Raw genomic sequence first — 115,343 nt, forward strand, 5'->3', positions numbered from 1 at the left:
GTATTTCCTTGACCTCCTCCGTTATTTGCTGGAGGTGTCGTTCCTTGGCCATTTCCATTATTTTGTTCTTCTTGTTTCTTTTGCTCTTCTAGTTTCTTTTGTTCTTCTTGCTTCTTAAGTTCCTCTTGTTTCTTTTGTTCTTCTTGTTTTTTCAGTTCTTCTTGTTTCTTTAATTCTTCTTGCTTTTTCTCTTCTTCAGTTTTTTGCTGTTGATCTTGTTTTGGTTGCTCCGTTGTATCCGGTACGCTAGTATTTGGCGATGAATCACGTTTTTCACCTTTTATACGTAGCTCACTACCTTCTTGAATAACACTACTTGGCATTTTAAAGCGTGATTTATCTGTAGCCATTTCGCTCATCATTTCTTTAAAGATCAACTGTGCAATTTTCGTATTTTTACTACTAATATACTCGTCTTTACCATCTTTCATATACCCAGTCCATACTGCCATCGTATATTGCGGTGTATATCCAGCGAACCAACTATCACGAGTTGCACTTTCTGGAATTTTATATTGAGCTAATTGCTTTGATGAATAGTTTGTCGTACCCGTTTTACCAGCTACATCTAAAGAGCCTACATTTGCCGATGTACCAGTACCTGATGTAACTACAGAACGAAGCATATCAGTAATCATGTATGCGGTAGAATCTGTCATAACTTGTTTTGGTTTTTGTCCAAAACTTTGTGACTTACCGTCTGGATAAACGACTTTCTTAACAAAATGCGGTTTCGTATATTTACCTTCATTACCAAATGCCGCATAAGCACCCGCTATTTCAGTTGGCGATACTTCATTTGTACCAATCGCTGTCGATTCTGTCGGTGCTGTATTAAATGTAATACCTAGTTTCTCAGAGAATTCTTTCGATTTACTAATCCCTACTTCTTTTGCAGTTTTAATTGCAGGAATATTACGCGACATTTTTAATGCTTCACGCATTGTAATTGGACCCATATGACTTCTATCTGCATTTCGTACTTCTTGTCCCGTTGAATACTTAAATGGAGAGTCATCAATTTGATGGTACGTAGCCCATTTTAAATATTCAATTGCAGGAGCGTAGTCGAAAATCGGCTTCATCGTTGAACCAGCTGCACGATCTAATTCAATTGCCATATTATGCCCTTTAAATACAGCTTTATTTTCTCCACGGCCACTACCTATAGCACGAACTTCTCCTGTTTTCGTATCCATAAATGTGAATGCACCTTGGAATTTATCGTTCGGATAATCAATGATATTATTATTTAAAATATTATCAGCAAGTTTCTGTGCTTTCGGATCTAACGTTGTATAAATTTCTAAACCGTCAGAACCGATATTAGCATCTGGTAATTCTTTTTCTACTTCTTTCACAACTGCATCCATAAATGCAGGGTATGGCATTGTTTGTAGTTGAGCTGCAGGCTTAAGCCCCTTTTCTACGTCAACTTTTGATGCTTCTTCCATTTCCTGTTTTGTTATATATCCATGTCGGTTCATTAAACTTAGAACAACATTTCTTCTTTCTGTTGCTTTTTGAACATTTTCTTTTTTCGTTGGATCATAGTTATTCGGTGCTTTCGGTAAACCTGCAAGCATCGCAACTTCTGGTAATGTTAAGTCCTTCAATTCTTTACCATAGTAGTTTTGTGCTGCTGTTGCGATCCCATATGAACGGTTTCCTAAGTTAATTTTATTTAAGTACATCTCTAATATTTCATGTTTTGAATACTGTTGTTCTAGCTTATAAGCTAAATATATTTCTTGCGCCTTACGCTTTGGTGTTTTGTCCATTGATAAGAAGTAGTTTTTTATAACTTGCTGTGTTATCGTACTTCCACCTTGAGAACCATAATCCCCTTTAAGACTTACTAGAACAGCACGGGCAGTACCTTTAAAATCTACTCCGCTATGCTCATAAAAACGTGAATCTTCTGTCGCTAAAAATGCATTTTCTACTAATTTAGGTATTTGCTCATACGTAACATTCGTCCTTTTTTCTTTTCCATATTCATATACCAAATCCCCGTTTTTATCATAAATTTTTGAGGATAACGGATTAACAAGTTTTGCTTTCTCAAGTTTTGGTGCATCCTTAATCATTACGAAAAAGGTAGCAACCCCTGCCACTAAACCAACAATACCAAGTAATAAACAAGTGATTAAAAACTTGCGAAAGAATGATGTTTTACCTTTTGGCTTTTGTGTTTTAGAAGCTGGTTGTTTTTTCTTTTTAACTTGTCGTCGTTCCTCTCGAGAACGATAATTTTCTGACATGTTACTTTCTCCTGCCTTTCAATTCTCCCGTTGATTTACTTAAAAATATTGAGGTCACTTTCTAAAATAAATTTGATTAAGAAAGTATATTGACCTGGAGCATTCAATATTTTCCCAATTCACAGATTATAAATTTTAGAATACTTCTTATACAAACTATTTTCACTTCTATTTTTCCTAATAACGCTGCCCCTTGAAGCATAGAATGTAAAAAGTGAATTTTTAATACCTCGTATAAATAATATACCTTTTTTTCAAATGGTCAATATTTTCTTATTTATAAATCAAAGGTGAAATAAAAATAGCACAACGATATGTACTTCGTGTGAACTTCCTTATAATTACGTATAACAAACATTTAATATATTGCATATAAGTATAATACCTCGTAAATTATAAGGATTTCAACATCACAACCTCAACATCTACAAAAAAGTATTAAAAATAAAAAGTGAGGAGTTGCGTAATGATGAAGCTATCTCCCGTAATTTCAAAAAATATAGTTGCTGTTGGTTATAATCCTTTTTCTATGATTTTGCGAATCCAATTAAAGAATGGTATGTACGATTTCTTTAATGTACCAGAAAGTATTTATACTGGCCTATTACATGCACAATCTAAAAATTATTATCATAATACTTACATTAAAAATTCTTTCCGCCACACAAAAATCTAAACTTAACACCCACTAAAAAAGAAAGGAGGTTAATCCTCCTTTCTTTTAAAAACATTTTGCAGATGAATTATCTTCGATTCCTCTTATTAATTTCATCATATGCTTGAATTTGTTTTTTCAAACGCCGATCAGCTTTTTTATCATGCACTACAAGAATTGCATGTATAACTCCTGGAACCCAAAATATTAATGTTAATATGAAATTTATGATTGCCTGAATTGGTTTTCCACAAAATAATACAGCAACAGGTGGAAGAAGAATTGCTAATAAATACATCATCCCTTGAAAACTCCTTATTTTGTATTTTATATATCACTTTTCAAAATATACGCAAAAAAACCTACTACCATTTTAATCTTAACCTACCTCTAAAATCAATGTATCTCCTTCTATTTAAATAAGTATTTCAGACTTTTTATTGTTTTCTAGCCTATTTTCTTCCTCTATTGCAGTTACTCCAATTGCAGAAATTAACGTTCCTATCGCTTGTATCCAAATACCAATGAGTGCAATGATTCTCTCATCCTTCTTATCAAAAATACTATCTTCATTTTCTCTCTCATCTTTCAATACATTTGAAACACCTTGATACGCTTGTAATCCAGCCCCTAAACTTTGCATGGAGTTACCCAGTATAATAATTTTCTGTAATACATTTATATCCAACAAAGCTGCTTCTACTCCTAAAAAAGCACCGATCGATTGTAAACTGTTCCCTGTAATGATAAGATAATCATTTTCTTTCAATTGTTCATTTATATTAAAATATGTTCCTATTACATTTGATATATTGCCTAATGCTAATAACTCAATTCCTATTTGATCAAGTAATTTACTTTGATTCTCTAAGCCTATATTTTGATTTTCTCTTTTTTCTTCCCCATCATCATAATTGCTCGCAATGATTTGTAATATATATCCGAGGGCTTGTAATGAGCTTCCTACAATAACAAGATCCGATTCAACTTTCTCTTCTCCAATAAATCCTCTTGTCGTTCCAATAGCAGCTGTAAGATTCCCTCCCACTTGAAACCATGCCCCTGTCACTTTTAAACTGCTTGGATTCATTTTTATCACCTATTTAAATATTTTCTAAAGCTTTCAAAACAAACAAATCTCACCCTTAATCTTTTATTTTATTTTTTAGATGTAATTTTGTGAATGATATAATGTGCTACTAATATAAAAGCACCTTAAAGGTGCTTTTATATGCATGCTGGGCATGTCAATGAATCTCCATTTTTATCTATTGTTATATTCAATATATATTCAATTGCTTTATGTGACCAAGTTTCAGGTGTAGGCGATTCATTTATATATTGTGGCGCACATGACTTCAGCATTGGAGTACTAATACTCCCTCCAGGATCTAAAGCAACTACAGCCATGCCATGGGGTAATTCCAGGGCCATAGATTTAGTGATACCTTCAATAGCAAATTTCGAGGCACAATATGGCGCAAGCTCAGCCTCACCTTCTCTCCCCCAACTAGAACTCATATTAATGATAATTCCTTCTTTCCTAGCTACCATCGCTGGAACAAATGCTCTTATTACATTTACTACACCATTCACGTTTACATTCATTACATTTTCGAATTCTTGAGCCGTAATTTTCCAAAGTTGTGCATTTTGATTTACAATCGATGCATTATTTATTATCATATCGGGAGCTGTATGTGTATTAAGTATATAATTTGCCCAATTGTTAACTTGCTGAGAATCTGAAACATCAATTACTTGGAAATCATGTATTTTACTGTACTGTTTTTTTAGTTCTTCAATTTTATCTTTTGAACGTCCACAACCATATATGTTCCACCCTAATTCATGAAATCGATCAACCATCGCACGCCCTAACCCTTGTGTCACGCCTGTAATAATTACAGATTTACTAATTTCTTTTCGCTTCATTTCTCTCATCCTCCTTCCCTATATCTTACTCTCTTCATTTTTATTCAGCGATTTACTATAGTATTAACTCAACTCATACTTTAGTAATGGTTTTGATATTGTATACATAAACAAAAAAAGTAACCATCATGGTTACTTTTTGCTATATATCTAAAAATTCATTGTTTATTTCATTATTGTTTTTACATTTCAACTTCTCTTTTCCACATTTCTCACACTGGTAAATATAAACTACACCTAATGTACCTTTTTTAAAATCCTCATTATCCTGCATCTTAATAAAAATATATTTATGTTTACAATGCGATTCACCCAAATAATTTTTAAACCACTTTTTCAACACAACACATTCCACCTTTATGATAGAACCTTTATTTAGCTGCTTTATTACATACTTTTATTTAAATGTTCAATCTCATCTTGCAACTTTTTAAATTGCTCAAAATGCATGGTAATAGATTGGCTACTACCATAATCAACATTTTGTTTCACTAATATAACACCCGTATCATGAAAAAGCGCTTCAAGTTCTTTCCTAATAGACACTTTCGCAATATGAGCTGTTTTAATTGCAGATAAAATTGCAATTTCATTAAACTTTAATTTTATTTCATTTGGACAAAATGCGTCTTCAACTAATATAACTTCATTACTATAAATTAGTGCAACAAGATTACTTGATTTGGCATCTGTTAAATCAACTTTTTTCATAATATCTTTCATTACATTTTGCCTCCTTTATTTTCATATATATCAATTATACAAATTTTTTAAAAAAATTACTCAACTTTATTATATTAATTTTAACACACTTTTATTGAAATCCATGCTCCAAACGTTTTACTATTCCACAATTTTTATTATATGAACCATCTGGACTATAACTCCATATAGTAATGTTAACAACTTTTTATAAAGCAGGTGAAAATTATGCCATCAGTTGTAGGAAATTTAGTTGTACAAAATAGTAATGGATCATTTAACTTAGGTGATTTCTACAACGTTTCTCCGAAAGAAAATACGAAAGCTTATAATGGTTCCGGCGCATCAAACGTTGGTTTTGTTGTTAATACTTTTAGCGGTGTTAGCGCGACCAATACATTTGATTCTGACCTTGCAGATCAAAACCAAGTGGGTACAGCCTAATCTTATGTTCAACTTTTTGTATAGAAAATTTTAATTTGTCTATACTATAATCAGGCTGTTTGACAGCTCTTATCGATTTTGGAGTACCCTATCTTTTTCTCCCTTTCCCTGGGGCTCAGCAGCTAGCACAAAGCTAGCTGCTTTTTCTTATATTATTTGTCTCATAAATCAGAAATAAAAAAAGCTGCCATTTAATATTCAGCTTCTTTTACATTATTTCAATAATATCCATAGCGTTAAATACGTAAGTTTTATAAAAGGCGTCTGTACAAATTACAATTTGTTTTACCGGATTGATATGTACAACAGTCATGTAGCTTGTTAATATGTAACCATCTTCAAAATATGTTACCAATATTTCTTTCTCAGACAGTAATGACGTTAATAATTTATCAGAAATCCTCTCTTTTGCTTCATTTGTTAAAAGCGGTTTTTGTACTTTTAATTTCTCTCCAATAATCTTTCTCATATTTAAAAGTTGTTCGGACATTACTGTAAACGGAACCCACTCTCTTTCTTCTTTTTGTATCTTTACATCGTTCATTTTTTATCTCCTTGATCATTTATACATTTATTTATTCATGCTATCCCTTAGTTATTTTTAATACTTACTAAACTATAATTAGGTTACCTCTTAAAAGAACATTCGTTCTTATTATACACGAACTTACGTTCCTTTGAGAAGAGCTATACTTATTATTTCTTAACAAAAAACATAATTTTATTTATCTCCATATTTTTTCCTTTATCAAATAAACTTTTCATTTCTTATATAAAATGCATATAAAAACTAAAAGGCGACTTCACACAAAGTGAAATCGCCTTTTTCTAAAAAATATTCAAAGCTTATTTTTCTATCCTAACTAATGTTCTTTCTAGAATACATAATTCATCTATATTAAAATGATTTATTTTTAAGTTCAATTCCCCTACTCGTTCCTTATCTTCATCACCAACCCAACAACTAAATAATTCGAAATAGTCTCCATCTTCCAAATAACTTTCCATAATCTTGCATAAAGTTAAAAGTTTTTCTTTCGCTTCTTTTTTTTCCTTTACATTTTGCCACTCGACCAGTTCAATTCCCCAATTAGTTGAAACCTCATATGTGTAATTTGTTTGGAATTGATAATCTTGTACAATTTCAAGCATACTTTCATCTGAAAAACACGGTCCAAAAACAATTACATCATTAGAATCTGGATCCGTTAACGGAATTTCTACATTACAGCCTATGTAACTTGCTAAACTCATTTTATACTCCTCCAATATTCGTATAAAAAATACTTCATAGTATATTTATTTACTCAAATATAAAATCCCTGCCTAAACGAAAAAGTTTTAAATTTTTATCGTTTATTAACCATCTATAACTGAAAACATATACTATGATGAACGAACTCACAAAGCATAAGAAAAGAGAGCATTTACAACACTCTCTTTTCTTACATACTCTATGGAACTTTACAAAACTGAATCAGTGATTTTTATTATTATATTTTATTACATATACTTAGGTTGTACTATTATATGTAACTCTCTCTCTGTATCCGCTTTTTTCGGATGACGAAAATAATTAAGTTCGTACTTTAACACTTTATACTCAACCATCCCAATTTTAATCCCTTTCGTTTCTTTTAATATAACTAATAAATCACTTATATTTTCATCATATGACTCAAAAATTTTCGCTCCGCCCTCTCCTTGAAAGATTACTTTCATATATTCTCCCCACCTTAATTTATTGATGTGGTAAATGATGCGTTTAAAACGATTCATTCTTTATCCTAAAATTTTCACAACAAAAAGAACATCCTTTCCAATCGAATGCTCAGCTTTTTACTAATTATCCATGTTAAATATTTATTCAAAAACATTATATGTATTATTTTTTAAATTATGTTCGATATTCATTATTAAAGAGTAAATATATGTAATAAACTTGCATAATGAAAACCGTAGAATATCCACTTTCGTTGAAATAATTATAAACCATAATTTTCCATTGTAATTCTTAATATTTAAATGTAATATTGTATTGTCTTACTATCTATTTATAACTCACACACTAATTAGAAAAGGGAACTCTATATGAGTTCCCTTTTCTAATTATGATTACAGTCATTATTTCTTTTCTAGAAATTTAAATGTATCTTTAAATTCTTTATTATTCACTTTAATATCAGCATCTTTCAATAAATCATTGACTACTTGTTGTTTCCATTTACCTGTCGTATCTTGTAGTCTTTGTTGTTCTATATCTTTACGAATTTTATCCTTTACTTCATCAAATGGCTTCAATTCTTTTTTATCCGTCACTTTAATAATATGGTAACCGTAAGTTGTTTTAACCGGATCACTTACTTGGCCTGCATCTAATTTATACGCAGCTTCCTCAAATTCTTTCACTGTTTGCCCAGGAGCAAAACCAGATATTTCCCCGCCCTGTTCCTTTGAACCAGTATCCTCTGAATACTGTTTTGCTAAGGCAGCAAAATCTTCACCATTATTTACTTTCTCCTTTATTTCTTTAGCCGTTTTTTCATCTTTCACTAAAATGTGACTTACTTTCATTTCTGGTTTATAGTTATTTTTCACATCTTTATCTGTAACTGTTGCTTTAATCGCTTTCTCAAATGCAATTTCTGGCTTCATTTTTTCTTTTAATTCATCTTCGTTTTTCAATCCAAGTTGTTCTAAAGTCGATTTAAAGTTCTCACCCATTTTATCTTTTGCTTCTTCTACTTTCTTTTTTGCTTCCTCATCTGAAACTTTATATTTATCTAACAATGCCTTACTTAACATCATTTGATATAAAGTACTTTCTCCATATTGTTGTCGTAATTCTTTACTTAATTCTTTCTCTGTAACATTCCCTACTTTTGATGTTACTACGTTGTCTGAGGAACCACATGCAGATAATGCTAGCATCACGCATGAAATAATTGTTCCAATAAATATTTTTTTCTTTTTCAATTCAAATACCTCACTTTTATCATTATGCAAATTAACTATACACAGTCATTGTGAAAACAGTGTGTTTTCTACATGTAATTCATTTCATATGAGTAGACTATGTATCATGTATTTTCATTTTTAAACGTAAAGAGTCTTCTTACTATTATGTATAGTAAGAAGACTCTTTACATACTCCTTAAAAACAATACTGCCGCTATAGTTACTTAATAATTACATGTTTTTCAGGTATCCAACTATTCTGCCCGATATCTACCGCATTTCCCACTCTACCCCACACTCGAAAAGATGTCGATCCATCTATATTCCCTTTATAATTCATACATTCAGGCTCTTCATAATAATTTGCTCCGTAACCGACAGGATATTTCGAAGTTGCATAAAACCATTTCACATTAAAATGTTTTAAATATGCCCACTGCTTATCGTTCTCTAAACAAATCATATCTTGCTCACCGCCTCCCCAATAACCTGTTAAGATTAAATATGGAATTTTCTGAGTGAGTGCACCTGTAAATTGAGGGGTCATGGGAGTTTCATATAAATTTATTCCGTATCCATCAGGATATTTCGAAACTGCAATACCAATGCCATTCGGTTGCTGTGTATACACTATGTTAGATTGATTTGCTTTGTTGGAATCTATAAACCAAGAAAGTGACTTATTTCCTACTAATCGATTCAGATCACATTTCCCAATCCCAGGAACATTCCCTGAATCCGTATATTGCCACATATCGCATGGATATGCTGGCTTATTCCCTCCATAACGAGGGATCCATACAAAATCAGCTTCAATATTACATGCTCCAAATGATAAATACGTGTGATGCCCTACGTATAATCCTACTTTTTCCGCACCTAAACGGCGTAATTCATCAATAAATGCCTGTGTCCCGCCTTGCATATCTGCCATCGTTTGAACTTCTACGTCCGCCACCCAAAACTTAGCTGATTGATCACCACGATTCCAAAAATCTTGTGCCTCTTTCTTTGCATCAGCAATAGATATAAAACGGCAAAAAGCATAATTACCGAATGGGATACTATGCTTTTTCATTTCACTAACATAATTTTGATACATAAAATCCACCGTATTAGAGCCATCTTGAACTCTAGCAATCACTAAATCTAGCTGAGATGCTGCAATATCCCAATTAATAGTTCCATTCCATTTTGAAATATCTACAATATACCCCATACATTCCAGCTCCTTTTGAATGTCTTATTCATAGCTTGTTTTATTGTAAGCCTCCTCTCTCTAAAACTAGCTATCTATAATATAAATAAAAAGAATCTTTACTGTTTTTCAAAATATATTCTCTTTCAGAAATATTTCTATCAACTTTAACATGTATGCCACATAAAACATTCGAAATATACCCTACTATTCATTTATTATGTAATCTCGTCCTATCAATCATTTTTACAGATATTAAAAAAAATCTCCTGTATTATTAAATTATAACTTTCAGTATCGATTTCCTTTCAACTAAAAAATTTCATCCCTCATTTTCTATATATTCTTAAGTCAAAATTACTACCTCTACATGAAATTTGAGATTTAGAAAAATTTTAATTAATTGAAGTTTACTCCTATTAAATTGCAATTTTCCAACCTGAACACTATTGGTGCATAAAAAAGACATTTTCTATTACTGAAAATGTCTTTTTACAGTTTAATAAAACAACTTTGGTGCTAAATCTGTATTTTGTAATTGTGAGTTTTCACTGCTCATAACACAACTTGTGGAAAATAGAATTGGGATACCACAAACCTCATCATTCATTACATCACGAAACACATTGGCCGCAACACCTGTAAACGTTTGACATAAGTTAGAAATATCGTCATTGAAAAACTGAATGACTTCCGCAGCGAAAACCGGAAAAACAACATTCGGTCCGCCAGGGAACTGAGGCTGTACCACAACTTGTTCAAAATAAGGATTATTTTCTAGTGCTACTTGAAATAAATGAGCTATTTCAAATGCATCTAGTGGACAAGGAAATGGATTTACAATTTCATTCTCATTATTCGTTACAATAACTGTCACACTTACATTCCCAAATTGTACAAAAGATTTTAAAAGCGTTGCTAATGCTCTCGCTTTTTCGTTGCTTAACGCATGCACTAAAATAATATAATTACCACCAACAGGAATAAGCGGCCCAACTGTAACAGTTGGATCAGCACCTATTGAATTTTTTAATTCATTAAAATATGTGATCCACGGTGGCGAAAGCTGAGCTTGTACATTTTCTTCCACTATTTTATACTACCCCCTTATACCATTCTTACTAACATAATATGTAACAAACAAAAAAATGCATTAGTTATATTAACCATTTGCGTATTTATTGATTATATTAATTAAACATTTTATTTTCCATTCTCAATTTCCCCTTTACATCTTTAAGCACTTTTACTACTATAAAATTCTTTATTATAAGCAAATCCACTGAAATTTCATATTATACTAATACGACTCTATATCCATTAAATTATAATACTCAATATTAGGAGCTGATTTCATGGAAAAAAAACCTATCGTGTTCAAAATCCCACCAAATTCAAAGCTAAAAATTACATTTTTCGGTCCTTGTAACGAAGTAATTACAAATGTGTCTATAATTAATCAACTATGCACCCCTAAATGTCAAACTATCACGCAATACCCAGACTTTAAGAAATATGTAACGGAAGTACGATCGCTATCCCGTTGTTAGTCCGCATAATGCACGATTTTCACAACTTTATTACCTAAAATAACCGAGAAAGAAAATAATTGCATTCCTAGACTAAAATTACTCATGTTATGATATTCCATTGATAATTCATTGATTTTTCACACGTTTTTATGAAAAGAACATATATTATCGTATGGAGATTATCCACTCATAAAACCTATCTTTCTTTGGAGCGTACTTTTTATGTATGCTCTTTTTTTATGTAACCGTCCCCCTTCTAAATTGACCAACAATATATTAAAATTCTTTATATACTCAAGGAGGTCAAATATGTTCAAGTTGCATCCAATACTACTCATCTTAGGATTGATTTTGTTTTTATATAGTGTAATCGCCTTTATGCTATTCTTTTCAGTGTATTAGCATTCCCTACACAAATCTATGTTCAATATATAATTTCTATATGGTAAAGAAAAAACATAATGATACGATCTTTTATGTATTCCGTCTTTCTTGTTCTATAAGAAAACTAGTAAACTTACTAACAATGCGTTTTTACAAGCATGTTACTTATTATTCTGTTTATTATCTGAAGAAGGTTGAAGCCCCTACAAATTAAACTACGCTTTACCTATTTACTTATATATTTTAGAAAAACAATAATAATCCCCCACCATTTGGTAAGGGGATTAACTAAACCTACTAAAAAACATTTAATAATCAGTTTTATTTAGTTGGAGAAGGAAATCTTGCCGCTTCAAAGTGAACCGTATTTACACCATTAACATTTTGTACAATTACGCCAGCAATACTACTTTCTGCAAAAACTTCAACTAAATCTCCTGCTTCTAATTGAAGAATAGTAGTTACGGAAACATCATTATTAAAAAATACTCCTGTTCCAAAGAAATCATTATCTATCGCTATTGCCGGATTGCCATTTACACGAATTTCTACTCTAGCTCTGTAATTTACATTAAAATCATTTGGAGAAAATGTTATATTTCCTAATACACTATATACCCCTCTAGTTTTCGGAGTAAAAATCGACGTTACTGGATTATATTCATTCGCTAGATCAAATTGTTCATTTTGAAATAATACTTTAACAGGAGTATTTGCTAGAACAGGTTGATTAACTGTATTCACAGCTCTAAATGCCGATGCCCTTACAAGCTCCTCTTTCTTATCATCACAACACTTCACCTTTACATACTTCCTATCACATTTACTACTTTTCCTATAACAATCATGACTTTCCTTTTTGTAATCTTTACAATACTTACAGTAATAATAAGACATAGTGAGTCCCCCTTTACACTTATTTTTACATAGTATGCTATATAGATTAGAAGAGCTTGGACGACCTGTTACTATTTTTAATAGATTAAAAAACCCTCACCATTTCGGTGAGGGTTTACCTTTAAGCTTCTGCAAACTCATTGTTTAATGACTTTATTTAATTGGAGAAGGAAATCTTGCTGCTTCAAAATGTGCACCATCTTCTAAAGGACTTAAAACTCCATCTATACTACTTTGTGCATAAATCTCAACTTCATCCCCTGCATTCAATTGAACAATCGTCGAAACACTTACGACATTTCCAAAACTTATTGGACCAAAAAAGTCATTATCTATAGCTATCGCTGCGTTTCCATTCACACGAATTTCTACACGCGCTCTATAATTTAAAGTTGGATCGTTTGGAAAGAAACCAATCGTTCCAATAATAGAATATACACCTTTAGTCTTCGGCATAAAAATAGATGTTGCTGGATTATACTCATTCGCTAAATCAAATTGTTCATTTTGAAATAACACTTTCACAAAAGTATTAGCAGGAACATTTTGATTCACAGTATTTCTAGCTCTAAATGCCGATGCTCTAACAAGATTGTCCTTGTTATCATGGCACTTACAAGTGTTCTTACAACAATCATGATGCTTCTTTTTATACTCTTTACAATACTTACAGTAGTAATAACAAGACATACTAATTCCCCTTTCAAACTTATTACTACATATTATGTAAGATTGATTTATAAGGTTTGGACTAGCTATTTTTATTATTCATAAGGGCGCTATTAACCTGCACCCTTATTTATATACACCACTTCATTCCTTACTAGTTATAAGTTGTATACAGTCCCATATGGAATAGCCAGAAAAGAACTTCCGTACGGTGTAACTTGATGTACTGGGTAAAAATACTCTACGGATGAATAATACGGTTGTACACCTTGCTGCTGCATTTGCAATTGTTGTTGCATTTGCAATGCTTGTTGAATAGCTTGGACTGTACTTTGTGCTCCACTATACGTTATAGATGTACCATACGCTGGTCGCATACCAGTTTCAGAATTAAAATATGAATAAAACATGATTTTCAGCTCCCTTCCCGTATAATTTATTACAAATTATATTATGATTCTTTATTTCAGTGGGTACTATAAAGCTAGTCCGCTCGCTTATATTCAAATGACAAAATAAAAAAGTAGCTGCTAGACTACTTTGACTCCTTCTTATCACCAAATGAAATGATATACATATTCTCCTGTTACACGCTCATTAATTCCCGCAACCCTAACGAACCTAAGTAAATCCGCTCCTTGAAGGAAATATACCGAAATCGTAACCGGTACTTGCGACCACATGAATTGATAAAGCTCATTCACTCTCTGATTCGTCGTAACGATTAAATCATTTACAGGTCCATGATTCCATGCAGAGGTTTGAACTGAAGTGAAAGAAAGGTCTTTCCCATTAACCACTATTCTTGATACGCTTTGAGTTATGTCCACAATAATCCCCTCCAACATTACAAAAATTGGACCTTTTTTAGTTCATATTATTATAAATATTCTTGACTGTAATAAATGTTTAAGGCAAATCCCTAATAAAGTGAAACTTTAATCAGCTCTCACCAATCGGGCTTTTACTGGCAGCCCGACTCCACCTAACTTCTTTGCTTCCGCTGAATTTTGAGGTGGGGGTATTTACTGCCCGACAAATAGCGGGATAAAATTTTTTTATTCATATCCCTCAATTCCCATTACAACCATATAATTTCTAACCTTATTCAATTTTTGGAATTAATATAAAAAGGCATCTTAATTAGATGCCCTTTACTTATCTTCCACTACAATTCCACTATTAAAATAGCAACGCCAAATCCGATGCAAACCAATCCTATCAATATAAATAGCAATCGGAATCCCCATAAATCACTGATTATTTCTATAATATGCACCAGCACAATAATAATAAAATCTTTAAACCCACTGAAACTATGTTCCTTTGTCTCTCTGATTCCATCAATTACAGTCAGACAAACAATAAAAACACCTAAACCAATTAATATAAAACCTAATACAAGCATTCATATATCCTCTTTTTTCTTTTATCTCCTATTAACGAACATTTTCACATTAAAATTCAGTACATACGAGGAAGTTAGATAAAAAATTAACTACCCGTAAAACCTTATTAGTGTGTACTAATAATTAGAGGGAAGGCCCTCCTCTTCACCTTATATTATCATGAAAGGATATGAGCTTCGGAGTTATTTCTTTATAAAATAAAAAATAGCTAATTCACTACTTAAAAAGTAAAAAAGCATCAGATTGACTAGTATGTAGATGGTTAAATGCATGTAAAATGATTTTAAATTATCTACTCTTTTTTTAGCTCGGAAGTAACTCTCATCTCGTCCCATCTTTATACACCACTTTCTTAATCACACTGAACGCAATATTCAATTGATGAGTTTGTCATTTCGTTACCTCCAATTAACGCTTTTGTTCAATGTAGTTATTTTCTTGTATAATAAAAGTTAATTAATCTAGAAGGGATTCTGAGAAAGAGCGAAAAATCAGCTGGAAAGCTTATCGATTTAAATATCTATTCGAAATTAATAAGCGATTAATTTTAGTCACTCTGCCCATACTCAATCAAAGTGTGGGCTTCTTTAATTTCTGTATAAAATTCAAAAGTTTGACACAATCCTGGAAAAAGCTTATAAAGAAAAGTGAGGTTCCATTATTTTCACACTTAGTAGCGCAGTCATGTTACATATAATTTTATAAGTGTGAACGAACTACAAAACTAAAAAACAAATAATAAGTTTGCAACATGTTTGCAAATACGAATTTTGCATATAAATTCGTGTGATATTGAAAGGAGTTTTACTTATGAAAGAAATTAAAACAGAACAAGAATTCAAAGACATCATCGCAAGCGAGGAGCCTGTAGTTGTTAAGTTCTTTACTACATGGTGCCCAGATTGCGTACGTATGGACAACTTTATCGGAGATGTAATGGAAGAGTTCAATAAATTTGAATGGTACTCTATCAATAAAGATGAGTTTCCAAGTATCGCTGAAGAGTATCAAGTAATGGGTATTCCAAGTTTACTTGTATACCAAAACGGTGAGAAGCTAGGCCACTTACATAGTGCTAATGCAAAAACAGAAGAGCAAGTTACTGAGTTTTTAGAAGCATACTAAAATGAAAGCCCTCTGGAAAATATTTTTCAGAGGGTTTTCATCTATTTTCACAATTATCTTTTGAAGTTTTTCATCGTTTAATGAATTACACCTTGTCATGATAAGAATAATACGTAGTAAGAAAAGTATTCGTTTCCTCATCCATCTACCCTCCTATCTCTTTAGTAAATAAACTCCAATTAGGTTCACACCTTGACTTTGTACTTTTCAACATATTTTTCCTTTACGAAACTTTGTTATCCCCTTCTTAAAAAGCTATAAAACGTCAACAATGTTTGTATAGACCCACACGACTTTCGTTTGATACTCTATTTATAGAAAGAAATTCCTTTAAAGAAAGGTGAGTGATTAAAATGGATACTCTTTCTCATAAAGAAGCTGATAAAGGTGCTATTGTCAGCATTATGGCCTACATATTTTTATCCTCTATGAAAATCATCATCAGTTATATTACCCTCTCTAGCGCATTACGCGCTGACGGTTTAAATAACTTAACGGATATCGGTGCTTCTTTAGCGATATTAATTGGTCTAAAAATATCTCGTAAACCTCGTGACCCAGATCATCCGTATGGGCATTCGCGTGCCGAACAAATCGCATCACTTGTTGCGTCCTTCATTATGGCAACAGTCGGATTAGAAGTTGTTATTAGTGCCATTCAATCTTTCTTAAATCCGAAACAAGCAGCGCCTAATGTACTCGCTGCATGGGTTGCTTTATTTTCTGCTGTCGTTATGTACTGCGTGTATTTGTATACGAAAAAAATTGCAGCACGAACAAAAAGTAAATCATTAGAAGCCGCTGCAAAGGATAATTTATCAGATGCACTCGTAAGTATTGGTACCGTAGTAGGTATTGTCGGTTCTCAGTTCCAAATGCCTATTTTAGACCCTATTGCCGCTTTAATTGTCGGTCTTATTATTTGTAAAACTGCATGGGAGATTTTCGTAGAATCTTCTCATATGCTAACAGATGGAATTGATCCTGATAAAATGGAAGAATACGCTGATGCTATTGAGCATATTGGCGGTGTGGAAAACATTGTAGATATTCGAGCACGTATGTATGGGAATCAAACGTACGTTGATATTACAATTGAAGTAGATGCTCGCATGGATGTTGGAGAAAGTCACTGTATTACCGACAACATCGAAGCTATGCTGCGCAAAAAATTTGGAATTTACCATGCACACATTCATGTTGAGCCAATGAAAAAAGAACCTATTATGACATAGGTTCTTTTTTTATGAACGTTTTATGGAATATAACACATAAAACGAGCCAGCTACCGCCAGCTGCCCATCCTGCTAATATGTCAGATGGATAGTGCACGCCAAGATATATTCGGCTAACTGAAATAGATAATACAACAAAGCTTGCTATAAGAATAATTAACAATTTTTTATGCAACGAAATACGCTCTTCAGTAATTGTGACGTATGCAATAAATCCTAAAAAAGCAGTAGCATTCATCGTATGACCGCTCGGAAAACTATATCCAGTTGCAGTAACAAGCTGCGTGACATCAGGTCTTGCTCGTTCGTACCATAGTTTAAGCATACTGTTTAAATAACGAGATCCGTAGTAATTAATTGTTAGAAGTAACGCACTAAGTAACTTTTTTCTAACGAGAAAATACATTACAAGAATAATGAGTAATGGAAAATATATTCTTTTGGAACCGATAAAAGACACCCAAGTAAAATAGGTCGTCAAATAATCGTTTCGAAAGCTTTGAATAAAATGTGCGACTATATTGTCAAAGTTCTCAATACAAGCGGTATGATACGAAAGTGATAATACGACAAAACAAATGAGTAACGTAAAACTTAGCAAGTATAAATGTCGATATCGTTTCACATACATAACCTCACTATGCAAAAAAATGGAGCGGTTGTTTTAGTTTTCCTCTCCATTTCTTTTTTATGCATAGTTTATTAAAAAATATAATTATTAATTTTTTGCTTCATCTCAGGGATATCTTCTCTTGTTACGGTAAAACGAATCACCTTCTCATCAAGATCAAGCGCCTCAGCGAATAATCCAGCTAAACCACGGGATTTTCTATCTACTTCCATAATAATTTCTAGTCGGTCGTATGCACGTGGCAAGATTAATAATTCTAATTCATCTAATTTCCCATAATGCTCTCCAGAAACCGGAATAAACTCAAATTCTTGTGCGAATGGAACTTGCTTACGTAATCGATGCGGTAATTCTTCACATTCTATATGACGTGCTTTAAACCCTAATTCATTTACACTATCTAAAACACTACTTAATAATGCATTAGGTAACACTTGAACGTAGTCGCGGTCACTTGGGTCTATACTACGTTTAATATCAAGACCTGTATGAATCCAAACCGTTTTCATACCAAGTGTAAGTGGTGCTTCAATTGGCATTGGAAAAGAAAATGGAATTTCAACTTTTTCATTCGGTTCTACAGAAAAAGGTTCTGTTAAGCGTACTCGCTCTAAATCATATGTTGCTGTTACTTTTTTATCATCCACTTCTCGTACATACGACGTCGATAATGTTAAGTAAATGCTTTCAATTTGTTGGCTAACTGAACCTCCAGTTATATGAACCTTTCCAACTATTTCTTCCCCAACAATATACTCATCTTTTTCAAGAACAGTATCTACCTTTGCACTTCCAATACCAACGCTTGCTAAAAACTTTTGAAACATGGAGTCTCCATCCTTTCTAAAGCAGAAGCTACATCTTGTTTTAAATCTTGTACATTCTCATAGTACGGCGTTTTTATTTGTAACATTCGCATAAGCATTTCACGATTATAATGTTCCAAAGTTAATTCTTCGTACCATGGTTTTTCCTGTTTTTCATTAGATTCATATCCTGCATATAATAAAAATAATGAGAAATGACCGAGCGCATAAAAGTCGCTACGAAAGTGAACTTCTCGCATCAAAGCTTGTTCACCTTCGTAAGTTGTAGCTCGCTCATCATCCTCACCTTTCCATTTAGCCAATCCAAAATCAATAATACTAATTTGATTTTCTTTCATTAGTATGTTTGGAATGCGTAAATCTCGATGAATAATGCCTTCACTATGAAACACCGATACAATTTCTAATATTTCATATAAAATCTCAAAAACTTCACGTTCTGTATATACATACCCATCTATGAAAATATAATCTTCAAAATTTTTACCAGGCATGTACTCCATCACAAAGAAGCTCTTTTTCTCCCATAGGAAATGATCATATAGACTAGGAATTGCATGATGATTTAATGTTTGTAAGATCATTTTCTCTTGTTCAAATGATTTTCTACCAGACTCATATCTTTGTTTACTTTGTCTTAATTGTTTTAAGACTTTATATCTATTTATTTGTAAATCATTAACGACATATGTAACCCCATAACTGCCCATTCCAATTACTGATTCAATTTTATAACGCTCTGCAACAATTGTATTTTTTCGCAGTGGTCTATCAAATAATGCTAGTACACGACGCCATTTCATCAGCTACTTGAAAAGAAGCTACGGCTTTTACGTTTTCTTTTATAATGTTGATGTCCATAACCAGATGAACGTCGTTTATAATCGCTACTTGAATACGAGCGCCCTCTACGACGATAATCACTACTTGAATACGAACGATATTTTTTCTTTCCTAATAAAGAATCAATAATTTTTTTGAACATTCCTTCACCTCTTGAGTAAAATTTCCTTTTCATTATACCAATAATTATTGACTATATTTGTGACAGGTTTGTAAAGAGTAAAAAACGACGAGTTATGCCCGTCGTTACTTTCATTCATCCTCTTCATCAAAAACTTCATCAATCATGCATTTCTCTAATAAATACTCAAATGTAATATCTGCGAGATCTTCAATTTCTTCTCGTTTTGGGACGTACCCTCTTTCAATTAGTTGCTCATAAAAAAACTCCGCAATCTCTTCCGTATCAATCACGACTTCAATTTCCTTCATGAGCATCACTCCTTTATTTCTGTTTTATGAAAAAATCTCAAAATTATGTATATGAGATTAGAAAAATAGATTTTATTTTTTTATAGGTCATAAGCTTTGGACGAGATGCATACGATTGTAGTACAAGCTATTCAAAGGGGGAAATAATAATGGAAAATCAATATGAAGTAGGACAAACAAAAGAAGAGTTCATGCATGAAGATCAATGGGCAGACTCTCTTATAAAGTGGCTTTTTATTTTTTTAATAGTTGTAGGCATACCTTATACTGCATATGTTGTTGTTCAATTTATTCTCTCTTTCTAGTTAACTATTTTTTCTCTGTCAATTTAACTAAATAATTATGAACAACATCCATTACAATTTTATATTCTTCATCTTTAAATGTATCGAACAATAATTGATAATCGTTATAAATATCAAGTAATCCATCAATGATTTCTTGACGATTCGTCTTAACACTCACTTTTTTCGAGTTGTTAATTGACTTTAACTTTCCTAAATCTAATTTATTCATACCTGCTTTATCTTGTTTCATTTTCTTCAAAATTGCATTTGCCGTTTGAGCATTGGCGAGTAACGTTAAATCTGATTCATCCGCTTCTAACCATTCACCATCCGTAATCCGTGACAATTCATAAATTGTATCTTCCCATGCGTCATTCTTATATCTCCATACTTCTGTACGAAAACCAACAATACGGAAAACATCTTTATCATATCCAGTTACTTGCACAAGATCACCAAACGTGAAATTATAATTTAATTCAATCCACTCCGTATCGCCCTTTTTCATATCTTGCTCTGTAACGTGCTGCAATGTTTGCTCTACGTAAAATCCATCGTGATTATTGACTTCGTATACATAAACTCCATCTAAAACCTTCATATTTGTGATTTTCCCAACGGTTCCATATAGCGTAATCACGACTATGTCCCCTACGTTGTATTTAGGTTGTTTTTTTCTTGCCATCTCTATCTCTCCTTTTTTTGACGTCGTGATTTTGATATCAGTATATGCAACCTACATAAAAACGCTTATCACAGAAGCTTATATTCATAAATTTTTTCAATAAAAAATATAATCTTATAAAATTTACATTGCACTCAAAAAAAAGCTAGTAACTAGACTAGCTTCAAATCAACAAATTTCATAATAAAAAACATACAGAATACTTCACTTTAAATAAAGTAATGTATTCTGTATGTTTTCAAATAGTTTTTATCTATCTTGTATGTATAAATCCCAGGCTTCATCAAATATAGACATACTTTCTAGCATTCCGCTCAACTCTAAGTATGAACTAATTTCATCATAGTCTTCAGATTGCTTCGGAAAACTTAAATCATCATACATCGCCTCTGCTAAATCTGAAATTTCATTTCTAAATAAAGCTGCACGATGCTTCATCATATAATGGTAAAATGTCTTTTTCAAAAATATTCCCTACCTTTCTAACTTGGGTACATTATACAAGGCAAAAAAGAAAAAAACCAGCATAAAAGCTGGTTAAAAGTCGAAATAATTTCTTTTTAATAGACGCGGTCTTCCCATTAATTCTTCATATGTTAGTTGTTTTGGTAAATCTTTCGTGTAAATTAAGAATAATTGATCTTCAATTTCTTTTACTGTATGGTCTGATTGATAGTCCATCCCGCACGAGGAACAAGAAATACATGGTGTCTCTTGGATTTCAATGGCTTTCGTACCATCTGGTAATTCCCAATATACAGTATTCAAGCTTTCTTTCGCTTCTGTACTGTCACACCACATACAATTCATACTGCATCACCCTCAGTTTTTTTGTCGTTTTCTTCTAACTTAGCCATTTGTGCTTGATATTTTTTATCTTTTAATTGATCGCGCTTATCACGTTTATCTTTTAAAGATGCATGAGTATCATTATCTTCGTAGTCTTTACGACGGTTCATACGCTGTAAGTCGTCTGGAACGAGGTTAAATTTCTTATCGCTCATAAGACCTGCGATACCAACATCTGAACGTTTTTCTTCGTAGTTCGGATAAATCTCTTTAAAGTATCCTTCCGCTCTTCCTGGAATATAGCTCTCTGGCTCTGGATACGTCGTAATAACACCTTCAAAGTTACGAAGCACAACTTTATCTGCACTTTGTGAGATTAAATAGTTTGGCTGAAGTGCAATTTTACCGCCTCCACCTGGCGCATCAACAACGAATGTCGGAACAGCATAACCAGATGTGTGTCCACGTAAACCTTCAATAATTTCAAGACCTTTAGATACTGGTGCACGGAAGTGACCGATACCTTCAGATAAGTCACATTGATAAATGTAGTATGGACGTACACGGATTTTTACTAAGTCATGCATAAGTTTTTTCATAATTGGAACGCTGTCGTTAATACCAGCTAAAATTACTGCTTGGTTTCCGACTGGAACACCAGCATTCGCTAACATTTCACATGCCTTTTTCGATTCTTCAGTAATTTCAATAGATGTATTGAAATGTGTATTTAACCATACTGGATGGTATTTTTTAATAATGTTACATAAGTTTTCTGTAATACGTTGTGGGAATACTACTGGTGCTCTCGTTCCGATACGAATAATCTCAACATGCGGAATCTCTCGTAAATTTTTTAATACATATTCTAAAATTTTATCGTTAATTAGAAGTCCGTCACCACCGGAGATTAATACATCTCGTACTTGTGGCGTTTCACGAATATAAGCAATTGCATCATCTAATTGTTTCTTCGGTACACCCATTCCAATTTGTCCACTAAAACGACGACGTGTACAGTAACGACAATACATAGAACATTGATTTGTTACTAAGAATAGTACACGGTCCGGATAACGATGTGTTAGCCCTGGAACTGGTGAATCTTCGTCTTCGTGAAGTGGGTCTTCTAAATCATATTTTGTTTTATATAACTCTTCCGAAATCGGTACTGATTGCATCCGAATCGGACAGCGTGGATCATCAGGATTCATTAGCCAAGCATAGTACGGTGTAATGTTTAACGGGATCGTTTTCGTTGAAATTTTAACGCCCTCTTCTTCTTCAGGTGTTAAGTTAATTACTTTTCTTAAGTCATCTAACGTTTTGATCGTATTCGTTAATTGCCAAACCCAATCATTCCATTGCTCTTCAGTAACATCTTTCCATAATTCGATATCCTTCCAGTGACGATTTGGTTTGTATACATCATGTAACATTGCTATTCCCCCTTTTTATACGCTCATCCTTTATATAAGCAATAGTTATGCCAACTTTACATTGTTGATAAGTAAATGTGCGGAGAACCCTATTACATAAGCGAAAAAATATTTTTAAGCGTTGTATGAAATCAATACTTAACATCATATTCATTACTTTTTATATATGTAAACGCTCTTTTATTGGTGCAAACACACAAAAACCGCCGATTATTCGGCGGTTTTGTCGTACTTGCTCAGTTTATATTGAAGCGTTTGACGAGGGATACCCAACATTTTTGCGGCTTGTAATATATTCCCTTCCGTTTCAATCAACGCTTGATCTATTAATTCTTTTTCTGTTTGATGAAGTGCTTCTCTAAGTGGCATTATACCCTTCTTCTTCGAAAACTTCTCTTTCCGAAATGTACGTGGTAAACAATTGGCTGTTAATGTATTCCCTTCTGCAATAATAACAGCATGTTCAATCGTATGTTTTAACTCCCGTACATTTCCAGGCCACTGATAAGCTTGCAGTCTATCTTTCGCTTCCTCATCAATTTGAAGTACACCTTTTTTATAACTTTTATTATATTCTTTCAAAAAATAAGATGCTAATAATAGTACATCCTCAGTTCTTTCACGAAGCGGTGGGATATATAATGAAAATACGTTTAAGCGATAATATAAATCAGTGCGAATTTTATTCTCTCGTAAACATATTTCTGGAGGCTGGTTCATCGCGGTAATAACACGAACATCTACTTTTCTCGTCTTATTATCACCAATTCTTCTAATGACTCCATCTTCTAACACTCGTAACATTTTTGCCTGCAAATCAAGAGGCATTGAATTCAGTTCATCTAAAAATAATGTACCACCATCAACAAGTTCAAATAGCCCAGCTCTTTCAATCGCTCCCGTATAGCTTCCTTTTGTCGTTCCAAACAATAAACTTTCTAATAGCGACTCTGGTAAAGCTGCACAGTTTTGTGCAATAAATGGCTTGTTTTTTCTTTTAGAAGCTTCATGAATTGCTTGTACGAACAGTTCTTTTCCTGTTCCTGTTTCACCATATATTAAAACATTCGCGTCTGTTGGTGCTACTTTTTGTGCTAACTCTTTCGTCTGTTTAAACCGCGTATCATTTGTCACTATCGTCTCAAATGCAGCGTGCTTTTTAATCACTTTTTTTCTAGATGATCGCTTTATTTTCGACTGTAAGTCAACAATTGTGTCAGTAAGCTTTTGAATTGTAGAGTAATCCTTTGCAATTTCAACAGCCCCAGCAATATTCCCATCTATAAAAATAGGTAACGTCGTATTTACTGTACAAACATCTTCACCATTTAAATTTTGATAATGTTGTACCTGATGTACGATAGGTTTTTTTGTATCTAGTACTTTCATCAATGTACTCGTTTCCCTTGATAAAGACGGGAACGCTTCTAACAGATGTTTCCCTAACACTTTTTCAATCTTCGATCCATCGTGTTTTGCAGCTACAGAATTATAAAATATTGTAATTCCATTTTCATCTACAGCGTGTATAGCCTCATCAATACTGCCCAAAATCGCTTCAATGACTTCTTGTGTCGAAACTGCTAGCAATGTCATCCCCCCTCTTGCCGAAAATCCAGCAATTACATGCCGAATTTTCGGCACATCTATGTGCGATTGTAAGCATGACGATTCCGTTCTATAATTTTAATCAATTTCATATTTTCATTAGATAACTCGAAACTCTAATTAGTACGGCTTTTTCAAACACCCAGCTCCACCTAACTGTTTTGCTTTACAGCCAAATTTTGAGGCGGAAGTTTTACTGCTTTCGAATAGCTAGATAGATCTTTCACCCATATATTCATATCTTCCAACTTATCGAAAATGTAGCAATTATTCGCCAGTCTTCCTGTATACGTATAGCCTAATTGATGAAAGGCAGCATTCATTCCGAAAGAAAGCGATCGAGCAATTGTATAGGAGCAGAAAATAGATCTTTCTTGAAGTTCTTCCTCTAATTTAATTAGTAAACTTTTCATAAATCCATGTTTACGGTATTCAGGTAAAGTAGCACAATTCGTTAATTCTGCATTCCCTTCCTTTATGTTCATTTCTGCAGATGCTGTACTAATAATTTTTCCCTCAAATTCATACACGTAGTAAATTGTATCGTCTTCTTTTATCGTCTGTAATACATAACTCGCTTCATTTAAAGGTGTCGGATACACTTCAAATACTTTTCCGAATACAGTTGCTAATTCTTCTGCATCTTCTTCAGTCGCTTTTCTCAGCAAAAATTTCTCTGGAACTACTTTTTCTTTTATTTCTTTTCCTTTTACACCGCTTAATATAGTATCTTCCTCAATCCAATGCATACTATTTCGTCTTTCATCATTATTATATTTCACAAAAAAGTATGCATCGTGTCCTTGAAAATAATGAGGTATCGTTGCTTCCAACAAAAAACCGAAAGAGAGCCATGTTGAAACATGCTCTCCCTTTCCTTTAATAATACATTTAGTGAAAGAATGTTTCTCTGCTAGTTCGTCAATTGTCTGTATAATACTTTCAACATTTCCTGTATAGTGATCTACCCGAATACGCTTATTAAAATAATCTAAAACACCTTCTACTGTATAACAATTCGTCTGTTCTCTAAAAGATTCATAGTATTTCATTTTTTCACCTCACACCAATCTAGTAATGTACATGCAATAATTTTTGCGGCAGCTATCATTTTATCAACTTCTATATATTCGTTTGGATAGTGTGCTACTTTCGTCTCTCCTGGACCAAATACTATTGTTGGTACGTTTGCAATTTGTGTAAATAAACCTCCATCAGTCCCCCACGGAGATGCTTCAATAATTGGTTCGTTCCCTTCGATTTCAACAAAGTTGTGATGAAGTGTCGTAATGAGTTCATGATTCTCTTCTAGTTCACCAGGAACCCATCTCGCTCCAAACCATTCTACTTCTACTGGATTTTCAACAAACCAATTGTCCACATCATTTAATTCAGCAATCCAATTCTCAAACTCTTCTTTTGCCGCCTCTATAGTCTCATTCGGCGCAACACCGCATCTTCCTTCTAAAATTAATTCATCAGGAACAGAACTTGGCCAACTCCCTCCTTCAATTTTCCCAATGTTAATTGGAATTGGAATCGGAATTTCTTTAAATAACGGATCTGTAATTCGACTATTTCTTTTCTCCTCTAGCTTTCTTACATGTTCTATAACAAACATACTTTTTTCAATTGCACTAACCCCTTCATAGCGCGTTCCACCGTGTGCAGCTTTCCCTTTTACACGTAGACGAAACCACATGGAACCTTGTTGTTTCGGGAAAAACTTCATATTAGTAGGCTCCGGAATAATGACACCATCTGCCTTATATCCTCGTAATATAGTTGCTAATGTCCCTGCTCCGCCACTTTCCTCTTCTATTACACTTTGAAAATAGATGTCTCCTTTTAATTCAATGTTAGATTCAATAATCGCTTCCATCGCAAGCATAAGTGCGACATTTCCGCCCTTCATATCCGTCGTTCCACGGCCATATATACGATTTCCGATTTTCTCACCGCTATAAGGATGATGTTCCCACTGATTCACATCCCCTTCTGGAACTACATCAATATGCCCATTCAATATCATAGATTTCCCGTCGCCACTTCCTTTTAAAGTTGCTACAATATTTGGGCTATCTGAAAAACTTGTACGGGGTGATACAAAATAAGGATGATCTTTCATTTTAGAAAAAGAAGGCTCCCATATATCGAGCTCTAAACCTAATTCACGTAATTTTTCAATCACAATTGCCTGCGCACCGCTTTCATCACCAGATACGCTCTTTTCTTGAATTAATCGTTTTAAAAATTTCACACTTTCCTCTTCATGGCTCTCAATATAATCACAAACTTGCTTTTTTAATTGCTCCATATATTACATCTCCCTTCATTCAATTACTAGTAAGTTAGAACTAATTTGAAAATCAGCTTCTGTATGTCGTTTTACATCTTCTACTGTGTATGGGCTCATTAATTCTTGTAATATAAGTCCACTCGGAGTTACCTCCATGACTGCCATATCAGTAATAATTAAATCTACACATTTCTTTGAAGTTAATGGCAATGTACACTCTGAAACAATTTTTGCATTTCCGTACTTATCAACATGATTCATCACAACAACGACCCGCTTCGCTTTTTGTGCTAAATCCATTGCTCCACCAATACCTGGAACACGTTTTCCAGGTACAATCCAGTTTGCTAAATCACCATTTTCACTTACTTGTAATGAACCAAGAATCGTTATGTCTAGCAAACCTTTTCGAATCATCCCAAACGCTGTGCAGCTATCGAAATAACTCGCTCCTGTTATAAGAGAAGTTGGTAAACCTGCTGCATTACACAAATTTTCATCTTCATTCCCTTTACTTGGCGTTGGTCCCATGCCGACGATTCCATTTTCCGCATGAAACATAACATTTATATCTTCAGGCAAATGATTTGGTACAAGCGATGGTATGCCAATACCTAAATTTACAATCATACCATTTTGTATTTCTTTCGCCGCACGCCTAGCAATCTTATCCCTCACTTCTACGCCCATACCCATTTCCAGTTCACTCCTTCCGATGGTACAATATAATTTACGAAAACACCTGGAACGACAATTTCCTCTGGACCTAAACTTCCAAGCGGGACTATTTCTTCTGCTTCTACAATTGTTATATCCCCAGCCATAGCTACATGGGGATTCATATTTCGTGCACTTTTGTCAAATACAAGGTTACCAAACGGATCTGCCTTTTTCGCATATACAATTGAAACTTCAGCAGTTAATGCTGTTTCAACTAAGTAGGTCTTACCATTCATTTCAACTGTTCGTTTTCCCTCTTCCACAATCGTATCAACACCAACATCAACTAAAACACCACCAAGACCAACGCCACCAGCGCGAATACGCTCTGCTAATGTTCCCTGCGGAGAAAACTCAATTTGTAATCTTCCCTCGTTTAGTTGCCTTCCTGCATTTGGGTTGGAGCCAATGTGAGAAGTAATTATTGATTTAACTCTTTCATTTGTAACAAGACGACCGATACCTACATCAGGAAATCCAGTGTCATTTCCAATTAAATTTAAATTTGTAACGCCTTTTTCTAAAATTGCCTGTATTAAAGATGGAGGGGATCCAATCCCTCCAAATCCCCCAAACATCAATGTCATATCATCATGGAACAAAGAAATTACTTCCTCAATTTCTTTTAATTTACCGAATGTATTTGTAATAGTTGTCATGCGATACTATGCCCTCCTTTTTGCATCATCTCTTCCACACTTTTAGAGAAAATTGAAAGTAATTCATCTAACTCGGAATATGTAGTTGTCATTGGCGGTGCTACAAGCAGTGCACTATCTTCTTTTCCTGCTTGCCCTGAAACTGCTTGGTATAAAAGCAGACCATTTTTAGCTGCAACTGAAATAAGCTCTGACGCTTTTGTAAACGGTTGCAATTCTACTCCGATTAGCAACCCTTTTCCGCGCACATCAGCAATGATTGTCGATTGTTGTTGAACTTTCTGTAAGCCTTTTATTAAATACTCTCCCTTTTCTGCTGTTTTTTCAGGAAGATTATGTTTCTCCATATATTCAATAACAGCTAAAGCCGTTGCTGCAGACAATGGATTTGCACTTAACGTATGACCACTCATTACTGAACGTGATCCACGTAATATTGGTTCCATAACACGATCACTTACAACTGTCGCTGCCATCGGTGTATATCCCGCTCCTAACCCTTTACCAAGTGTCATAATATCCGGCTCTACGCCCCAATGCTCCATCGCAAACCATGCTCCAGTACGACCAAGCCCAGTCATTACTTCATCCGCAATAAATAAAATATCGTAATGGTCGCAAATCTCTTTAATGACTTTATAATAGTCTTTCGGCGGAACAACCGCGCCTCCAGCTGCTCCGATAATCGGCTCAGCAATAAAAGCAGCAATATGCTCTGCACCAATTCTTTCAATTGATCTTTCTAGTTCAGTCGCACATGCCAGCTGACAAGTTGGATATACTTTTTGAACAGGACATCTGAAACAATATGGAGCTGGTATAGTCGGATAATCTTCCAAAATAGATACGAAACGTTGTCTACGTAGTGGATGCCCAGACATCGATAAAGCACCCATCGTAATACCGTGATAACTCATCCATCTTGATAAAATTTTATGTTTCCCTTGAATACCTCGCTCTTGAAAATGCTGAATTGCAATTTTCATAGCTGTTTCATTCGCTTCCGTGCCACTATTTACAAAAAAACTCCAGTTCAAATCTCCTACACTTAAATCACTTAACTTCTTCGCTAATTTTTCAGCTGGTTCACTCGTAAACTGTGATCTATAAACGAAAGCAATCTCCTCAGCTTGCTTTTTAATAACGTCTGCAATCTCCTTTACGCCATGCCCAATACCTGCCGTAATTGCTCCTGACGAACCATCAAAATATTTATTGCCATTTTGATCATACAAATAAACACCTTTTCCATGTGAAATCATTGGATACGGCTGACCAACAAGTGGTTTAATTAAGTAATCGCGCATAGCGCTCCCCCATTTCTCCAATTTGTATATATATATGAAGAAAATTGACGTTTCTTTCATAAAAAAGAATCCTCTGCAAAAGCAGTGAATTTATCAAAAAACTATTATAAAATATACAAATGAGTGCTTAAAAATTTTTATAAAACAGAAAATTCAGAACTAAAAAACCGAGGACTAACCCTTTTCTATACGCCCAAATAACCCTCCTTTTTATATGAAATGACTACATCACCAAATGTTTTTATAGCATAATGCCAACTGTCCTTAAATGCCGACATTCTGTACACTTCGACGGAACTCCCGTTAAACTCCTTCCTATTATCCTACTTTAAATTGCATATTTTAAAACAAATTTCGACACCCACCTTACTAATCAATTCAGATTCCTATTCATTATGTAAACTTTTCAGTTTTAAACTATAAAAAAAGAACCGATTAACCACACTAATCAGTTCGTCATGACGCTCTCTTATGGGTTAATACTGTCAATTGCTAAAATAAATAGAAAAATGAAGTTTACAAATTCATCCTACAGCCTATAACACAAAACCTTTTCATAACTTCATTCACAATTACTATCGGGATATCCCTATCCCGAAGTGGCACTCCTTTCCTCAGATTCAAAGTATCTTTCCTTTATAATTTATGTAGGACAATTATCACTTTGTATGTGTATTTGCCTATAATTAAAAAAATCCCTAGTTTTCTAGCGATTTTTGGACATGTATTCAATATGTTAATTGAAATGCACTTTCAATTTGGCATTTATTTTACTTTCGTACAGTCATATGTACTGCTTTACTCTGCGAAATTCTCGTAAGCACCAGCACCTCTTTATGAAAACATATTTGTTGTCAATTTTTAATTTTCCCTTTATAAAATCATTTTTTTTGCATAACCGCTTTCTTGCTTCGCATATAGTTTTAATGATGACAAAGGAGGAATGTTCATGTCTCAATCTGAAATCGAAAAATATGGACAAGAAGTTACACAATACGAACAACTCGCACGTTACTATCAGTTTCGTAATCCTAAAAAATATATAGAATTATATATGAAATATTACGATGCACTATCAAAACTTGTACAGGCGTATGAAACAAGAGACTCACAAGAAGCTGCTTTACCGTCACATATAAGAATTTTTCATGCCGATCCAAATATACCAGCGGTTGACATTTTAGTAAACGGACAAAAGGTTATTAAAAATATTTCATTTAAGCAATTCAGCCCTTATTTATCATTAGTGCAAGGTAAATACCGTATAGATATTGTTCCTGTCGGAAATGAAACTCCAATCTTTTCAGCGTTGGTACCAATAATGGGAAATCATACTTATACTCTTGCTGCAATAAATAGTGATAATCACCTACAATTACAGCCTATACTTGATAATACACATTTACCAGCTGGTCAAGCCAAAATACGGTTTGCACATTTCTCTCCAGATACCCCTGTTGTAAACGTAGATTTAAAAGATGGGGATCATTTATTTGAAAATGTACTCTTTAAACAAATAACAGATTTTTTGCAAGTTAGCCCTGGTACAGCAGATATTGAAATTTCACTCGCAGATAATAAAAACGTTTTATTGACTATACCAAAATTCAATGTTGAACCAAATGTTATTTATACAATTTCAATAGTAGGTTATTCAACTAAAGATCCTAAATTAGAAGCCGTTATACTCACAAATTAAAACAGTCTACACCATTCATTTGGTGTAGACTGTTTATTTTTGAAATGCAATTTGAAATTCTGTCCAATCGTTATCTGATCGACACATAATGGATCCATTATGTTTTTCCACAATTTGTTTACATACAAATAATCCAATACCAGTTCCTAACTTTTTAGTAGTTACAAATGGTTCAAAAATCGTTTCTACATTTTCAGCTGGAATCATTGGTCCATTATTTTTTATCACAATTCGAATAGCTTGATCTTCTTCAAATACATCAATGATAATTTTTCGTTCTTCTTTCATTGATTCAAGAGCATCAATTGAATTCATTAATATGTTTAAAAATACTTGTCTCACTTCACTCCGATAACCAACAAGCGGAATTGGATACGGTAAATTCTTTTCAATCAAAACATTCGCATTGACCAAACTCGGATATAAGAATTGTATAATGTCTTGAAACAAGTCATTAAGCCAAAACCGTTCCGATTCATTCCACATTTCTTTTTTCGATACGAGTAAAAATTGCGAAATACGAAAATTTAATTGATCTAATTCATGCGAAATAATATCTAAATACGATAAACTCGGATGATCCGCCTTTAATAATTTAACAAACCCCATAATGGAAGTAAGCGGATTACGAAATTCATGTACAAAACTAGCTGACATTTGCCCTAAAATCGTCAGCCTTTCTTTATGTGTTTCGTTAATATATTGCTGTTTTTCCTCTAAATTCTTCGATATAATTTCCGAGTATTTTAAAACGGTATAATAAATTAATTTGTCAAAACAAGTATGTATTTTTGCCATAATTGGTTTCAATTCACGAGCGCTAACATCTAATTCACACATCGCTTCGAAAAGTTCATTTCTTCCCACGTTTGCGTTATAAACAAAATCTCCAATATTCGCATCTGCTCCAGCACGTTCAATAGCAATTTTCTCACATAACGGTTGAAGATAATTTATATCTTTATCTTCCATAGTAAGTTCGATAATTAACTCTAGTAAATCCTCTCCATTTTGAACTACTTCTAGTTTAAATGGATCTTTTTCGGAAATTATCATTTTGTTTTTCCAGTTCTCTACGAATTGGTGCCTATTGTTTTTCAAGTGTGAACAAAATATTTCTTTAATATCCTTATCGATTGGAAAAACCTCCATTCCCTCCATTTCCATACGACGAATACCCTTTATATTTTGAATATTAACACAAAAAATACGATTCGTTAATAGATTTTTGTCACATTTTGTTAATTTCTGTTGATAAAATTATTTTTTCTTTCTTATTTAACTAATTGTATACAAATCCCCTTTTTCCTTCACATATTTTCATTATTTCCGTAGTCAAAACGACTTTTTTTTGCATCATTTTTAATTCTTGCGTACAATAGAAAATGAAAGGTGTGAAAAATATGGTAAATAAAAATGTGGAAGATTATCTCCAAGAAGGCATTTACGGCCAAAAGCAAAACAAACCAGAAGAACGTAATATGTATTTAACTACATTACGTGAGCGTGTGGAAATCGCTTTAACAATCGGTCAAGTAATGCAAAGTAATGTATACTCTGAAGTGGCGGGTAGCATGCGCTCTTCTCAATCATTACAACTCCTCCTAAATGGTGGCATTGCTTACCCACATTTATCAAAATACATTAAATTAGCAAACGAAAAAAATGTTCCTTTTACAATTGTTCAAAATAAAGATACAAAAACACCAATCGGTTTAGTATTAACTCATGCTACTGCTATAGATAAAGAACAAATTTATGTAGAAGATACTATTTTCAAACAAGAAATGAAGTAAAAGTTACACTTAATTAAATAGTTACTAGAAGCGTAAAAAACGAGTATGGAATCGTAAACATTTCCTACTCGTTTTTTAGTGCAAGTTTTAAGTTTTTCCACTTTATTTTTTAATACATACTAATTTCATTTCTGTCATTTCTTCTATTGCATATTTAATTCCTTCGCGTCCCGTGCCACTTTCTTTCACACCACCATAAGGCATATGATCTACTCTGAACGTTGGAATATCATTAATCATGACACCACCAACCTCTAGCTCATCAATTGCACGCATTGCTTTAAATAAATTATTTGTAAATACTCCTGCCTGTAAGCCGTAACGCGAATTATTTACTTGCTCAATCGCTTCATCAAATTCTTTAAATGTATTTACTGTCATGAGTGGACCGAATACTTCTTGGCACTGCACAGATACATGATCTGGAACATTTGTTAATACAGTCGGTTCAAAAATTCTTGCATCCTGCTTCTTACCACCACATAAAACAGTTGCTCCTTCCTTAATTGCTTCTTGAACCCACATATCAATTCGCTCTACATCTTTTTCTGAAATTAAAGCTGATACATCCGTTTCCTCAAGCAATGGATCACCAACAACAACTGATTCCATCGCTTTCTTTAGCTTTGAGAGAAATTCATGTATTTTCGTTTCATGTACAAAAACACGTTGTACTGAAATACAAACTTGCCCATTATTAACAAATGCTCCCCATTTTACACGTTCAATTATTTCATCTGTTAACTCTACATCTTCATCAATAATAACAGCAGCATTTGAGCCTAGTTCTAACGTAACTCGTTTTAGCCCAGCCTTTTGTTTTATTCCGATTCCAACTTTTGGACTTCCGGTAAAAGTAATAGAAGCAACGTAATCATTTTTGACGATTGCCTCACCAACCGTGGGGCCAGGGCCAGAAATGATATTTAAAGCTCCATTTGGCAATCCTGCCTCTTCAAATAACTCAACTAATGCATAAGATGATAATGGCGTTTGATCAGCTGGCTTTAATACAACTGTATTTCCGGCAGCGATTGCTGGTCCAACTTTATGCGCTACTAAATTTAATGGGAAATTAAATGGTGTAATAGCCCCTATAACCCCAATCGGCTTTCGGATTGTATATGCAATACGCCCATCTGCACCAGGTGCGGCGTCTAATGGCAATGTCTCACCATATATACGCTTCGCTTCTTCAGCTGCAAATTTGTACGTTTGAACAGTACGATCTACTTCTCCCCTTGCAGCACGTATTGGTTTTGCAGCTTCTTTTGCAATAATCTCTGCAAATTCTTCTCTTCTTTCATCCATTTTTTGTGCAACTTTCTCTAAAATAGTCGCACGATCATATGCAGATAATTTATTCATTTTTATCATTGCATTTTTTGCAGCAGTAACAGCCTCTTTTACATCTTCTTCCGTTCCTTGTGCAATTTCCGCTAATGTTTCTTCAGAATATGGTGCGTATAATGGTTTATACGTGTTTACAGATTTCCAACTTCCGTTTATATATAAATGCTTTTTCATACTTCTTCTCCTTCCAAATATATGTATACAACAATACTTCACCTAGTGAAAGGTTCAACTTATGTCATTGTATCATAGCCCCTATCCCTCAAAAAACATTATGCTCAAAAAAACTCTGCTATATAGCAGAGTTTACGAGCTAATTTGCTCTTGTAACGAAATTTGTTTTTCATCTTCTAAAATAACAATCGATTCTACTATCTTTGTAACTTCTAATCTTTTTATATAATGTCCATCTAATTCTTTCACACAAAACTTATAATTTTCAATTTCAATGGAATCCTCTTCAGCAATCTCTATATTCTTCGTTAAAATCCAACCACCGATTGTATCAACACCATCATCATCAATCCCTAAACCAAATAACGTATTCACTTCACTAACAAGTACTTTTCCCTCTAGTATCGTCTTCGTTTCACTAACCTTTTGAATTTCTGGCTGCTCATCCGTATCAAACTCATCCTGAATATCTCCAACAATTTCTTCCAAAATATCTTCAACAGTAACAAGTCCAGATGTCCCACCATATTCATCTATCAATATAGCAATATGTGTTCTTTCTTTTTGCATTTTTAAAAACAAATCATGAATTGGAATAGAATCGATAACTAAAATAATTGGTCTCACATATTGCTCTACTGTCTTCTTATTAACAGCTTTATGTTGTACAAACTCAGTAAAAATATCTTTAAAATTCACAAAACCTATTACGTGGTCTTTGTCGCCATCGACAACTGGATACCTTGTATATTTTTCGCGAGACATTTTTTGCAAAGCTTCTTCAGCAGGCATTTCTTTACTTATAATATTCATTTCAGTTCGAGGTACCATTATTTCTTTTGCAATCCGATCATCAAATTCAAAAATTTTATTTACATATTTATATTCAGATTGATTAATCTCACCATTTTTATAACTTTCTGAAACTAACAACCGTAATTCTTCTTCTGAATGAACCTCATCATGCCCCTTCGGCGGTTTCAGCCCTAGCAGCTTCGTAATGATTCGAGCTGAACCATTTAATAGCCAAATGAATGGGAATGCAATACGATAAAAGAAAATTAACGGCTTAGAAACAAGCAAACTCACTTGTTCAGATTTTTGAATTGCAAATGTTTTTGGGGCCAATTCCCCTATTACAACATGTAAAAAAGTAATTAACAAAAATACTAAAGTTACAGCAAAAATGTCTGCTAGTTGAGTAGAGATATTCCAATTTGCAAAAAGCGTATCAAACATTTGCTTTAACGCAGGTTTACCAAACCACCCAATTCCTAAAGCTGTAACTGTAATTCCTAACTGACAAGCAGATAAATATTCGTCTAAGTTTGTAATGACTGTTTTGACCGATGTTGCACGATTATTTCCTTCTGCAATTAAATAGTCAATTCGTGAACTTCTCACTTTAACAATTGCAAATTCTGCTGCAACGAAAAATGCCGTTAAGGCAATTAAAACAATCACTATACTTATACTATATATGTCCAAATACTTTTCCTTACTTACTTTGTAAGCAAGGAAGCCACCTCCTACTTAATTTTATTCAAGTGAAGTAAGCATTCTAATACTCTAACAAAATTCTACATTAGCAACCACCTTTTTATATATTATATGCATACATAAAAAAGATATTTATCATTATGATAATCTAATTCATTTACACTCGTCAAATTATTCTAAATGTTACGATAAGACATTTTTATTTAAAAGAACTATTCTCCTCAACTCAATTTCGTGAAAAAACACTTTCTTTGCCGATTCCACACTTCTTTTGTCGCACTAGAAGGGAACTTACTTCATAGCTCGAAATCATTCAACAGGATATATATAGGAGGGATTATTTTGGAATATAAAACACCATTTATCGCAAAGAAATTAGGTGTTAGCCCAAAGGCTGTTGTCCGGATCGCGCAACAATTAAATCTTACGATAGAGAAAAACAAATATGGCCACTTTATTTTCACACAAGAGGATGTCGATCAAATGTTAGAACACCATCGATTTCAAATAGAGCAATCTCAAAATTCTCAATCTACTCAAAAGGCTTCCTCAAATGAAGTTGAGGAATTAAAAACTCAAGTTAATACAATTGTTCAAAACATATCATCGAATGATTTTGAGCAATTAGCTAATCAATTAAACACTATTACGAGAAGACTTGATCGAATGGAAGAACAAATGCAAGATAAGGCAAATGATGTCGTCACGTACCAACTTTTACAACACCGTCGTGAAATGGAGGAAATGTTAGAGCGAATTCAAAAGTTAGAAGCTGCCCTAACGAAAGAAGAACCCATTTATATTACTCCGGATTCAAAACCAACATATGAACGAGAAAAGAAACCGAAGCGCCGCAAAATGATTTTTAGTATATTTGGATTATAATTTTTAGACCCTTATTAAAATAATAAGGGTCTTTTTTAATGAAGAGTTATATCCTATACAAATATTATTCTCTTTATTATACATATTCACTTCGCTTTATTTCGTTAACATAATATTTTTACTGTATTCTGTAATTAATGCCTGTGCATGAGCATTCCCTTGAATCACATCACGAAATTCTTTTAAAGAATACAAATGCGTAACCCCTTTTCGAGCATGAATTCTTACTGGTACACCTTGTAAAGTATCATGAAACTGAAAAGGATTATCTATTGGTTCAATTGGAAAACCAAGTGTAAGTAAATACATATACATTCTTTTTGTTACTGCTGCAATGTACCATTCAGCTTTTGTTTCTAACGCATGTATAAATAAAATAGCTGTTAGCCTTTTGAAATGTCCTCTTCCACGAGACGTTTTCGAAATACTTAACTTGCCTATTTCATATACATTCTTCAAATCTTTTACTAAATCATTTTTAGAAAACGGATAGAAAAACTCAGAATTCGATTGTTCAGGTACCGTATACTTAATACATTCTACTGTACCAATAGGATGTTCATCTTCTATTAATAAAAATCGTGATGGATTTAAATTACGTTCTACGAACATTAAGTTTCTTTCTTCACAAAAATCTCCCCATAGTTGCTCGAACCCAAAATGTTCTTCCTTTGTTTGAACACGCTGGAACATATTTAACCGCCTTTCCCATCGCCGCTCTGTTTTTTTGATAACGCTTTCACTATCTATCATATAAGAACAAATCTTCGTATGCAACTAAAAATATTTATGACTTATTATATTCTGCAAAATGAATTAGATTCCAATTTAATCGACTTTTATCCCGCGCTCACATTCCTTTTAATAACACATTTGTAGCACTTTTCAAATCTAAATTACACTACGTTTCTTTCCATACAGCATATAATTCTTCTTAATCTAAAGAAATCCTTTATGAAAAAGGATTTCTTTTACTTCTTAATGCTTTTTAGCCATTTTTCAAAAATTTGTACCATCCCATGTTTTCCAGCTAATTTCTCTTCCCCTTGTTTCGTCTTATATGGATATAACTGCAAGAAAACACCGCATCCAGACTCAATTTTTTTACTATGCATATGGCTTCCTGGATATACACAAATGACTTCATAAATTGACCTTCGATAATAGACTCGCTTTCCATCCTGTTCTTCTACATACTTTATAGACCAGTACTTATACATTTGCTCAGTTGCTTTCGTATTTCCGACGTGCTGAAAAATATTGTACATTGGACTATACTTCACTTCAATAATAATAGAAGATTTATATACGTATTTCCCATCTTCTTTTACATAACAGTCTAAGCGAATATCTGGCTTCTTCGTATCCTCACCATTGTAAAAATTACTACCTTTACTTAATGCAATAAGAGGATGTGTTTCAATTAAGTCATTAAATGCGACATGCACCTTTATATCATCTCGTTCTAAAACTACTGTCGTTCCATCTTGTAATCCATCTACATAAAAATGTTCTTGTATTTGTTCACGGATGGAGTTTCTAGCCTCAAAACCAATTTGCTCTAAAAGTGAAATAACGATAAAAAAAGCGTAATATTCATACACTAAAAACGTTGGCTTATAAACAAATAATAATGATGGAGATTGATCCGTATATTGCGGGAGTACTTCTAAATGATGTAGTAATTGTTGATGTGGTATCGGTAAATCATGTAAGTTCATGTTACTTGTTTCAGTAACTTCCCTCCAAAATGAAGAGTGCATTAACATTTGAAAGTATTGTACATTTTCATGCACAATATGCGCCAATATTTTATATTCTTGTATTTTCATTGAGCTCTTTCGTAAATCGGCTTCTTTTAGTAAATGTATATTTTTATATTTTTGCTTCTCTCTATCGGTTACTGATCCATTACGCTCAATTGTTTGTATAATCGTTTTTACAGCTTGAAACTCTTCTGATTTTTTCTTTTTTTCTCTTTCTAATATTTCAATTGTTTGACGTAAAAAACTTTTAGCTTCAATTAAATAATGATAAAATTGCATCGCTTTATATTTAAGAAATGCATTTTCCTTACTATTTTTTTGTTCCATAAACTTACGATTATAATGTTTGGCATAAGGTTTTCGTTCTGCCACTATAGTTCCTTTTCTTGTTGGCTTTCGCTCTTTTCCTTCCCATTTATATTCATTTATAAATTTTGAGCTTGATTCTATTTTCTTAAAGATTTGCTTTATCATTTTCATTTTTTGCGGTAACTTTCTAAGTAACACTAAATAAGAAGAATCCTCAATATCGCTAAGTGCAGAGAAGGTTTTTTTATAGTAACCTCTATCCAAAATCAACTCATTTAAAATTGACTTCACATAGTCTTGAATCATTTCAAATTGATCATCAAAAAAGTTTTTCGGTACGATTTGAAATGCGCCATAATACGTTGTATCTTCTATACGCACTTCAAAATGGTATAGACCACAGCGCCATGGATAAAAGAATTCTGTTTTCCCGTGTTCATATATTAATACTCTTTGTTTTTTTTCATTTATTTCATATTGAGCCTCTTTTATATTTTTCTGTCCCTCATATACTTTATTCCATATAAAAGTAATATTCATTGGGATTTCATAATTGTACTGCAATCTTATTGGTTTTAATTCTTGTACTTTATAAATACATTGAACTAATGCTGTAGTAGATGTACAAAGACGATTTAATAAAATATAATCTCCTTTCCCCTCATTTCCAATGATTAACTTTAATACAAAAGGGAGCGTTTCATTCGTATCAACGATTTTTGTTTCATAACGCCCTTCATTTTGCATATCCATACAACTCCAGTTCTCTACGTTTTTCTCGTATATATGCTAAAGAGTGTTCAAATGTAGATACTCTGTTTGCAAGTGTAGATTGCAAAAGAGGTACTAAGGTCGCCCCCCTTTTTGCTTCTTCAGAAAGTAAAGGCCCAACCATCATTTCGGTCCCTCTGATTTTCGTCAATACACGCTGCTTTATTTGTAAATCAAACCCCTCTTCTCTACTAATCATATAGGTATGGTTATTTTGAAACGGTATGTTTTGCAAATAAGTCGCAATTGCATTTGCACATCGGAAAGAAATTCCCTTAGACGCGTCATGTGATGACAATACGACATGCAACTTATCTAATAGCTCTAATTCTTCTTCAGAAAACACTTCAATCATCGCTTTATTTCTCATCCAATTTATCCGAAATTCTCCCGCCGTTACTTTCAAAGGTGGATGTAATACGACTTTCCCCTGTTCCATGCCCATCTCACAAAACGGAATTTTCTGTAACGTTATTAGGTTCGTTCGGTCTAATAATCGATCAGAGAGCTCTTTCGTTGTTTCATCAAAATTTACAGTACCTACAAATATAATATTTTCTCCAATTTCAATTGTTGATGGAATTGAATTCTCTATGTCCTGTACACCCTCATACAAGTTTAAAATACGATTTTTTGTTTCAAGTTCAAGAACAGATAGAAACGGAGTAAACCAATGCTCAATATGAGACATGTTCATTTCATCAAAAACGATTATATACAGTTGATTTGGATTTTCTTTCGCCTTCATTAACGTCCTAACTAACTTCGCTTCAGATTCAATAAAAGTACCATTTGGATGAAGGTAACCAAGTAAATCATGTGGTTCTTGATACGATGGCGAAATTGGAATCCAAACCAACTCTTCCCCATACTGTAACCCTAATGCTTCTGCATAAGTTTGCACAAAACGTGATTTCCCAACGCCCGGTATACCACCAAGAATCGTTAACATATTTGTTTTTACACTTATATGGAAATTATAAATATCCGTTTCATCCAAATATAACCCTTTATTATGCACCATACTTTGTACATACTGTAAAAAGGACGATTCACGCTCATCCCATTCCCATTCATCTTTTTGTATTTTTATATCCTCTACTTCAACTAGCTTACCTTCTTCATGCATTCGTTTTTTTAATTGCTCATATACATAATCACTTACAAAATATAATTGATCTTCTACCGCTATTTCTACATACTTCGTCCAGTCACTGCAGTTTATATATTTACATTCACGTTTCTGTTCAAAATAGGCGATTGAGCTAATTGATGACTTTAGGGATATGTTTCCGTACAGTCTTCCATCGTGCCACAATAATTCGGGAGGCTCAAAGTCTTTCGGAAATTTTGGCATAAGAAATGATAAATAACCGTTGCTAAGTTTTCGCTCTAAAGATTCTCTTTTTTTATGATTTGTAACTTTAGGTGCCGGAATCATTTTATAGCTGCTTGCTATTTCTTTCGGTTCTTCTGTACATATTAACTCCACGTATACATTTCCTCTTTCATAATAAAGACGAAACATTACTAATTGCTTTTCTAATTTCCTCTTCTTTAATTCCGAAAAGATTTTTTCATTCTTTTTATTGCTACATAACCCTTCAAATACATATGGTTCATTTGTAAATTGTTCCTGTAAAGTGAATGGTATTGGCGATAAGCAGTGTACAAAGAAATTCTCTCCACTCTTCTCTTTCTCAGCTTTTGTAAATTTCCCTAAAAATCTCATATAGTACATTCGTTTTATAAAACTTGGCTGAAGAGCTTTATGTAATTTCACCTTAGTCACCTTCTTTTTTCATACTATTCTTAGTGTATGAAAGAAACGAAAAACTAGAAATAAAAAACCTGACGTTATCCGCCAGGTTCAAAATAAAAACTTATATTAATGAGAAGGAAATGCTTTTTTCTCTTGTAAAATTGCATTATGAGCAATTTTCATTTTCGCAAGTACGTAACGTAATCGATCTTCAGCGTTTTCATCTTTACTTATTTGTAATTCCGCCAAATTTTCAACAGAACTTGCTAAATTTTCAATGACTCCTCTTAGTTCAGGATGATGATTAAAAAAAGATTCTTGCACTAATACTTTCCTTAACTCACTAGCTAAATCAATTATTCTAGACAACTGTTCTTTTTCTTCCATTCTCATCCCTCCTGAATATCTTATGTAGTAAATATTCTCTAAACAAAGAAAAAAGCCCTTTAAATGAAAAGGACTTTTTACATTTTTATATTTCCAGTTAATAACATATATATTGATGTGATAGCCGCAACAATAATTGCCCACATCACATACTTCTCTGCACCTACAAAGCAACGGTTCCCTTGTTCTTTTCTTGCAAACGTGTAAACAATAATTCCAATTCCATACACAATTGAAACGAGTAGTAAATTCTTTAAACCAGCTGCATAAAGAAGCCATACAGAGTAAATAGAAGCAATTAAAGCTAACGCTCCGTTTTTTAATTTAGCGTCTTTTAGTTCGTTTGTAATGACTAATTTAAATTGGAATAACGCTGATAATAAATATGGTAATAAAATTGATGTTGATGCAATGAAATACATAATTTGATATGTTGATTCCGAAAACAAAACGATGATAAATATAATTTGGGCAACACCATTTGAAATCCATAATGCCATGTGCGGTGTTTGCTTCTTATTTGTTTTCGTAAAGACTTTCGGAAATACGCCATCTTTTCCTGCTACATGAGAAATTTCAGAAACAAGTAAAAACCAGCCAATTAATGTACCGACAAGTGAAGCAACTAATCCGATGTTAATCGCAACTGCACCCCATGGACCAACAACGTGCTCTAATACATGTCCCATGGACGGAGTTTCTAACACAGAAAGTTCGCCTCTTGTCATAGCTCCCATTGACAGGACAGAAATTAAAATATAAATGGACATTACTAAAATAAGTCCCAATACTGTTGCCTTACCAACATCTCGACTATTCTTCGCTCTTCCAGATAATACAACCGCTCCTTCAACTCCAATGAAAACCCAAAGTGTTACAAGCATTGTATTTTTCACTTGACCAAGTATAGCGGAAAGTGAGATCGTTCCTTCTCCCCAAAAATCATGTGTAAATGTGTCCCAGCGAAAGGCTGTTACCATTACAACAATAAATAAAACGATTGGAACTAACTTCCCTATTGTTGCGATCACATTCATAATAGAAGCTTCACGGATTCCAAATAAAATTAAAAAATGAAGTGTCCATAATAAAAGTGATGCCCCAACGATAGACGCAACATTATTTCCTCCTTTGAAAATTGGAAAAAAATAACCTAATGTACTAAACAGTAACATAATTGTTGCGACATTACCTAAGATTCCTGCTAGCCAATATCCCCAAGCACTATTAAATCCAATATATTCACCGAAACCAGCACGTGCATAACTATAAATTCCACCTTCAAGTTCCGGTTTTTGTCTTGCTAACGTTTGATATACGAGCGCAAGTGGAATCATTCCCATCGCTGTAATACACCAGCCAATTATTATTGCACCACTGTTTGCTCCTACTGCTAAATCATGCGGTAAACTAAAAACACCGCCACCAACCATTGTTCCAACTACTAATGCGATTAATGGAAAAAATCCTAACTTCTTTTCTATTTGTACCACCCCATCTGTCATTCTAGGTGTTATGTTCGTTCAACTATTAAAGTCACCTTTTTCTCTAATAGACGTTTCTCTTATATTTTTTCAGGAAAACATTACTTATTCTAAAAGAAAATAAGCAAAAATGGAATACTTTTTTGAAAAAATGTATAAGTATGCACAAAAAAACCGCTCATTTTGTAATGAACGGTCATTTCAAACATATAAATTTGTATATTTCTTGTAAATTTAACGAAGTAACTTCTCTTTTTGTAAAAATTGTTTTGCGACTTCTTCACTACTTTTACCATTTACGTTAACTTCATAATTCATTTTTCGCATTTCTTCATCTGTAATCTTTCCAGATAATTTATTTAATACCTTTTCAAGTTCAGGATATTTCTGTAACGTTTCTTTTCTTAATAATGGTGCTCCTTGATAAGGTGGGAATAACCCTTTATCATCTTTCAGCACTTTCAGTCCGTATTGCTCCAATTCACTATCTGTTGAATATGCATCAATTACGTTAACATCTCCAGATTCAATTGCGCTATAACGCAGCTTCGGCTCCATCGTTTTAACATTCGAGAACTTATAGTTATATAATTTTTGCATTCCTTTATAACCATCTTCACGATCAGCAAATTCCAATGTAAATCCTACTTTGGCTTCCTGTGCAACATTCCCTAAATCAGAAATTGTATTTATATTCTTTTGATCTGCTATTTTTTTCGGCATAGCTAGTGCATATGTATTGTTATACTCCATTGGCTTCAACATAATCATATTATATTTCTTTTCCATTCCAATGCGAGCCTGCTCATATACTTCATCACGATTTGTACTCTTTGGTTCTTCTTTCACGAAAGTAGATAAAGCTGTTCCTGAAAATTCTGGATATATATCTACTTCCCCTGATTTCAACGCTTCAAATACAAATGCTGTTTTTCCAAGACCTGGTTTTAATTGTACGTGTAAATCTGTATCTTGTTCAATAAGCTGCTTATACATTTGAATTAAAATTTCAGGTTCTGATCCAAGTTTGCCCGCAATAACAATATCTTTCTTTTCTGTACTCCAAAGAAATGGAGAAGCAATCATTATACAAACAATACATATCGTCAATATAACACGCTTAGAAGAGCGTTTCGGTCGTTCAAGTATGCGAAGTACTATATCAAAGAATAAAGCGAGTAACGCGGCTGGTACGGCCCCTAAAATGATAAGTGCATGATCATTTCGATCTATACCTAATAGTATAAGCTTACCGAGCCCACCAGCACCAATGAGAGCTGCTAATGTAGCCGTTCCAACAATTAATACCATCGCTGTACGAATACCGGCCATAATGATAGGCAATGCAAGAGGAAGTTCTACCTTCCACAATCTTCTCCAACTATTCATCCCCATAGCTTTCGCGGCTTCTATTAGAGATTCATCTAATTCCCTTATTCCTGTATATGTATTTCGTAAAATAGGTAATAGTGCATACACAACTAATGCGATAATCGCTGGAAGTTTTCCGATTCCTACTAATGGAATTAATAGTCCGAGTAATGCAAGTGATGGCACTGTCTGCATTACTGCAGAAGTTCCTATTATAAATTCAGCCATTCGTTCTTTTCTTGTTAATAAGATGCCAAGTGGCACCGCTATAATTACTGCAAAAAATAATGAAATAAGCGATATTTGTAAATGCTCACTTAATGCAGTTAGTAATTCTATTTTTCGTTCTTGGAACGTTTGTATAAAATTAGTCACTGTTTAGCCTCTTTCCTTCATTTGTTCAACAATGTAATTGACAATATGACGACTTGTTAACGCTCCAATATATTGACCGTTTTTTTCAACTGGAACGACCTCCTCATCACGCACACGAACTAACGCTTCTTGTAAAGAAGAATGTAATGATAGCGCCTGCCCTTCTAATTGCACACTTTGATCAAGCGGCAATACATCTGCTATACTTTTCCCCTGATACCAAGTTCGTCCGCGATTTCCAATAAACTCCTCTACAAATTCATTTTTCGGATTATGTATAATTCCTTCTGGTGTATCTAGTTGAACAACTTTTCCTTCTTTCATAATACAAATGCGATCTCCAAGTGATAATGCTTCTTGCATATCATGTGTTACAAATACGATTGTTTTTTGAATCTTTTTTTGCAACTGTACAATATCCTTCTGAAGCTGTTCCCTACTTAATGGATCTAACGCACTAAATGGTTCATCCATAAGAACGATTTTCGGGTTTGCAGCTAATGCTCGCACGACACCGACACGTTGTTTTTGTCCTCCTGACAATTCATCAGGCATACGATTTCGATAAATATCCGGATCTAATCCAACCATATGTAACAATTCATCGACGCGTGCTTTAATTTCTTTTTTGCTCCATTGCCTCATTTCAGGAACAATTGCAATATTTTCAGCAATTGTCATATGAGGAAACAAAGCAATCTGTTGCAACACGTATCCTATATCCCAACGTAATTCGTTTATATTATATTGTTGAATATCTTTCCCATCGATTAAAATCGATCCTTCAGTCGTTTCGATTAAACGATTAATCATCTTCATTGTCGTTGTTTTCCCGCATCCACTCGGACCGATGAGAACAAAAAATTCTCCCTTTTTAATTTCTAAATGCAATGAATCCACTGCTTTCGTGCCATCTTCATACGATTTTGACACATGATTAAATTGAATCACAAATACAACTCCTTTAATGTTGTTTCCTTTATTTTGATGGAATATGGCATTCATTTCAAATGATACGCTTTTAAATTAAAAAAGAGCTCACATTTGAGCTCTAACGGTCGAACAATATTGTTTTCATAATAGCAGCATATTCGCGAACATACATTTTTCTCTTAGAACGAATTGGTGTTTCAGCAACTAGTGCCTCCATCTTCATGCCTAAACGCTTTGCAATTATTTTCGTTCGATATAAATGATACGTATTACTTACAACTACTGCATGTTTCACATTATATAAATCCATACTAAACTTTAAGTTTTCATACGTATTTGTAGATTGATCTTCTATTAAAATACGACTCTCATCTATACCGTGTACCATTAAATAGTTTCTCATGCTGTGAGCTTCCGGTATATCTTCATCTTCTCCTTGACCACCTGAAACAATTACTTTCGCTTCAGGATGGGAAAATAAATACTCCACCGCTACATCCAAACGATTTTGAAGAGATAAAGACGGTCTATCTCCAAATAACTTTGCACCCAGTATAAGAACGTACGGAGAGTGATAGCTCAACTTTTCACGAGCAACTTTGTTCATTCTAAACGTCATATAAATGATGTATAGTGGCGGTAATAATAAAATGATAAGAAAGATCCATTTGTTCATAAATAAGTTTGCACTCCCTTTCTTTTTATTATACAGAAAAAGAAAGGGCGGCAGAAGTGTTTTTTAAACGATTGATTTATTAGAAACATTCGCCGCTACTTTACGTTGTGATAGTACATAATAAATAGCGATTCCTAATGAGAAGATCAATATGCAGCTTAATACGTAAAACGGAAGCATTACTCCGGCTTTAGATACACCCGCTGTAAACAGCATTAATAATACAATTCGTATTCCAGTACCAATTAGGCGAAATAAGCTGTCTACACGTCCCATTACTTCGTTTGGAATTTCCTCCATCATCAATACATTTCTCGCCACTCTTGTACCCGCATTTCCAACTGCATGAAAAATTGCAAGTCCATATAAGAAAATTACGGAAGGTTCAATAATCATTACGGTAATTGAAATTACATAAATGAACATCGTCATAACGATTGAAACTTCTGTTTTTACATATTTCATTATGAGTGGAATACAGATTCCTGCAACAACCGCTCCGACACCGTACATCGTGCCCTCTATTGCGTATACAGAGGCATTGGCTTTAAGTATATCCGAAATATAAACTGGTATTAAATAATTTGCCATCATAACACCTATAAACGGCATATAAGTGGCCAGTAAGAACCAAAAGAGCTTAGGACGTTTTTTCATAAAGTGAATTCCTTCAAACAATTGCTTCTTAAATGTTATTTTTCTTTTCACTTCTTTTTTCTTTACGTACGGTATACATAAGAAAAGAAAAAATGCTCCAGCAAAAGTTAACATGTCTACTAACAAAATCCACTTCAAAGATACAATTTCAATTAAGAAGCTCGCAGCCGCTCCAGAAATAACTTGTGTTAACTGTCCTTGTATTTCCATCGTTCCACTTAAACTTTTATAATGTTCTGCTTGAAATATCTCTTGGTTGAACGCAAATATTGTAGGATAAAACAATAAATAGTAGAATGATCCGGCTATATAAATAAGAATATAGTGAATAGAATGATAAGGTTGCCCAGCAAATCCCCATATAACCATTATTCCGATTACGGCTATTCCGATTCCTTCGTTACATAGCAATAAAGATTTTCTTGAAAAACGATCAATACTTTGCCCAATGAATGGTGTTAATAAAAACATAATGAGGGTTGCAATGATAGAAACATAACCAAATGTTGTCTCTCCTCCACTCTCTTTAATTAACAGCCAAGGAATCGTTATCATAACAATTCCGGAACCAATAGCAGATAGACTATTGGCTCCTAGAATGTAATACAAGCGAGAATCATGATAAAGTGAGGACATATCATTCCACTCCTAGTTGTTTTTTCACCTCTTTATATACGCTCATATATGCTTTTAATTCTTTAACTACATCATGAATTAATGGTTTTGCATCTTCTCCAAGTTCACCATCTTGCACATGTAATCCATCAAGCACAACTTGTTTTGGAATTGCATTTGCATAAACACCTCTAGCGACCGTTCGCATGCTGTTTAATGCATTTATTCCACCTTTACCGCCACCAGCAACCGCTAACAATGCAACTGGTTTATGAATAAATTCACTACTACTTAAGTAATCTAAAGAGTTTTTCAGCGCACCGCTCATCGCATTATGATATTCTGGTGTACATAATACAACCCCATCCGCAGCTTTCACTAACGTTTTTAATTTTTTTACTGCCTCTAAATCACGTTGCGACTCTTCTCCATTGTATAAAGGTAACTCCTCAATTGCTAAATCATATAATTCCCCTTCAAATTGATCCGCAATATATTTTGCCACCACACGAGTTCGACCAAATTTTCTTGGTGTACCGTTAATAATGACTAGTTTCATGATTATTTCTCCCCTTTGTTTTCAAGTTCTACTTATATATTATCAGAAATTTCTATACAAAACACAATATAAAGAGTTAACTTGTTTCATAAAATAGTATGATAAACAAAAAAGAACTCATACTTTCGTATGAGTTTTGTACAATTACTTTGTTTCATCTCTCATGCTCAATGTACCTAAACTTTCATTTGCTTCAAAATGATTATATGCTTTTTCCGCTAATCTTTTCCGTTCTTCTGGTAATTCTATATATTTCATTACGTTTTCAATTATTTTTTCGTACGGAGTAAACACAATTCCTGGCCACTCTACCTCATCTTCTGGATTACTATTTTCGGAAATAATAAATTTTTTATTTGCGACTGCATAAGACACGCGAGGTGTTTCAAGAATTCCTGATAAATAAAAATGAATATTTAATATAATTTTAGCTCTAGCAATCAATTCATTTCTAACAATTCCCCACGCATTATTTTTAAAAACTATATTTAAATTCGGGGCAATCGCTTTTAGATGATCAAAAATAGCTTGTCGCCTCGGATTAAGAGCACCTATAAACAGAATATCAATATCTTCAATAATTTCATCTTCAAACGCATCTTTTTTTATTTCCAAAGTTGGAGCATAGTTCATTTCTACATGTTTTATTTCTTTTCCTACCCCTTTTTGTTTAAGCCATTCTATATTTTGTTTACTATAATCCCAAATCACTCTATCTTTTAATAATATTAAATAAAGGGGGTGCGCATATGGACTTCCTTCGTATAGCTGTTCTAAATTATAAACAATTGCATCTTTCGGAAGAAGGTTCGGGTTATATGCATATGTATGTGCTCCAAAAACAACTGTATTCTTTACATTTTCCAGTATTGTTTCTGATATAATTACTGTATTTCCCTCCTGCTCCAACCTCCACTTTAAAGCTCGCGCAACATCTATGAAACTACCGTATGTCTTTGGGCATATAAAAAGACAATAATCATATTCTTTATTCAAATAAACTTCCATTAATCTTAAATTATTTTTATATAGATCTACATCCGGATGTTTAAGTACCAACTCATTTGCATGTTTTCTTGCTACTTTATATAATCCAGCATAATAAGCAGCGATGCATCTTCTTAATTCGACTCTTTCCCGGTCCTCATCTAATACATCCATGTTTAAAAGAAGATTTGCGATACAATACGCTTTTAAATGATCACGATCATAATAATAGTCTAGTAGTGGCATCAATTCTTCATACGTATTTCCATGCACCGATTCTCCTAGTTCAATCGCCCATCGTATTAATTCCATGATTACTCCACTACTCCTTTAATCGAAAATGTATTTAATAAAATTTCGCATTATTCTCTACTATATTTGCTATATGAAATGGAATCTTTTCTTTTATCGATTCCAAATACTTTTGCGACACCGCCCCTAAATGCTTTTTATGAGGTATATAGAAAGCACTAATAGAAATTTCATAGTCAAATAAGTAATCATACACATGATAATCTACAAATAGTAGATCATCCTTTGGAAAAGGAATTTCCTTCCCTTGCAGAGCATACATCAAAGCAATATTGTTTTGAGATCGTAATCGATACAACCTTGCAAGTTGGTATAATGGTTCAGCCCGGGTTGGTCTATATTCCCAAGCTTTTTGAAAATAAAAAACAGCTAACGCTAAATATTGCTCTTCTTGCCCTTTAACAGTTTCTTTTTCATCAGCATCTGTCACTTCATTTTGTTTATTTGCTGAACGATTTGCTAACTGCTCATAACAAAATCCTATTCGCAATAACGAATAGAATACCTCTTCAACCCATCCTCCTGCTTCCACACGTTTTTTATACCATTTAATTGAATTCTCAAATTGACTTAAATGAAAATAAGTCTGAGCTAAATAAAATAAATATCTTATATGCAAATCTGGCGTTGTTTCTGGGTCGTTTATTCCCTGTAACAACAACCTCTCATCTCTTTCAAATTTATCAGCTTTGCTCCCGCCATCTCCGGGATCATTCACGACAAGAGTCTCTAACCGAGCTACCCTCGTATTGTAATTCGCTCCAACTTTTGAACGATCTATATCCCAATACTCATGAGTAACACCGACAGATTTCCATGGTAAAGAAGCTTTTAAAAGACGTGTAAGCCAATATTTAATATGAACATCATATTGTAATGTAAGATAATGATCTTCCGTTAAGCTCGTTTTATCGAAATTCGGATCAACCTCTAAAATCATATCCGCATCTAATATTAATAAATAATCTGCTTCTGGGTATGTTTTTTGCGCTAACGAAACAGCTAAGCTTCTGTTATAACCAAAGTTTTTAAACGGCTCATGATGAACCGTCCCAGGTATCTCATTTTCCTTACACCAATTTTCAATAATTTCAGGCGTATTATCCGTCGATCCAGTATCACAAATAGAAACAAAGTCTACAATTGATTTTGTTGCATTTAAACATCTTTCCATAATTCTAGACTCATTTTTAACGATCATACAAAGACATAACTTTTTTTCTTCCTTTACAGACTTCACTTGCTCATTTCCCATTTAACCACCTCATATTTTATTAACACGCTCTTCTCATATGTAACAACATTTCTTAGCTATACTGATGACATAAGCACCCTTTTACTATTTATGAAAACTTCATTTTATTTATTCTTACTTTTATGTTGGGACATATTTCATGCTTCGCTTTATATTTGATACAATCAATACAAAAAACATAATACGGGAATCCGTACATTTCAAAGTCTAAGAGGAGGTTATATTTTGTTGGATTACATTTGGCTAGATGACAAATCACCAATTTTAGAACAACTACCAAGAAACTTTAAATCTGCAGCTATATTGCTACATCCTTTTATCCAAATGCCTTTAGGATGGGAAAAGTCTGTGAGAAAAAGACCATATGAGCACATCTATCCTAGCGCTGAAGAAATCATTTATAATGGGAAATCCGTTTCTTGGAAGGAAATGATGTCTTGTAGTGGATTACATTCATACGCAGACCTAGCAATGGCCATGTTGACTTCCATTAGTGCCCTTTCAGAAGAATATAAAAGAGAGGATTTAGCTGAAAAGCTACATTCAAACTTAAAAAAAGATCTTTATTATCCAACAGAAGATTATACGTCTATATTTTTATTACACAAATTACTTAAACTCCTCGGTTCTAAAGGTGCAAAAAATCTATATTTCTCTGAACCAATTCTTGATACAAACGGATTATTACAGGTAAATAATACTACTCCATTAGATATTTGGGACATTAGCAATAATGAGTTAATTATTACTGGCGAAGATAATGAGTATGCGTTTATGAGTATATACGATTCCTTTACAACCTTATTATTAGCTAAAGAAGAAAATATAGAATATATTGTTCATTCAATGAACGTTGAAGCTATCATTTGTGACAAAAAAACGATGATTGATTGGTATTTTTAAATTAGTAATTTCTTAAACTATAAAAAAGAAACTTGCGCTTATACACAAGTTTCTTTTTAAAAACATCCTTATTTTTTCACAACTTCATGTCCACCGAACTGATTACGTAATGCTGAAACTACTTTTCCATGGAATGTATCATCTTCCTGAGAACGATAGCGCATAAATAATGACATAGCGATAACTGGTGCTGCAGCTTGAAGTTCAAGTGCAGTTTCAACAGTCCATTTTCCTTCTCCTGAAGAGTTCATTACACCTTTAATGCCATCTAGTTTCGGATCTTCTGCAAATGCTTTTTCAGTTAAGTCCATTAACCAACCACGGATAACTGATCCGTTAGCCCATACTTTTGCAACATCTTCATAATTGAAATCAAAGTCACTCTTATCTAGTACTTCAAATCCTTCAGCGATTGCTTGCATCATGCCGTACTCAATACCGTTATGAACCATTTTCAAGAAATGACCACTACCAACACGGCCAGCATAAGAATAGCCATTTTCTACTGCTAAATCTTTAAATAAAGGTTCTAATTGGTCGTAAATTTCTTTTTCTCCACCAACCATTAAGCAAGCACCGTATCTAGCTCCTTCTACACCGCCTGATGTACCGATATCTACATAATGTAATCCGAAGCTTTTTGCTTCTTCAGCACGGCGTAACGTATCTTTATAGAATGAATTTCCGCCTTCAATAACGATATCACCTTCATCTAATAATGGATATACATCTTTTAGTACTGACTCTACAACTTCTCCTGCAGGCACCATTACCCAAATTGTACGAGGAGCTTCTAGTTCAGCAATCATTTCTTTTAATGTATGACGTGCAGTAATTCCTAGTTTTCCTGCCTTTTCAACAAGCTCTTTATTTACATCGTATACAACTACTTCATGCTTGTCTTCATATAAGTGTTCAGCTAATGGAAATCCCATTTTTCCTAATCCAATTAAACCTAGTTTCATATTAATCAATCTCCTATTCTATACAAATATATTTAATATCGAAATTAGCCCAAGTGCTACTACAGATAATATAGTCTCCATTGCAGTCCATGTTAATAATGTTTCTTTCACAGTCATTCCGAAATACTCTTTAATCATCCAAAATCCTGAATCATTCACGTGTGATAAAATTAATGACCCTGCACCAGTTGCAAGTGCTAATAATTCAACATTTACACCTGGTGTGCTTGCTGCAATCGGCGCAACAATACCAGCTGCTGTCATCATAGAAACAGTTGCCGATCCAGTTGCAATTCGGATTAGTGCCGCAATTCCCCACCCTAATAATATCGGTGAAATATGTGATTCTTTCGCCATATCTGCAATTGTCGTTCCAATTCCAGAATCTAATAATACTTTATTAAATGCGCCGCCTGCACCAATCACTAACAATATGTTTGCAATAGGTCCAAGGCAATCATTTGTAAATTGTAACACTTTATCTTTTGAGAAACCTTTTGCATATCCAAGACTAAAGAAAGAGTAAATGGTTGCAATTAATAAAGCCACAATCGGATCTCCAATAAAGTGTAATACTTGTGCTAGTTGACTCGTTTTATTTAATGCAACTTCTGCTATTGATGCACCAAGCATAAGAAATACTGGAAGTAAAATTGTAAACAATGTATTCCAAAAGCTAGGAAGCTCTTTTTTATTATCTTTTTCAACAAATTGCTCCGCTATATCTAATGGTACTTCCTTATGTATACGAGCACCAATCCATTTCCCGTAAAGTGGACCTGAAATAATTGCAGTTGGAAGTCCGACAATTAACGCATATAAAATTGTCTTCCCTACATCTGCTTTAAAAATACCAACTGCCGCCATTGCCGCTGGATGCGGTGGAACAAGTCCGTGTACGACTGACAGTCCTGCTACTAGCGGAATACCAATTGTAATAAGTGATACCCCAGTTTCTAACGCAATTGTAAATACTAACGGAATTAATAGTACAAATCCAACTTGGAAAAATACCGGAATCCCTACTAAAAATGCAACGAACATCATCGCCCAGTGAACTCGTTTCTTCCCAAAACGATTAATTAATGTGTTAGCGATACGTTCAGCACCACCAGATTCGGCCATCATTTTTCCAAGCATCGTTCCTAGTGCTAAAACTATTGCTAAAAACCCTAATGTATTACCAAGCCCTAGTTTAATAGAATCAATAATCCCTGGATCTTTTGGTGAAGTTCCAATTAAAGGCATTCCCATTGCTAATCCTACACCAATTGCTGTTAAAATTAATGCGACAAATGGATGCCATTTTACTACCGTAATAAGTAAAAGTAGTATGACAACTGCCGCTAGTACGATCCCAACTACCATTTCTCCCAATCCCCCTATTGTTTACGTTGGAAAGCAGCTATACAATCAAATTCTTCTTTCAAGCGATTGTAAAGTCGTTCATACATATAAAACATTTCTAAATATATAGCCGTATTTTCTTTATTCGGTACATGGTGATGGACAATATCAATCCAATCCTTTACCTCTTCAAGAGAATCAATTTTTCCTACAGCATATAAAGCAACTGCCGCTGCCCCAAGCGCAGATGCTTCATGACTTTCAGGTACAAGCAATTCTTTTCCCATCATATCGGACAACATTTGTCTCCAAAATGCAGATTTTGCAAACCCTCCTGAAACTCGTATTTCAGTAAGTGGCCCTGTACAATCCCTGATTGCGAGTGCTACTGAATATACACTCATACAAACACCTTCCATCACTGCACGTATAAAATGTTCTCGCTTATGTTGAAGATTGATTCCAAAGAATGTACCACGAGCATTTGCATTCCAGTAAGGTGCGCGTTCTCCAGATAAGAAAGGTAAGAACAATAGCCCATCCGCTCCAGCTGGTACGCTTTCTGCATATTTAATTAATAAATCATAAGGATCAATGCCGAGCTTTCTTGCTACTTCTTGCTCTGGACTACCAAATTCATCACGTAACCATCTCAGTAATATTCCGCCGTTATTCGTTGGACCACCGATTACCCAGTGCTCATCTGTTAATGCGTAACAAAACGTTCTCCCTTTCTCATCTGTATTTATATTTGATGAGATTGTTCGAACCGCACCACTCGTTCCAATCGTAATTGCAGCCGCACCCGGTGATATCGCACCAACTCCTACATTTGCAAGAACCCCATCACTTGCTCCGATGACAATTGGTGTTTCTGCACTTATCCCCATCTTCTGTGCTAACTCTGGCTTCATACCTGATAAAATATATGTAGTTGGTACAGGGGTTGATAATTTTTCTGATGACACATGTAACATAGTTAAAACATCTTCATCCCAGTTTAATGTTTCTAAATTAAATAACCCTGTAGCAGAAGCAATCGAATAATCAACTACGTAGCGTGAAAATAATTGGTAAATCACATACTCTTTAATGGAAATGAATTTATAGGCACTTGTATATAACTCTGGTTCCTCTTCTTTCATCCATAACAATTTAGAAAGTGGTGACATCGGATGAATCGGTGTACCTGTACGTCTATAAATTTCATGCCCATTCATTTGTTGTAATAATTTTTCTGATTGCTTCGTACTTCGATTATCTGCCCAAATGATAGAACGCGTTAATGGCGTACCATTTTCATCTACTGCAATTAATGCGTGCATAGCTGTACTAATACCGATTGAAGAAATATCTTCTGGTAATACATTACCTTTTTCGATGGCAACGCTTACACTTTTGTATACAGCGGCACATATTACATCAGGATCTTGCTCAGCCCATCCTACATTCGGTTGAATAATTGGGTAATCGATTGCATGTGATGCAATGACTTTTCCTTTTTCTGTGAACACAACCGTTTTTGTACTTGTGGTACCGATATCAATCCCGATTACTCTCCCCCTTGTTTCCATGCGAATCTTCCCTTCATTACTAGCAAAATACGATTTAGTAAACCGTTTACATGAATTAGTATATAAAATATTTTTTCATTTATCAAGTTATAAAAAGAAAATTTTTTTCATACCAAAAATAAATCCCCTCATTCCATTTCACTTATATACTAAATTTAGCTTTTCCATGCGGTAAAATTACGTTATATTCGTTACGCAATACACTCTTTCCTCTCATTAACAACACATACATAATCCTCCATACGTTCTACTTATTTGCTTGAAGAAAAAGTTGAAAAGCAATATTCATTTTTAGCGGTCACGTAACATCACCATCAAGCCAAGAAAAGTAACTAACCGCAGAATGAGAATTCTGTGCATTCTACTCATATTTATTGTTTTAGGTTCACTAGTCTTTTATCTTGATAAACATAGAGCGTGGCCCCCTACTATCACTTTTTTATCTTGTAAATATATCTTGCATACTATAAAACTGAAAAGTATTTTTATTTTTCAGAAAAATAAAAACAATAACACGAAATTTATTGTATAATGTTGTAAAAAGATGTCGGAGGGATTTAATGTTAAATAAAATATCTCAATTCACAATTAAGCTTTCATCAATTCTTTTATCACTCTTACTATTATTAAATTTACCTTATTTATTTATCACTCAACAAGGATTTACCTTTCAACCAATTTATTTTTTTAATCAGACCGTTACTATGTTAAAACAAGTTTTTTCCCCTGAATCATTAGTGATTATAGGATCAGACCCGAAGTTTGGCCATTTCAAAAAAACACCATTATTTCCAACTGTTTTAGAACCTTACCTATATTCATTTACTATATTATTTTTAGCCTTTTTTCTTGCTCTCTTTTTATCATCTAGCATGGCATTTTTTTATTTTTTAGCAAAAGATTATATAAAAAAATGGATAAACCGAATTGTGTTCATATTAGAAGCTGTCCCTGATATGATGATGATGATCTGTTTGCAAATATTTTTCATATGGGTACTTCAGAAATTTGGGGAATCTCCTGTCACTATTATTTCCTTTAATGAAAATCGAGCTTATTTACTCCCTATTTTATCATTAGCTGTCTTACCTACATTACAAATGTTTCGGATGATGGTGTTATACATAAAAGAAGAGCAAGGAAAACATTACGTAGAGGTTGCATATGGAAAAGGCCTTTCATCAAGTTATATACTATGCATTCATTTATTCAAAAATATATCTATCCACTTCTTCCACCATTTAAAAACGATTTTTGTTTTCTTACTTTCTAATTTATTCATTTTAGAATTTGTTTTTAATATGGAAGGCATTATTCAATTTTTATTTAATAAGGCGTTTGTTTCACCTCCAGCTGCATTTATCATACTTGTTATGATTATTTTACCATTTTATGCTATTTTCCAAATAGTCTCATTCATGATGAATAGATGGAAAAAGCAATTGAAAGGAGTATCATTATGAAATCTATTTGGAAATCAAAACGCTTTTTAATCGGCTTTACTTATCTATTCATACTTATTTCAGCTAGTTTTATTTATAGTTGGTTCTTTAAAGATAACATCCCAAAACCTCCTCAGTTACTTTACAATGACAATAACGAATTACTTGGAAAGGCCCCCTTTCCGCCATCGTTAATTCCACCTTTTGGATCTGATCGTTTTGGAGAGTCTGTTTTCTTACAAATTGTAGAAGGAGCAAAATTCACTATTTTATTAGCCATGGCAATTAGCTTCTTTCGAATTTTATGCGGAACATGTATAGGAATCCTCTTAAGTTTATTTGCTCCAAAACTCAAGAGATTTTTCCAGTCATGCTCAGAAGTTTTTTATTACATTCCAACTCTATTTATCGCATTCATACTCATCACGCCCGTTAATATTATAATCACATCAAATGCTGATGGGGTAGATCCAAATATTTCATTTACGTTTTATCAAGTACTCGTACTTATTTTCGTCGCTCTGCCTACACTTTCTTTATACATATCCTCAGAGGTTGATGAATTTATGAAACAAGATTACATCTTAAGTTCACAATTACTGGGGGCTAGTCGTTTTCATATTATAAAAAAACACTTACGAGTCTTATTACTTGACCGCTTATTTGTATTATTTATGGAACATATCGTCCAAACACTCATACTCGTTATCCATTTAGCGTTGCTTAACATTGTAATTGGCGGCATACAAATGCGTGAACTCTATGACGGAGTGCTCAAACCTGTTTCTCTATCTAATGATTGGGCAGGTCTTATTGGATTAAATCGTAATGAAATGAATCTTTCATGGTGGATTATTTTTTATACTCTCGCTTCATTCTTTATTACGATTCTATTTATTAAGCTTATGACCATCGGGATTCAAGATGCACTGAAAGCAAGAGATTCGCAAATTGTAGCAATTCAAAACGTTCCAGATCATAAAAAATTTGTTAAACATAAAGATTCCTTTTCGTTTGCAAATAAAGTAAACCTTTAATCATTTCTCATTAATGAAGTATTAATTGGCATCGATATTAGTAGAAAATAAAGAAGATGATCCCTATTAAATACAGGGATCATCTTCTTATGCTGTCTAACTTTTTTACATGTCCTTTGCTAGACTCATGTTTTTTATATTTAAAGTGAATTATTTGCAATCACAATTATGTTTTTTAAAATCAATTACCATACGCCCTTGAATTCTACCTTGTTCCATTTCTTCGAATACATTTTGTACTTTATCTAGCGAACAAGTTTGAACAACCGGCACTACTTTTCCTTCTGCCCCAAACATAAACGCCTCTTCCAAATCTTTACGAGTACCAACTAGAGAACCAACTACTTCAATTCCATCCAGTACAAGTCGTGGGATGTTTAAGTCCATTGTTTCTACTGGTAGCCCTACTGCAACTACTTTACCGCAAGCACGTACTGCATCAACTGCTGAGTTAAAGGCTACTTTAGAGACTGCTGTTACTACCGCAGCATAAGCGCCACCAAACTTCTCTTGCACAATTTTATCAGCAGGACCTTGAGAAATTGGATTGATAGTCATATCAGCACCAACTTCTTTCGCTAAGGCTAATTTATCGTCATTAATGTCTACTGCGATTACCTTTGCACCAAATACATTTTTAGCATATTGGATAGCTAAGTTACCTAATCCACCGCAGCCATAGATTACAATAGGTTGACTAGGTTTAATATCTGATACTTTAATAGCTTTATATGTAGTTACACCAGCACAAGTAATTGATGATGCTTGAGCAGGATCTAATCCTTCTGGTACTTTTACCGCATAATCAGCTGTAACGATACATTGTTCAGCCATACCACCATCCACTGAATAACCAGCGTTTTTAACTTCACGGCAAAATGTTTCTCTACCAGTTACGCAATATTCACAACGTCCACAAGATTGGAACATCCATGCAATACTTACACGGTCACCTATCTTTAGTGAAGTAACATCATCAGCTATTTTCGTAACAATACCTACACCCTCATGACCAAGAATACGGCCATCAGTGTTACCAAAATCATGATTCGCAACGTGTAAATCAGTGTGGCAAACTCCACAATACTCTACATCTACTAACGCTTCACCTGAGTGTAACGGACGTAATTCTTTTTCAATCACTTCGATGTTTGCTTTGCTGTTTTTATTAACCACTACTGCTTTCATATGTGATCTCCCCTTTAGTGTTTTAGCATTTTAATGAGTTTATCTCACAACTACTTTCTTCACTACTTTGGCTAGTTATTGTACCAAATTTAAGTGTTCAATCATCATTACATCTTCATCATAACATGACACTTCATAAACAATTTGTGAAATTATGAACAATATTTGAATTATTACATAAATCGGTCTTTATTTTAAATTTTTAAAAATGAGAGTTTATCACTGACTATAAGTAAGTCATACATTTCTAAAAGAAAATAAAGTAACAAACTTCGCATCGATAAAAAAGCTCTTCACTCAATATTTTCTATATTTAAACACTTAGTTTCACAGTAATAGCCTTTGCCACCAACATAAACTTTTTCTATTTTATTCTTGGTATTGGTTGCTAATTTAACTAATATTTCGGAAGGCGAGTGTAAAGAATAACCTTGTTCAAATACATAGACTTCTTTTTGCAAATAGTGCTGTTCATAAAGATAGCAAGCTAATGCACCGTTTGAAGTTCCAGTCGCTGCTTCTTCATTAATGTCGTATAGTGGAGCAAAATTTCTGCATATAATTCGATTGTCATTAAAAGTATATAAATGCATCCCGACAACATTATAATACTTACTGATTTCTTTAATTTTTTCAAAATTAGGTTGCAGTGCATGTAATTGTATTTCGCTTTTTATAGGAATTAAAATATCTTTTAAGCCAGTGGAGACAATTTGAATTGGGTATTTATTGTCTATATCTTTACTATCCAAACAGTCGATGAACTCGTTTGGAGATACAACATCATAGAATCTCGGTTTATTTTGTTCCATGAATATGATGTCATCTTTTATAGTGATAGTAAGAACACCGCTGTTCGTTTCAATCGTATAGCGATTCCTGAAAAGTTTATTTAAATGCATCAGTATCGCGAAAGAGCCAATTGTGGCATGACCACATAAATCAACTTCTTCTTTTGGAGTAAAATACTCAAATTTATAATCAGCAATTTCAGATTCTGATATAAATGCGGTTTCCGCATAACCCAGTTGTTTGGCTATTTCGATTTTTTGAGTAGTGGTCAATGTATTTGTATTCTCAATAAATACCACTCCTGCTTTATTTCCGCCTTTATGCTCCTTGCTAAATGCACTTGCAACATAAACAGATATTTTCATAAGACATCTTCCTCACTTATAGTAAATTATAGTATAGAAAGCACTACATATAAATTCCATTGGATAAATTATCCCTAAAATAAGAAACAAACTATTTTTAGCATTTGAACTCTCCAAAAATAGTTTGTCTACAGTCTGAAAGCTCTTCATTTGAAGAGCTTTTTTTATATTCGCTTCATCGAAATCGTTTGACGTATACTTTGTAAATTTTTTAGAGTTTCCTCTTGTCGCTGCAACGACAACCCTACATACAAAGTATCTAATAAGCTTAACTGTGCTAATCGTGATGAACTTGCTTCTGTGCGGAATTCAGTCTCACGTGTTGATGTATATAACGTTATATCAGCAAGTTGACTTAATGCTGATTTCTTATAGCTCGTAATCGCAATAATTTTGGCTCCTCTTGCTTTCGCTACTTCTAACGCTTCAAGTAATCCTTTATTGCTACCAGAATGAGAAATACCAATAACAACTGAATTTTCCGAGAGTAAACCTGCTCCCATAATTTGAAAATGCGAATCAGTATGAGCGATACAAGAAATACCCGTTCTCATAAACTTATGATACGCATCCATTGCAATAATACCAGAGCCACCATTTCCATAAAACTCAATTCGACTTGCTTCTTGTAAGGCTCGTACAGCCTGCTCAAGTGCCGTTTCATTAAGCAAATGTAAAGTATCTTGCAGTCCTGTAATATGCGAATGAAAAACTTTTTTAGCAACAGTTACCATACTATCTTCTGCTGATACCTCTTCATGAATATTTTGCATCGGTGTATGTACAATTTCACGAGCTAATGTAATCTTTAAATCTTGAAAACCTTGCAAACCAAGGTGTTTACATAAGCGGAATATCGTAGCTTCGGAACTATTCGTAACTTCAGCTAATTCTGTAATAGATTTATGTACAACATCTTGTGGATGTTTCAAAATATGTTCGGCAATACTTCGCAATTTCGGTGATAAACCATTTAACGAAGCCTGAATCTTTCCAATCCCACTTCTTGTACCAGGCATAGCATATCCTCCCCTTCCATCGTAGCTTTATCCTGTAAAAACCGATTAGTTAAACTAATCATCAGTGGGGATGGTCCCCCACTGATTAGAGTTTCACTTTATTGTACCTAATTATCGAAAGAAGAAAAACCTATATTAGGGATTACTATAAATTTTAATTGCTCCTATGTATTCTGTCATACGATATAACAGAATTATTCATGCTTATGAATAATTCTCCCCATGTTTCACTGCGTATAATGCGGCTTGCGTACGATCATCCACTTCCAATTTAGCTAAAACGTTTGAAACGTGTGTTTTCACAGTTTGTTCTGTAATATGAAGTTCTGCTGCAATCTCCTTGTTGCTTCTTCCTTTCGCAATTTCGCGAAGTACCTCTTGCTCTCTTTTCGTTAACATTGAAAAAGGATTTTCTACTTCCTTCTTTACTGCAGAACGCCCCATTAATGCAGGTGTTACTTTCGGGTGAAAATTCGCATTTCCTTGATGTACTGCAATAATAGAAGCGACAAGTTGCTCAGGTTGTACTTCTTTTAATTGATAACCATCTGCTCCAGCTTCAAGTGCTGGTATAACATAATCTTGCTCTGAAAAACTACTTAATATAAGTACCTTTATTGTCTCATCATATTGCTTTAGACGTTTTGTTGCCTCAATTCCATCCATTTTCGGCATCGATACATCCATTAGTACGACATCTGGTCTTTCTTTTTGCATGAAATGTAATGCCTCTTCGCCATTTTCCGCTTCCCCAATAATTTCAAATTCTTCTCTCGTTTTCAAAAAGAATACAAGTCCTCTTCGAACGATATGATGGTCCTCAACTAGTAGCAGTTTAATCTTCAACCTTATTCTCCCCTTCAAATCGGCAATTGAATTTCTATTTTTGTACCCTTTTTCAGCTCTGTTATAATTTGAAACGATCCCTTCATTAACTGAATACGTTCCTTCATACTTTTCAGGCCAAGTGCTGATTCCCTTACTTGTTCTTGTATAAATCCTATTCCATTGTCTTCTATGTAAAAATGTAACTGGTTATTTTCTATTTTCAAAAGAATATGTACCTTTTCACACGAAGCATGCTTTTTACAATTATGTAGCGCCTCTTGGCTAATACGCCATAAAACTTCTTCTATTTCATCCCCAATTGAAACCATCCCATCAATTCGAACTTCCACTTGAACTCCTAATAACTTCCCGTAATTTTGAATTGCTTCTGCTAATCCTTTCTCCAATCCTTCAGGTCTTAATTGCCAAATTAATAGCGTCATCTCTTGTAATGCTTCTTGTGATAATTCCCCAATATAACTTAACATCTCTTGCAATTCTCTATCTTGCGTCATATTCAGAGTACCTTTCGCTGTTAGCATAATAGAAAATAACAATTGTTTTACTGAATCATGTAAATCACGTGCAAGTCGATTTCTTTCCGCTACCACTACATATTTACGTTCTTTCTCAACTAATTGAATACGTTGTATTGTCGTTCCAATTTGAAATGCAATTGATTCTAATAACGCTAACTCTTCCTCAGAAAAATGAGTCTTATGAGGTGCAGCCACATTTAGTAGACCAAATTTTTCTGATCCAGACCTAAGCGGAATTGTCGCATGATGTGTAACATCTTCTGTCTCTCCCCAATTACATTCAATTGCATCTTCTATTCGCTTACATTCAATAATATTAGTCGCTTTTTCCAATCTCCCATTCACAAAACGTTCTACACACCAACAGTTTCCTTCACACATCGGCTTCTTCTTTTGCCACGTAAGAGCCTCTGGTAAATTTTCGTCTACAAGCATGCTGTGCTTTCCACTTTCATCAATAAAGAATATCCACCCTGTTTGTAAATTCATTACTTGTAACAATGTATGCAACACTTTTTCTAACATATCCTGTAAGTTTGTTGCTTCATTTAATAATTCAGCAATTTCTTTTAATGCTTCTAAACGACGCATCTCTTTTTCTTCAAAGTTCATTCTCATCACCAACTACAATTATAACATTAAGAAATTTCTAAATTCTATAAATAAAAAAAGAACCGAATTCCTTCAGCCCTTTCTTTATATCAATCATTTTATTATTGTTATTCTATCCAATGTTGGAAGCAGAATTTTTGTTAACAAACGATTCTACTTTAGCTGTCCGATAAAGATTGTCCACCATGGATATGCTGTAAACCTTCAGTAGTAACAACCATATTCGCTGCTGGCATTTGCACTTGATTCTTATGGAACATAGACATTAATTCAAATCTTACTTGTCTAGAAGTTTCAAAATAATCTTCTGGCTTTATTAAACCTGTAATACAAAATTCATAGCCAACATATTTCAAGTTAGGATTTAAGTCTGTAACACCGACGTATTTAAATGGTTCAACAGCCTCATCCTCTACTCTATAAAGAGTTTGATTCAATTCTTCATTGCATATAACACATACTTCTTCTAACAATTCCTTCACTCTTGTTGGATCTTCCTGATAACTTACCGTGATGCGTTCAATTACACGCATCCATCCTTTATTAAAATTTTGTATCGTTCTAATCTCTCCGTGCGGGATGGTAAGTAGTTTTCCTGACCATTCACGAATTTGCATAAAACGAATACTAATCTCTTCAATAGTTCCTGAATTTGTTCCGTTAAAAGTTACAAAATCACCAACCCGAAACTCTTTGTCCGCTAATCTTGCAAAGCCTAATATAACATCTTTTAGCATCTGTTGTGCAGCAAAACCGATGACAACTCCAGCTATCCCTGCACCCGCAATAATACTTTTTATATCTACAAATTGGCTAATTAAATATATGATAAGACTGATGATAATGATATATCTAAAAATAGATCGAATTACACTTTGAATCGTCTGCTCTACCTCTTCATCAAAAAAGCTTGATTTCCTAAAAAACCAATCAATAATACGGTTTATTACAAAAGAAATAATGATTAAAACTAAAGCAAATAGTAAAAATCTTAAAAGTAAAAACTCTCTTACATAATTAAAAAATTCTTCAGTATACGTTAATAAGCTCATTTAACCACTTCCTTACTAATTAAAAAATTCATAATCGCCTAAGTTTGTTCCAGAAAAATCTATTATCCTAATCTAAAATGCCACTATCCTTACTATGTATTTTGACTCTATTACTAATTCACCTTAAACAGTATGTCTAGGTGTTCTTTTTCCTTTCCCTTTAAATATACCCTTTTTAATAACCTAAGGGGGAGCGAATCGTGAAATTTTTTTATACGTTAAAACTTTATTCATCTCATTACGATTTCAACTCATTTATTCATTAACTACGTAAAAAAAGAGCTGAATTTATCAGCTCTTTTATTCAATATTAATTGTTGTCTTACTACTTTTTTCTTCTTTCAATTTTGGCAATTCAATTGTCAGTACGCCATCTTTATAATTTGCTTTAACATTTTCTTCCTCAACTTGTTTAAAATTAAAGCGTCGAGTTACAGAACCTATAGAACGTTCTTTACGAATATATGTGCCATTCTCATTTTTTTCGTCTACTTCATTATGATTCGTTGCTTGGATCGTTAATATATCTTGTTCAAAATCAACTTGAATGTTTTCTTTTTGAAAACCTGGTAAATCTGCTTTCACAGTATATTTACCAGATTGCTCATGAACATCTACTTTAAAAGTATCCATGTTCAGTGGCTTAAAGAAAGCATCTGTCATCCCTTCTAATAAAGAAGGCCCAAAATCAAAAATGCCATTTTGACGTTTTGTTATCTCTGGAAATAAATTACGCATATTTTTTCCTCCTTATTATTTATGAATGAAAGATTATCTCTTTCTGCCTTTATTATAACATTTGGTCAAAAAAGGTCAAAGTTTTTGTTTGACCTTTTTTGATGTATATTTTACCAAATAAAACAAATAAGTTATATGTCATCTCTCCCCTTATAAAGAGGAATATATTTACATAATAACGAATAGTTTATTTGCTCTTTTTTTTTCTTACGGAGGTTACATACAATGGGATATATTGAAGAACTTAGAAAAGTTGTCGGATCAAGACCACTCAATCTAGCAGGAGTTGCTGTAGCTGTTTTCAATGAACATGGACAAATAAAAGAGACCTTTTTTAAAGGCCTCTTTTTTCACTTCACTTCTGCATGTAAGCATGACTTAAGATGTCCAAGTGCATATTCATGCCCTTGTGCATTAAAAGATGCAACCGCCTTTTCATAAACAACAATTTTAAACCCTTTATTATAAGCATCTACTGCTGTATGAAGAACACAAATATCAGTACAAACACCTACAAGATGAACTTCTTCTATTCCTCTTTCTCTTAGCTTCATCTCTAAATCCGTTCCAGCAAACGCACTGTATCGCGTTTTGTCCATATAATATACATTCTCTGCATTTTTATATGTTTCGTACACATCTTGTAATTCACCAAACAAATCTCTTCCACTTGTACCAGCTATATTATGAGGTGGGAATAACTTTGATTCTGGATGATATACATCATTTTCTTCATGTTTATCAATAGCAAAGACAACGTAATCTCCATTTTCAATATATTGCTTCGTTATATGTACAATTTCCTTCTCAATTTCCTGTCCTGGTTTCCCGCAAGTTAAAGCACCCTTTTCCGCTACAAAATCATATGTATAATCAATATTAATAAGAGCTCGTTTCATAACCACTATCTCTCCTTCTTCTGTTTCACAGTAAACAATAGAAAATTTGTTATTACGACATCGTATGTACTATTCGACATTTCAAATGAAATACCTACATTTTTCTTCTGAAACTTACCTTAGTCCGAGTTTATCATATAATAGATAAACAATGGTAAAACAAATAGCTCCTATTAACAAGTCATGAATTTGATAATTGAGCGTTATTTGCATAAACTCTTGTATCGTAAACCAAATTACTGCCATCATTAGGCTAATCAAAATGATACGAATACACCCATTCACGTATTCAACCTCTTTCTCTGTCATAGTAGTAACAAGTGATTACTTCCTATTTAATCGTATTAGAAAATGAAATAAGTTATTCACTCTTGCCCACTTTAGTCCAAACAAAAAAGCACACTACTTTTTGAGTAATGTACTTTTTATTCTTATTAAGACGCAGGTTTTGTCTCAAATGTTGCTTGATTAAAACTAATAACCTTTCCTTTCGGGTCATTGTTTTCATACTGAACTGCAGTAATTGTATGACTACCTGTTTCCAGCGTTTTTTCTTTTAACTGCACTGTTGTCTGCGTTGTACTAGTTACTTGATGTTTATCTGTATACATTTGATCTACAAATACGAATGTTTCTTTATCACTTTGAAAATTAGAAAGTTCTAATTCAACTTGCTGAATTAACGTATCCTTTTTGATGAATACAGTCGGTATATTGCCGTTTTCAGAAGTACCATCTGGAGTAATAACTTTTACTTTCCCTTCTCCAATTGACATTGCTCCTTCAGGAAATACAACCATATTCTCATCACTTGCGTTTACAACTTGTTCTTCCTGTTTTGATTGCGCGTCCTCTTTTTCCTGTGGAGCACCGCAACCAACTAATAACAATACAGACAATCCAGTGATTATGAATTTTTTCAAAATTCATCCCCCCTGTAACTTCATTATAATTTATTATACAAAAATAACTTTTAAATTTTGAGACTACTTTCAACACTTTCATGAACAAATAGAATCTTGCTCACGATTAATGTATCATACTTTCCTTAATAGAACATTAATTTTTTTTATGAAATAAATAGTAATTTCCTCTTATCTATCATTTTAGCCCAACATATGAATTACATACCCTCAAAAATAAAAAGACATTGTTAATTCAATGTCTTTTCTATACAGCAATTAAAAAACAAACGTTGTAATCTCATCTACTTCTTTTCTTGGAAGTTTCTTCGGTTTATCTTTCGGAAATCCGAGTGAAATAACCATATTTATTTGTTTTTCAGGCTCAACTTGTAAATATTGGCGCAGTTCATCTTGAGCTAGCAATACTGGCCCTGTCATTGGACAAGTACCAAGTCCCTTTGCATGTGCAGCTAACATTAAGTTTTGTGCCGCTAAACAGCTACTCTTAATGCCTTCTTCCTCCCAAACTGAATTTGGAACAAAAGCAATTGGATCAAATATCTTTTCACGGAACTTTGATTCATATGGTGTTGCCAAACATACGATTAATACTGGTGCCTCCGAGAAAGCTGTTGCATATGGTCCGAAAGAACGTGTAAGTAATTTCCCTGCTTTCTCTTCTCCATTTTCTGCTGCTTTTGCCGCAAGTTTATGTAATGCATCCCACGTCATTTGTTCAATTTCTTTAATCTTCTCTCGATTCATGATAACTAAGAATTCCCACGTTTGTGAATTCGTATCACTTGGTGCGTAACGAGCACAATCAATTATTTCTTTTATATCATTAGTAGATACTTCTTGATCTGTAAACTTTCTAACACTTCGTCTTCCGTGAATTACTTCTTTAAAATCTTCATAATTCATATATTAAATCCCCTTTTTACAGCGTTTTCAAAACTTGTCCTATGCTTGAATTATATCATGAAAAAAAGCCGGAAGAATACCAGCTTTTTTCTTCATGATTAATTTGTCACTTTAAACAAACGAATACTCTCTTCGTATGCAGCTTGTAGTTTTTTCGTAATTGGTCCTCTTTCACCAGCCCCGAACTGTTCATCACCAATTTGAACGACTGGGAATATTTCAAGTGGCGTCGCTGTAAAGAAGCACTCCTCAGCGTCATATACTTCTTGTAATGAAAACTCTCGTTCCTCTACATCGATATGTAACTCTTTCGCTAATGTAATTACATAATGACGTGTAATACCATGTAAAATGAAATGATCCGCTGGATGTGTAATCAACTTATTATTCTTCACGATAAAGAAATTGGAATGACACCCTTCAGTCACAATACCATCTCGTACTAATATTGCTTCTTGATACCCTTGTTCATTTATTTTGTTTTTGATCATGATATTAGGAAGCAAATTTAAAGATTTTATATGGCAAAACTTCCACCTGATGTCCTCTTCTACTGTCACCTTAATCCCTGCCTCCATTGAAGCAACTGGTCTTGGGAACGAAACAAGATTTGCAAAATATGTCGGTTGTAAATCTGATTCATATACATGATTGCGCGGTTGTGCACCTCTTGATATTTGTAAATATACATTCCCATCTTCTTGAAATTGATTTTTTTCAATCATTTGATATAACTCTTCTACTAATTCTTCCTTCGTAAATGGTGGAATTAGTTTTATTTCTGCCATAGAGTTAAAGAATCGTTCCAAATGTAAATCTAATAAATGAGGCTTGCCATCGTATAATCTAAATACTTCATAAATCCCATCACCAAATTGGAAGCCTCTCTCTTCTAATGCTACCATCGGCTGTTCTTCTTTCGTATTAATCATTCTCCCATTAAACAAGATCCAATCTTTATGAGTAGCTTTCATTCTTCCCCACTCCTTTATCACATGATTGATTTTATTGTACAACTTATGACACCCTGAAAGAAGGAATTTTCTGTATTTTCACAAACTAAAAATACATCACTTCGTAAAAGTGATGTATTTTATCATTTATTTAAGGAAATATTTTTCAATATCATCTAACATAAGGTTCGCAGCTTTAATACCGCCTGCTGTATTCCAGATTACCTCATCCACTTGGAATACTTTATTATTTTTAGAAGCCTGTAGTTGCTTAAAGAGTGGATCTTCTGTCCATTCCTTCGCTAACGAATTTCCTTCATTATTCTTATCTGCATCTTTATCAGACGTGAAATAGAATAAGTAGTCTCCGTCCATATTTGGAATCTGCTCTTTTGTAATTCCTTTTATCGCAAAATCATCTTTATCTTGTAATGGTGGTCGTTTAAATCCAATATCATTTAAAACAACGCCCGAGAATGAGTTTTTTTGATAAATACGAACATCACCTGGCACGAAACGAATAATAGAAACTTTAGAATTCAATTTATCGCCTAACTTCTCTTTCATTCCTTCAATGCGTTTTTTATAATCATCAAGAGCTTTTTGCCCTTCTTTTTCTTTATTTACAGCTTTTGTATAAAGTGTAAAGTTTTCTTTCCAATCACCGCGTAATGTTTCTGCATAAACAGTTGGTGCGATTTCTTTTAGCTGATCATATATTTTTTCATGACGCATTTTATTTCCGATAATTAAATCTGGCTTAAGCTTCATTACAGCCTCTAAATTAATATCACGTTCAGTTCCTACAACTTCCGTGTTTTTTAACTCTTTCGCTAAATGAGGATACCATTCATCACCAGCACGTGGTTTCGTAGTCCCCACTGGCGTTACGCCCACAGCTAGGAGAGCCTCTGCGCCTTCATTTGTTAAAACAACAACTTTTTTAGGTGTACCATTTACTGTCGTTTCACCCATTGCATGCTTTACCGTATATGAATCTTTTGCTTTCGCTGATATATTATTTTCTTTTTTCTCTTCTTTACTACATCCTGCAATTACAACCATGAGTATCATAATGCAGAACATAATTAGTTTTTTAGTATGTATCATATGTCCTCCCTAGATGAAATCGATTATCATTAACATTTAAAGATTAATGTATCTTACATACATTGTCAATGTATATCAGAAAACTTTTTTAATATATACTATTTAGATTCTATCCGCTTTTCTAATGTTTCTTTTTAAAACATAGTGTATAAGTATGAAAAAAATGTTGTTATTAAAATGCGTATCCTTGTTATACATAACAAGGATACGCATCCATATTGCACTATCATTTCAATTCCTAATATTGAGTATACTTAATATACGCTGGGTCATTATATACCCACTGATTTCCACCAAGGTTTAACCAACCATTTTCATTTATATATACTAAATAAGATTCTGGAGAATTTAATTGGCGGATAACTGCAGATGTAGTTGATGGACCACTTCTTAAATTTACATTCATCCCTTGTATATATGCAACCCCAATCGGGCTTCCATCACTATTGCTTGTCTTTACAAAATTAATGTAAGAAGAATCATTATACACCCATTGTCCATTCCCCAAATCTAGCCATCCGTTACTTTCTTGATATACAACGTAAGATTCTGGAGAATTTAATTGACGAATAACTGAGGAAGAAGTTGATGGACCATTTCTTAAATTTACATTTTTCCCAAGAACATAAGCGATTCCCTTCGTTTGAGGTACCGGTTGTGGGTTAGGAGGTTGTGGATTTGGAGCTACTCCAAAAATAGCTGCTATTCCATTTGCATACGCTTGACTTAGATCTTCAATAAATTGTGGATTTTTTAATAAATTTGCATCAAAAGCTGTATCAATAAAAGCAGTCTCAGTTAAAATTGCATCCATTGCGGTTTCTCTTAATACCGCATAATTTTCTTTTTTTGCTCCTCGATCACGAAGACCATATTTTGTTAATACAGGATTGACAGCTGTATGCATTTTTTGTTGCTTTGCATATGCAGTGCTGCTATTGGATAACGCATTATAAATATAACTTTCAAAACCTGTACCCCCGCCGCTATTAATATGAAATGAAATAAAATAATCCGCACTGAAAGCATTAGCAATATTAGCACGTTCAGATAAAGAAATAAACACATCACTATCACGTGTCATTTTAATTGTAATTGGGTAATTTACCGTTAAAATGTCTCGAACGCGTCTAGCAATTTGAAGTGTTAAGTTTTTTTCTACTAAACCATTACCAACAGCACCAGAATCATATCCACCGTGCCCTGCGTCTATAACAAGTTTCATTTTATTGCCTCGCCCCTTCTTGTAATATGTTTGCATTTCTACTCGTCCTATTTTATGTGAAATGTACAAATTCTGTTACAATTGCAAATAAAAAAACCGCCTTATGTAAGGCGGTTTCTATCATCTTGCTTTAACCAATTTAAAATAAATATATACGATTGATAGTGAACATAACGTATGCAAAATAAAATAAATAAAAGTGCTATTCCAACACCACTATAAAGTAAACCGAACTTTAAAAAAACATTTACAAGTGGTGGAAAGTTTATTAGATTTTGTAATGTACTAAGCATGCAAAACATAATGAAAAAGACAGGGACGTATTGTAATTCATACGGCTTTTTTTTCTTAATCATTCTTTTCCGAATGATTATATGACATAATTCTGCTACTATAAAGCACCCTCCAATTAATACAAGACCAGAAGTCATCGTCATACATCCACCTGCCTTATATTTATTGTATCGCATAAATAATCATCGTTATATTTTCTTTACATACTCTTCTTCTTCTGAAGTAAAACCAAAACTCTCTATGAAAGACTTCGCCTTTTCTGTTAATTTCTCTTGTAGCACTTTTATTTCTTTCACATTTCTTTGTTTCATCATTTCTTCAAATGTAAAATACGTATTTGTACCATAACCGTAACCTTGGTAATCAAAATGAATAATTAGCTGTGATAAAACAGCCCGTTCCTCTTGTACACTATAATCTATTACACCAATATATGTATCATCAACTTTCACACAGTACTGTACCTTTTTCTCACCTAAACTATGCGATTTAAACATTTCTTTAACAACGCTTTCATTTTCTACAGTAACTTTCTCAAACGTAATCATATGTTGTCCATCCTTTTACTATTATTGTATCAATAATACTTCCTATTTATGAAAAAAACCTTAAGACCGTATGCGATCTTAAGGTTTTTCTAATTAAACTAAGCTATACGCACGTTTTGTTTCTTCATGGAACTTATTCGTATCGTATTTATGCTCAACATAAATTTGGTGCCATACCATAAACGCAAGTACAGTCCAAATTTTACGGCTATAATCGCCTTTATCTGCACAATGTGCTTCCAGTAAGTTTAATACATACTGTTTGTCGATTAAATGCTCTGTCTTACTTTCGTTTATAATATTTATAGCCCAATCATGCATTTCGTCTTTTAACCAGTGACGAATTGGTACTGGGAATCCAAGTTTTTTACGATCTAATACGTGATCTGGAACGATTCCGCGTGCTGCTTCACGTAAAATAGCTTTCGTAGTTCCGTTAGCAATCTTAAATTCAGTTGGAATTTTAGATGCAACATCGAATACTTCTTTATCTAAGAACGGTACACGAAGTTCTAATGAGTTTGCCATTGTCATTTTATCAGCTTTTAATAAAATGTCACCGCGTAACCATGTGAACATGTCAATGTACTGCATTTTACTTACATCATCATAATCTTTAATCTCGTTATACAATGGTTTCGTGATATCCATATAGTTAACACTTTCATTGTAATACTTCATTAATTCAGCTTTTTCTTCTTCACGGAAGATTTTAGCATTTCCATAGTAACGCTCTTCAATTGGTGTACATCCACGCTCTAGGAAGCTCTTACCTTTAAATCCTTCTTTAAGAGCACCACTTAATGCTTTTAGAACGCTCTTACCTGGACTAGGGATGTAAGAGAACATTTTTAGTGAGTTTGGCTCACGGTAAATGTTATAACCACCAAATAGCTCGTCTGCGCCTTCACCAGAAAGAACAACTGTTACATGTTTACGTGCTTCTTTCGCAACGAAGTACAATGGTACAGCTGCTGGATCAGCTAAAGGATCATCCATATGCCAAATGATTTTTGGGAACTCATCCATAAATTCTTTCGCTGAAATGAATACGTTATGGTTTTTAACGCCTAATTTCTCAGCAGTTTCTTTCGCAACATCAACTTCACTGAAACCACGTTGCTCAAAACCAACAGAGAATGTTAAAAGATTTGGATTCATTTCTCTTGCGATAGAAGCGATGATAGATGAATCGATACCACCAGATAAGAATGAACCTACTGGTACATCACTACGCATATGCACTTTTACTGAATCATATAACACATCACGAATTGCTTGGATATGCTCCTCTTTCGTTGCACTTGAAGCGTTGAAATAAGGTTTCCAGTAGCGATGGATTTCCATCTCTTTACCGATTTCTTTTACGAAATAATGACCAGGCTCGATTTTATTAACATCAATTGTTAAAGTTTCTGGCTCTGGACCATATTGGTACGTAAAGTAATGTTGTAGTGACGTTGGATTAACGCCTTTATCTTCCATCACATGCATAATACTTTTCTTCTCAGATGCGAAGAATGTAGTATCACCTTGTTGTGCGATGTATAAAGGTTTAATACCGAAGTGATCACGTGCACCGAAAAGTTTCTTTTCTTCACGATCCCAAATCATAAATGCAAACATACCACGAAGGTAATCTACACATTTTTCTTTCATATGTGCATACAATGCAATGATAACTTCTGTATCAGATTGCGTTGCAAACGTTGCACCTTTTTCAAGTAACATTTCACGTAATTCTACATAGTTGTAAATTTCACCATTAAAAATAATTACATATCGATCATTTTCATAAGTTAGCGGCTGATGTCCTGCCTCTAAGTCAATGATGCTTAAACGGCGGAAGCCAAATTGTACATGTTCATCACGAAAATATCCTTCGTCATCTGGACCACGGTGGAAAATCATCGTGTTCATATTTTCAAATTGATGTTTTTCTGTTTCTGAAAACTCTCTAGGGTTTTCACATAAACATCCTACAAAACCACACATACTTCTTACCCTCTTTCAGTTTTCATTCTGTCTCTATACTACTATATCAACCCTATTTATACTAGCATAATCAACTGAATATGGCGACCAAAAACTATAAAAAAATCACTCCATTTCACATTTTTAACAATTTTTTATGAAAACATGAAAACTAGGCACTCACCTTTCTCCGCTTTTGTCATATGATATTGCAAATTGATTTCTAGGAGGGAATACCATGAGTGAAGAAAAAAAAGATTCTTCTCGCCCACCGGTTCGTAATTACTTAAAGCAAATTGATGATTTCTTCGAGCAAACACCTCTTCGCAATGTAATCGCTGATTTAAATCATTTTTTCCAAAAAGGAAACCGTTTATTAACATTCCCTGTAGATTTATATGAAGTTGGTGAAGAACTCGTTGTTACAGCTGAACTACCAGGTATACAAAAAGAACAAATCCAAATTGAAATACAAAGTGAATACTTAAAAGTCTCTGTAAAAGAAGAGATACTTGAAGAGGAAGAAGAACAAACATCCCATAACTATTATCGCCGAGAACGTTCCATTTCAGAAGCATCAAGATTGATTAAATTGCCGTATTCAATTAATAAAAAAGCGGCAAAAGCTTCTTATCAAAACGGCGTATTAGAAATTCGGGCGCCGAAACTTCCCCAGCAACATGACATTTTATCGATAGACTAATGCAAAAAAATAAGGGTGCTATGCACCCTTATTTTCAACCCACTAATCGCTTCATATCACGTATAATGTCTTCGTATGGCGTATTACTAATGCCACTATACTTTTTCATTACTTTTCCGTTTTGATCAATTAAATAAAATGATGTACCATGCATGACCTGACCGTTCTCCGGCTTATCTACAAGTGATTGGAAATTATCTTTTGAAAACTTTGTAATATCTTCTAACGAATACCCCGTTAATAAATTCCAGTTACTAGTATCCTCTGTAAACTTTTGAATAAAAGCTTTCAGATTTTCTGGCTTATCAAGGTCTGGATCTACACTAAATGAAACAAACTGAACGTCTAATTTCTCTTCTTTTGCCATCTTTTGAAGCTTGGCCATATTTGCAGTCATTGGTGGACAAACTGTCTGACAATTTGTGAACATAAAATCTGCAACCCAAACTTTCCCTTTTAAATCTTTTGTACCAAATTTCTTTCCATCTTGATTGGTAAATTGGAAGGTTTCTAAATCCCAATTTAATGGTTTACGAAGCTTTGAACCTGATTCACTACATCCAGCAAGTACAAAGAGACAAAATACAACCATAAGACCAATTATTTTTTGATAACGCTTCATTTATAAACCTCTTTTCTCTATCCTAAATTTAAATAGGTTATGTTTATAATAACAAAAGTTAACACTACGAGAAAATTGTTTACTACATTTGTTCACGAAATCGTACGAATTTACGTATGTTACTTTTTTATTTCAAGCGAATTACTAGACAAAATATATTTTTTTACTATTCTTTCTCTAAATAAAAGTGATAAAACTAATTTTATTGTTACTTTTGTAAATACCTCTCCCTATTTTTTAACAATTCCTTAAACATTAATCCATGTTTTACACTGTATTCCTTAACAACATTTCGGTACAATACAAATACAACGATTTTAAATGAGGTGATGTTCATGGCAAAGCGCTATGAAAATATGGATAATGTTAGTACCAAAAAATCAATTCGCTCTTTTTTACGCTGGCGTAAAGAACGAAAGCAAAACAAAAAAGATTTTTCTTTCTTAGTAGAACAATCACCCGTTAAACAAAGTGCATTTTTGCAAAGTAATGTTGAAAAAACGACTATCACATGGATTGGGCATTCCACTTTTCTTATCCAAACGAATGGACTTAATATATTAACAGATCCAGTATGGACTAATAAATTAAAGCTAGTTCCAAGACTTACAGAACCTGGACTCTCTATAGAAGCACTACCTAAAATTGATATTGTCCTTATTTCACATGGTCATTATGATCATTTAGATTTTTCAACTCTTCGCCAGTTGAATGATGATGTTCTATATCTTGTACCTATTGGATTAAAAAAATTATTTACTCGTAAGAAATTTAAACATGTAGAAGAGTATAAATGGTGGGAAAGTACGATAATTAACGAAGTTTCTTTTCACTTCGTACCCGCTCAGCACTGGACGAGAAGATTCTTATTTGATATGAATACGTCTCACTGGGGTGGATGGATTATTGATAATGAAACGACTATGGAAACCATATATTTTTGTGGTGACAGTGGCTATTTCCAAGGTTTCAAAGAAATTGGTGAACGCTTTTTAATTGATATTGCTCTTATGCCCATTGGCGCTTATGAACCAGAATGGTTTATGAAAGTATCTCATGTTTCACCTGAAGAGGCCGTGCAAGCTTATTTAGATTTAAATGCTACGCATTTTATACCAATGCATTACGGAGCTTTTGCACTCGCCGATGAAACACCTCGTGAAGCAATAACTAGACTTCGAAATAATTGGAATTTGCGCATGTTACCGTGGGAACAACTGCATGTACTCTTTTTAGGTCAAACTTTTATTTATAGTAACGCAACAAATAATAAGCAAATAAACGAAAAAATTGAAACTTTACATGTGTAACGTAATGACTGATTTTCTATATCCAACATATAATATAGAAAATCCTATAGTGAAACTTTAATTAGTGGGTTTTCTTCATCCCCACTGATTATTTGCCTTCACCAATCAAGCTTTTACGGGCAGCCCGCTACCTAACCTCTTTGCTCCAGCTAAACTTGAGGTAGAGAGTTTTACTGTCCACAAATAGCGGGATAAAGGGTGTTTTCTATGAATGAATATTTACAGACTCGCTATATCATTAGCGGTAGTGCCTGTGTAGCTCTTCTTATTTCTTACTTTCTATTTACATAAAAAAGCTACTTGAAATATATTTTCAAGTAGCTTTTTTATTACTCTGCTAAATACATAAATCCGATTGCGCCCGGACCTGTATGAGTACTAATAATAGGCGTTGTATAGAAAATTTCTGATTGAGCAAATCCACTTACTTTTTCAACCGCCGCTTTCATACTTTCAGCTAAAGGAATTGCTTTCGCATGCGGAATTGCAACAGCTTTTACGACTTTTCCAGCCGTATCTTGCTCAAATAACTTAGCTAATGTTTTTACAATTTGGCCTTGGCTACGAACTTTCGTTACAGGATTATAAACACCGTCTTCAAGACTAGCAATTGGCTTTATATTAAGTAGAGAACCGATAAACGCTTTTCCTTTACCGATACGTCCACCCTTCACTAAGTTTTCTAATGTATCCACTACTACATATAAACGAGTATTCTTTCTTACTTCATCTACACGTTTTAAAATTTCTTCTAGTGAGCGTCCGTCATTTGCCATTTTTGCAGCTTCAATTACTTGATATGCTAAAGCATGTGTAATAAATTGAGAATCAACAACTGTTACTTTTGTATCAGTCATTGATGCAGCGCTATTTGCAGTTGCTACAGTACCGCTCATTCCACTTGTCATATGGATAGAAAGGACTTCGCTTCCATCTTCCCCTAGCTTGTCATACATTTCTACAAATGTACCCATAGCTGGTTGTGATGTTTTTGGTAATTCCTCTGATTTAATCATTTCTTCAATAAATTCGTCAGGTTGTAAATCAACGCGATCTAAATATGTTTGTCCATTTACAGAGATTGATAATGGTAAAACATGAATGTCATACTTTTCGATTACGTCTTGTGATAAATCTGCCGTTGAATCTGTTACTATTTTAATTTTTTGCATACTATACTTCTTCCCTTTCCAATACGCTCTCCTTGTTATTATACTAGTATTCCCATTGCTTTCAACAATTTGGAACGAAATTTCATCAAATTAATTATATTTTCATATCTAAAATGAAAAAGACAGAGTTTACTAACCCTGTCCGTACTTCGTATCATGCATTTTTTTCAAGGGTATTTGTTTTATATACATTTAAATAATCATTCCACTTCAAACAATTTTGTAAATATTCACGGAAAGAATACGAAAATCTTGGGTGTTTTTGTTTTTGAATTTTTGCAATAAATAATTGAAGACGAGACTGAATTAGAAACGATAATGGATGCTGTGCCTGTAGGACAGGGATTTCGAATATTTTAATGCAATCCCCTGTTGAATGAGTGAAATAAAAACTTTTCGTAATCACAATATCAATCCTCTTTTTCATTGGATTTTTGAACTTCCTCTACTTTGCGCTGTAACACGTTGTTTAAAGTGGAGTAAAATCAGACTTATATGATTTCTGTAGTCCTTATGGCTAGAAGATTTATACTCTATTCATCTCCACCTAATTCACCTTTCCGTCCTAAATATCTCTGAGACGGGAATCTCATTATCCATCAATTGTTTAATACATTTAGTATAAGCTTATAAAAGCGCAAAGTTTGTCTAAATTTTGGAGATTCTATAATTTTTTTCTTCTATATATTGTATACGTTTATAGCTATAGTATAACAAATAAATAAAAAAGTGCCTTTATAACGAGGCACTTTTCGACTGCATTTCTTCTCTTTTCTTTTTCCTCTTACTAACAACCTTTGATAACGCAATACTTACTTCATAAATACAAATAAGCGGCACTGCAACTAAACTATGAGATAAAAAGTCTGGCGGTGATATACAAGATGCAATGATAATTAATGCTACGTAAGCATACCTTCTTATTTTTATTAAAAATTCCGCCGTAAGTATTCCAATACTAGTTAAAAACATTACAACGACTGGCAATTCAAAAATCACAGCAAATGGAACTGTTAAATTAAGTACAAAATGAAAATACTTTTCTGTCGTAAACATCGTATTAAACATTTCATTACCTATCGTAGTTAAAAAGTGAAATAGAAACGGCATTACAATAAAGTATCCAAAACATAAACCTGCAATAAATAATATAGACAATACCGGTATATACATTATTGTCATCTTTTGTTCATTTGGATGTAAACCCGGTTTTACAAATAACCAAATTTGTATAGCAGCAAAAGGAATTGTACAAACGATAGCAAATACTGTAGCAATCGAGAAAAAAATCCACAATACATCACTTGGACCGAGAACAGTTAATTTCATTGGTAAATCTTTTACAAGCCAAAAATAAATATCCTTTGTAAAAGTAAATCCAATAATTAAAAATAGTACAAAGGATAACACCGTATATATTACTCTTTTTCGAAGCTCAACAATATGTTCTACTACGCTCATTTCCCGATTTTCCATCTCGTTCACCACACTTTATTTATCCATTACAAGGAAAATACACTACATTTTTTCTTTCTTTTCCTTTTCTTGAAATGCGTCATCTGTCAATTCTTTCGTTGATTTTTTAAACTCTTTTAACGTTTCCCCTAAAGCCTTCCCGATTTCCGGCAATTTTTTAGGTCCAAATAAAATGAGTACTGCTACTAAAATTAAAATTAACCCTGGAAAGCCAATATTTGAAAACATTTCCCCATCCCCTTTATTAGTAGTTTCCTTGTCCTACTATTACATAATTTTATTTTGTCAAAAAAGTTTGAAAACGTCAACAAATCCATTGTCTTTTGTCAAAAAAATTCAAAAATATAATCAATTATACAAATTTCATTTTCTATTGCTCTTGTGTATGATATGGTAAGGGAAATGACATATTATTTTATGATAGTAGAAAGGATTTGCATTATGACTGAAAAAATGACACGAATGACCCAATTTGTAAAAGAAGAAATTGCAAATGCAATTACACATGGTATCGGTGCCATTTTAAGCATCCCTGCCTTAATCATATTGATTATTCATGCTTCTAAGCACGGTACCGCATCAGCTGTAGTTGCATTTACTGTTTATGGTGTAAGCATGTTCTTACTGTACTTGTTTTCAACATTGCTACATAGCATTCATCATCCTAAAGTAGAAAAAATATTTACTATTTTAGATCATTCAGCCATTTACTTATTGATTGCTGGCACGTATACTCCTTTTCTACTTATTACACTTCGTGGCCCATTAGGATGGACGTTGCTTGCTATAATATGGACACTAGCAATCGGAGGTATCGTCTTCAAAATTTTCTTTGTACGTCGCTTTATAAAGGCTTCAACTTTATGTTACATCATTATGGGTTGGCTCATAATCGTTGCCATTAAACCACTTTATGAAAATCTAACTGGACATGGTTTTTCACTACTTTTAGCAGGTGGAATTTTATATTCTGTCGGAGCTATATTCTTCCTTTGGGAAAAGCTACCTTTCAACCATGCCATATGGCACCTGTTCGTTTTAGGTGGTAGTGCGATGATGTTCTTCTGTGTACTCTTTTATGTCTTACCTACAGCATAATAAAAAAGGATTCAGCTAGCTGAATCCTTTTTTATTACTTATGTAATTGTGATGCGATAACTTCCTGTGTATGCTTCGTTCATTTTTATGTCTTACCTACAGCATAATAAAAAAGGATTCAGCTTACTATAAGCTGAATCCTTTTTTATTACTTATGTAATTGTGATGCGATAACTTCCTGTGTATGCTTCGTTAATTCTTTAATATCCATATTCGCATAATCTTCAGGTGTAATCGGCTTAGAAATTGTTACTGTTGCATGAGCTGGCTTCATACGATTTCCATTCGCTTCAAACATCTTATATGTACCATCTAACGTTACAGGTAAAATTGCTACATCTGACTTTACTGCCAGATGAAAACTACCAGCCTTAAACTCTCCAACTTCGCCACCCTTACTTCTCGTTCCTTCAGGGAAAATTACGATAGAATGTCCATTCTTTAATAGTTCAATTCCATCTTTAATCGCTTGAAGAGATTGACGACGATCGCTACGATCCATAAATACACAATTCATAAGTTCCATCCAAGTTGGTACAACTGGGAACTTTTTAATCTCTGCTTTTGAAACGAATCCAATTGGTTTATTTAAGTAACCTAGTAAAACAGGGATATCCATATTACTTTGGTGATTACTTACAACTAGTACTGGCTTGTCTTTCGGAACATTTTCAAGTCCTTTCACTTCTACTGCCCCTCCAGCTACACGTACCATTTTCTTACCAAACCAATTTGTCGTTTTATACACAGCATTATCTTTTTCTTTTGGCGCCATCGTATTTACTTGTCTTTTAAGACGCCACATTCTCGGTGTAATCGCAATTACGATTAAAATTAAATAAAAGATTTTAAAAAACGTTTGAATCATACAGAACCCCCACCTATTATCATTCCGACCTTCATTATACTAGACAAACGAAGGAAAAAGAAGAAAAAAAGTCCAAACAGCAAGTGTTCGGACTTTTTAAGCATTCTATATTAGAAACGTTTTGCTAATTCACGAGCATTAGCAATTGCTGCTTCTTTAATTTCTTGTGCTTTTTCAGGGTTTGCATTCATGCCTTCAACTGCAATATATTCAGTATCATTCACACCGACAAATCCTAATACAGTCTTTAAGTGATTACGACCGAAGTCTACAGCTGCGTATGCTCCTTCAGAATATACGCCACCTGTTGCTTGAATGTGAAGTGCTTTTTTACCTTCTAATAAGCCGACTGGACCATTTTCAGTATATTTGAATGTTTTACCTGCGATTGCTACGTTATCTAAGTATGCTTTTACTACTGGTGGATAGCTAAAGTTCCACATTGGAGTTACGAATACATAACGATCTGCATTCATAAATGTTTCTAAGTTTGTGTTCATTGCTGCTACTTTTTGTTGTTGAACTTCAGTTAAAGCTTCAAAGCCTTCACCTGCTGCAAATTTACCCCAAGCAGCAAATACATCTGCATCAATTGCTGGTACTGTAGTGTTGAATAAATCAATTGTTACAACTTCGTCTTGTGGATGTTCGTTTTTATAAGCTTCGATGAAAGCTTCCCCTACTGCCATTCCGAAAGAACCTTCTGCTGAATTTGGATTTGCTGTAATAAATAGTACTTTTGTCATTGTATTCTCTCCCTTTTTTCTCTTTATCTTTAATTCAAGATTTGTTTTTTAAAAGTTAATAACTTACCTTATGTAAGTATAATATAAAAAGTTTTAATCAATGTCAATAAAAAATAGCTACTTTTTTTTCGTAAGTTAATGATTTACTTTGTTTCCTTAAAATTTAGTATACAGATATTACAAACTCTTTCATATAAAAAGGCTACCTCTACAACCTATAGAGATAGCCTTCTATTACATATTATTTTTGAAATACATGTTTTACTTTTTCAGCTGGAATATTACTTCCGCCTCTACCTTTTACATCTTCAATCATCATTGTAATGACCATATCTGGCGAATTTAAATCAAATGCAGCGAACCAACCTAGTTCTTTTCCTTCGGCCTCTTTTGATACTTTTAATTCCGCTGTACCTGTTTTTCCAGCAAGAGTCATACCATCAATTTTAGCAATTTTCCCTGTACCATCTGGATCATTAATTACTTTCGTCATTGCAGTTTTTAATATATCCTGATTTCCTTTAGAAATTACATTTTCTTTCCAAGCTTTTGGTTGTTTATCTGTTTTAATAATATACGGTGACGGAATCGTTCCATCATTTACAATTGGCGCATACGTTAAAGCTAAATGAAGAGGAGTCATTAATACTTGTCCTTGTCCATATCCCGTATCTGCCATTTGAATATCATTTTTAATGCCGTCATTTGCAATTTTAGAAGCAGGGAATCCATATTCAATTGGTAGTTTCTCATCGAATCCGAATTTTTTTGCTTCACTCATAAACTTGTCTTTTCCGATTTTCAAAGCTTCTTGTGCGAAGTAAATATTATCCGAGTATTTCATCGCCTTATCAAGATCAATCGGATTTGCATCTTTCACACGCGTTACATAGTAATTACCCCAAGAAGAATCTTTTGTCCATTTTAATCCTTCAATTTTCAACTCTTCTTTTGGATTAATTGTTTTCGTTTCAAGACCAATTGCAGCTGTAATAGGTTTAAATACAGAACCTGGTACCGACAATTGTGTAAAGCGATTTGTCATTGGTTTTTTCGGATCATTATTCCAAGCTTCGCGTTGTGCCTTCGATGTCCCTCGTGCAATTATATTAGGATCATATGCTGGACTACTTACTAGTGCAATTGTTTCTCCACTTTTCGGATTAATTGCTGCACTTGAACCAGCTTCGCCCTTCATTTCATTATACGTTTTTTCTTGAACAACACTATCAATAGTTAAAGTTACATTTTCTCCATCAACAGCATCTGTTTTTGCCAAGTTTTTAATTTCTTTTCCTTGCGCATCTTCTACAAAGACACGGCCACCTTTTTTACCGCGTAGCTTTTCCTCTAATACTTGCTCTAAACCAGCTTTACCAACTGGGTCATCAGCTTGATAGCCTTTCTTTTGTAGCGTTTTTAAATCTTCAGCATTTACCTTTCCAATATAACCAGTCAGATGAGCTGCCGCTTCCCCTAACGGATATGTACGAACATTTACAGGTTTTGTTGAAACACCTGGTAAATCAATGTACGTATTTTGTGTTGCCCCTTCAGGCAAAATTCCAATTGGTACGAGATACCCTGGTTTTACCCATTTAGCAGCTAATTTTTGATCAATTTCTTCTACAGACATATTTAATAACTTCGCTACTGTTTCTTTCGTTTGCGGAGCAGCATCGCCTAACTTTTCAGGAATCAATCCGATTTCAGAAGCTTTCCCATTCGTTGCAAGACCTTTTCCATTACGATCGTATATTTCACCACGTTTTGGCTGTGTTGTCTGCATACGCACTTTACTATCTTTCGTCATGCCTGGGAAAATAAAATCAGGAGTCCAATCTATTTTCCAAGATTCTTTATCTCCATCTTTTTCTTTCACCATTTTTGCTTCATGACCAAATGTAATTTTACCACCAACTGTATCCATGCTTACTTTAAAAGGAACAGGGCCTTCATCTTTTTTATCTTCTTTTACTTCCCCTGTTTCTACCTTTAAGTCTTTCACTTCGATACCAGAATAAATTTTTTCATATTTCTCAGTAAACTCTTTCTTTGAAATATCTTTTTTTGCATTTTTTGATAGTTGATCATACATATCTGCAAATTTTTGTTTATTCCACGCTTTTACATATGTATCAAACGCTTCTTGTGGTTTTTCTTCTTTACCACATCCAACTAACATGAATGTTAAGCAAAGAAAAAGAATCCCCCATATCTTTCTCAATCGATTCTCCTCCTCTTTCTATATTAGTACTTTTGAAAATTTTAGCATTTTTACATGCTACCTATCATTATAGCACTATCGAATCTCATCTATAAACTTATATTGGTGAATATAAATAAAAAGATTGATGCGAATTCTCACATCAATCTTTTTTATTATTGTTGTTTCTCATATACATGGTAATAATACGTATATGGGTTTTTTTCATCCGTTAAACCTTTTTCTACAAAAATCTCTTTCCAATTTGTCATATCTATTTCTGGGAAGAATGTATCTCCTTCAAATGCATGATGGATTTTTGTTATATATAACTTGTCTACATAAGGTAAAAAGAGGTCGTAAATTTGCGCTCCACCAAAAATAAAAATCTCTTCTTCATTTTTACATAGTTCAAACACTTCTTCTACAGAATGAACAACTTCACAACCTTCAACATGATACCCTTCATTACGAGTTACAATAATATTACGTCTTCCAGGCAGTGGTCTACCAATCGCTTCATAGTTCTTTCTTCCCATAATAAGCGGGTGACCCATCGTTGTTTTCTTCACGTATTGTAATTCACTCGGTAAACGCCAAGGTAAATTATTATCTTTACCAATTACTCTATTTTCGTCCATAGCGACCATAAATGAAACAATCATTTTTTCATCTCCTCTACAATTATACTGCAACCGGTGCTTTAATTGCTGGATGCGGATCGTATCCTTCAATCGTTAAATCTTCCATTTCAAAATCGAAAACAGATTTCACATCTGGATTTAATGTAAGTTTCGGGAATGGACGTGGTTCACGTGCCAATTGCTTTTCTACTTGTTCAAAATGATTTGTATAAATGTGTGCATCACCAATTGTATGAACAAATTCTCCCACTTCAAGTCCGCATTCATGTGCAATTAAATGTGTTAGTAGTGAGTAACTTGCAATGTTAAATGGAATCCCAAGGAATATGTCACCACTTCTTTGATATAACTGACAAGAAAGCTTTCCATCTGCTACATAAAACTGGAATAGCGTATGACAAGGCGGTAAGGCCATACTTGGTACATCTTCTGGATTCCAGGCAGAAACGATTAAACGACGTGAGTCTGGTGTTTTTTTAATCATTTCAATTACATCTTTTAATTGATCAAGTGTCTCACCAGCTGTCGTTTTCCAAGCACGCCACTGTTTACCGTAAACGTCTCCTAAATAACCATATTTATTTGAGAACTCATCATCTTCTAAAACGTTCTTTTTAAACAATTCCATTTGCTCGTCGTACTGTACTTTAAATTCTTCATCTTGTTGTGAGCGAAGACCAAAATCAGTCATGTCAGGACCAGTATACTCATCACTTTCTACCCAGCTCTTAAAAGCCCATTCATTCCAAATGTTATTATTATGCTGCAATAAATAGCGAATATTTGTATCACCTTTCATAAACCAAAGCAGTTCACTTGCTACAAGGCGAAACGGTACTCTCTTTGTTGTTAATAAAGGAAAACCTTTACTTAGATCAAAACGCATTTGATATCCAAATACAGATACAGTGCCTGTCCCTGTACGGTCTTCTTTCTTCGTACCATGTTCCATTACATGGCGGCATAAATTTAAGTATTCATTTTCAGCATGTTTCATATGTAGGAAAACCTTCTTTCAATCGTATATGCAATTTATCATAACATGAAAAATGATAAATTTAATAATCCTAATTAATAAAATTTCTTGCGCTAATTCTTACAAAATTATTAACTTTCCAAATATAAAAAGGTTTTCATTTTCTATTACCGAAAGTATAGTGCGGTAGAACAAAATTTATATTTGGAGGTTAGAAGTATGTCTAAAATTGAAACGCCTGTTATGACTTCTTTACAAACAACGGCTGAAAAAATGATGAAGGATTTAAATGTTCCTGGTGCTGCTGTCGCTGTTATAAAAGACGGTGAAGTTATTATTTCAGAAGGTTTCGGCTATCGTAATATAGAAACAAAAGAGGCTGTTACACCGAATACTCGATTCGCAATCGGTTCCTCAACGAAAGCATTTGGCACACTTTCATTAAGCTTGTTAGCACAGCAAAAAAAGTTTAATTGGGATACCCCTATCCAGTCTTATATACCTAACTTTACTTTATCTGAACTACTTGCTAGCTCACAAGTTACAGGACGGGATTTAGCTTCTCATCGAACTGGAGTGAGTCGTCATGAGGCTCTTTGGTACAGTTCTTCCTTATCTCGAAAAGATCTCGTTGAAAAAATAAAACATTTACCACTTGATGCACCGTTCCGAACTGCATTTCTATATAACAATTTAATGTATGCAACAATTAGCTACATTGTTGAAAACATTACAAATCAAACGTGGGAGCAATACACTACAGAACATATTTTAGAACCTTTAAATATGAGACATACAAACTTCTCTGTTAACGATTCACAAACTACAGATGATTACGCTTTACCTTACATTGAAAATGACGGTGAAATAAAAGCAGTTCCATTCCGTAACATCGATACAGTTGGCGCTGCTGGGTGTATTAATTCCACAATTGAAGATATGGCAAATTGGGTACTTCTCCACTTAAATGAAGGAAAATTTGGAGATCATGAATTAATCTCCTCTGAATTATTACAACAAATGTATACACCACACAATTCAATTCCAGACCAACCGGTTTTATCACTCCCTGAATCTCCATTAAATAGTTACGGTCTTGGTTGGTTTATTAGCGCTTATCGTGGTAAAAAAGTGATTCATCATGGCGGTAATATCGATGGATTTTCAGCGCTTGTTTCATTCATACCAACAGAAAACATAGGCCTTGTCATTTTAACGAATGCTGGAGGAACATTACTTCCTACTTATCTCGCTAATCAAATTTATGACGAACTACTTGAATTAGAATCCATTGATTGGCATAAACGTGCTGTAGAAGATACTAAAAAAATGAAGGAAATGATGAAAGAAGCAACTGAATCCCTCCCTGAACAAATTAAAGGGACTACACCTTCGCACAAGTTAGAGGATTATACTGGTACTTTTGAACATCCTGCATACGGAACATTACAAGTATACAAACGAGATGATTCGTTATATGTACAATTTATGGAAATGGATATTCAATTAGGGCATCATCATTACGACATCTTCTCTGCAAAAGTTGACTTATTCCAAATGAAAATGAGCTTATTATTCGCTTATGAAATGAATGTAAGTGGTGAATTCCCATCCCTTCAGTTACATGTACCAGCTACATTAAGTACTCAGCCGCTTACATTTAAGAAAATTAAATAAGTATTTTGATGGTAAAAAATAAAGGTAGGTGCGAATCACACCTACCTTTTCTATTTCATATCAATCTTATCTGATTGAAACCAAATTGGCTTCGATAACTCAAAGTTATTATGATCCTCTAAAACTATAGTAAGGCGCTCTAACATATCATCTAACATATGCGGCGCTGCTCGTAATGTCCAGACAACTGAGGAGAAAACTGTCATACCAACGTACACCGTGTATAATTTCCAGAATTCCTCTGGTATTTTTCTATTAAAGTATCCTTCTATTTGTCCGATTGAATACGGAATACTAATGTCCCTTGCAAACAGTGCAATTTTCACAAAATCATGAAGTGGATCGCCCCAATCGTAGCCATTAAAATCAACAACACCTACATATTTTCCATCCCGTACAATTATATTTTCTAAGTGAAAATCATCGTGTTGAAATCGATTTGGGCGGTTCTTTAAATATATTTCATTTTCTTCAATAAACTTTATGATTTTATCATCATTTTTTATGTTTATTCCACATGTTTTATATGCCTCTAAATATTTACTATGTTTTTTCATTGCTCTTTCATACCATGGAAGTATATTATTAGGAGCTTCATATGTATGCATTTTTGCTAAATCTTTCCCTGCCTCTATACCAATATCATATTGTTCTTTTGGTGAATACGTAGGCAATAACTTCTTCGCATCTTCCCCTTCTAAATACGAAAAGATGCCATAGCATAAACCTTCTTCTGCCAACAAACCTATTTCAATTGGTTTTTGTGCTTGCACACTACGATTTTGCATTTCATTTAAAATTTGAAACTCTATTTTCTTTCTTTCATACTCTTTTATATCGCCTGTCCGCAATAAATATTTATCATTATTCGCACTCGTAATTATATATTTCTTATCAGGTGAAAAACCTTTAGAAATTTCTTTAATATCCACTGCATTTTTTACTATTTGTATATTGTTTTGCCATGCTGTAATTATCTTCATATCTATTCCCCTTACATTTCTGCATTTGGTGTATAGGCAACTTCTACAATAAATCCATTCGGATCGTAAAAATCAATCGTATAGTAACCTTCCGAATAATGATTCATTTCAATTGGACCACGTATTACCTTCACTTTCGTACTAGAAAGAAAATCTGCTACTTCCTCAACTACTTCTCTATGAATAGCTTGATAACAAATATGTCTAGGCCCTAACGTCCTTACAATTTCCTCATCTACTTCTTTAAAGTATATTTCACTTTCTCCTGTGCTATATGCTATTTCATTTAACTTTCTCCACCCAATTATGGAAAACAACTTATTATAAAAAGAAATGGATTCCTCTAAATTTGCTACCCAAAATTCAATATGATGAATGCCTGCTCGCAGTGTATTCATATTAAGAATACGCTCCTTGTACTACTTGCACAATTTCCATCGGCTTATGAACCATGTAATCTGGTGCATCTTTTTTCACTGTTTCAATAACATCATATCCCCAAGATACCCAAATTACGTTCACTCCAGCCTTTTTACACGCTGCTACGTCTCGCTGTTCATCACCGACATATAACATATCTTTCTCTGTTATTTTTTTTGATTTCAAAAATCTTTTTATCATTTTATCTTTACCAAACAAATTTTTAGAACAATACACTTCTTGAATATTTTCGATACCATTCTTGTGTAAAAACGCCCGAATATGCTCTTCTGAGTTCGATGATATGACTGCAATTCCGTAGCCTTTTTTATGTAGTTCATCTAATACTTCTTTCATCCCATGGAACAAAACGAGATTTTTTATAGCAGGCTGATATAATTTATAAAATTCCAACGCTAATATCGGTAGTTTATACAGTGGTACATTAAGTTGTTTACATCTCTCTGGCATCGTTAATTTACGTAAATGTTCAATTTCGTCTTCCTTTACTGCTTTATACCCATGTTTTTCAGCAAGTTGATTATAAATCGGTACAAATATATTTTGTGAATCTACTAATGTGCCATCAAAGTCAAAAACAATATATTTTTGCATTCCCATACTCCCTTTGCTTCTTTTTTCTAAACCTATGTTATTCAACAACATAGTTGTCTGTCCCTTCTATAAAAATAAAAAAGAACAAGATTTTCTCTTGTTCTTTTTAAGACAACCATTTCGGTGGTACATTCGTATTCCAATAAATATTTCCTAACTCATGATGTCCAGAGTATCCATCATCAAAACGGTGGTAATGGAAATTAAAATAATAACCATCTTGCGGTGGATGATCTCTTCTTACATGGAAACGCAATAAATCATTTCCAGATTTCGTATCGTAGACGTGAAAAATCTTCTCATTATTTCCACCAGCTGGTTTTTGAGAAATCGCTAATGATTGTAGTGAATCTTCTGGTACATCACTAGCAAGCTCAGCAATTGCCTCTTCAATTTTCGGTAATATTACATCTTTAAACTCATCTTCAATTACTGGACCAATTTTAGTACCAAACTTTTGCATCGACTGCTTCTCTGCTTCTTGCATTGCATAAGTAATAAAAGTATCGGTGGTTAACCTGTCATTCGTTTCTTCATATGTATAGGACGTGCTCTCCAAACTTTGTTGCCCAGCTGTGCTCGTAGGCTTGTCCGCAGCTTTGGCATTATCAAGTAATATGGAAGGAGGCGTCACTAAACCAAATGTAAACACGGTAATTAATGCGACTAAGGTTTTTCTAAACCAATTTGGCATTTATGTTCCCTCCCCTTTCACTCATTATTTTTTATATAACGGTGGTTTCTTCTATTATACAAAATGATTGTAATTTTTGCACTTTACAATTTTGTTAACGTTCACATATTTTTCACTTGAATATGAAATTGTAAGATTTCATACAATAAAAATACAACAACAATAAGGAGGCGATCAGATGACTTTAGATGTCATGTATTCCGCCGCAAGTATACTCGTTTTAGTATATTTTATTTATCAATGTGTTACAGACTAGAAAAAGAGCCGTCACTGGCTCTTTTTTAATGGTACAAATACAATCCATACAATTAATAAAATAAAAACAACGCTGCCTACCACAGCTGGCAATAAATAAAACTGTGAAAGTATAACTATTCCATATAAAAGTATTGCTGGTAGTAGTAAATAACGATCTGCCTTCCATCTTAACAATAGTAATTTCCCTTCATCACAATATAAACGAAGAAACATCTTATTCGTAAATTCATTCCAATAATCACGTGCATAGCGAGAAATTGCAACTACAGCAAATACGAGAACAATAGCTGCAATCCACCTTGGAGTCATAATTATACTTGCAGTACTGATACATACAATTTGAATATAAAATATTCGTGCAGTACTTGTACGGAAAAATTCTTTCAAAAAAGATTCGACAATACGAGAATCAGCTTTTTTCCCTAAAAGTCTTTTAGAGCGCGGAAACATCCACGGTTTTTTATTCGAACTACTCGTTTTAGCCGCATGACCACCAACTTGCATAATTCCGCTCGTCCAGCGCATGCTTTCCTCCTTTTCTTTCTCGATTTCTTTAAAAAAGAACTTTTTATAATTCATTTTCTCTTTTACTAATACACTACTTAAGAAAATTACTAGACCGATAAATAGAATTGAATACAACGGATTTTTATAAATAAAAAATAAACTAATTCCAAAAAAGGACACGCTCATAGAAAATACTACATTTTTTACAATCCATAAAACCCATCGTTTCCCCACATGTACATGAACAAATCTCGTTAACAACGACAACATAAATCGAAATATAGTAAAGAATACCCAAAATAATAGGACTTGTATCTCTGTTACTTCGATACTTTTCATCAACACTGGTAACATAATAACGACTACTATTATATTCGTTATCGCTATTCGAACAAATGTGTACATCATGCCATACTGGACTAATTTTCGCATATGTGTTGCATACGAAATTAAAAATAAACTATCCGCTTGCTCAAAAAATGAACGAACTCCTCTTGGATATGTTACTAGATAAAATGCGAGTAATCCTAATCCGAAATAAATCGTCTCTTCCGTTGATAATTCATTTATCCATAGCGATCGATAATAGATTCCCATAAATATAAGTGCTGGAATAATATATAATGCGACTGTCCAATCTGTTACCGAACGTATAGACTTCCATTTCCGCTCAAGTTCATGGCGTAATCTCTTATAAAATTGTTGTTTAATCATGTTGTTCACGCCTTACAATTACATCAAAGCAGTCTAATAATGAACTACCCGGCATTTCCGCTAATATTTGAATAGATTCTAAATGTCCATCTGCGACTAATGTACCTTGTGAAATGAGTAAAAATCTTTCACAAATTTTTTCAGCAGTATCTAATACGTGCGTACAAAGTAAAATTCCTGCCCCGCGCTCTTTTTCTTTATATAAATAATTTAAAAACTCTTTCGTAGCTACTGGATCTAAACCGATAAAAGGTTCGTCAATGATATAAAAATCTGGCTCAGTTAAAAACGCCAATATTAGCATAGACTTTTGTTTCATGCCTTTTGAAAACTTTGATAAATACTCATGTTTATGCTTATTCATTCGAAAAGTATGTAATAATTGTTCCGCTCGTTCTTCCCAACTTCCCATTTCACTTCCACGAGCTGCCATTAATAATTCAATATGTTCCCAGAGCGTCAAGTAATCATAGTATGTTGGATGTTCTGGTACGTATGCATACGGATTTTTCTTTTCACCGAATGATATTTCACCGTCCATATTTACAAGTAATCCGAGTATCGTTTTAATCGTCGTACTTTTCCCAGCACCATTTGCTCCAATAAGAGCAACTAGTTCACCTTTTTCGATAGAAAAAACTATATCATGAATTGTTTTTTCGCCTATTTCATATCCAGCTGAGCGGATATTTACTTTTAACATGCATTCCCCTTCTTTCCATTTCCAATACAATCAAGGAAAAGAATAACATATAACTATCTATATATCATTATAAAATATTTATTTTCATAGCAGGAAAAAACATTTTTTAACAGAATATTAAATGTTTGATTACATTTTATTGGAGTTGATAATATGTCTTTTCAAATTCGTGAAGCAACGATAGATGATATAGACGCACTTTGTTCTTTAACGAAAGAATTAAAAGGTTCCTCTATTTCCTATGAAGATATGAACAACCGCCTACAATTCGTACAAATGAGTCCGTTTGATTTTTTATATGTTTACGAGGAAGAAGAAGCTATATTTGGATTACTTGGATTTCGTATACGTGAAAATTTAGAAGATGTAACACGTTATGGAGAGATTTCAATTATTAGCGTTGATTCTAACATACGACGGAAAGGCATTGGACAAGTTTTGATGGATTATGCCGAGCAATTAGCAAAGAAACATAATTGCATTGGCACATGGCTAGTTAGTGGAACAAAAAGAGTAGAAGCTCATCCTTTTTACAAAAAATTAGGTTATGAAGTAAATGGCTACCGATTTGTAAAATATTTTTAAACTACTTTATAAAGTGAAGGGACTATAACTATGACAAACATTAAAGCAATTTTCATTGATCGTGACGGTACAATTGGTGGTGACACTACAATACATTATCCAGGATCTTTTACATTATTTCCATTCACAAAAACATCCTTGCAAAAACTAAAAGCTAAAAATATAAAAATTTTCTCTTTCACAAATCAACCCGGTATCGCAGATGGAATAGCAACTGTAGCCGATTTTGTACAAGAATTAGAAGGCTTCGGTTTTGATGATATTTATGTATGTCCTCATAAACACGGTGATGGTTGTGAATGCCGTAAACCAAGTACAGGCATGCTGCTTAAAGCAGCAAAAAAACATGGACTTAATTTAACACAATGTGCTGTAGTTGGTGATCGTTGGACTGATATTGTTGCAGGAGCAAAAGTAAATGCGACTACGATTCTAGTCCGAACAGGCGCTGGGTATGATGCTTTGCATACGTACCGAGACAAATGGGCACATATTGAACCAAACTACATTGCAGATAACTTTGAAGATGCAACAAACTGGGTTTTAAATCAACTATAATACAAATGAAAATCTTGATTCACCCGAAATAATTTAAAACATAGTTAAAATAGCCTTTTTGGCAAATAATTGTATTCCACAAAACGGATCACCTCAAAAGGTAGCAAGTTCCCTTTTGATACGCAAACATTGCAATTCAAATTATATTTTTTATTAGTAACAGCAATTAACGTAAAGAAGAAATAGCTTAGTGGCTATCCCTTCTTTATTGACTTCTATTATTTACATTTGTTATCTGTTTTTATTGAGTATTCTCATCGTTTTTATACTCCAAAATATCCCCTGGCTGACACTCCAAAGCTTTACATATCGCTTCTAATGTTGAAAAACGAACCGCTTTTGCTTTCGCATTTTTCAAAATAGAAAGATTCGCCATCGTAATTCCAACCTTCTCTGAAAGCTCCGTTACACTCATTTTTCGTTTTGCTAACATGACGTCAATATTAATAATGATTGTCATATCCGCCACCTCAAACCGTCAAATCATTTTCTGATTTTATGTGAATTGCCTCTTGTATAAGTCGTTGGAGGATAGCAGCAAAAACGGAGATAACGAGCGAAGCAAAAACGATAATGAGTCCCACTAACCCAATAGGAGGGTCCATTTTTTTCGCTATAAAATAAAAAAGTGGCAAACTTAATACATACAAACCACTGATTGTAATTGCACAGCGCTTTATATTCTTTAACGCCTTTACTGATAATTCCGAGAACGCTGTGTTCTCATCAATGTACTGTAAAAGATTGAAAGCCTGATAAAGAGCAACGTAAAAAGGCACAGCTGCTCCATACATTACAATGAAAACAAGATATTTTATCGGAGTAATGTTAGGATACAAATTCGCTGTGAAATCCGCCATTTCCGGCACTAAAAATATGCATAAAGCAAGCACTGAAATTCCAGCAAGAAAAATAATTACTTTTAAGAACATTGTTGAACTTCGTTTAAGATTCATTTACAATACCTCACTTATTTAATGGCAACATAATTTTATCACAACATTTATTGTTTAACAATAAATAAATATCGTTTTATTTTTGTCATGTTTTTTAATTTAGGCAAAAATAAAAAAGAATTTCTCATTACAAAGAAATTCTTTTTCTTGAAAATGCCTCTTTCAACTTAATTTTTTAAAACGTTAATTCGTAATGGAAATAACGATTATCTCTCAAATAGCCATTTTCAGCGTATAATCGTTGTGCTGATAAATTATCAATCTCTGTTTGCAATTTTACACCTTTTGCTCCATTCTCTAATGCGTATTCTTTAGCAGCTTCTAATAATTTTTTACCTGTTCCGGCTCCACGCTTCGCCGCTTGTACAAATAAATCATTTAAAATCCATAATTCTTTCATTGAAATGGAAGAAAATGATGGATATAGTTGTGTGAACCCAATATATTCGCCGTCTTCAACTGCTACGAAAATAACGGACTCTTTTTTCTCAATTCGATTTCGTAAAAATACTTTTGCACCTTCTAAATCAGAATCTTGTCTATAAAACATGCGATAGTTATTAAAAACTGATGCCAGTCCATCTAAATCTGCAATTGTTGCCTCATATATTCTCATTTTACTCCATTCCCCTTCCAATACTGTCTCATTATATCCGTTGCCCATTTAGGCTGGTGTATTTCTTCTGTCGGCATAAACTCTTTCATTATTGGTTTTATATCCAATATAGGAGTGCCATCAATAGCATCTAATCCCTCAACAATAATTGATTTACCTTCTCTTTTGATCACCTTTACAATTGTTACACCTATGCGATTCGGACGATTTTTCCCGCGCTGTGCAAAAATACCTACTTCAGGATAATCCTTATTATTTCTAGGATGTCTAGCAAAATACTGAATTTGCTCGTCAGTTACTTTATGAAAATAAAAAACAACTTCAATATGAGAAAAATCTTCAATCCCTTGTATACTTTTTTCTGCATACATTTCAGTTAAAGTTATACGGGATCTTACTTCTCCCCACTCATCATCTTTTATTTCCTTTCTTTCATTATGTACAAATGCGATTGGTTGAACTGAAAACATACGCATTCCCCCTCAAATGTAACCACTTACATTATAAAGTATTTTCTGAATGTTTTCCAGATATACGAATTAAGTTTACATAATATAATTATAATCTATTTATCTAAAGCTACCTTGACCGCTTCAATTGCATGTATATGGGTCGTATCAAATATCGGGACTGATACGTTTTCTTGCTTTATTAATAAACCTATTTCCGTACAACCTAATATAATTCCTTGTGCTCCTTCTTGTACTAATTCTTCTATAACCCTTTTATAATACTCTCTAGATTGAACTACTATTTTTCCTAAACATAATTCTGTATATATTACTTCGTTTACTTTTTCTCTATTTGTTCCTGATGGTACTATTACTTTTATATCATGCTCTTCAATACGTGACTTATAGAAATCTTGCTCCATTGTATATTTAGTTCCAAGCAGACCAACCTTTTGAATGTCTTTTCTTTTAATTTCTTTTGCAGTTGCATCAGCAATATGTAAGACTGGAATATCAATTTTTTCCTTTATTTTTTCAACTACCTTATGCATTGTATTTGTACAAATGATTATAAAGTCTGCTCCTCCCTTTTGTAATGAATATGCCGCATTCCCTAGAATTTCTCCAGCACCATCCCAATCTCCGCTAGATTGACATCGTTCAATCTCTTCAAAATCCACACTATTAATCAAACATTTTGCTGAATGTAGCCCTCCTAATCTCTCTTTTATTTCTTCATTAATAATTCGATAATATTCAGAAGTTGATTCCCAACTCATGCCACCTATAAGACCTATCGTTTTCATATAAACACCTACCTAAACTATTTTTATAAAACTAATAACAACGTTTTATTGTGTATATTATACATAATAAAACAAGACTTTAAGTTTGGAATATAAAGTCTTGTTTTAACGGAAATATGGAAATAATAAAGAATAATTCTACTTTCATTTCCAAGGAAATTTTTATAGAATATTCTGAAATTAACAATCTGATGTTTTTATAAATTCTTTATACTTATAATTAAAACACTCTCGATACAGCTCTTTGATTTCATCATATGATGGAACACGTGGGTTATTAGCTGGGCTACCACTTTCAATTGCATCTGATGCCATTTTAGAAATAGCATTTTCAAATTCAATTTCATCGATTCCGTATTCTTTTAAATTTGGAATACGAAGATCAAAGCAAAGTTTTTTTATTTCACCAAGTGTGTAGTCTGCTACTTCCTCATCAGAATTCGAATACAAATCCTTATTTAAACTACGTCCAATTTTTGCTAACCTTTTCATTGCACTTGTTTTTGTAAACTCTAACACTGTAGGTAATAGTATGGCATTTGATATTCCATGCGGTACATGAAATAATGCTCCCACTGGCCTTGACATTCCATGAACTAATGTAACTGATGCATTAGAAAATGCAATTCCAGCTTGTAAAGAAGCAATCATCATCGCTTCTCTTGCCTCCATATTACGTCCATCTTCATATGCTATACGTAAATATTTCATAATACTTTCAATAGCTGAAAGAGCAAGTACATCTGTAAGTGGTTGTGAAAATTTAGAAATATAAGCTTCAATCGCATGACATAACGCATCTATTCCTGTTGCTGCCGTAATTTGTGGGGGTAACGAACTTGTCAAAACTGGATCTATAATTGCTACTTTCGGTATAAAACTAGGATGCTTCATCATCATTTTTACATCTGTTTTTTTATTCGTAATTACTGCTACACTTGTAACTTCCGATCCAGTACCAGAAGTTGTTGGAATTGCAATAAGTGGTAGTGGATTGTTTTCTATTTTAATATCCTTTTGGACATAATCCTCAACTTCTCCACCATTTGTATATAAAACCGCTACCGCTTTCGCAGCATCAATACAACTTCCACCACCAATACCGATAATAAAATCGCACTTTTCCTCTTTACAAAGAGATAACGCTTCTAATACGTGTATATTTGTAGGCTCAGCATCCACTTTATTATATGTACTAACAGTAATACCTTTCTTATTTAGTTGTTGCATACACTTTTCAACATATCCTAATTTCTCCATAATTGTATCAGTAACTATAAAAGCTCTTTTCCCTAACTTTTTTGATTGTTCTCCCAGTTTTTCAAGCGAATTCCTTCCATATAATACCGACTTTGGCATACGAAACTCAGAAACCTCTTGCAAGTCCCCCACCCCTTCTTATCCTAATTAATATTTTATAACATAAATTATCGATTTGATGAATCTTTACGATTCAAATTTTTTAATAGAGTCCTGTTAAAGTATAGAATGCGATAACTAAAAATACAGCAACCGTTTTCAAAATTGTAATAGCAAATATATCTTTATATGACTGTTTATGTGTTAATCCTGTTACTGTAAGAATAGTAATAATAGCCCCGTTATGTGGTAGTGTATCCATTCCTCCTGATGCCATTGATACGATACGGTGCATAACTTCTAATGGAATATCAAATTGATTGGCCGCTGCAATAAATTTATCTCCCATTGCACTTAATACTATTCCCATTCCTCCTGATGCCGAGCCTGTAATTCCAGCTAAAATATTCGTCGTTACTGCACCATTCACTAACGGATTTGTGAAAGTAGCAGAGATGCCATCTCTCATAATTGCGAAACCTGGAAGTGCTGCAATGACACCACCAAATCCAAACTCAGCTCCTGTATTCATCGTTGCAAGTAGCGCTCCACCAATACTTGTATTCAATCCAGCTTGGAAACCTGTTACTACTCGCTTCCAATATAATAATAACGTTGTTAAGATCCCTATAATAAGTGCCAATTCTACAGACCAAATTCCTACTACTGCACTTAATTCTACTTTTCCAAATGCTTTCATACCAATTGCAGAAAAATCAAAACCGCTTGGATACCACTTCGGTATCATAATAGTAAACACTTTATTCATTACACCTACTAAAATAAGTGGTATAAATGCAATAAGTTGTTGTGCTCTTGTGATTTCAATGTTATTAATTAATGGCATATTTTTTTGTTCTACTTGCAAAGATGCTGCCATTTCAGTATTTCCATCATTAAAACCAAAGTATCCTTCACCTGCCGCTTTTGCCTTCTTACGTCTACTCTCTAAATATAGTAAACCTACTGTAAGAACAAAAATTGCTCCTACAATCCCAAGTATCGGTGCAGCATAAATATCCGTTTTAAAAAATGTTGTAGGTATTACATTTTGAATTTGTGGTGATCCAGGTAACGCATCCATTGTAAACGTTACTGCTCCAAGAACAATCGTTCCAGGGATTAAACGCTTTGGAATATTAGCTTGTCGAAACAACTTAGCTGCGAACGGATAAACAGCAAACACTACTACATACACACTAACACCACTATACGTTAAAATAGCCCCCATTAATACAATCGCTAATATAGTACGTTTTTCACCAACTAACTCAATAATTGTTTTTGCGATAGAATCTGCAATTCCTGACATTTCCACTACTTTTCCAAATATTGCTCCTAATAAAAACACAGGAAAATATAATTTTATAAATCCAACCATTTTCTCCATAAAGATATTAGAAAAGAAAGGTAATACATAACTAGGTTCTGTCAAAAATACTGCAAATAATGCAAATATCGGTGCGAATAAAATAACAGAAAAACCTCTGTATGCTACGAACATAAGTAAACTTAGTGCTAATAATATAATAACTAACTCCAATTTTACCCCTCCATTAAACAGAATATTCTAAATTTTATTGATAAATTTCTACTAACCTTTTAATTCTGACATCCCTCCTCTTATTCATACAAATTTTTATGCTAAAAATGTCTAATTATAATTATTCGATTACATATGAAAAATCCCTTTAAACAGAAACGAATTCATCGTCATACGTTATAAAGGGATTGCTAGAATCTATATTTACTGCTGTATTAAATTTTTCTCTACACAAAAATGATACAGTTCTTCAACATCTTTCACTATGTAGGTCGCACTAACTTCAGTCAGTTCTTTTTTACAGCCATAGCCATATAAAACACCAATTGAAGCAATTCCATTCTGATTTGCACCTATTATATCGTGCTTTCTATCACCAATCATTATCATTTCTTCTTTATTTAGTTCTTCATTTTTTTGTAAAATATGAGCAATTATTTCTTCTTTTTTTATTCTCGTACCATCTAAATTACTTCCAATGATGTCTTCGAAATAATTCGTTAATTGAAAATGCTCTATAACTTGTTTCGCAAATACAGTGGGCTTTGAAGTTGCTACAAATATGCGATTCCCTGAACTTTTTAATTGTTGCAAGAGCTTCAGAATCCCCTCGTATACATTATTTTCAAACAATCCACGCTGCTTTAAATACTCACGGAAGTAAAAAACTGCACGTTCAACCTCTCCTTCACTCATATTATATCTCTCTACGAATGATTGCTGAATAGGAGGACCTATAAATGAATCTAACTCACTTATATGTACTTCTTCAATTCCTACTTTTTTTAACGCATACAAAACCGAATTTACAATTCCTTCTTTCGGATCCGTTAAAGTTCCATCTAAATCAAATAGAAATGTTTTATACATGTTTCATTCCTCCACTTAATTTGCTGTATAAATAACTGCTAACATCTCTTCCACTTCTCCCTATTATACTATCATTATCTATTTTTTCGAAAAATCAATTTCCATATGTCACATACTTTCAGTTACAAAATACGATAGATATGATAAAGTAAAAAAGTTACAATTATTTTAATAGAAACTGGTGAAACAAATGTCAATTACGTTAATTTTTATAATGGCTTTCACAATTGTAATCCACGCAGTTGAAACAAGCTCTTATAGTATTCGATTAGCGGGGGTTCGTTTAAAGAAGATTGCTGTCGCATTATCCGTCGTAGGAATCGTATTACTCATTTCAAGAACGTCAAACTTACTACAAGCCTTTTTACTTGGCGGGATTGTGGACGAAGCAAAACTAGATCCTTCTATTGATTTAGAGCATATTATACGTCTTGTACTATTATCTGCTTCTATCGGTACATTGCTTGCGATTATACTGTATCCAACTTTGACAAAACTATTTGGATATGTCATTCAAAACTTTGAAACAGACGGTTCTTTCATTCGAATGATGAAAACGAATAACATTCAAAAATTAAAGTACACAAAAAAATATGTCCGCTTTCCAAAGTTAGAAATGATTCATAGACTGCGTATCGGCGGTATTCCAAAGCGTATAATGCTTATTAACATGTTCGCTACTGCAATTTATACAGCGGGAGTTCTTTCCGCACTATATGCTTCTTTTTTAATTCCAGCTTTCGCAACAAAAGCCACTACAGCTTCTGGTCTTATTAATGGTTTTGCTACTATTTTATTAACAGTGCTACTAGATCCACGTATTGCTCTTTTAACAGAGCGAGCTCTTCAATCAGAAGAAGGTGCTGAAGCAATGAGTAAAATGTATGCTTGGCTAATGATTTCTAGACTTTTTGGTACATTACTTGCTCAACTGTTATTCATACCAGGTGCTTACTGGATTACATGGATTATAAAGCTTATGAATTAAATTTACTCTCTAAAAAAAAGCAGGTGAGATAACAAATGACTATACAAACAGAACAAGATATCATTCGCTTAATAGAAAACGACGAATGGATGATGAATGTATTACAAATGGCAAAATCACTAGAGCTACCTGATTGGTGGATTTGTGCCGGATTTGTTCGTTCTAAAATTTGGGATACTTTACATGACTATGAAGCTAAAACGGCTATGCCTGATGTTGATGTGATTTATTATGATAGTCTACATCAAGATGAGATATACGAACAATCATTAGAAACGAAATTAATGAATATTGATGCTACTATCCCTTGGTCTGTAAAAAATCAAGCTCGTATGCATGTAGTGAATAATATGCCACCATATTCTTCTTCTGTTAATGCTATATCTAAATTCCCTGAAACAGCAACGGCTTTAGGAGTTACACTTGATGAACTAAACAACGTTATCTTAACAGCCCCATGTGGTATTGAAGATGTCCTTTCCTTACAAGTGAAACCAACAGCTCATTTTCTTAAATCGAAAGAACGATTACATATGTACAAAAACAGAGTTATAAAAAAGAATTGGCAAAGTAAGTGGCCTAGCATCACAATCACATATCCAGAAATTTAGAAAGGGTGCCTCTCATTTATAGAAGCACCCTTTTCTTCATTTCAAAAAATGTATGACTGTTTCTGCAAATCTATCTGCTTCCTCATAATGAGGTGAATGACCGCTCTCTTCAAATACGATATACTTGCCGTTTCGGGCATCTTTATTAAATGTTTTAATTTGTTCTTCACACGTTACTACATCATGTTTTCCTACTATTAATAACATTAGATTTTGTACATCTTTTATTTTTGATAATAATGATGTATGACATGCTCCCTCTAATTTTAATCTATCAAAGTGAATTTTGGAGCGATTTGAAAATATTTCCCACTCTTCATCACTGTATAAACTCTCATCTGTCCTATCTTCCTTATTATTGTAAATCTCCATTCTTTTTTCTTCTAATTCAGCGCTTAATCTTATATAAGCTTCTAACAACTCTTCTGAACTAGCATCGCTAGATGAATAAGCAAAGCATTCTTTTGCTATTTCTTCTTTTCCATACTTTTTTAATAAATGCCCTGTTTTTTGTAACAAAGCCCTACTTGTTAATGCAAAATTAAAAGTTGGTCCTTCAAATATTATTTTCTCTATTGAACTTGGATATATCGACGCATAAAGCAATGCTACATATCCACCGAAAGAGTGTCCAATTATAGACCACTTCTCAATTTGTAATACTTTTTTTAATTCCTCACAGTCTTCAATCAAATCATTTAATCCAAAAGCTTCGTCTTCAGTAATTTCTTCTGAGCGACAAACACCTCTTTGATCTATCATAATTACATATAGAGAATCTTTTAAACGTTCCGCTTGATGAAATGAAAAATCATAACAACTTTCTCCTGGTCCACCATGCAAGTATAAGACTGGCTTATTTTTAGGATTTCCATGTGTTTCAACGTATAGCTTTTTCCCTCTAATATTCATGTATTTCCCTGCTTCTATCAAATTTTCCTTTATGATCACCACCCCTTTTTTACTGAATATTATAACATTTAATATTAAATAATTCCTATTACATTTAAGAAGACGATAATTATTGCAAGTGGTGCTACAAATCGAAGTAAAAATGCCCAACAAGTAAATACTTTCTTTCCATAATTTCCACCTACAAAAAACTCTGCTTCTAGTACCTTCTTCTCCATTTTGAATGAAACGAAAATACTAATAAATAGTGCTCCAAGTGGCATTAATATATTACTAGATAAGAAGTCTACTGCATCAAAAATATTCTTTCCGAAAATCGTAATATCACTCCATACTCCAAATGATAACGCTGATGGTATACCTACTAAGAAAATGCCGAAACCGATCAGCCATGATAATTTCGTTCTCTTTTCTTGTTCACCATTTGCTAATGCTGAAACAACAGTTTCTAGTAGAGAAAATGCTGATGTTAATGTCGCAAATGTAAATAGTGCAAGAAATACTGTTAAGAAAAATCCACCGAATGGGATTTGACTAAATACAGATGGTAATACGATAAATAGTAATCCAGGTCCTTCTGTTGGCTCCATTCCTAATGAAAATACGGCTGGAAAAATAGCAAGACCTGCAAATAATGAAACAAATAAATTTAATCCAACAATTGTTATTGCTGATTTTGGTAAACTTTCTTTTTTATTTAAATAGGAACTATACGTAACCATAATTGAAATCCCGATACTAATTGCAAAGAATGATTGCCCCATTGCGAACAAAATACTTTCCGAAGTAATCTTTGAGAAATCTGGTTGTAAGAAAAACTTCACACCTTTCATTGCATCATCAAGTGTTAACGAACGAATAATAAGAGCGACAAATAAAACGAACAATGCTGGCAACATATATTTACTTGCTTTTTCAATTCCGTTTTGTACACCCTTTGATACAACCCATATCGTAATGAACATAAAAGCGAAATGTCCCATAATAGCCCAAGCAGGATTCCCAATTGTTTCAGTAAATAATGTGCCGTAATTTTGTCCTGGCGTAATCAGTTGTCCAGTTATTCCTCTGAATAAATAAATTAATACCCATCCACCTACAACACTATAAAATGAAAGTAGTATAAAACACGTTCCAACACCAAGGCGTCCAATCCAATGCCATCCTGTATTTGGTGCGATGCTTTTAAATGCTCCAACTGCTTGTTTCTGCGTACTGCGTCCAATCATAAATTCAGCTATAAGTAGCGGTAGTCCAATTAAAACAGTAAATAATATAAATATTAAAAAGAACGCTCCTCCCCCACTCTTCCCAGCGATATAAGGGAACTTCCATATCGCACCAAGTCCAATTGCTGATCCGGCTGCCGCCATTATAAAACCTAATTTCGAAGTCCATTGCTCCGTCTGTTTCATCTCATTTTCCTCCTAATTAAATCTTTTTATATAAATAAAAAAATTTTATAAACCTATTCAAATAAACCCTCCATTTCTTCTTCCATATAATAAAAAAATGGCCTAGCATCTCTATATAAAGAGACGCTAAGCCATTTACTTAACGCGGTACCACCCTTATTGATTCCATTATGAATCCACCTTAGTAGTAATCGTTTGATTACAAACCTAATATCGAAGGTTAACCGTTAAGATTTACTAAGAATGTAATTCCGTTCCACCTTACTGCTCCTAGGCGAGTTCAGGATGTCATTTGACTATGTCACACCAACCCATAGCTCTCTGTACAAATACATGACCTTACTACTCCTATTCAACACATTGTAATATTTAGAATATATTTTCTTTTGAAATTAATATGAAGTATATCGGTTATATTTGTAACTGTCAAGGGGTATATTGATTTTTTGTCGAAATGGTTCATATTGATAACTCACTTTTACTAAGCTTATTAGCAAAAGAAAGGGTCTATATTTTCATCTTTTCAAACGAACTAAAAAAAATCTTCGCGATAATCGCAAAGATTCTTTTTATGGTATAAGACGAGTACAATCTCTCGGAAAAGCACTAGCCTCTCGTACATTTGTTAATTCTAATAGTTTATATACAATCCTTTCTAACCCAATTCCGAAACCTCCATGTGGTGGACAACCATATCGGAATGTATTTAAATAAGATTGAAATTTCTCTGGATGTAATCCTTTTTCTTTAAACGAAGCGAGTAACAATTCATAATTATGAATTCGCTGTGCCCCTGACGTTATTTCTAGCCCTTTATATAATAAGTCGAATGAATCAGTAATAGCTGGATTCTCTTTATTTTGCATCGTATACATCGGTCTCGCTTCTTTCGGATAATGTGTAATGAAAACAAATTCACTATTATATGTTTCCTTTACATATTTCCCTAGTAACTTTTCACCTTCTGTATCTAAATCCCCTACAGGAGATTCTTTACGATACTTACTTTTCAAAATTTCTTGTGCTTCTAACAATGTAATTTTAGGTATTTCAGTAATAACAGGTACTTCTATTTGTAATAGTTGTAGTTCTATTTCACATTTTTTCGCTACTTGTTGAAACATATATCGTAAAACATCCGTTTCTAGTTGCATCACTTCATAAAAATCATGAATAAAACCAAGTTCTACGTCTAACGATATATATTCATTCAAATGACGGGAAGAATTATGATGTTCCGCTCTATATACAGGTGCAATTTCAAAAACTCGTTCTAACCCACCTGCCACCATCATTTGCTTATAAAACTGTGGTGATTGTGCTAAATAAGCTTCTTTTTGGAAGTATGGAAGCTTAAAAACATTTGCTCCTCCTTCTGCCCCTTGCGAAACAATTTTCGGCGTAAAGATCCGTGTGAAATCGTTCTCTATAAGAAATTCACTAAAGCTCTGAACGAGTGTAGATTTCACTTTAAAAATCGCTGCGGTTCGCTCATGCCTTAATGATATTACTCGCTCATTAAGTAGTTGATCTAAGCCAACTTGTAACTTCTTTTTATTTATTTCAAATGGAAGTGGCTCTGCACCGTTTATTACTTTCACTTCATGAGCAAGTACTTCAACACCCAATTCTGTTTTCGATGTCTCGACTATCTCACCGATTACATGGACAACACTTTCTACATCAACTTTATATCCGGCCAATTCATTTTCTAATACACATTGAATTACTCCTGTTCTGTCCCGTAATAATAAAAAACTAACATTTCCAAGGTGCCGAATTTTTTTTACCCATCCTTGAAGTAATACAACCTTTCCACTTTGCTTTGTACATTCTTTTGTGAGTGAACGCTTCATTATTGAATCCATTATTTTTCCCTCCAGTAATTTTATATTTATTTACGTTATTGTTGTCATCGTCATCATCCACGGTCACTCACCCCCTTTCAAAGAATACAAAAATCCGCCCCTATAAATAGGGACGGATTTTTTTCCGCGGTACCACCCAAATTGTCATACTGACCATCTTAGCCCTGATAACGGTAGGTACCGTTTGCTTTTACTAATAATCACGTTCAAAGCAACACTCACAGGTGTCTTTCCATCATGCGGTATCGCAACCTTCCCAGCAACCGGCTGCTCTCTGTAGATCTTTGCACCATGTACTTTTCCTGATCATCACTTTTTATATTTACAGAGTATTCTAACTCCTTACTTTATAAAATGCAAGCCTTTTTTAAAACATTCTGATTTTCTAACTCCTAGATTCTTCTAAAGTGTGAAAAGTTAATTTTGTAATACATATTCTTATGTATTAAATCCAAAATTACACCTTTAATATTTTCCAATTTTTACATAAAAACTAATTCATTTACGCATATTAATAAAAATTTTAAAGCGAGGTGTGTTTATGCAAAAAGCAATTAGTTTCTTTCTCCTTTTGTTTTGCTTAATTGTAGTAAACGAAACGTATGCCTATTCACCAAAATCTTTACCAATCTCTCAAAACTCTGATCGATGGCAAGTGAATATTGATAAACCGAAAAAAACAAACAAGAATATGCTTCAAGCTAAAAAAGATGAATTTCAAACATATCATTTTTCAGTAAAGAATGTCGGGAATAATGAAGTATATAATGTAAACGTCGAAGTATTCCACAACGAACCAAATAAGAAAACGAAATATGAACTCTTTTCCCTAAAGGAAAGTCGTTTGGCAAGTGGAAAAACTGGATTTGAACACGCTAATTTACCTGTTGCTACAAAAGCGGATGAGGTTGATGTAATTATTACATGGCAAGAACACCCTTTCCGCTCCATGAGAAATGGTCAAAAAGTTGAGTCTAGAAAATTTAAAGAGCATTTTGTTTTTAAAGAAGCTAAAAAATAAATGGGATACGGATATATTCACACTATCATTGATATAGCTTTATTTACTAGTACCAGTTCGTAAGCAAATTAAAAAGTCGTGGCTTATAAACGCCACGACTTTTTATATTAATTCGTACTAATGCCTCTCGCTGCCCAAATGCGATCAATATCAGCAGCATGTTGTCCGCCATATAAAAGAGCATCCGCTTGCTTAATCGCTTTCGCTCCATCACTGAATTTAGAGTTTGGTGTTAATGACCAGTGTGATTGTAAAATGATTTTTGTTGCTACATCACGGCCAAAAGCTTGTGCCATTTCGTATTGGCCTTGAGCCCAAATTTCACCATCATCATGCACTTCATTCGTTATATCTTTCGGATATACTTTATTATTATCTAATCGGCGTAAGCATGTTGGATCTGAACTAGAATAAGCTGTCGCATCCCATTCTCCAACACATGCTTTACCATATCCAGTAGTCGATACTGCATCTTCATATGTAGCACCTAAGAAGTCCCCAAATCCTTCTCCCATCGCTCCACCTTCTGCTGAACTACCAAAGCCAGGAACTTGGTTATCTTGAATCGAATGCCCATATTCATGTGCGATAATACCAGCATCTTCTGCATCATCAACACCGCCAGTACCGAAAGTCAAAGCTTTTGTTGATGGAGAATAGAATGAGTTATCATCAGTTGTACCATTAACATTCACTTTTATCGAACGGTTATTAATATTTTTAAAACCTAGACTTTGAATGTAACGTTGCAATGTGTCGATATGATAGTACGACATAACATCTTCAAAGCTATCATTTGCGCGTGTATAGTTAAATTGTAAATTCGTAGATTTTGTTTTCGCTTTTGAAGAAATCGTTACATATTCTCCAATTAAAAATCCTGTTCCATCTAAACCTTTTAACGTAACAGTTTTCAGTTGGTTCGTTAGAGCTGTTGAATCTGCATCGTTATTATCTTTTAAGCCTACTTTACTACCGCTAGATACGACTGGGTTAGGTAAAAATACTTTTCCTGACCCTTCAGCTTTTCGGTTTATATCAACCTTTTTAATTAACTTTCCATTTTCTGCATCAATAAATGTTTCCCATGCACCAAATGGATTATTAGAATGGACTACAACTTTATATACTGGACGAGCAATTCCTTCTTCAACAATATATCCGAACTCTTTATCTGTAGGAGCCCATAAATTTTGCTCACTTGCTTCTCCAACATACGCCATTGATTTTTGTATTGCATCTTTTTCACTAATTTTTGTCGTTACTTCCTTCACACCTGTAACAGGCTGATAATCAGAAACAGCGAGTACTCCCTTTCCCTCTCCGTTAAGCGTAACTGTTATTTGTTTTGAAAATACAGGTGCACCATTAACAACTTGTTGGAACCTAACATATGAAGCTACTGATGTTTCTGTTGTAGAAATATATTGCAAGTCTGAAAGATCTGTTTTCAATCCATACTGCGCAGCATTTTCTTTTAAATATTCAGTTGCTTTTTTCTGTGGCGAATAAGCTTCTAACTTTACTTGCTGTTGTTTTTCCAATGCCGAAACCGTAGAAATCGTCCCCATTACTAACGGCACGGTCATTGCCATTGCCACCATTTTTTTATTAAACATAGAACCACTCCCCCTAATAAAGTAGCTCAACCTTATCCCATTACCACTAGGCAATCATTCCCCGCAAAACGGATGGATAAAAATTGAATCTACGAGTAATTCTCTATGAACACTTCTATTACCTTTCCATTTAGGGTAAGTGAAATTTTCTCAATATTTATGTGTAAAGTGAACACAATACTTTAGAAATATATTTCTAAAGTATTTCCATAACTCTTAACCTTTTTAAATTACTTTGTAAAAAACAGGATATTTTTTACCTAACGGTAGGTTGAAAAAAATATTTATGAATGATACGATTTATATAACCTTTTTGTAGGAGGCTTTATTATGAGCAAAAGTGAAGAAACACTCTCTTCAATTATGGAAGCAAGCTATCGACTGTTTGCCGGACATGGCATTACTAAAACGACCTATTCTATGATTGCTGAAGAAGTCGGAATTGCTAAACCGTCCATTTATTATTACTTTAAATCTAAAGATGCATTAATCGAATGTATTTTCACAGAATTATGTGCTGCGATGCAGTTTTCTTCCTTCTTCCATACAGAAGAGTTTACGAAAGAAAATTTTATTGAGAAATGCATTGAAATTGGATTCAAAATAATTGATGAACAGCAGAACGATCCTTATTTTAATCGTGTGTTGCAAGAATATGTATTACTATCTTCAAGAAATGATATGTACAAAGATCGATTACTAACTGTGCAAACAGAATATTTACAAGGGTTTGAATCACTCCTTACAAAAGCAAATGAGCTGCAATTAATTGAAAATAAAAATCTAGTTTCAAAAGCTCATATGTTAGCATTAGTGCTTGATAATGTCGGGAATTTTATGATGTTACATGTGGATATAGATTATAGACAAATATGGATGGAAGCTGTAAACAGTATTTTTGAAAGAAGGGATTGAATTGAATACTAAAAAACGAATTATCGGCTTAGACTTTGCTAGGGCCTTGGCGATGTTTGGTATGCTGCTTGTTAATTTTATGGTGATAACAGGTGCAGAAGGAAATGGTCCCCCATTTTTAATAACTTTAATGTCACTTTTTGAAGGTAGAGCTTCTGCCTTGTTTGTTATACTTGCTGGAATTGGAATATCTTTAATGACTAGATCCTCTGTTGCTAGAAATGAAAAAATAAAAATTTCTAATAGCCGAAAGATCATATGGAAACGGGCACTATTCTTATTTATTTTAGGATTACTTTTATACGTAATGGAGTGGACTGGGGATATATTACACTACTATGGTGTTTACCTTTTCGTTGCTGCCTTACTCATTACAGTCCGAAAAAAAGCATTACTCTTCTTATCTATTATTATCCTACTCTTGGCACAATCTCTTCAGCTTACTTTCAATGCTTTCGAAGGTTGGGGAGGCCCTACTCCATTTATAAACTATGTAGACTTCTGGACAGTTAACGGTTTTCTTCGCAATTTATTCTTTAATGGTTATCACCCTTTTTTCCCATGGTTTTCATTCTTCTTAATCGGTATGATAATTGGCAGATTAGATCTTCATAATAAAAAGATTAGAGATAGGTTGCTCTTGCTCGGTATTACATTCACCATACTGATAGAACTTTTATCAAAAGGGCTCACGTACTACTTCATTCCACACATTGGCAAAGCAGCTGCTACATTTTTGTTTAATACAGGACCCGTTTTACCAAATGTATTGTACATTTTATCTGCAACAGGATCTGCTATTGCTATATTAATACTTTGCCTCTATATTACTGAAAAATATGAAAATAATTGGTTTGTTACTTCCATTATACAAACAGGTCAATTAACATTAACTCATTATGTAAGTCATGTATTTATCGGGATTGGGACATTAATTCTATTCAATAGAATGGAACATCAAACACTACTTTTCGTTTTATTATTTGCTACTGTATTTTTCATTTTCAGTATTTTGTTTAGCGTATTATGGAGAAAGAAATTTTCTAGAGGACCTATCGAATGGATTATGAGGAAATTAGCTAGTTAATTTACCTCCATACAAAAAAGGAAGTTGGAATCATTCCAACTTCCTTTTTTCTTTAATTAGCTGCACTTAATTTAATTCTAAGTTTTGTTTCACCTAAAGAAAGTTCATCATCTTCGTTCGTTAAGTGACCAAATGTAAATTGTTTAACGAGTAAGTTTTCTTCCAATAAATCTTTATGGTTCGTTAACGTTCGCTGTAGTTCTTCTTCTGTATCAAGAATAATATCGACTCGTAAATTAACTGGTAAATTCAACTGTTTACGGTATTCTTGAACCGCACGAATGAATTCACGCGCTACTCCTTCTTGTAACAATTCTTCCGTTACATTCGTATCTAACATAACTGTATATTGTCCGTTAGTCGTATTAGAGAATCCTGATTTTGCAACTTTCTCAACTAACACATCTTCACCAGTTACAACTACTTCTCCTTCTGGTGTTGCTTCGTAAACTGCTCTTCCTGTTGATACAAAGTTTTGTACTTCTTCTTGTGATAATTGTTTTAGCCAACCATTCACTGCATTCACATTTTTACCGAATTTTGGCCCCGCTGTTTTAAAATTAAGCTTCAATTGATATGATGTGTATTTTGTTTCATCGAGTTCAACATGGAACGCTTTTACATTTAACTCATCCATAACGATATCACGATAAGATTCCCAATCCATATCATTCTCGTTATGCTCAAGTAATACAAGTTCTGCTAGCGGCTGTTTTACTTTTAAAGAATGCTGATTACGGTTACTTCTTCCAAGTTCAACAACTTGTAAAACAGCATCCATTTCCGCTTCTAATTTTGGTTGAAGTAGTGATTCATTTACAACTGGATAATCGGCTAAATGAACGCTGTTTCCTTCTAAATTTAGATGAATGTCTTCCGCGACAAACGGTGTAAATGGTGCAATTAATTTACTAATTGTTACAAGCACTTCATGAAGTGTCTCATACGCAGCTGCTTTCTCAGCGTTCATACCAGATTCCCAGAAACGATTACGTGAGCGTCTTACATACCAGTTACTCACTTCATCTACAAGTGCTGCAATTTCACGAGCTGCATTCGTAAATTGATAATCATCAAGTGCAGTTCTCACTTTTTTCGTTGTACTATGCAATCTTGATAATACCCATTCGTCTAATTTCGTAAGCTTTACATCATACGTTTCTTTCGGATTATACTCATCTAAATTTGCATATAAAACGTAGAAGCTATACACATTGACTAATGTATCTAAAAATTTAGATTTCGCTTCCAGTACTGTTCTTTCAGAAAAACGCTTCGCATTCCACGGGGCACTATCAACAAGTAAAGCCCATCTTAGCGCATCTGCACCAAATTTATCTACTAAATCAACTGGATCTAGTGCATTTCCTTTGCTTTTAGACATTTTCTGCCCTTCTTCATCTAAAACATGCCCTAGTGATAACACTCGTTTATACGGTACTTTTCCTGTATATAGTGCTGATACTGCTAATAAACTATAAAACCAGCCGCGTGTTTGATCAATTCCTTCTGCAATAACATCCGCTGGAAACTGCTCTTCAAATAACTCTTTATTTTCAAATGGGTAATGATATTGTGCAAATGGCATAGAACCACTATCAAACCAAACATCAATCACTTCTGGTGTACGATTCATTGTGCCTCCGCATTTCCCGCAGCAGACTTGCACTTCATCTACATAAGGCTTATGCAATTCCAAATCTTCTGGTGTTTCTTTCGTACTATTCTTTCTTAATTCGGCAATGCTTTTCGGTGCGAACTGATGATCACAACTTTCACATTCCCATACATTCAATGGCGTTCCCCAGTATCTATTTCGGCTAATATTCCAGTCCACCATATTTTCTAAAAACTTACCAAAGCGCCCATGTTTCATATGATCCGGATACCAAGTAACAGAATCATTATTTTGTAAAAATGTATCTTTAATTGCAGTTGTTCGGATTAACCAACTTTCTCCTGCATAATAAAGTAGTGGTGAATCACAACGCCAGCAATGCGGATAGCTATGTTCATATTTTTCTTTATGATACAGTAAACCTTCCTTCGCTAAATAACGAACGATATCCACGTCACAATCTTTTACAAATTTCCCTTTCAAAAATGGTACTGCCTCTGTATACTCACCTTTTTCATCTACAACGTGCAAGAATGACAATCCTTCACTTTGAACAACTCTATAATCGTCCTCTCCATATGCTGGAGCAATATGAACAAGTCCTGTACCACTATCTCCCGTTACAAAATCTGCTGCAATAACGCGGTAACCATTTGTAACTTCTTTCATCGGAAATGGCGCTGTATAAGATGTGTTTAATAATTCTTCGCCTTTATGAACAGATAATACTTCATAGTTCTCTTTTAATACTTCTTGTACACGTTCTTTCGCAACAATGTATACATGACTTTCTTGTTTTGCTTTAACGTATTCCATATTTGGATGGACAGCAAGCGCAACGTTTGCTGGAAGTGTCCAAGGTGTCGTTGTCCAACCTAAGAAATACTCATTTTCACTATCTTTCACTTTAAACTTCACAGTTGCACTTAAATCTTTTACTGTTTTATACCCTTGCGCAACCTCATGTGAGCTCAATGAGGTTTGGCAGCTTGGGCAGTATGGTGAAACTCTATGTCCTTTATATAACAATCCTTTTTCATGAATTGTCCCCAAAATATGCCATACACTTTCGATATATGGATTCTTTAAAGTTACATATGGATCATCCATATCTACCCAATAACCAATACTTTCAGTGAATTCGCGCCACTGCTTCTCATATGTGAAAACACTCTCTTTACACTTTTGAATAAATGGTTCAATGCCATATTCTTCGATCTCATGTTTACCAGAAATACCAAGTTGCTTCTCAACGCCTAATTCTACAGGTAAACCATGTGTATCCCATCCTGCTTTTCTTAACACTTTATAACCAGCCATCGTTTTATATCTTGCTACTAAGTCTTTAATTGTTCGTCCAAGTGCATGACCTACATGCGGTAGTCCGTTCGCCGTTGGTGGTCCTTCATAAAATACGAAAGACTGTGCGCCTTCTCGATTCTGAATTGATTGTTCGAAAATATTTTGTTCGTTCCACTGTTTGCAAATTCGCATTTCTCTTCCTACAGCTGATTCTTTTACATCTACTTTTTCCATATACAATCACTCCTTTGAATATTTTAAAGCACACAAAAAACCCGTCCCTATAAAGTAGGGACGGGTTTACCCGCGATACCACCCTAATTCTATTAGCTTTTTCACTAATAGCACTTAGCAACGTACTATCATACGTGTTCTTTGTAACGGTAGACATCCGTCCGGACTTACTTACTTTCAGCCTCGGCTCCTCGGAGATGATTTTCAAATAACGTCTGCACACCGGCTTTCAGCAATATACCGGCTCTCTGGAGAACAGCTCACTATTTTACTCTTTCTCGTCTTCAGATTTGTATACTTTGTTAAAAGTTATTTTATGCCATTTAGCAACTAATTGTCAACTAATTCAAAATATATCCTTATCTTTTTCCCCTATTCTTATACAATTACTTTTCAAACTCTCGCAATGCTGCTAAATTTTCATCATCCTCAATAAGTTCAGCAAAGAATCCCGATTCATCCTCACGAAGGACAAATTCAAGCTCTTCCTTCGCCTCTTCATTTCTATTTAACTGTGCTAAATAACAAGCTCGATCATATCTTGCTAACAAATCACTCGCGTCAATTATTAATACTTCATTTGTTATTTTTTCTGCCTTTATCGTTTGGCCGGCACCATGATATGAAGATGCTAAAGAAAGAAGAATTGCTGTTTCATTTGGATGATGTATAGAAGCATTTTCTAATACATGAATTGCCTCTTCAAACCTTTCTTGACTTTGATATATTTCTCCTAAAGCAAGAAATGCTCTACTTACAAACGGTGTTTGCTCTGTTAATTGTAAGATAATCTTTTCTGCTTTTCTTTCTTCCCCTGCTTTAAA

The 115,343-nt window shown here is 33.7% G+C and carries 120 protein-coding genes, 2 pseudogenes and 3 other annotated features (1 of these 125 running past the window's edge); of the genes and pseudogenes, 24 read left to right on the plus strand and 98 right to left on the minus strand.

Annotated features, from left to right (window positions below; translation table 11 throughout):
- Window positions 1-2,264, minus strand: a 2,264-nt coding sequence (locus DN401_RS12625; protein ID WP_001293960.1) for a transglycosylase domain-containing protein, incomplete at its 3' end; no start/stop codon positions are given.
- Window positions 2,265-2,730: 466 nt separating this feature from the next.
- Here DN401_RS12625 and DN401_RS12630 point away from each other — a divergent pair.
- Window positions 2,731-2,940, plus strand: coding sequence for a KTSC domain-containing protein (locus tag DN401_RS12630; protein WP_149287724.1), 210 nt, complete (start codon window positions 2,731-2,733; stop codon window positions 2,938-2,940).
- A 67-nt stretch (window positions 2,941-3,007) separates the two neighbouring features.
- Here DN401_RS12630 and DN401_RS12635 read toward each other — a convergent pair whose 3' ends face one another.
- From DN401_RS12635 to DN401_RS12655, 5 genes are all read right to left on the minus strand, one after another.
- Window positions 3,008-3,220, minus strand: coding sequence for a YqaE/Pmp3 family membrane protein (locus tag DN401_RS12635; protein ID WP_000990233.1), 213 nt, complete (start codon window positions 3,218-3,220; stop codon window positions 3,008-3,010).
- 114 nt (window positions 3,221-3,334) lie between these two features.
- Window positions 3,335-4,009: a DUF6944 family repetitive protein gene (locus DN401_RS12640; protein ID WP_001070038.1), complete on the minus strand. Its 675-nt coding sequence runs from the start codon at window positions 4,007-4,009 to the stop codon at window positions 3,335-3,337.
- Window positions 4,010-4,146: 137 nt separating this feature from the next.
- Window positions 4,147-4,854 (minus strand): SDR family oxidoreductase, encoded by a 708-nt coding sequence (locus tag DN401_RS12645; RefSeq protein WP_000823062.1) that lies wholly within the window; start codon window positions 4,852-4,854, stop codon window positions 4,147-4,149.
- A gap of 142 nt (window positions 4,855-4,996) precedes the next feature.
- Window positions 4,997-5,197 carry a hypothetical protein gene (locus DN401_RS12650; protein WP_000915142.1) on the minus strand — a complete coding sequence of 67 codons (201 nt, stop codon included), beginning with the start codon at window positions 5,195-5,197 and terminating at the stop codon, window positions 4,997-4,999.
- Between the two features lie 44 nt (window positions 5,198-5,241).
- Entirely contained in the window at window positions 5,242-5,577 is a 336-nt protein-coding gene (locus tag DN401_RS12655; RefSeq protein ID WP_000651907.1) for a hypothetical protein, read from the minus strand.
- Between the two features lie 207 nt (window positions 5,578-5,784).
- Between DN401_RS12655 and gerPF the strand changes: the two genes are divergently transcribed.
- Window positions 5,785-6,000, plus strand: a complete 216-nt coding sequence (gene gerPF, locus DN401_RS12660) for a spore germination protein GerPF (RefSeq protein WP_001141569.1) — start codon at window positions 5,785-5,787, stop codon at window positions 5,998-6,000.
- A 208-nt stretch (window positions 6,001-6,208) separates the two neighbouring features.
- On the opposite strand, the gene DN401_RS12665 is transcribed toward gerPF, so the two are convergent.
- The 6 genes from DN401_RS12665 to DN401_RS12690 form a co-directional block, all read right to left on the minus strand.
- Complete coding sequence (locus DN401_RS12665; protein ID WP_002024004.1) at window positions 6,209-6,544, minus strand: YolD-like family protein; 336 nt, start codon at window positions 6,542-6,544, stop codon at window positions 6,209-6,211.
- A gap of 302 nt (window positions 6,545-6,846) precedes the next feature.
- The gene (locus tag DN401_RS12670) at window positions 6,847-7,254 is read right to left on the minus strand and encodes a KH domain-containing protein (protein ID WP_000050502.1); all 408 of its coding nucleotides are present in this window, start codon (window positions 7,252-7,254) and stop codon (window positions 6,847-6,849) included.
- A gap of 249 nt (window positions 7,255-7,503) precedes the next feature.
- Window positions 7,504-7,722 (minus strand): hypothetical protein, encoded by a 219-nt coding sequence (locus DN401_RS12675; RefSeq protein WP_000864275.1) that lies wholly within the window; start codon window positions 7,720-7,722, stop codon window positions 7,504-7,506.
- Between the two features lie 402 nt (window positions 7,723-8,124).
- On the minus strand, window positions 8,125-8,976 hold the full coding sequence (locus DN401_RS12680) for a peptidylprolyl isomerase PrsA (protein ID WP_000727348.1): 852 nt from the start codon (window positions 8,974-8,976) through the stop codon (window positions 8,125-8,127).
- A 202-nt stretch (window positions 8,977-9,178) separates the two neighbouring features.
- Window positions 9,179-10,177, minus strand: coding sequence for a glycoside hydrolase family 25 protein (locus DN401_RS12685; RefSeq protein ID WP_149287725.1), 999 nt, complete (start codon window positions 10,175-10,177; stop codon window positions 9,179-9,181).
- A 478-nt stretch (window positions 10,178-10,655) separates the two neighbouring features.
- Complete coding sequence (locus tag DN401_RS12690) at window positions 10,656-11,246, minus strand: hypothetical protein (RefSeq protein ID WP_000392281.1); 591 nt, start codon at window positions 11,244-11,246, stop codon at window positions 10,656-10,658.
- Window positions 11,247-11,511: 265 nt separating this feature from the next.
- Between DN401_RS12690 and DN401_RS12695 the strand changes: the two genes are divergently transcribed.
- Window positions 11,512-11,706, plus strand: a complete 195-nt coding sequence (locus DN401_RS12695; protein WP_000412555.1) for a hypothetical protein — start codon at window positions 11,512-11,514, stop codon at window positions 11,704-11,706.
- 687 nt (window positions 11,707-12,393) lie between these two features.
- On the opposite strand, the gene DN401_RS12700 is transcribed toward DN401_RS12695, so the two are convergent.
- The 6 genes and pseudogenes from DN401_RS12700 to DN401_RS12725 form a co-directional block, all read right to left on the minus strand.
- Complete coding sequence (locus tag DN401_RS12700; RefSeq protein ID WP_000122943.1) at window positions 12,394-12,969, minus strand: complement C1q domain-containing protein; 576 nt, start codon at window positions 12,967-12,969, stop codon at window positions 12,394-12,396.
- A gap of 153 nt (window positions 12,970-13,122) precedes the next feature.
- On the minus strand, window positions 13,123-13,659 hold the full coding sequence (locus DN401_RS12705; RefSeq protein ID WP_002183539.1) for a C1q-like domain-containing protein: 537 nt from the start codon (window positions 13,657-13,659) through the stop codon (window positions 13,123-13,125).
- Between the two features lie 137 nt (window positions 13,660-13,796).
- Window positions 13,797-14,048: a DUF3947 family protein gene (locus DN401_RS12710; protein ID WP_000500097.1), complete on the minus strand. Its 252-nt coding sequence runs from the start codon at window positions 14,046-14,048 to the stop codon at window positions 13,797-13,799.
- Between the two features lie 144 nt (window positions 14,049-14,192).
- On the minus strand, window positions 14,193-14,468 hold the full coding sequence (locus tag DN401_RS12715) for a hypothetical protein (RefSeq protein WP_000355695.1): 276 nt from the start codon (window positions 14,466-14,468) through the stop codon (window positions 14,193-14,195).
- Window positions 14,469-14,806: 338 nt separating this feature from the next.
- A complete protein-coding gene (locus DN401_RS12720; RefSeq protein ID WP_000960640.1) occupies window positions 14,807-15,046 on the minus strand; it encodes a hypothetical protein in 240 nt (79 codons plus the stop codon).
- 231 nt (window positions 15,047-15,277) lie between these two features.
- A pseudogene (locus DN401_RS12725) lies at window positions 15,278-15,382 on the minus strand (2TM domain-containing protein); the annotation flags it as partial.
- 475 nt (window positions 15,383-15,857) lie between these two features.
- Here DN401_RS12725 and DN401_RS12735 point away from each other — a divergent pair.
- Window positions 15,858-16,172, plus strand: a complete 315-nt coding sequence (locus DN401_RS12735; protein ID WP_000658787.1) for a thioredoxin family protein — start codon at window positions 15,858-15,860, stop codon at window positions 16,170-16,172.
- A gap of 353 nt (window positions 16,173-16,525) precedes the next feature.
- The gene (locus tag DN401_RS12740; RefSeq protein WP_000380385.1) at window positions 16,526-17,407 is read left to right on the plus strand and encodes a cation diffusion facilitator family transporter; all 882 of its coding nucleotides are present in this window, start codon (window positions 16,526-16,528) and stop codon (window positions 17,405-17,407) included.
- Here the strand turns inward: DN401_RS12740 and DN401_RS12745 are convergent.
- From DN401_RS12745 to DN401_RS12765, 5 genes are all read right to left on the minus strand, one after another.
- Window positions 17,397-18,032, minus strand: a complete 636-nt coding sequence (locus DN401_RS12745) for a phosphatase PAP2 family protein (protein ID WP_000833370.1) — start codon at window positions 18,030-18,032, stop codon at window positions 17,397-17,399. The two genes, DN401_RS12740 and DN401_RS12745, sit on opposite strands and share 11 nt — an antisense overlap.
- Window positions 18,033-18,109: 77 nt before the next feature.
- Complete coding sequence (locus DN401_RS12750; protein ID WP_000486625.1) at window positions 18,110-18,865, minus strand: sporulation protein; 756 nt, start codon at window positions 18,863-18,865, stop codon at window positions 18,110-18,112.
- Window positions 18,847-19,668 carry a serine/threonine protein kinase gene (locus tag DN401_RS12755; protein WP_000872063.1) on the minus strand — a complete coding sequence of 274 codons (822 nt, stop codon included), beginning with the start codon at window positions 19,666-19,668 and terminating at the stop codon, window positions 18,847-18,849. Before DN401_RS12755 ends, DN401_RS12750 begins: the two co-directional genes overlap by 19 nt.
- Window positions 19,668-19,850 (minus strand): hypothetical protein, encoded by a 183-nt coding sequence (locus DN401_RS12760; RefSeq protein WP_000473371.1) that lies wholly within the window; start codon window positions 19,848-19,850, stop codon window positions 19,668-19,670. Before DN401_RS12760 ends, DN401_RS12755 begins: the two co-directional genes overlap by 1 nt.
- Window positions 19,851-19,960: 110 nt before the next feature.
- Complete coding sequence (locus tag DN401_RS12765) at window positions 19,961-20,140, minus strand: YozD family protein (protein ID WP_000658451.1); 180 nt, start codon at window positions 20,138-20,140, stop codon at window positions 19,961-19,963.
- A 149-nt stretch (window positions 20,141-20,289) separates the two neighbouring features.
- On the opposite strand from DN401_RS12765, the gene DN401_RS12770 reads away from it, so the two are divergent.
- Window positions 20,290-20,445 carry a DUF3930 family protein gene (locus DN401_RS12770; RefSeq protein ID WP_000431486.1) on the plus strand — a complete coding sequence of 52 codons (156 nt, stop codon included), beginning with the start codon at window positions 20,290-20,292 and terminating at the stop codon, window positions 20,443-20,445.
- A gap of 4 nt (window positions 20,446-20,449) precedes the next feature.
- Here DN401_RS12770 and DN401_RS12775 read toward each other — a convergent pair whose 3' ends face one another.
- From DN401_RS12775 to DN401_RS12820, 10 genes are all read right to left on the minus strand, one after another.
- Window positions 20,450-21,112: a hypothetical protein gene (locus DN401_RS12775; protein WP_000101499.1), complete on the minus strand. Its 663-nt coding sequence runs from the start codon at window positions 21,110-21,112 to the stop codon at window positions 20,450-20,452.
- A 249-nt stretch (window positions 21,113-21,361) separates the two neighbouring features.
- Entirely contained in the window at window positions 21,362-21,577 is a 216-nt protein-coding gene (locus DN401_RS12780) for a YozE family protein (protein WP_000750717.1), read from the minus strand.
- A gap of 72 nt (window positions 21,578-21,649) precedes the next feature.
- Window positions 21,650-21,922, minus strand: a complete 273-nt coding sequence (locus DN401_RS12785) for a YokU family protein (RefSeq protein ID WP_000995763.1) — start codon at window positions 21,920-21,922, stop codon at window positions 21,650-21,652.
- Window positions 21,919-23,340 (minus strand): lysine 2,3-aminomutase, encoded by a 1,422-nt coding sequence (kamA, locus tag DN401_RS12790; RefSeq protein WP_000902142.1) that lies wholly within the window; start codon window positions 23,338-23,340, stop codon window positions 21,919-21,921. The genes DN401_RS12785 and kamA overlap by 4 nt, the downstream gene beginning before the upstream one ends.
- Window positions 23,341-23,550: 210 nt before the next feature.
- A complete protein-coding gene (gene rocR / locus DN401_RS12795; RefSeq protein WP_011110073.1) occupies window positions 23,551-24,936 on the minus strand; it encodes an arginine utilization transcriptional regulator RocR in 1,386 nt (461 codons plus the stop codon).
- 164 nt (window positions 24,937-25,100) lie between these two features.
- Window positions 25,101-26,000, minus strand: coding sequence for a putative beta-lysine N-acetyltransferase (ablB, locus tag DN401_RS12800; RefSeq protein ID WP_000878593.1), 900 nt, complete (start codon window positions 25,998-26,000; stop codon window positions 25,101-25,103).
- Entirely contained in the window at window positions 25,997-27,265 is a 1,269-nt protein-coding gene (locus tag DN401_RS12805) for a peptidase (protein ID WP_000436698.1), read from the minus strand. The genes ablB and DN401_RS12805 overlap by 4 nt, the downstream gene beginning before the upstream one ends.
- Window positions 27,266-27,280: 15 nt before the next feature.
- Window positions 27,281-27,943, minus strand: a complete 663-nt coding sequence (locus DN401_RS12810) for a CoA transferase subunit B (RefSeq protein WP_000525293.1) — start codon at window positions 27,941-27,943, stop codon at window positions 27,281-27,283.
- A complete protein-coding gene (gene atoD / locus DN401_RS12815; protein ID WP_000208103.1) occupies window positions 27,928-28,626 on the minus strand; it encodes an acetate CoA-transferase subunit alpha in 699 nt (232 codons plus the stop codon). Before atoD ends, DN401_RS12810 begins: the two co-directional genes overlap by 16 nt.
- Window positions 28,623-29,933: an aspartate aminotransferase family protein gene (locus DN401_RS12820; protein WP_001205882.1), complete on the minus strand. Its 1,311-nt coding sequence runs from the start codon at window positions 29,931-29,933 to the stop codon at window positions 28,623-28,625. Before DN401_RS12820 ends, atoD begins: the two co-directional genes overlap by 4 nt.
- A gap of 949 nt (window positions 29,934-30,882) precedes the next feature.
- On the opposite strand from DN401_RS12820, the gene DN401_RS12825 reads away from it, so the two are divergent.
- A complete protein-coding gene (locus DN401_RS12825; RefSeq protein ID WP_000083284.1) occupies window positions 30,883-31,632 on the plus strand; it encodes a DUF4397 domain-containing protein in 750 nt (249 codons plus the stop codon).
- Between the two features lie 33 nt (window positions 31,633-31,665).
- Here DN401_RS12825 and DN401_RS12830 read toward each other — a convergent pair whose 3' ends face one another.
- Window positions 31,666-32,799, minus strand: a complete 1,134-nt coding sequence (locus tag DN401_RS12830; RefSeq protein WP_000425086.1) for a BA2291 family sporulation histidine kinase — start codon at window positions 32,797-32,799, stop codon at window positions 31,666-31,668.
- 236 nt (window positions 32,800-33,035) lie between these two features.
- Here DN401_RS12830 and DN401_RS12835 point away from each other — a divergent pair, with 236 nt between their 5' ends.
- On the plus strand, window positions 33,036-33,428 hold the full coding sequence (locus DN401_RS12835) for a YueI family protein (RefSeq protein ID WP_000247558.1): 393 nt from the start codon (window positions 33,036-33,038) through the stop codon (window positions 33,426-33,428).
- A gap of 102 nt (window positions 33,429-33,530) precedes the next feature.
- On the opposite strand, the gene DN401_RS12840 is transcribed toward DN401_RS12835, so the two are convergent.
- Window positions 33,531-34,955: an aldehyde dehydrogenase family protein gene (locus tag DN401_RS12840; protein ID WP_000716484.1), complete on the minus strand. Its 1,425-nt coding sequence runs from the start codon at window positions 34,953-34,955 to the stop codon at window positions 33,531-33,533.
- A gap of 132 nt (window positions 34,956-35,087) precedes the next feature.
- On the minus strand, window positions 35,088-36,443 hold the full coding sequence (locus tag DN401_RS12845) for a hemolysin family protein (RefSeq protein ID WP_000356254.1): 1,356 nt from the start codon (window positions 36,441-36,443) through the stop codon (window positions 35,088-35,090).
- Window positions 36,444-36,797: 354 nt separating this feature from the next.
- Between DN401_RS12845 and racA the strand changes: the two genes are divergently transcribed.
- A complete protein-coding gene (gene racA / locus DN401_RS12850; protein ID WP_000456023.1) occupies window positions 36,798-37,340 on the plus strand; it encodes a chromosome-anchoring protein RacA in 543 nt (180 codons plus the stop codon).
- Window positions 37,341-37,436: 96 nt separating this feature from the next.
- Here the strand turns inward: racA and DN401_RS12855 are convergent, their stop codons facing one another.
- The 12 genes from DN401_RS12855 to DN401_RS12905 all read right to left on the minus strand — a co-directional run bounded on the left by DN401_RS12855 (window position 37,437) and on the right by DN401_RS12905 (window position 51,559).
- Window positions 37,437-38,033, minus strand: a complete 597-nt coding sequence (locus DN401_RS12855) for a hypothetical protein (protein WP_000487796.1) — start codon at window positions 38,031-38,033, stop codon at window positions 37,437-37,439.
- A 278-nt stretch (window positions 38,034-38,311) separates the two neighbouring features.
- Entirely contained in the window at window positions 38,312-40,162 is a 1,851-nt protein-coding gene (locus tag DN401_RS12860) for a hypothetical protein (protein ID WP_001178729.1), read from the minus strand.
- A complete protein-coding gene (locus tag DN401_RS12865; RefSeq protein WP_000766187.1) occupies window positions 40,152-41,969 on the minus strand; it encodes an AAA family ATPase in 1,818 nt (605 codons plus the stop codon). The genes DN401_RS12860 and DN401_RS12865 overlap by 11 nt, the downstream gene beginning before the upstream one ends.
- 105 nt (window positions 41,970-42,074) lie before the next feature.
- Window positions 42,075-42,335: a hypothetical protein gene (locus DN401_RS12870; RefSeq protein WP_000391445.1), complete on the minus strand. Its 261-nt coding sequence runs from the start codon at window positions 42,333-42,335 to the stop codon at window positions 42,075-42,077.
- Between the two features lie 77 nt (window positions 42,336-42,412).
- On the minus strand, window positions 42,413-43,840 hold the full coding sequence (locus tag DN401_RS12875) for a basic amino acid/polyamine antiporter (RefSeq protein WP_000129444.1): 1,428 nt from the start codon (window positions 43,838-43,840) through the stop codon (window positions 42,413-42,415).
- A gap of 213 nt (window positions 43,841-44,053) precedes the next feature.
- Window positions 44,054-45,565: an ABC transporter permease/substrate-binding protein gene (locus DN401_RS12880; RefSeq protein ID WP_000181014.1), complete on the minus strand. Its 1,512-nt coding sequence runs from the start codon at window positions 45,563-45,565 to the stop codon at window positions 44,054-44,056.
- A 3-nt stretch (window positions 45,566-45,568) separates the two neighbouring features.
- Entirely contained in the window at window positions 45,569-46,516 is a 948-nt protein-coding gene (locus DN401_RS12885) for an ABC transporter ATP-binding protein (RefSeq protein ID WP_000614069.1), read from the minus strand.
- A 100-nt stretch (window positions 46,517-46,616) separates the two neighbouring features.
- On the minus strand, window positions 46,617-47,174 hold the full coding sequence (locus tag DN401_RS29820; RefSeq protein ID WP_001045716.1) for a YdcF family protein: 558 nt from the start codon (window positions 47,172-47,174) through the stop codon (window positions 46,617-46,619).
- Window positions 47,175-47,237: 63 nt separating this feature from the next.
- Window positions 47,238-48,467 (minus strand): MFS transporter, encoded by a 1,230-nt coding sequence (locus DN401_RS12890; RefSeq protein ID WP_000097169.1) that lies wholly within the window; start codon window positions 48,465-48,467, stop codon window positions 47,238-47,240.
- A gap of 1 nt (window position 48,468) precedes the next feature.
- Window positions 48,469-49,005, minus strand: a complete 537-nt coding sequence (locus DN401_RS12895) for an NADPH-dependent FMN reductase (protein WP_000779906.1) — start codon at window positions 49,003-49,005, stop codon at window positions 48,469-48,471.
- A 144-nt stretch (window positions 49,006-49,149) separates the two neighbouring features.
- Window positions 49,150-50,304, minus strand: a complete 1,155-nt coding sequence (locus tag DN401_RS12900; RefSeq protein WP_149287726.1) for a CgeB family protein — start codon at window positions 50,302-50,304, stop codon at window positions 49,150-49,152.
- 34 nt (window positions 50,305-50,338) lie between these two features.
- Complete coding sequence (locus DN401_RS12905) at window positions 50,339-51,559, minus strand: glycosyltransferase (RefSeq protein ID WP_000526219.1); 1,221 nt, start codon at window positions 51,557-51,559, stop codon at window positions 50,339-50,341.
- Window positions 51,560-51,784: 225 nt separating this feature from the next.
- Between DN401_RS12905 and DN401_RS12910 the strand changes: the two genes are divergently transcribed.
- On the plus strand, window positions 51,785-52,462 hold the full coding sequence (locus DN401_RS12910) for a DUF2711 domain-containing protein (protein ID WP_000888154.1): 678 nt from the start codon (window positions 51,785-51,787) through the stop codon (window positions 52,460-52,462).
- Window positions 52,463-52,530: 68 nt separating this feature from the next.
- Here DN401_RS12910 and gnd read toward each other — a convergent pair whose 3' ends face one another.
- Genes gnd through gntK form a run of 3 tightly spaced genes read right to left on the minus strand, consistent with a single transcriptional unit; the run spans window position 52,531 to window position 56,348 of the window.
- Window positions 52,531-53,427, minus strand: a complete 897-nt coding sequence (gene gnd / locus DN401_RS12915) for a phosphogluconate dehydrogenase (NAD(+)-dependent, decarboxylating) (protein ID WP_000765995.1) — start codon at window positions 53,425-53,427, stop codon at window positions 52,531-52,533.
- An 18-nt stretch (window positions 53,428-53,445) separates the two neighbouring features.
- A complete protein-coding gene (locus tag DN401_RS12920) occupies window positions 53,446-54,795 on the minus strand; it encodes a GntP family permease (protein ID WP_000260208.1) in 1,350 nt (449 codons plus the stop codon).
- Window positions 54,796-54,809: 14 nt separating this feature from the next.
- Entirely contained in the window at window positions 54,810-56,348 is a 1,539-nt protein-coding gene (gene gntK, locus DN401_RS12925) for a gluconokinase (protein WP_000450008.1), read from the minus strand.
- A gap of 560 nt (window positions 56,349-56,908) precedes the next feature.
- Between gntK and DN401_RS12930 the strand changes: the two genes are divergently transcribed.
- Both DN401_RS12930 and DN401_RS12935 read left to right on the plus strand, forming a co-directional pair.
- A complete protein-coding gene (locus DN401_RS12930; RefSeq protein ID WP_000932683.1) occupies window positions 56,909-57,811 on the plus strand; it encodes an ABC transporter permease subunit in 903 nt (300 codons plus the stop codon).
- Window positions 57,808-58,827 carry an ABC transporter permease gene (locus DN401_RS12935; protein WP_000836565.1) on the plus strand — a complete coding sequence of 340 codons (1,020 nt, stop codon included), beginning with the start codon at window positions 57,808-57,810 and terminating at the stop codon, window positions 58,825-58,827. The genes DN401_RS12930 and DN401_RS12935 overlap by 4 nt, the downstream gene beginning before the upstream one ends.
- A gap of 150 nt (window positions 58,828-58,977) precedes the next feature.
- Here the strand turns inward: DN401_RS12935 and adhP are convergent, their stop codons facing one another.
- The 7 genes from adhP to DN401_RS12970 all read right to left on the minus strand — a co-directional run bounded on the left by adhP (window position 58,978) and on the right by DN401_RS12970 (window position 65,960).
- The gene (gene adhP, locus DN401_RS12940; RefSeq protein ID WP_000649120.1) at window positions 58,978-60,015 is read right to left on the minus strand and encodes an alcohol dehydrogenase AdhP; all 1,038 of its coding nucleotides are present in this window, start codon (window positions 60,013-60,015) and stop codon (window positions 58,978-58,980) included.
- Window positions 60,016-60,308: 293 nt separating this feature from the next.
- Complete coding sequence (locus DN401_RS12945; protein ID WP_000704347.1) at window positions 60,309-61,172, minus strand: PhzF family phenazine biosynthesis protein; 864 nt, start codon at window positions 61,170-61,172, stop codon at window positions 60,309-60,311.
- Between the two features lie 164 nt (window positions 61,173-61,336).
- Window positions 61,337-62,191, minus strand: a complete 855-nt coding sequence (locus DN401_RS12950) for a MurR/RpiR family transcriptional regulator (RefSeq protein ID WP_001119643.1) — start codon at window positions 62,189-62,191, stop codon at window positions 61,337-61,339.
- Window positions 62,192-62,395: 204 nt separating this feature from the next.
- Window positions 62,396-63,037, minus strand: a complete 642-nt coding sequence (gene casR, locus DN401_RS12955; RefSeq protein WP_000694623.1) for a two-component system response regulator CasR — start codon at window positions 63,035-63,037, stop codon at window positions 62,396-62,398.
- Window positions 63,038-63,051: 14 nt separating this feature from the next.
- Window positions 63,052-64,170: a two-component system sensor histidine kinase CasK gene (casK, locus tag DN401_RS12960; RefSeq protein WP_001008465.1), complete on the minus strand. Its 1,119-nt coding sequence runs from the start codon at window positions 64,168-64,170 to the stop codon at window positions 63,052-63,054.
- 158 nt (window positions 64,171-64,328) lie between these two features.
- Entirely contained in the window at window positions 64,329-65,222 is an 894-nt protein-coding gene (locus DN401_RS12965) for a mechanosensitive ion channel family protein (RefSeq protein WP_000055427.1), read from the minus strand.
- 300 nt (window positions 65,223-65,522) lie between these two features.
- A complete protein-coding gene (locus tag DN401_RS12970) occupies window positions 65,523-65,960 on the minus strand; it encodes an Hsp20/alpha crystallin family protein (RefSeq protein WP_001245055.1) in 438 nt (145 codons plus the stop codon).
- Window positions 65,961-66,185: 225 nt separating this feature from the next.
- On the opposite strand from DN401_RS12970, the pseudogene DN401_RS30155 reads away from it, so the two are divergent.
- A pseudogene (locus DN401_RS30155) lies at window positions 66,186-66,281 on the plus strand (DNA mismatch repair protein MutT); the annotation flags it as partial.
- Between the two features lie 29 nt (window positions 66,282-66,310).
- On the opposite strand, the gene DN401_RS12980 reads toward DN401_RS30155, so the two are convergent.
- The 10 genes from DN401_RS12980 to asnB all read right to left on the minus strand — a co-directional run bounded on the left by DN401_RS12980 (window position 66,311) and on the right by asnB (window position 74,813).
- Entirely contained in the window at window positions 66,311-66,859 is a 549-nt protein-coding gene (locus DN401_RS12980; protein ID WP_000816764.1) for a cysteine hydrolase family protein, read from the minus strand.
- Between the two features lie 114 nt (window positions 66,860-66,973).
- A complete protein-coding gene (locus DN401_RS30465) occupies window positions 66,974-67,168 on the minus strand; it encodes a hypothetical protein (RefSeq protein ID WP_033689167.1) in 195 nt (64 codons plus the stop codon).
- A 125-nt stretch (window positions 67,169-67,293) separates the two neighbouring features.
- Window positions 67,294-67,782, minus strand: coding sequence for a putative periplasmic lipoprotein (locus DN401_RS12990; RefSeq protein WP_000713496.1), 489 nt, complete (start codon window positions 67,780-67,782; stop codon window positions 67,294-67,296).
- A gap of 258 nt (window positions 67,783-68,040) precedes the next feature.
- Window positions 68,041-68,688, minus strand: coding sequence for a nitroreductase family protein (locus DN401_RS12995; protein ID WP_001105288.1), 648 nt, complete (start codon window positions 68,686-68,688; stop codon window positions 68,041-68,043).
- A gap of 98 nt (window positions 68,689-68,786) precedes the next feature.
- Window positions 68,787-69,662, minus strand: coding sequence for a D-amino-acid transaminase (dat, locus tag DN401_RS13000; protein WP_000648383.1), 876 nt, complete (start codon window positions 69,660-69,662; stop codon window positions 68,787-68,789).
- A gap of 126 nt (window positions 69,663-69,788) precedes the next feature.
- On the minus strand, window positions 69,789-70,751 hold the full coding sequence (locus DN401_RS13005; RefSeq protein WP_000581989.1) for an ABC transporter substrate-binding protein: 963 nt from the start codon (window positions 70,749-70,751) through the stop codon (window positions 69,789-69,791).
- A gap of 238 nt (window positions 70,752-70,989) precedes the next feature.
- Entirely contained in the window at window positions 70,990-71,976 is a 987-nt protein-coding gene (locus tag DN401_RS13010) for an N-acetylmuramoyl-L-alanine amidase (RefSeq protein ID WP_000779891.1), read from the minus strand.
- Window positions 71,977-72,077: 101 nt separating this feature from the next.
- Window positions 72,078-72,407, minus strand: coding sequence for a hypothetical protein (locus DN401_RS13015; RefSeq protein ID WP_000200455.1), 330 nt, complete (start codon window positions 72,405-72,407; stop codon window positions 72,078-72,080).
- 51 nt (window positions 72,408-72,458) lie between these two features.
- Window positions 72,459-72,818 (minus strand): GNAT family N-acetyltransferase, encoded by a 360-nt coding sequence (locus tag DN401_RS13020; RefSeq protein ID WP_000627524.1) that lies wholly within the window; start codon window positions 72,816-72,818, stop codon window positions 72,459-72,461.
- A 93-nt stretch (window positions 72,819-72,911) separates the two neighbouring features.
- A complete protein-coding gene (gene asnB / locus DN401_RS13025) occupies window positions 72,912-74,813 on the minus strand; it encodes an asparagine synthase (glutamine-hydrolyzing) (protein ID WP_000333816.1) in 1,902 nt (633 codons plus the stop codon).
- A 217-nt stretch (window positions 74,814-75,030) separates the two neighbouring features.
- Between asnB and DN401_RS13030 the strand changes: the two genes are divergently transcribed.
- Entirely contained in the window at window positions 75,031-75,495 is a 465-nt protein-coding gene (locus DN401_RS13030; protein ID WP_001288085.1) for an Hsp20/alpha crystallin family protein, read from the plus strand.
- A 34-nt stretch (window positions 75,496-75,529) separates the two neighbouring features.
- Here DN401_RS13030 and DN401_RS13035 read toward each other — a convergent pair whose 3' ends face one another.
- Window positions 75,530-76,117, minus strand: coding sequence for an SCO family protein (locus DN401_RS13035; protein ID WP_000833331.1), 588 nt, complete (start codon window positions 76,115-76,117; stop codon window positions 75,530-75,532).
- A 335-nt stretch (window positions 76,118-76,452) separates the two neighbouring features.
- On the opposite strand from DN401_RS13035, the gene DN401_RS13040 reads away from it, so the two are divergent.
- The gene (locus DN401_RS13040) at window positions 76,453-77,427 is read left to right on the plus strand and encodes an MBL fold metallo-hydrolase (RefSeq protein WP_149287727.1); all 975 of its coding nucleotides are present in this window, start codon (window positions 76,453-76,455) and stop codon (window positions 77,425-77,427) included.
- A 329-nt stretch (window positions 77,428-77,756) separates the two neighbouring features.
- Here the strand turns inward: DN401_RS13040 and DN401_RS13045 are convergent, their stop codons facing one another.
- The 4 genes from DN401_RS13045 to DN401_RS13060 form a co-directional block, all read right to left on the minus strand.
- Window positions 77,757-78,599: a DegV family protein gene (locus DN401_RS13045; RefSeq protein ID WP_001169470.1), complete on the minus strand. Its 843-nt coding sequence runs from the start codon at window positions 78,597-78,599 to the stop codon at window positions 77,757-77,759.
- 154 nt (window positions 78,600-78,753) lie between these two features.
- Window positions 78,754-79,005 carry a DUF2535 family protein gene (locus tag DN401_RS13050; protein WP_000629012.1) on the minus strand — a complete coding sequence of 84 codons (252 nt, stop codon included), beginning with the start codon at window positions 79,003-79,005 and terminating at the stop codon, window positions 78,754-78,756.
- Between the two features lie 329 nt (window positions 79,006-79,334).
- Window positions 79,335-80,075 (minus strand): twin-arginine translocase subunit TatC, encoded by a 741-nt coding sequence (gene tatC, locus DN401_RS13055; RefSeq protein ID WP_000431523.1) that lies wholly within the window; start codon window positions 80,073-80,075, stop codon window positions 79,335-79,337.
- Between the two features lie 42 nt (window positions 80,076-80,117).
- Window positions 80,118-80,303 (minus strand): twin-arginine translocase TatA/TatE family subunit, encoded by a 186-nt coding sequence (locus tag DN401_RS13060; protein ID WP_000492443.1) that lies wholly within the window; start codon window positions 80,301-80,303, stop codon window positions 80,118-80,120.
- Between the two features lie 213 nt (window positions 80,304-80,516).
- Here DN401_RS13060 and trhA point away from each other — a divergent pair, with 213 nt between their 5' ends.
- Window positions 80,517-81,173 (plus strand): PAQR family membrane homeostasis protein TrhA, encoded by a 657-nt coding sequence (gene trhA / locus DN401_RS13065; protein WP_000136889.1) that lies wholly within the window; start codon window positions 80,517-80,519, stop codon window positions 81,171-81,173.
- A 148-nt stretch (window positions 81,174-81,321) separates the two neighbouring features.
- On the opposite strand, the gene DN401_RS13070 is transcribed toward trhA, so the two are convergent.
- The 5 genes from DN401_RS13070 to DN401_RS13090 all read right to left on the minus strand — a co-directional run bounded on the left by DN401_RS13070 (window position 81,322) and on the right by DN401_RS13090 (window position 86,634).
- On the minus strand, window positions 81,322-82,041 hold the full coding sequence (locus DN401_RS13070; RefSeq protein WP_149287728.1) for a lysophospholipid acyltransferase family protein: 720 nt from the start codon (window positions 82,039-82,041) through the stop codon (window positions 81,322-81,324).
- A gap of 110 nt (window positions 82,042-82,151) precedes the next feature.
- The gene (locus DN401_RS13075) at window positions 82,152-82,787 is read right to left on the minus strand and encodes an FMN-dependent NADH-azoreductase (protein WP_000170025.1); all 636 of its coding nucleotides are present in this window, start codon (window positions 82,785-82,787) and stop codon (window positions 82,152-82,154) included.
- Window positions 82,788-83,028: 241 nt separating this feature from the next.
- Window positions 83,029-85,014, minus strand: a complete 1,986-nt coding sequence (gene pbpC / locus DN401_RS13080; protein ID WP_001227241.1) for a penicillin-binding protein 3 — start codon at window positions 85,012-85,014, stop codon at window positions 83,029-83,031.
- A 155-nt stretch (window positions 85,015-85,169) separates the two neighbouring features.
- Window positions 85,170-85,658, minus strand: a complete 489-nt coding sequence (locus DN401_RS13085; protein ID WP_000637205.1) for a dihydrofolate reductase — start codon at window positions 85,656-85,658, stop codon at window positions 85,170-85,172.
- Window positions 85,659-85,677: 19 nt separating this feature from the next.
- Complete coding sequence (locus tag DN401_RS13090; RefSeq protein ID WP_000679609.1) at window positions 85,678-86,634, minus strand: thymidylate synthase; 957 nt, start codon at window positions 86,632-86,634, stop codon at window positions 85,678-85,680.
- 198 nt (window positions 86,635-86,832) lie between these two features.
- On the opposite strand from DN401_RS13090, the gene DN401_RS13095 reads away from it, so the two are divergent.
- Window positions 86,833-88,290 (plus strand): serine hydrolase, encoded by a 1,458-nt coding sequence (locus DN401_RS13095; RefSeq protein WP_000034322.1) that lies wholly within the window; start codon window positions 86,833-86,835, stop codon window positions 88,288-88,290.
- Between the two features lie 50 nt (window positions 88,291-88,340).
- Here the strand turns inward: DN401_RS13095 and DN401_RS13100 are convergent, their stop codons facing one another.
- The 6 genes from DN401_RS13100 to DN401_RS13125 all read right to left on the minus strand — a co-directional run bounded on the left by DN401_RS13100 (window position 88,341) and on the right by DN401_RS13125 (window position 93,184).
- A complete protein-coding gene (locus DN401_RS13100; RefSeq protein ID WP_000692086.1) occupies window positions 88,341-89,273 on the minus strand; it encodes an aminoglycoside phosphotransferase family protein in 933 nt (310 codons plus the stop codon).
- Between the two features lie 11 nt (window positions 89,274-89,284).
- Window positions 89,285-89,671 (minus strand): VOC family protein, encoded by a 387-nt coding sequence (locus DN401_RS13105; RefSeq protein ID WP_001094664.1) that lies wholly within the window; start codon window positions 89,669-89,671, stop codon window positions 89,285-89,287.
- 1 nt (window position 89,672) lies between these two features.
- Window positions 89,673-90,308, minus strand: coding sequence for an HAD family hydrolase (locus DN401_RS13110; RefSeq protein WP_025687389.1), 636 nt, complete (start codon window positions 90,306-90,308; stop codon window positions 89,673-89,675).
- Window positions 90,309-90,414: 106 nt separating this feature from the next.
- Complete coding sequence (locus DN401_RS13115) at window positions 90,415-91,002, minus strand: YpjP family protein (RefSeq protein ID WP_001134421.1); 588 nt, start codon at window positions 91,000-91,002, stop codon at window positions 90,415-90,417.
- Between the two features lie 267 nt (window positions 91,003-91,269).
- Window positions 91,270-92,481, minus strand: a complete 1,212-nt coding sequence (locus DN401_RS13120; protein ID WP_149287729.1) for an ABC transporter permease — start codon at window positions 92,479-92,481, stop codon at window positions 91,270-91,272.
- The gene (locus DN401_RS13125; RefSeq protein ID WP_000921912.1) at window positions 92,474-93,184 is read right to left on the minus strand and encodes an ABC transporter ATP-binding protein; all 711 of its coding nucleotides are present in this window, start codon (window positions 93,182-93,184) and stop codon (window positions 92,474-92,476) included. Before DN401_RS13125 ends, DN401_RS13120 begins: the two co-directional genes overlap by 8 nt.
- 153 nt (window positions 93,185-93,337) lie before the next feature.
- Between DN401_RS13125 and DN401_RS13130 the strand changes: the two genes are divergently transcribed.
- Window positions 93,338-93,769, plus strand: a complete 432-nt coding sequence (locus DN401_RS13130) for a GNAT family N-acetyltransferase (protein ID WP_000009777.1) — start codon at window positions 93,338-93,340, stop codon at window positions 93,767-93,769.
- Window positions 93,770-93,799: 30 nt separating this feature from the next.
- A complete protein-coding gene (locus tag DN401_RS13135; RefSeq protein WP_000181785.1) occupies window positions 93,800-94,327 on the plus strand; it encodes an HAD-IIIA family hydrolase in 528 nt (175 codons plus the stop codon).
- 241 nt (window positions 94,328-94,568) lie between these two features.
- Here DN401_RS13135 and DN401_RS13140 read toward each other — a convergent pair whose 3' ends face one another.
- The 8 genes from DN401_RS13140 to DN401_RS13175 form a co-directional block, all read right to left on the minus strand.
- Complete coding sequence (locus DN401_RS13140; RefSeq protein WP_000152532.1) at window positions 94,569-94,787, minus strand: helix-turn-helix domain-containing protein; 219 nt, start codon at window positions 94,785-94,787, stop codon at window positions 94,569-94,571.
- A 10-nt stretch (window positions 94,788-94,797) separates the two neighbouring features.
- Complete coding sequence (locus DN401_RS13145) at window positions 94,798-95,283, minus strand: DUF2975 domain-containing protein (protein WP_001050144.1); 486 nt, start codon at window positions 95,281-95,283, stop codon at window positions 94,798-94,800.
- A gap of 175 nt (window positions 95,284-95,458) precedes the next feature.
- Window positions 95,459-95,899: a GNAT family N-acetyltransferase gene (locus DN401_RS13150; protein ID WP_001223866.1), complete on the minus strand. Its 441-nt coding sequence runs from the start codon at window positions 95,897-95,899 to the stop codon at window positions 95,459-95,461.
- On the minus strand, window positions 95,896-96,369 hold the full coding sequence (locus tag DN401_RS13155; protein WP_000493257.1) for an SAM-dependent methyltransferase: 474 nt from the start codon (window positions 96,367-96,369) through the stop codon (window positions 95,896-95,898). Before DN401_RS13155 ends, DN401_RS13150 begins: the two co-directional genes overlap by 4 nt.
- Before the next feature lie 95 nt (window positions 96,370-96,464).
- On the minus strand, window positions 96,465-97,157 hold the full coding sequence (locus tag DN401_RS13160; protein ID WP_000848563.1) for an aspartate/glutamate racemase family protein: 693 nt from the start codon (window positions 97,155-97,157) through the stop codon (window positions 96,465-96,467).
- Between the two features lie 180 nt (window positions 97,158-97,337).
- Entirely contained in the window at window positions 97,338-98,540 is a 1,203-nt protein-coding gene (locus DN401_RS13165) for an iron-containing alcohol dehydrogenase (protein ID WP_001158674.1), read from the minus strand.
- 79 nt (window positions 98,541-98,619) lie between these two features.
- Complete coding sequence (locus DN401_RS13170) at window positions 98,620-100,059, minus strand: GntP family permease (protein WP_000424332.1); 1,440 nt, start codon at window positions 100,057-100,059, stop codon at window positions 98,620-98,622.
- Window positions 100,060-100,263: 204 nt separating this feature from the next.
- Entirely contained in the window at window positions 100,264-100,929 is a 666-nt protein-coding gene (locus DN401_RS13175; RefSeq protein WP_000278486.1) for an HAD family hydrolase, read from the minus strand.
- A gap of 190 nt (window positions 100,930-101,119) precedes the next feature.
- On the opposite strand from DN401_RS13175, the gene DN401_RS13180 reads away from it, so the two are divergent.
- Window positions 101,120-101,917, plus strand: coding sequence for a lipid II flippase Amj family protein (locus DN401_RS13180; protein ID WP_000028911.1), 798 nt, complete (start codon window positions 101,120-101,122; stop codon window positions 101,915-101,917).
- Between the two features lie 35 nt (window positions 101,918-101,952).
- Window positions 101,953-102,528 carry a nucleotidyltransferase family protein gene (locus DN401_RS13185; RefSeq protein WP_000155287.1) on the plus strand — a complete coding sequence of 192 codons (576 nt, stop codon included), beginning with the start codon at window positions 101,953-101,955 and terminating at the stop codon, window positions 102,526-102,528.
- A 36-nt stretch (window positions 102,529-102,564) separates the two neighbouring features.
- On the opposite strand, the gene DN401_RS13190 is transcribed toward DN401_RS13185, so the two are convergent.
- The 3 genes from DN401_RS13190 to aspS all read right to left on the minus strand — a co-directional run bounded on the left by DN401_RS13190 (window position 102,565) and on the right by aspS (window position 106,723).
- Complete coding sequence (locus tag DN401_RS13190; RefSeq protein WP_001026102.1) at window positions 102,565-103,440, minus strand: alpha/beta fold hydrolase; 876 nt, start codon at window positions 103,438-103,440, stop codon at window positions 102,565-102,567.
- A 74-nt stretch (window positions 103,441-103,514) separates the two neighbouring features.
- Window positions 103,515-104,855 carry a sodium-dependent transporter gene (locus DN401_RS13195; RefSeq protein WP_000814537.1) on the minus strand — a complete coding sequence of 447 codons (1,341 nt, stop codon included), beginning with the start codon at window positions 104,853-104,855 and terminating at the stop codon, window positions 103,515-103,517.
- Between the two features lie 116 nt (window positions 104,856-104,971).
- Window positions 104,972-105,220 (minus strand) — a binding site (T-box leader).
- A 204-nt stretch (window positions 105,221-105,424) separates the two neighbouring features.
- Entirely contained in the window at window positions 105,425-106,723 is a 1,299-nt protein-coding gene (gene aspS / locus DN401_RS13200; RefSeq protein ID WP_000377346.1) for an aspartate--tRNA(Asn) ligase, read from the minus strand.
- A gap of 105 nt (window positions 106,724-106,828) precedes the next feature.
- Window positions 106,829-107,042: a binding site (T-box leader), on the minus strand.
- A 222-nt stretch (window positions 107,043-107,264) separates the two neighbouring features.
- Here aspS and DN401_RS13205 point away from each other — a divergent pair.
- Window positions 107,265-107,744, plus strand: a complete 480-nt coding sequence (locus DN401_RS13205; RefSeq protein ID WP_121868331.1) for a hypothetical protein — start codon at window positions 107,265-107,267, stop codon at window positions 107,742-107,744.
- Window positions 107,745-107,851: 107 nt separating this feature from the next.
- Here the strand turns inward: DN401_RS13205 and DN401_RS13210 are convergent, their stop codons facing one another.
- Window positions 107,852-109,363 carry a M36 family metallopeptidase gene (locus DN401_RS13210; protein WP_000482273.1) on the minus strand — a complete coding sequence of 504 codons (1,512 nt, stop codon included), beginning with the start codon at window positions 109,361-109,363 and terminating at the stop codon, window positions 107,852-107,854.
- 330 nt (window positions 109,364-109,693) lie between these two features.
- On the opposite strand from DN401_RS13210, the gene DN401_RS13215 reads away from it, so the two are divergent.
- Together DN401_RS13215 and DN401_RS13220 are read left to right on the plus strand one after the other, a co-directional pair.
- A complete protein-coding gene (locus DN401_RS13215) occupies window positions 109,694-110,278 on the plus strand; it encodes a TetR/AcrR family transcriptional regulator (protein ID WP_000045218.1) in 585 nt (194 codons plus the stop codon).
- A gap of 1 nt (window position 110,279) precedes the next feature.
- Complete coding sequence (locus DN401_RS13220) at window positions 110,280-111,365, plus strand: DUF418 domain-containing protein (protein ID WP_001093114.1); 1,086 nt, start codon at window positions 110,280-110,282, stop codon at window positions 111,363-111,365.
- A gap of 52 nt (window positions 111,366-111,417) precedes the next feature.
- Here the strand turns inward: DN401_RS13220 and ileS are convergent, their stop codons facing one another.
- Window positions 111,418-114,519: an isoleucine--tRNA ligase gene (ileS, locus tag DN401_RS13225; RefSeq protein WP_121868332.1), complete on the minus strand. Its 3,102-nt coding sequence runs from the start codon at window positions 114,517-114,519 to the stop codon at window positions 111,418-111,420.
- Between the two features lie 53 nt (window positions 114,520-114,572).
- Window positions 114,573-114,813: a binding site (T-box leader), on the minus strand.
- A gap of 92 nt (window positions 114,814-114,905) precedes the next feature.
- Window positions 114,906-115,343, minus strand: the 3' end of a protein-coding gene (locus DN401_RS13230) for a bacteriocin-processing peptidase family protein (protein WP_121868333.1). 3,765 nt of this gene lie beyond the right edge of the window; the window shows 438 of its 4,203 coding nt (coding positions 3,766-4,203); its start codon lies off the right edge, out of view; it ends in the stop codon at window positions 114,906-114,908.

It is taken from the genome of Bacillus sp. BF2-3 (genome assembly GCF_008368795.1).
Classification (GTDB): domain Bacteria; phylum Bacillota; class Bacilli; order Bacillales; family Bacillaceae_G; genus Bacillus_A; species Bacillus_A cereus.

What these genes read in the sequence shown, in the direction of transcription:
- DN401_RS13090 (WP_000679609.1), bottom strand. Translation starts at nt 86,634, where the DNA reads ATGAAACATGCTGAAAATGAATACTTAAATTTATGCCGCCATGTAATG.
- DN401_RS12645 (WP_000823062.1), bottom strand. Translation starts at nt 4,854, where the DNA reads ATGAAGCGAAAAGAAATTAGTAAATCTGTAATTATTACAGGCGTGACA.
- DN401_RS12655 (WP_000651907.1), bottom strand. Translation starts at nt 5,577, where the DNA reads ATGAAAGATATTATGAAAAAAGTTGATTTAACAGATGCCAAATCAAGT.
- DN401_RS12635 (WP_000990233.1), bottom strand. Translation starts at nt 3,220, where the DNA reads ATGATGTATTTATTAGCAATTCTTCTTCCACCTGTTGCTGTATTATTT.
- DN401_RS12750 (WP_000486625.1), bottom strand. Translation starts at nt 18,865, where the DNA reads ATGTTTCAAAAGTTTTTAGCAAGCGTTGGTATTGGAAGTGCAAAGGTA.
- DN401_RS12740 (WP_000380385.1), top strand. Translation starts at nt 16,526, where the DNA reads ATGGATACTCTTTCTCATAAAGAAGCTGATAAAGGTGCTATTGTCAGC.
- DN401_RS12720 (WP_000960640.1), bottom strand. Translation starts at nt 15,046, where the DNA reads ATGCTTGTATTAGGTTTTATATTAATTGGTTTAGGTGTTTTTATTGTT.
- DN401_RS12825 (WP_000083284.1), top strand. Translation starts at nt 30,883, where the DNA reads ATGTCTCAATCTGAAATCGAAAAATATGGACAAGAAGTTACACAATAC.
- DN401_RS13180 (WP_000028911.1), top strand. Translation starts at nt 101,120, where the DNA reads ATGTCAATTACGTTAATTTTTATAATGGCTTTCACAATTGTAATCCAC.
- DN401_RS13015 (WP_000200455.1), bottom strand. Translation starts at nt 72,407, where the DNA reads ATGACTTCTGGTCTTGTATTAATTGGAGGGTGCTTTATAGTAGCAGAA.
- DN401_RS13020 (WP_000627524.1), bottom strand. Translation starts at nt 72,818, where the DNA reads ATGATTACGTTTGAGAAAGTTACTGTAGAAAATGAAAGCGTTGTTAAA.
- gerPF (WP_001141569.1), top strand. Translation starts at nt 5,785, where the DNA reads ATGCCATCAGTTGTAGGAAATTTAGTTGTACAAAATAGTAATGGATCA.
- DN401_RS12905 (WP_000526219.1), bottom strand. Translation starts at nt 51,559, where the DNA reads ATGGGAAATGAGCAAGTGAAGTCTGTAAAGGAAGAAAAAAAGTTATGT.
- DN401_RS12930 (WP_000932683.1), top strand. Translation starts at nt 56,909, where the DNA reads ATGTTAAATAAAATATCTCAATTCACAATTAAGCTTTCATCAATTCTT.
- DN401_RS12970 (WP_001245055.1), bottom strand. Translation starts at nt 65,960, where the DNA reads ATGCGTAATTTATTTCCAGAGATAACAAAACGTCAAAATGGCATTTTT.
- DN401_RS12890 (WP_000097169.1), bottom strand. Translation starts at nt 48,467, where the DNA reads ATGTCCTCACTTTATCATGATTCTCGCTTGTATTACATTCTAGGAGCC.
- asnB (WP_000333816.1), bottom strand. Translation starts at nt 74,813, where the DNA reads ATGTGTGGTTTTGTAGGATGTTTATGTGAAAACCCTAGAGAGTTTTCA.
- tatC (WP_000431523.1), bottom strand. Translation starts at nt 80,075, where the DNA reads ATGGAAAATCGGGAAATGAGCGTAGTAGAACATATTGTTGAGCTTCGA.
- DN401_RS12735 (WP_000658787.1), top strand. Translation starts at nt 15,858, where the DNA reads ATGAAAGAAATTAAAACAGAACAAGAATTCAAAGACATCATCGCAAGC.
- DN401_RS13150 (WP_001223866.1), bottom strand. Translation starts at nt 95,899, where the DNA reads ATGAGAATATATGAGGCAACAATTGCAGATTTAGATGGACTGGCATCA.
- DN401_RS12760 (WP_000473371.1), bottom strand. Translation starts at nt 19,850, where the DNA reads ATGTTCAAAAAAATTATTGATTCTTTATTAGGAAAGAAAAAATATCGT.
- DN401_RS29820 (WP_001045716.1), bottom strand. Translation starts at nt 47,174, where the DNA reads ATGAACAAATGGATCTTTCTTATCATTTTATTATTACCGCCACTATAC.
- DN401_RS13190 (WP_001026102.1), bottom strand. Translation starts at nt 103,440, where the DNA reads ATGAATATTAGAGGGAAAAAGCTATACGTTGAAACACATGGAAATCCT.
- DN401_RS12935 (WP_000836565.1), top strand. Translation starts at nt 57,808, where the DNA reads ATGAAATCTATTTGGAAATCAAAACGCTTTTTAATCGGCTTTACTTAT.
- DN401_RS30465 (WP_033689167.1), bottom strand. Translation starts at nt 67,168, where the DNA reads ATGACAGAGAAAGAGGTTGAATACGTGAATGGGTGTATTCGTATCATT.
- DN401_RS13005 (WP_000581989.1), bottom strand. Translation starts at nt 70,751, where the DNA reads ATGATACATACTAAAAAACTAATTATGTTCTGCATTATGATACTCATG.
- DN401_RS12695 (WP_000412555.1), top strand. Translation starts at nt 11,512, where the DNA reads ATGGAAAAAAAACCTATCGTGTTCAAAATCCCACCAAATTCAAAGCTA.
- dat (WP_000648383.1), bottom strand. Translation starts at nt 69,662, where the DNA reads ATGAAAGCTACTCATAAAGATTGGATCTTGTTTAATGGGAGAATGATT.
- DN401_RS13070 (WP_149287728.1), bottom strand. Translation starts at nt 82,041, where the DNA reads ATGATTCAAACGTTTTTTAAAATCTTTTATTTAATTTTAATCGTAATT.
- DN401_RS13060 (WP_000492443.1), bottom strand. Translation starts at nt 80,303, where the DNA reads ATGTTTTCAAATATTGGCTTTCCAGGGTTAATTTTAATTTTAGTAGCA.
- DN401_RS13205 (WP_121868331.1), top strand. Translation starts at nt 107,265, where the DNA reads ATGCAAAAAGCAATTAGTTTCTTTCTCCTTTTGTTTTGCTTAATTGTA.
- DN401_RS13140 (WP_000152532.1), bottom strand. Translation starts at nt 94,787, where the DNA reads ATGACAATCATTATTAATATTGACGTCATGTTAGCAAAACGAAAAATG.
- DN401_RS13105 (WP_001094664.1), bottom strand. Translation starts at nt 89,671, where the DNA reads ATGAATACACTGCGAGCAGGCATTCATCATATTGAATTTTGGGTAGCA.
- DN401_RS12950 (WP_001119643.1), bottom strand. Translation starts at nt 62,191, where the DNA reads ATGCCTGGTACAAGAAGTGGGATTGGAAAGATTCAGGCTTCGTTAAAT.
- DN401_RS12875 (WP_000129444.1), bottom strand. Translation starts at nt 43,840, where the DNA reads ATGACAGATGGGGTGGTACAAATAGAAAAGAAGTTAGGATTTTTTCCA.
- gntK (WP_000450008.1), bottom strand. Translation starts at nt 56,348, where the DNA reads ATGGAAACAAGGGGGAGAGTAATCGGGATTGATATCGGTACCACAAGT.
- DN401_RS12770 (WP_000431486.1), top strand. Translation starts at nt 20,290, where the DNA reads ATGGAAAATCAATATGAAGTAGGACAAACAAAAGAAGAGTTCATGCAT.
- DN401_RS12895 (WP_000779906.1), bottom strand. Translation starts at nt 49,005, where the DNA reads ATGAAACTAGTCATTATTAACGGTACACCAAGAAAATTTGGTCGAACT.
- DN401_RS12820 (WP_001205882.1), bottom strand. Translation starts at nt 29,933, where the DNA reads ATGCGCGATTACTTAATTAAACCACTTGTTGGTCAGCCGTATCCAATG.
- DN401_RS13155 (WP_000493257.1), bottom strand. Translation starts at nt 96,369, where the DNA reads ATGTTTTCAGTTCAACCAATCGCATTTGTACATAATGAAAGAAAGGAA.
- DN401_RS13035 (WP_000833331.1), bottom strand. Translation starts at nt 76,117, where the DNA reads ATGAAGCGTTATCAAAAAATAATTGGTCTTATGGTTGTATTTTGTCTC.
- ablB (WP_000878593.1), bottom strand. Translation starts at nt 26,000, where the DNA reads ATGAAATACTATGAATCTTTTAGAGAACAGACGAATTGTTATACAGTA.
- DN401_RS12640 (WP_001070038.1), bottom strand. Translation starts at nt 4,009, where the DNA reads ATGAATCCAAGCAGTTTAAAAGTGACAGGGGCATGGTTTCAAGTGGGA.
- kamA (WP_000902142.1), bottom strand. Translation starts at nt 23,340, where the DNA reads ATGTTACATGATGTATACAAACCAAATCGTCACTGGAAGGATATCGAA.
- DN401_RS12870 (WP_000391445.1), bottom strand. Translation starts at nt 42,335, where the DNA reads ATGGAAGAAAAAGAACAGTTGTCTAGAATAATTGATTTAGCTAGTGAG.
- DN401_RS12840 (WP_000716484.1), bottom strand. Translation starts at nt 34,955, where the DNA reads ATGAAAAAGCATTTATATATAAACGGAAGTTGGAAATCTGTAAACACG.
- DN401_RS13045 (WP_001169470.1), bottom strand. Translation starts at nt 78,599, where the DNA reads ATGCAAAAAATTAAAATAGTAACAGATTCAACGGCAGATTTATCACAA.
- DN401_RS13010 (WP_000779891.1), bottom strand. Translation starts at nt 71,976, where the DNA reads ATGAAACTTGTTATAGACGCAGGGCACGGTGGATATGATTCTGGTGCT.
- DN401_RS13145 (WP_001050144.1), bottom strand. Translation starts at nt 95,283, where the DNA reads ATGAATCTTAAACGAAGTTCAACAATGTTCTTAAAAGTAATTATTTTT.
- DN401_RS13115 (WP_001134421.1), bottom strand. Translation starts at nt 91,002, where the DNA reads ATGCCAAATTGGTTTAGAAAAACCTTAGTCGCATTAATTACCGTGTTT.
- adhP (WP_000649120.1), bottom strand. Translation starts at nt 60,015, where the DNA reads ATGAAAGCAGTAGTGGTTAATAAAAACAGCAAAGCAAACATCGAAGTG.
- DN401_RS12785 (WP_000995763.1), bottom strand. Translation starts at nt 21,922, where the DNA reads ATGAATTGTATGTGGTGTGACAGTACAGAAGCGAAAGAAAGCTTGAAT.
- DN401_RS12675 (WP_000864275.1), bottom strand. Translation starts at nt 7,722, where the DNA reads ATGAAAGTAATCTTTCAAGGAGAGGGCGGAGCGAAAATTTTTGAGTCA.
- DN401_RS13100 (WP_000692086.1), bottom strand. Translation starts at nt 89,273, where the DNA reads ATGAAGATAATTACAGCATGGCAAAACAATATACAAATAGTAAAAAAT.
- DN401_RS12755 (WP_000872063.1), bottom strand. Translation starts at nt 19,668, where the DNA reads ATGAAATGGCGTCGTGTACTAGCATTATTTGATAGACCACTGCGAAAA.
- DN401_RS13075 (WP_000170025.1), bottom strand. Translation starts at nt 82,787, where the DNA reads ATGACAAAAGTACTATTTATTACAGCAAATCCAAATTCAGCAGAAGGT.
- DN401_RS13210 (WP_000482273.1), bottom strand. Translation starts at nt 109,363, where the DNA reads ATGTTTAATAAAAAAATGGTGGCAATGGCAATGACCGTGCCGTTAGTA.
- rocR (WP_011110073.1), bottom strand. Translation starts at nt 24,936, where the DNA reads ATGACATTGCTAGCAGTTTCGACACAAGAAGTCATTGAAGCGATTTTG.
- ileS (WP_121868332.1), bottom strand. Translation starts at nt 114,519, where the DNA reads ATGGAAAAAGTAGATGTAAAAGAATCAGCTGTAGGAAGAGAAATGCGA.
- DN401_RS12765 (WP_000658451.1), bottom strand. Translation starts at nt 20,140, where the DNA reads ATGAAGGAAATTGAAGTCGTGATTGATACGGAAGAGATTGCGGAGTTT.
- gnd (WP_000765995.1), bottom strand. Translation starts at nt 53,427, where the DNA reads ATGAAACTAGGTTTAATTGGATTAGGAAAAATGGGATTTCCATTAGCT.
- DN401_RS12945 (WP_000704347.1), bottom strand. Translation starts at nt 61,172, where the DNA reads ATGAAAATATCTGTTTATGTTGCAAGTGCATTTAGCAAGGAGCATAAA.
- DN401_RS12855 (WP_000487796.1), bottom strand. Translation starts at nt 38,033, where the DNA reads ATGTTCCAGCGTGTTCAAACAAAGGAAGAACATTTTGGGTTCGAGCAA.
- DN401_RS13120 (WP_149287729.1), bottom strand. Translation starts at nt 92,481, where the DNA reads ATGATTAAACAACAATTTTATAAGAGATTACGCCATGAACTTGAGCGG.
- DN401_RS12670 (WP_000050502.1), bottom strand. Translation starts at nt 7,254, where the DNA reads ATGAGTTTAGCAAGTTACATAGGCTGTAATGTAGAAATTCCGTTAACG.
- DN401_RS13110 (WP_025687389.1), bottom strand. Translation starts at nt 90,308, where the DNA reads ATGCAAAAATATATTGTTTTTGACTTTGATGGCACATTAGTAGATTCA.
- DN401_RS12665 (WP_002024004.1), bottom strand. Translation starts at nt 6,544, where the DNA reads ATGAACGATGTAAAGATACAAAAAGAAGAAAGAGAGTGGGTTCCGTTT.
- DN401_RS12775 (WP_000101499.1), bottom strand. Translation starts at nt 21,112, where the DNA reads ATGGCAAGAAAAAAACAACCTAAATACAACGTAGGGGACATAGTCGTG.
- DN401_RS13130 (WP_000009777.1), top strand. Translation starts at nt 93,338, where the DNA reads ATGTCTTTTCAAATTCGTGAAGCAACGATAGATGATATAGACGCACTT.
- DN401_RS12705 (WP_002183539.1), bottom strand. Translation starts at nt 13,659, where the DNA reads ATGTCTTGTTATTACTACTGTAAGTATTGTAAAGAGTATAAAAAGAAG.
- aspS (WP_000377346.1), bottom strand. Translation starts at nt 106,723, where the DNA reads ATGGATTCAATAATGAAGCGTTCACTCACAAAAGAATGTACAAAGCAA.
- DN401_RS12965 (WP_000055427.1), bottom strand. Translation starts at nt 65,222, where the DNA reads ATGAGCTTATTAACGTATACTGAAGAATTTTTTAATTATGTAAGAGAG.
- DN401_RS12860 (WP_001178729.1), bottom strand. Translation starts at nt 40,162, where the DNA reads ATGCAAAATGAAGGGCGTTATGAAACAAAAATCGTTGATACGAATGAA.
- DN401_RS12685 (WP_149287725.1), bottom strand. Translation starts at nt 10,177, where the DNA reads ATGGGGTATATTGTAGATATTTCAAAATGGAATGGAACTATTAATTGG.
- DN401_RS12900 (WP_149287726.1), bottom strand. Translation starts at nt 50,304, where the DNA reads ATGGAATTAATACGATGGGCGATTGAACTAGGAGAATCGGTGCATGGA.
- DN401_RS12830 (WP_000425086.1), bottom strand. Translation starts at nt 32,799, where the DNA reads ATGGAAATGGAGGGAATGGAGGTTTTTCCAATCGATAAGGATATTAAA.
- DN401_RS13030 (WP_001288085.1), top strand. Translation starts at nt 75,031, where the DNA reads ATGAGTGAAGAAAAAAAAGATTCTTCTCGCCCACCGGTTCGTAATTAC.
- DN401_RS12995 (WP_001105288.1), bottom strand. Translation starts at nt 68,688, where the DNA reads ATGAATTATGAAGATTTTAAAGAAGTAATTCACGGAAGACGAAGTGTT.
- DN401_RS13195 (WP_000814537.1), bottom strand. Translation starts at nt 104,855, where the DNA reads ATGAAACAGACGGAGCAATGGACTTCGAAATTAGGTTTTATAATGGCG.
- DN401_RS12835 (WP_000247558.1), top strand. Translation starts at nt 33,036, where the DNA reads ATGGTAAATAAAAATGTGGAAGATTATCTCCAAGAAGGCATTTACGGC.
- trhA (WP_000136889.1), top strand. Translation starts at nt 80,517, where the DNA reads ATGACTGAAAAAATGACACGAATGACCCAATTTGTAAAAGAAGAAATT.
- DN401_RS12700 (WP_000122943.1), bottom strand. Translation starts at nt 12,969, where the DNA reads ATGTCTTATTATTACTGTAAGTATTGTAAAGATTACAAAAAGGAAAGT.
- DN401_RS13095 (WP_000034322.1), top strand. Translation starts at nt 86,833, where the DNA reads ATGTCTAAAATTGAAACGCCTGTTATGACTTCTTTACAAACAACGGCT.
- DN401_RS12805 (WP_000436698.1), bottom strand. Translation starts at nt 27,265, where the DNA reads ATGGAGCAATTAAAAAAGCAAGTTTGTGATTATATTGAGAGCCATGAA.
- DN401_RS13085 (WP_000637205.1), bottom strand. Translation starts at nt 85,658, where the DNA reads ATGATTGTTTCATTTATGGTCGCTATGGACGAAAATAGAGTAATTGGT.
- DN401_RS12810 (WP_000525293.1), bottom strand. Translation starts at nt 27,943, where the DNA reads ATGGGTATGGGCGTAGAAGTGAGGGATAAGATTGCTAGGCGTGCGGCG.
- DN401_RS13215 (WP_000045218.1), top strand. Translation starts at nt 109,694, where the DNA reads ATGAGCAAAAGTGAAGAAACACTCTCTTCAATTATGGAAGCAAGCTAT.
- DN401_RS13040 (WP_149287727.1), top strand. Translation starts at nt 76,453, where the DNA reads ATGGCAAAGCGCTATGAAAATATGGATAATGTTAGTACCAAAAAATCA.
- DN401_RS12920 (WP_000260208.1), bottom strand. Translation starts at nt 54,795, where the DNA reads ATGGTAGTTGGGATCGTACTAGCGGCAGTTGTCATACTACTTTTACTT.
- DN401_RS13160 (WP_000848563.1), bottom strand. Translation starts at nt 97,157, where the DNA reads ATGAAAACGATAGGTCTTATAGGTGGCATGAGTTGGGAATCAACTTCT.
- DN401_RS13175 (WP_000278486.1), bottom strand. Translation starts at nt 100,929, where the DNA reads ATGTATAAAACATTTCTATTTGATTTAGATGGAACTTTAACGGATCCG.
- DN401_RS13135 (WP_000181785.1), top strand. Translation starts at nt 93,800, where the DNA reads ATGACAAACATTAAAGCAATTTTCATTGATCGTGACGGTACAATTGGT.
- DN401_RS12710 (WP_000500097.1), bottom strand. Translation starts at nt 14,048, where the DNA reads ATGTTTTATTCATATTTTAATTCTGAAACTGGTATGCGACCAGCGTAT.
- DN401_RS13185 (WP_000155287.1), top strand. Translation starts at nt 101,953, where the DNA reads ATGACTATACAAACAGAACAAGATATCATTCGCTTAATAGAAAACGAC.
- DN401_RS13125 (WP_000921912.1), bottom strand. Translation starts at nt 93,184, where the DNA reads ATGTTAAAAGTAAATATCCGCTCAGCTGGATATGAAATAGGCGAAAAA.
- casK (WP_001008465.1), bottom strand. Translation starts at nt 64,170, where the DNA reads ATGAACTTTGAAGAAAAAGAGATGCGTCGTTTAGAAGCATTAAAAGAA.
- DN401_RS12980 (WP_000816764.1), bottom strand. Translation starts at nt 66,859, where the DNA reads ATGAAACGAGCTCTTATTAATATTGATTATACATATGATTTTGTAGCG.
- atoD (WP_000208103.1), bottom strand. Translation starts at nt 28,626, where the DNA reads ATGACAACTATTACAAATACATTCGGTAAATTAAAAGAAATTGAGGAA.
- DN401_RS12630 (WP_149287724.1), top strand. Translation starts at nt 2,731, where the DNA reads ATGATGAAGCTATCTCCCGTAATTTCAAAAAATATAGTTGCTGTTGGT.